The organism is Streptomyces sp. NPDC006326, assembly GCF_040612915.1.
Classification (GTDB): Bacteria; Actinomycetota; Actinomycetes; order Streptomycetales; family Streptomycetaceae; genus Streptomyces.
Genome location: NZ_JBEXRC010000003.1, coordinates 120,002 through 234,031, shown reverse-complemented (window position 1 = coordinate 234,031; position 114,030 = coordinate 120,002). Strand labels below are relative to the sequence as shown.

The window sequence follows — 114,030 nt, the reverse complement described above, 5'->3', positions numbered from 1 at the left end:
ATCGCGGCCGGGAGTTTCCACGGCGCCCGGCCCGTGATGCTGACCGGCGACGTCGACGCCGGCTTCGACGACTCCGCCCACGTGTTCACCGGCGAGTTCCAGTTCTCCGACCAGGAACACTTCTATCTGGAGACGCACGCGGCGCTGGCCCTGATCGACGAGAACGGGCAGGTGTTCGTCCAGAGCAGCACCCAGCATCCTTCGGAGACCCAGGAGATCGTCGCGCACGTGCTCGGCCTGCACAGCCACGAGGTGACCGTGCAGTGCCTGCGCATGGGCGGCGGCTTCGGCGGCAAGGAGATGCAGCCGCACGGGTTCGCCGCCGTCGCCGCGCTCGGTGCCAAGCTGACCGGCCGCCCGGTCCGGGTACGGCTCAACCGCACCCAGGACCTGACCATGTCCGGCAAGCGGCACGGCTTCCACGCCACATGGAAGATCGGCTTCGACGCCGAGGACCGCATCCAGGCCCTGGACGCCACGCTGACGGCGGACGGCGGCTGGAGCCTGGACCTGTCGGAGCCGGTGGTGGCCCGCGCGCTGTGCCACATCGACAACACGTACTGGATTCCCAACGCCCGCATCGCCGGTCGCATCGCCAAGACCAACAAGGTCTCCAACACCGCCTTCCGCGGCTTCGGCGGACCGCAGGGCATGCTGGTGATCGAGGACATCATGGGCCGGTGCGCACCGCTGCTCGGCCTGGATCCCATGGAGTTGCGGGAGCGCAACTTCTACCGGGAGGGCCATGCGACGCCGTACGGTCAGCCGGTCACCCATCCCGAACGGATCTCCACCACCTGGCGTCAGGTCCAGGCCGACGCCGGCATCGCCGACCGCAAGCGCGAGATCGAGGCCTTCAACGCCGCGCACGCGGACACCAAGCGGGCGCTCGCGGTCACCGGCATCAAGTTCGGGATCTCGTTCAACCTCACCGCCTTCAACCAGGGCGGCGCGCTGGTGCTGATCTACAAGGACGGCTCGGTCCTGATCAACCACGGCGGCACCGAGATGGGCCAGGGCCTGCACACCAAGATGCTGCAGGTGGCCGCGACCACGCTGGGCATCCCGCTGCACAAAGTGCGGCTGGCCCCGACGCGCACCGACAAGGTGCCCAACACCTCGGCCACCGCCGCCAGTTCCGGCGCGGACCTCAACGGTGCGGCGGTGAAGAACGCCTGCGAGCAGTTGCGCGGGCGGCTGCTGGAGGTGGCCGGCACCCAGCTGGGTACGAACGCCTCGGACGTGCGCATCGTCGGGGGCGTCGCGCGCGCCCTCGGCAGCGGCGAGGAGCTGGCCTGGGACGACCTGGTGCGCACCGCGTACTTCCAGCGGGTCCAGTTGTCGGCGGCCGGCTTCTACCGGACCGAGGGCCTGCACTGGGACGCTAAGGCGTTCAAGGGCTCGCCGTTCAAGTACTTCTCGTACGGCGCGGCCGCGACCGAGGTGGAGGTGGACGGCTTCACCGGCGCGTACCGCATCCGTCGGGTGGACATCGTGCACGATGTCGGCGACAGCCTCTCCCCGATGATCGACATCGGTCAGGTCGAGGGTGGTTTCGTACAGGGCGCGGGCTGGCTGACGCTGGAGGACCTGCGCTGGGACACCGGTGACGGGCCGGACCGCGGCCGGCTGCTGACCCGGGCGGCGAGCACCTACAAGCTGCCGAGCTTTTCGGAGATGCCCGAGGAGTTCCACGTCAGGCTGCTGGAGAACGCCACCGAGGAGGGCGCGGTCTACGGGTCCAAGGCGGTGGGTGAGCCGCCGCTGATGCTGGCGTTCTCGGTACGGGAAGCGCTGCGGCAGGCCGCCGCCGCCTTCGGCCCCGCCGGAGTCAGCGTGGAGCTCGCCTCCCCCGCGACACCGGAGGCGGTGTACTGGGCGGTCGAGGCAGCCCGCAAAGCCGGCGCGCAGCGGGGCGGACACGCGCACAGCGGCGGCGAGGCCCCCACCGACGCGAGCGCTTTGAGCAATGCCTGACACGACCTGGGTGTCCGCGGTCGCGCGGTTGCGAGCCCGCCGGGAGCCCGGCGTGCTCGTGACCGTCGCGACCGTGCGCGGCCACGCGCCCCGCCGGGCCGGGGCCAAACTCGTGGTGGGCACGTCCGAAACCTGGGGTTCGATCGGCGGCGGCAACATCGAGGCCGTCGCCATCGATCGGGCCCGCGAGCTGATCGGCGCGCCCGATGCGGATGCGGAGCTGATGGAGTTCGCCCTCAACGACAAGGTCACCAGCCGACACGGCGTGCAGTGCTGCGGCGGAGCCGTCGGCGTACTGCTCGAACCGCTTCCGGTGGTCCAGGCGGTGGCGATCTTCGGCGTCGGGCACGTCGGGCTGGAGCTGGCGCGCATCCTGGCCCGCCACCACCTCGATCTGCACCTGATCGACACCCGTCCCGACGTGCTCGCCGACGAACGGCTCGGCGTGCTCTCGGATGCGGTGGCGCAGATCCACGTGCACCACGCACCGCTGCTTCCGGAGGAGGTGCTCGCGGAGCTGCCGCCCGGCAGCCACGTCCTGATCATGACCCACGATCACGCCGAGGACGCAGCACTGTGCGACGCCGCTCTGCGCACCGCGGGTCTCGGATCGATCGGGCTGATCGGCTCGGACGCGAAATGGGCCCGCTTCCGGCGGCGCCTGGCCACCGAGGGCGGCCACGACGAGGCCGCCATCGCCCGGATCAAGACCCCCATCGGAGTGCCGGGGATCAGCGGCAAGGAACCCGCCACGATCGCGGTGAGCGTCGCGGCGGACCTGCTGCGGACCTTCGAGCAGGACCGCACCCGGCCGGATCCGGAGGGGCTGGAGCCGGGCGCGTAGGAGGCGGAATCCGTGGGCTGCCGTACTCTCAGAACGCGGCGACGGCGCCGGCGTCCCGGAACCGTGCGGGATGCTGTCGCCGGTATTCCACCAGGGAGTGTGCCACGGCAGCGCCTTCGCCCACCGCGGCGCCGACCCGCTTGACCGAGCCCGAGCGGACGTCGCCGACGGCGAAGACGCCCGGCAGGCTGGTCTGCATCGGCAGGGCGTCGGGGCCGGCCCCGGTGCCGCTGCCGCTGCCGCTGCCGGTCAGTACGTAGCCGCGGGCGTCGAGGTCCAGGACACCGCCGAGCCAGTCCGTCGACGGACGGCCGCCGATCAGCACGTACAGGCACTGCGCGGAGACGGTGCGCTCCTCCCCGGAACGGTCGCGCAGCCGGAGCCCGGTGAGCGTCGTCTCGCCCAGGCATTCGGCCACCTCGGTGCCGAGCAGAACGTGCAGGCCCGGCGTCTTCTCGATGCGCTGGACCAGGTAGTTCGACATGGACGCGCCGAGATCGGCGCCTCGGACGAGCAGGGTGACGGAGCGGGCGTAGCGGGCGAAGTAGAGGGCGGCCTGCCCGGCGGAGTTGCCCGCGCCCACCATGTAGACGTCCTCGCCGGCCGCCGAGGGCGCGTCGGACAGGCAGGCGCCGTAGTACACCCCGGAGTTGAGCAGCCGGTCGACACCCGGGCTCGCCAGGCGGTTCCATTCCACCCCCGTGGCCACCACCACGGCGGCCGCCGAGACCGAGGCGGTCTCGTCCGTGCCCGCCTTGACGAATTCGACCGTGTGCCCGCCCGTGTCCAGGGGAACCAGCCGGGTGGCCACACGGGTCGGCTGCCATTCGACGCGGGCCCGGCGGGCCTGCTGCAGCGCGCGCTGTGCGAGATCGCCGCCGGTGAGTCCGACGGGGAAGCCGAGGTAGTTCTCGATCCGGGAGGTCGATCCGGCCTGTCCGCCGGGCGCGTCGTCCTCGATGACGACCACGCTCATGCCCTCTGCGGCGGCGTACACGGCCGTGGACAGTCCCCCGGGGCCGCCGCCGATGACCGCGACGTCGTAGCGCTCGTGCTCGGCCGACCGGATGAGGCCGAGCCGGTCGGCCAGTTCACTGAGCGGGGGATCGACCAGTTCGGTACCGTCGCCGAGCCTGACGGTCACCGGCGCGTCCCGCCTGCTCTCCTCGGGCACCCACCGGAAGATGACGCCGCTGCGCCCGAGGAAGTCACGGACCGCGTAAGCGGCCGGCGAGAAGCGGTACCCGCACACCTCGGCCGTGGGCAGGTCACCGCGGCGCTCGGCGTTCCAGGTGCAGAGGGAGTCGTCGAGGGCGGCCCGGAGACGCTCGGCCAGGCCGGTACCGCTCCCGTCCTTCCCGTCCGCCTCCCGGGCGCGGTCGACGACGGTGACGCAGGAGCCGGCCGGCGCGGAGCCGCCCTCGGCGAGCAACAGCCAGCGCGTGGCCGGGTGCTGTGCGGCGTACCGCCCGGGGTCCTCGTCCGTGACCACGGCGGGGACGGGCACGCCCAACCCGGCCAGGGAGCGCAGCGCCTGCTCCGCCTCGGGCAAGCCGCCGACCTGCACGACGCGGAAGTACGCCCGGTACCAGCGCTGTACCAGCTCGGCTGTCTCGTGTCGGCGGAGCGGATCGGGATCCGCGAGAAGGATCACCGGCAGCGCGGTCTCGGCCATGAAAGGTCCTCCCTGGGTGGGTTGATCGGTGAACTGCCCCCTCCACTCAACGAGCCGGTGATCATTGCGTGGCTGGCGAGGTGGCGAAGACTTCGCCGACCGGTTCCCACGGGCCCTGCCGGCCTGCACCCGCGGCAGAGGCGCGGGCAGCGGCGGCCTGGCCTTCGGAGCCGTCGCCGGGCGCCGTCGTCAGAGTCGTCCGAAGAACTGGTTGCCGCGCGCCGAGTGGTCCTGGCTCGTGTAGTACTCCTTCATCGCGGTGCTGATCTCCTCGCGGCTGAGCTGTCCGTCGCCGTCGCGATCGAGCACGCTGAACGCCTCGTCGAAGGTCTGGCGGGGCAGCCGGAACATGCCGTGCAGCAGGGAGGTGTACTCGTCACGGCTCAGCATCCCGTCGCCGTCGCGGTCACCGAGCTCGGTCCATGCGTTGCTCAGGTTCCTGATCCGGTCCCAGATCCTGTTCTGGTCGGTGACGATCCGCGCCCGGAACGCCGCGCGGTGCTCCTCCCGGTCGACGGCCCCGTCGCCGTTCCGGTCCATGGCGTGGAAGACGGTGTCCCAGAGATCGGCCAGGGAGTCCCTGAGCCCGGCCACGCAATCCGGTGCCACGCCCAGTGATTCCGCGAGCTTGTCCGAGACCGCCAGAACGTCCGATCGCTCCAGCCGCCCGTCGCGGTCCGCGTCGAAGACATCGAACGACCGGTCCAACTTCAGGTCCAGAATGCTCACGTCACGCCACCCTTTTCACTCTGTGCATCCATCTGACTACTCTGCGCCTGCACCAGGGATCATAGATCGCCCGCGGCCGGATCCGAGATCCCCCGGCCGGGCGATTCGGGCCGCGGTGCGCTCTGCCTCACACCCGGTCAGAACGGTTCCTCACGCGGTGTCTTGTGCCCGAAGCCCGGCAAACGGCATGAGCCACCATGACCGGCGAGGCTCGGTGTGACCGTAATTGAGGGGCCCCCGCACGAAGGTGACGGCCGTGACCGGCGATGCCGTGCGGCTCGCGGACGGCCGGGAGGCTTCGGAGCGCCTGCGCCACGAGCCCTGTCACCGGGCGGGCGGCTGCACCAGGCGTCCGGGTCGGCGGCCCCCCGGTCCGGTCCGGTCCGTGCCCGCCCGGGCGCTGAGCTCGACCGCCGACCTGCTGTCCCGCAGGGGGCCGTGATCCGCCCGGGCCCGGCACCGGTACCGTGGAGGGTCGTCCCCTCCCCCGTACGCCCGCCTGCCGCCGGCGGTGTGCCCGCCCGACAGGTCTGCCCGCCTTGCCCGATTCCGCTGTTTCCGTACCCGCCCGGCTGCGCTCCTTCCGTCCGTCCTGGCTGTCACCGAAGGTGCTGCGCACCGAGGTACTGGCCGGCCTGGTGGTCGCGCTGGCACTGATCCCGGAGGCGATCTCCTTCTCGATCATCGCCGGGGTGGACCCGGCGATCGGCCTGTTCGCCTCCTTCACCATGGCCGTCACGATCGCCGTCGTCGGTGGCCGGCCCGCGATGATCTCCGCCGCGACCGGGGCTGTGGCCCTGGTCATCGCCCCGCTCAACCGGGAGCACGGCTTCGGGTACCTGGTGGCCGCCGTCATCCTGGCCGGGGTGCTCCAGATCGTGCTGGGCGCGCTGGGCGTGGGCAGGCTGATGCGGTTCATCCCGCGCTCGGTGATGGTCGGCTTCGTCAACTCCCTCGCGATCCTGGTCTTCATGGCCCAGGTCCCGCAGTTGTGGAACGTGCCGTGGGCGGTGTACCCCCTCTTCGCGGCCGGTCTGGCGCTCATGGCCCTGTTCCCGAGGATCACCACCGCGGTCCCCGCTCCGCTGGTCTCGATCGTGATCCTCACGGTCATCACCGTGGCCGCGGGTATCGCCGTGCCGACCGTCGGCGACAAGGGTGAGCTGCCGTCCTCGCTGCCCGTTCCCGGACTGCCCGACGTCCCCTTCACGCTCGACACGCTGGCCACCGTCGCCCCGTACGCCTTCGCCATGGCACTCGTGGGGCTGATGGAGTCCCTGATGACGGCGCAGCTCGTCGACGAGATCACCGACACCCGCTCGTCGAAGACCCGGGAGGCCGTCGGACAGGGCATCGCGAACATCGTCACCGGCTTCCTCGGCGGCATGGGCGGTTGCGCCATGATCGGCCAGACCATGGTCAACGTGAAGGTCTCGGGCGCCCGGACCCGCCTGTCCACCTTCCTCGCCGGCGCGTTCCTGATGGTGCTGTGCATCGTCTTCGGCCCGGTCGTCTCCGACATCCCGATGGCCGCCCTGGTCGCCGTCATGGTCATGGTCTGCTTCGCGACCTTCGACTGGCACTCCGTCGCGCCCGGGACGCTGAAGCGGATGCCCGCGGGCGAGATCACCGTCATGGCCGTCACCGTGGCGTGCGTCGTGGCCACCCACAACCTCGCCGTCGGCGTGGTCACGGGGTCGGTCACCGCGATGGTCGTCTTCGCCAGGCGCGTCGCCCGGCTCGCCGACGTCACCGCGGTCACCGACCCCGACGGCAGCCAGGTCGTCTACGCCGTCACCGGCCAGCTGTTCTTCGCTTCCTCCAACGAAGTCGTCGGCCGCTTCGACTACGCCGGCGACCCCGACAGGATCGTGATCGACCTCTCCGCCGCCCACATCTGGGACGCCTCCTCGGTCGCGGCGCTCGATGCGATCGAGCACCGCTACGCCCGGCGCGGCAAGACCGTCGAGATCACGGGCCTCAACGGCCCCAGCGCCCGCCTGCACGAGTCCCTCAGCGGCGAACTCACCGCAGCGGGCTGACACCGGAACCGCGTACGGCGCCCGCCTCCCTCGCCCGGCGGCGGGCGCGTCAGACCCGTACGAGGGCCGCCGCCCCGAACGACACGTCGAACCGGTCGCACCAGATGCTGACGCTGGGGTACGCCGACCAGTCGACGTCCGCGGGCAGCGGGTAGTTCTGGTCGCCCTTGTTGCCCTTGAGCCGGGCGAGGTCGACGTACGCGCCGTCGTCGAAGACGCGCCAGCCGCCCGTGCCGCTCTTGACGGGTGCGTCGCTGAGGAGGACGTGCAGGTCGGGCCCGTTGCTCGTGTCCAGCCCCTCGATCCGCAGCGTGTGCGTGCCGTCGGCAAGACGGACGACCTTCACGGTGCCGGTCGTGCTGTGCTCGTGGCTGATGAAGGCTCCCTCGGCCACCGTGACGGGTCCGGCGGGCGGCCGGCCCGACGGAGCGGACGGGCTCGCGCCCGCCGGCGGCGCGGCCCCTGGCGTCGCCGGCGCGCTCACGGACGGCAGTGCCTCCCTCACCGTCGCGTCCACCCACAGGGCCCAGGGCTCGAACCACACCAGGCCGCCCGTCACGACCACCACGGCGATGGCGGCGGCCGCCCACCACGCCCTCTTCCTGCGGCGTTCCACGGCGCTCCCCCTTCGATCGGTACGGCTTCCGCTGTCATCCAACGCCCCGGCGGTGGTCCGCCGGAAGCCGTACCGGATGACGGAAGTCTTACGGCGCGGCGCGGCCGGACCCGTACGGCACGGGGTGTCCGTAGCGTGCCGGTCATGCGCGTACTCGTCACAGGCGGAGCCGGGTTCATCGGCTCGCACATCGTCACCGCACTCGCCGGGGCCCGGCACGAGCCGGTGGTCCTGGACTCCCTCCTGCCCGGCGCCCACCCGCTGGCCCCCGAACCGCCGGCCGCCGAGTTCCTCCAGGTCGACGTCAGGGACGCCACGGCGGTCAGGGCCGCCCTGCGCGGCGTCGACGCGGTGTGCCACCAGGCCGCCATGGTCGGCCTCGGCAAGGACTTCGCCGACGCCCCCGCGTACGTGGGCTGCAACGACCTCGGCACGGCGGTGCTGCTCGCGCAGATGGCCGGGGCGGGAGTAACCCGGCTGGTCCTCGCCGGGTCGATGGTCGTGTACGGGGAGGGCCGCTACGCGTGTCCCCGCCACGGGCTCGTCCGGCCCGGGGCCCGCCGTCCCGAGGACCTGGCCGCGGGGTGCTTCGAGCCGCGCTGCCCCGCGTGCGGCTCCGACCTCGTGCCGGGCCTGGTCGGCGAGGACGCCCCGGCCGACCCCCGGAACGTGTACGCGGCCACGAAGCTGGCCCAGGAGCACCTGGCGGCGGCCTGGGCGCGCGCGGTGGGCGGGACCGCGGTGTCGCTGCGCTACCACAACGTCTACGGCCCCGGGATGCCGCGCGACACCCCGTACGCCGGCGTGGCCTCCCTCTTCCGCTCGGCGCTCGCCCGAGGCGAGGCGCCCCGCGTCTTCGAGGACGGCGGTCAGCGCCGGGACTTCGTCCACGTGCGCGACGTGGCCGCCGCGAACGTCCTCGCCCTGGAGGCCGCCCGCGGTCTGCCGGCCGGCGCCCTCACCGCGTACAACGCCGGCAGCGGCGACCCGCACACGGTCGGTGAGATGGCGACGGCCCTGGCCCGGGCGCACGGCGGACCCGAGCCGGTGGTGACCGGCGAGTTCCGGCTCGGGGACGTCCGGCACATCACCGCCGACTCCTCCCGGCTGCGCAGGGACCTCGGCTGGCGGACGGAGGTCGGTTTCGCCGAGGGCATGGCCGAGTTCGCCCGCGCGGAACAGCGCGCCTCGGCGGCACTCGGCTGACCGGGCTCAGGGCCCGTACGACCCTGAACCGCCGGGCAGGCCCTGACCCGCCGCGGCGGGCAGGGTGACCTCGAAGCGGCAGCCGCCGGGCACGTTGCGCACCGCGGCGCTGCCCGCGTGGGCCTCGACGATGCCCCGGACGATCGCCAGACCGAGCCCCGCACCGGCCGGCGGGGTCCGGGCCTCGGTGCCGCGCCAGCCGGTGTCGAAGACCCGCGGCAGGTCCTCGTCGGGGATCCCGCCGCAGCCGTCGGTGACGGACAGCACCACGGCGCCGTCACGGCGTTCGGCCGCCACCGCGACCGTGCCGTCGGCCGGGGTGTGCCGGATCGCGTTGACAAGGAGGTTCGCCAGGACGCGGGTCATCTCCTTGCCGTCCACCTCGACGGGCACGGCCGCGACCTCCTCTCCCACCAACCGCACCCCGTGCTCGCGGGCGAGCGGGTCGGCGCCGCTCAGCGCATCGCCCACCAGGTCGTACACGGAGACGCGGCTCGGGCTGAGCGCGAGCGCGCCGGCATGGATGCGGGACAGTTCGAACAGGTCGGTGACCATGGCGGTGAGGCGTTCCACCTCGGTGCGGATCTGCCGGTGGTAGCGGGCGGGATCGGTCGCCATGCCGTCCTCCAGGGCCTCCGCCATGGCCCGGAGTCCGGCGAGCGGGGTGCGCAGGTCGTGGGAGATCCAGGCGACGAGCTCCCGGCGGGAGGCCTCCAGGGAGCGCTCGCGCGCCCGGGACGCTTCGAGTTTGGCGCTGGTGGCTGCCAGTTCGCGGGTGAGGGCGGCGAGTTCGGCGGTGGCCGCCCCATCGGGGGCAAGGAAGCTGCCGCCGTCGCCGAAGTCACGCGCGGCCCGGGCGAGGGCACGGCTGCGGGCCACCACCCAGCGGCCCAGGACGAGGGCCGTGCCGAGCGAGACGAGGGCCGCCATCGCCACGACGACCGTCACCACCCACAGGTCGTGCGCGGACAGGAACATCGCCCGGGCGACGGCGAGCGTCCCGGCGAGCATGGCGGTCACCGTGACGGACGCGACGACCGTCAGGGAGACCGCGACGGACCGGTGCCGTACGAGACGCAGTACGACCGCTCCGGCCGCTCCGGCGCAGACGGCGCCGGCCAGGGCGAACGCGGCGATGAGGAGCAGGTCCTTCACGCCGCCCCCTCCTCGCGGCCCGCTTCGAAGCGGTAGCCGACGCCCCATACCGTCTGGATCAGGGTGGGCCGGGCCGGGTCGTCCTCGATCTTCGACCGCAGCCGGCGGACGTGCACCGTGACGGTGGACAGGTCGCCGAAGTCCCAGCCCCACACCCTCCGCATCAGGTCCTCCCTGGTGTGCGCCGTCCCGGGGTGCTCCAGGAAGTACGCCAGCAGGTCGAACTCCCGCACGGTGAGGGCGAGGGCGGTGCCCTGCCGGGTGGCCCTGCGGGTGGCGGGGTCGAGGACGAGGTCCCCGGCCCCCAGCACCGGCCGGGCGCCGGCCCCGGCCGCCGACCGGCTCCGGCGCAGTACGGACTCCACCCGCAGCACCAGTTCGCGCGGGCTGAACGGCTTGGTGACGTAGTCGTCCGCGCCGACCTCCAGGCCGGTGATCCGGTCCTCCTCGTCGCCGCGCGCGGTCAGCATGATCACCGGGACGGGCCCGCCGGCACGCAGCCGCCGGCACACCTCCAGACCGTCCGGGCCCGGCAGCATCAGGTCGAGGACGACGAGGGCCGGCCGGCGTTCCGCGGCCCGCCGCAGGGCGTCGGTGCCGTCGGCGGCGTGCTCGACGGCGAATCCGGCCCGCTCCAGGTAGCCGGTGACCACCTCGGCCACCGTCGGATCGTCGTCCACCACCAGGATCCGTGCCCGGTCCGCCGGTCCAGTGCTCTCGCTCATGCGGCACAGCCTCGCACCCGCGCCGCTCGCCGGCCACGGCGGCCCGGGGGCGCCCCGGGTGACGTCCGCGTTTCGTAAGGACTTCCGGGCCCCCCATCCGCCCCGCGCTTCCTACGGTGGGTGCCGTGACCCCCGTGACCGTAGACCTCGTCCTTCCCTGCCTCGACGAAGCCGAGGCCCTGCCCTGGGTGCTCGCCCGCGTCCCCGCCGGATGGCGGGCCATCGTCGTGGACAACGGCTCCACCGACGGATCGGCCGCGCTCGCGGCCGGCCTCGGTGCCACCGTCGTCCACGAACCCCGGCGCGGCTTCGGCTCCGCCTGCCACGCCGGACTGCTCGCCGCCGACGCCGAGTTCGTCTGCTTCTGCGACTGCGACGCGACGCTCGACCCCGGCCTGCTGACGGACTTCGTCGAAACGGTGGCGGAAGGCCGGGCGGACCTCGTCCTGGGGCGGCGCCGTCCCGCCGGGCGCGGGACCTGGCCCGCCCACGCCCGGGCCGGGAACCTGGCCCTGTCCTGGCTGCTGCACCGGCGCACCGGGCTGCGGCTGCGCGACCTCGGTCCGATGCGGGCCGCCCGCCGCGAGGCCCTCCTCGGCCTCGGCCTCACCGACCGGCGCAGCGGCTACCCCCTCCAGATGGTGGTCCGGGCCGCCGACGCGGGCTGGCGGGTGAGCGAGGTCGACGTGCCGTACCTGCCCCGGTCGGGCCGGTCCAAGGTCACCGGCACCTGGAGGGGGACCTGGCAGGCGGTGCACGACATGCGCGCCGTCCTCGACGAGCCACCGCTCGCGCCGACCGGCGGTGTCCGTCCGTGACCACCCTCCTCGTCATCGCCAAACAGCCGCTGCCGGGCCGGGTGAAGACCCGGCTGACCCCTCCGTTCACCCCGCAGGAAGCGGCCTCCCTCGCCGAGGCGGCCCTCGCCGACACCCTCGCCGCCGCGGCCCGGACGCCGGCCTCGCGGCACGTGCTGGTCCTCGACGGGGAGCCCGGTCCCTGGCTGGCACCCGGATTCGAGGTCGTCCCCCAGACGGCGGGCGGGCTCGACGAGCGGCTCGCCGCCGCGTTCGCGGCCTGCTCGGGGCCCGCCCTGCTCATCGGCATGGACACGCCGCAGGTCACCCCGGAGCTGCTGGCTCCCGCCCTCCGCTGGGACGGGCACGGCGCCTGGTTCGGACCCGCCGCGGACGGCGGCTTCTGGGCCCTCGGACTCGCCGCCCCCGACCCCGCCCTCCTGCTCGGCGTACCGATGTCGCGCCCCGACACCGGCGCCGTCCAGTACGGGCGGCTGCGCGCGGCCGGGCTGCGCGTCGGCGCCCTCCCTGAGTTGCGTGACGTCGACACCGCCGAGGACGCACGGCAGGTGGCCGCGCAGGCGCCCGGCACCCGGTTCGCGGTCCGCCACGCCGAGCTGACGGCCGCGGTGTCGGGGGCGGGCGCGTGACGGCGGCGACGGCCTGGCGCTCCGACCCGTACACCGACGCGCTGCGGGCCGGCCGGGGCCCGCTCTTCCTGCGCCGCGACGACGGGTGGCTGCTGCCCTTGGAGGTCGAGCGCTGGTGCGAGGCGCCCGACGAGGCCGACCGGTCCGTCCTGGAGCGCTGCCGGGGCGCCGTCCTCGACGTCGGCTGCGGCCCGGGGCGGCTCGTCGCCGCCCTCGCCGCCCAGGGCCGGCGCGTGCTGGGCATCGACGTCAGCCCGGAGGCGGTGGCCCACACCGTACGGCTGGGCGGGACGGCCCTGTGCCGTTCGGTGTTCGCCCCGCTGCCCGCGGAGGGCCGCTGGGACACGGTCCTGCTGATCGACGGGAACATCGGGATCGGCGGCGACCCCGCCGCCCTGCTGCGGCGGCTGCGGGGGGTCGCCTCGTCCGCCGGGGCCGTGATCGCCGAGTGCGCGCCGGTGGACGTCGACGAACGCTGCGAGGTACGGGTCGACGACGGCCGGAACAACAGCGGGGCGCCGTTCCCCTGGGCGCGGGTGGGCACGCGGGCCCTGACCGTGCACGCCGGCCGGGCCGGCTGGAGGGTGTCCGCGCCGTGGACGGTGGCGGGCCGCCCCTTCCTCACCCTCGTGCCTCAGCCGTCCCCGGCCGTGCGCCCCTGACCCCGGTCGGGCTCGGCGGCACGCCTGCGAGGCCGCGCCCGCCACCGCCGTACGCCGTCCTTCCACCGCCGTACGAGGTCCTTGCGCCGCCGTACGAGGTACAGCGCGCCCGTGACACCGGCCACCACCCCCAGCACGATCGCCAGGTTGCGTCCGTACGGAAGGGGCAGCGCCGACGGGTTGGGCGGCGCCCCCGGCCGTACGAGCAGCGGCAGCGTCACCAGCACCACGCTGCCGGCCGCCAGCAACGCGCCCCGCAGCAAGCCCCGTTGGCGCCGTCCGACCAGCAGCAGCCCCACGGCGAGGACGAGCGGCGCGAGGATCCCGTCGTGCAGGACGAGCGCCCCCGCCAGCCACACCAGCACCCCCGGCGGGTCCGGCTCCGCCGCCACCAGCCACGCCCCGAGGCCGATGAGGACGAGCCCGAGCCCGCCGACGGCGTGGCGCAGCACCTGCATGCCCTTCACAGCACCTCCAGCCGGTGGACCCACTTGGTCTGCAGCACCCCCGGCCGGCCGGGGGCGATGATCCGCGCCGGGAAGCCGTGGTCCAGGGAGAGGGTCTGCCCGTTCAGCGTGAGCGCGAGGAGGGTGAGCGGGTCGTCGGCGTACGCGGCACCCATCTCCATCACCCGGTAGGCGCCGCCGACCTCCAGCGAGGTCACCCGCAGCGCCGCCGTTCCCGGCCGTCCGCCGGCCCGGGCAAGGAGCTCGCGCACCCGCACCCCGGCCCAGTCGGCGTCGACGCTCCAGCCCTCGACGCAGGCGATCGGCAGCCGGACGCCGACCTGCGGCATCGCCCGGAGAGCGGCCGGCGTGAGCGTGTACGGCCGCGGGCCGACGACCTCCAGGCGCCACTCCCCCAGGCGGGCCGCCGACACTCCGGCCGCCTCGGCGGTCCGGTTGACCGGCAGCTTCTGCGGGCCGTGGTCCGGGTGCCGGGGCGCGAGCAGGTCGATCGCCTTCAGCGGGGTGAAGGCCTGACCGGCCGTCGTCAGCGTCACCACGCCGATCGCGCCGCCCGTGGCGAGGAGCAGCGAGCGCCGGTCGACGGCGTCTTCTCCGGGCAGCGCGCGCGTCCCCGCCGATCGCCGACCCCAATGTGCCCTGATCTCCGGGGTCTTGACCGCGATGTGCAGCAGGACCGAGCCGGTCGCCACCCAGGCGACCGCGAAGTGCACCGGAACGAACGAGAAGGGCCACGGATACCACTCGACGATGTTCAGCAGCCCCGTGAAGAGTTCGAAGACGGCCGCGGCCACCAGCACCGCGACGGACAGGCGCTCCAGGGCGTGCCGCACCGACCGGACCGGCGGCCACGCGAACAGCCGCGGGTACACCGCCCACAGCTTGACCAGGAGCAGCACGATCGCCGCGAGGCCCGCGGCGACGTGCAGGCCCTGGGTGAAGGCGTACCCCCACACCGGCCGTACGGGCAGCCGGTCCGCGAGCCAGGCGGGCGGACGCTGGAGGTAGTGGCTGATGAGCCCGGTCGCGAAGCAGACGGCGAAGGCGACGCCGAGCCACCGGCCGACGGCCGTCGCCGTGCGGGCGTCGTGCAGCCGGCCGCGGAAGGCCGGCGGCCGGACTGCGGGCAGCGGGGGGCGTCGCCCGGGCAAGCGGAAGGTCATGCCGTCCATGACACCGCCGCGGCGGGCCCCGTGGGCGGTCCGACACCTTACGAAACCCGAACGCTCCGACGGGTCGCCTGCCCGCCGGCCGCGCGCACTGCCAGGCTGCGCCCATGCCCCGTACCCGTACCCGGACCCGCCGCTGCGCCGTCCTCCTCACGTCGCTGCTGCTCGCCGCCCTGACCGCCGCGCTCGCGGCCCTGCTGGGTGCGAACGCGACCGGCGTCGGCTTCCTGGCCGGGTACGCGGTCCCCTGGGTGCTGTTCGCCGCGGCCGTGCTCGCCCTGCGCCGGGTCCCCGCCCGCGCCGCGGTGCCCCTGGTCCTCGCCGGGGCGGTCGCGGTCGCGGCCACCGGTCTGGTGACGCCGCCGCGCACCAGCACGGACTCCTACCGGTACGCGTGGGACGGCCGGGTGCAGGCCGTCGGCCTCTCCCCGTACGACCACGCCCCCGCCGACACCGCCCTCGCCGGGCTGCGCGATCCCTGGCTCTTCCCCGACCGCTCCGTCTGCACGCGCGGCCGTGACCTCTCCCCGCTCGCCGACGGCCGGTGCACCAGGATCAACCGGCCCGCCGTCCACACCATCTATCCGCCGGCCGCCGAGGGCTGGTTCCTCCTCGTCCACGCCGCCTCGCCGCCCGGTGTCCGCCACAAGGCCCTCCAGGCCGGTGGCGCCCTCCTCTCCCTGGCCGTCACCGGGCTGCTGCTCCTCGTGCTGCGCCGCCGGGGCGATCCGCGTCGCGCGGCCTGGTGGGCCTGGTGTCCGGCCGTTCCCGTGGAGGCGGTGAACAACGCCCATGTGGACGTCCTCGCCGTCCTGTTGTCGGTCGCCGCGCTCGTCGTGGTGGTCCGGTGGCGCGCGGCGGGCGGAGCGCTGCTCGGGCTGGCGATCGCGGCGAAGCTGCTTCCCGTGCTGCTGGTGCCGGGCGCGCTGTCGGGCGTACGGCGGCCGCGCGCGGCGCTCGCGGTCCTGGGACCCGCGGCCGCCACGGTCGCGGCCGTGTACCTGCCGTACGTCCTGCTCTCGCGCGGCTCGGTCCTCGGCTACCTGGGCGGCTACGCCCAGGAGGAGGGGTACGACGACGCGGGCGCGGGCGGCCGGTACGCCCTGTTGCGGCTGGTGCTCCCCGACGCCTGGGCGCTGCCCGCCGCCCTGCTCGGTTGTGCCGTGGTGTCGGTCCTGGTGATCGTGCACGGAGACTCCGAACGTCCCTGGCAGGGTGCGCTGGTGACCGCGGGAACGGCTTTCCTGCTGCTGACCCCCGGCTACTCCTGGTACGCACTGCTGCTCGTCGCGATGGTGGCGCTCGACGGCCGCTGGGAATGGCTCGGCATCGCCTGCGCCGGCGCGGTCGCCTACCTCGCCGGTCCGGTGGCGGGCGCGGCGGCGTACGGCGCGGCGGCGCTCGCGGTGTGCGCGGGCGCCTGGAAGCGGCGGCCCCTTCTCGCCCCGGTGCGGTGACCCGCGCCGCGAACGAGACCGGGGTCTCCCGCCCGTACTCCGGCGGCACCGTGGACCCGAGGTTCCAACGGGGGTCCCGAGGGAGCAGACGTGGTACTAGCGCGCGGCCAGCCGCTCCATCAGGGCCGCGCTGCGCGCGAGCAACTCCCGCTCGGCTTCCGTGAGTTCGGTCTCGATGGCCAGGGCCAGCCATCCGGCCCTGCGGCCGCGCTCCGCTTCCAGCGCGGCCCGGCCGGCGTCCGACAGTTCGAGCAAGGTCTTGCGGCCGTCCGTGGGGTGGGCCCTGCGGGTGACCAGGCCCTGTTCCAGGAGGAGGCCGACCGCGCGGGCCATCGACTGCGGGCGTACGCCCTGATCGGTCGCGAGGTCGCTGGTGGTCATGGCGCCCTCGCGCTCCAGGACTCCGAGCACGGCGACGTATCCGTGCGGGATCCGGTCCTCGTGCTTCACGTGCCGGACGCTGAGCGCGGCGGCGGGGTGTCCGTGCGGGATCCGGTCCTCGTGCTTCGCGCGCCGGGTGAGCTTGGCCATCGCGGTGCGCAGTTCGGTGGCGAGGGTGGCGGCTTCCGGGGTGGTCATAGGGCACTTTAACCCGGAACCGCCGCTGTGCAGCAGAACTGAACAGTGAAACTGAACAGCAGAACTGTTCAGCATTGCTGTAGAGTTTCGCCGCGTCGGGCCGAGCGTCAACGTCGTCGCAGCCGGGGCCCGGCAGGCGACTACGGGGAGGAACTCCCATGCCCGCATTCACAGTCGAGCCGACCACCATCCGCGGCGTCACCGCCCGAGCCGTCCTCGACAGCCGCGGCAATCCCACCGTCGAAGTGGACGTCGTCCTCGCCGACGGGTCCCTGGGCCGCGCCGCCGTGCCCTCCGGCGCCTCCACCGGCGCCCGTGAAGCGGTGGAGCTGCGCGACAGCGACCCCCGGCGTTGGCACGGCAAGGGCGTCGACCGTGCCGTGGCCCATGTGAAGGGCGAGATCGCGGATGCCGTCACCGGGCGCGACGCCGACGACCAGGCCGGCCTCGACGCCGCGCTCGCCCTGCTCGACGGCACGCCCACCAAGGCCCGGCTCGGTGCCAACGCCCTGCTCGGCGTCTCCCTCGCCACCGCGAAGGCCGCCGCCCTCTCGCACCGCCAGCCGCTGTACCGCTACCTCGGCGGGGCCGACGCCCGCGTGCTTCCGGTGCCGATGATGAACATCGTCAACGGCGGCGCCCACGCCGACAATCCGCTGGACTTCCAGGAGTTCATGATCGCGCCGGTGGGTGCGGGGTCCTTCGCGGAGGCCGTCCGGATGGGCTCCGAGGTCTTCCACACGCTCCGCCGCGACCTGCTGGCCGCGGGCCACTCCACGGGCGTCGGCGACGAGGGCGGCTTCGCGCCCGCGCTGCGTACGGCCGAGGAGGCGCTCGACTTCGTCATGGCCGCGATCGAGCGGACCGGGTACCGGCCCGGCGCGGACATCGGCCTCGTCATGGACCCGGCGTCCTCGGAGTTCTACCGCGACGGCGTGTACGCGTACGCGGGAGAGGGCGTGCGGCGTACGTCCGCGGAACAGGTCGACTACCTCGCCAAGCTGATCGACGCGTACCCGGTCGTCTCGGTGGAGGACCCGATGGCCGAGGACGACCTCGACGGATGGCGCGAGCTGACCGCGCGGGTCGGGGACAGGTGCCAGCTGACCGGCGACGACGTGTTCTGCACCAACGAGGCCCTGGTACGCGAAGGCATCCGCACGGGGGTGGGGAACGCCGTCCTGATCAAGGTCAACCAGATCGGCACGCTGACCGAGGCGCTCGGCACGGTGGGCGCGGCGCGGCGGGCCGGATGGGCGGCGGTCATGTCGCACCGCTCCGGCGAGACGGAAGACACGACCATCGCGGACCTGGCCGTCGCCACGGGCTGCGGACAGATCAAGACCGGCTCCCTGTCCCGGTCGGACCGCACGGCCAAGTACAACCAGCTCATCCGGATCGAGGAGGAACTGGGCGCCTCCGCGATGTACGGATACGCCGCCCCGCCCGCAGCCTGAGGCACTCCGGCGGGCGCGGCTCTGGATCACCGGTCAGCGGGGAGGCGGGCCGCAGGCGGTCACGCCCGTCACCGACCCCCAAAGGCGATCGATGTGCCGTGGGTGGCGCAACCGGTGTGGAGGGCCCGGTCCGGGGCAGCCGTAGACGGGGGGAACCGATCCGGAGGAGGCGGTCATGCCCCGTCCCGTGACCATCGCGCGAGCCCAAGGACTGTTCAACCTGGCGGGCGGTCTGTGGCCGCTGGTCTCACTGCGGACATTCGAACGCATTTACGGGCCCAAAACCGACGGGTGGCTGCAGAAGACGAGCGGCGCTCTCCTGGCGTCGGCGGGCATCACCATGCTGTTGGCGGACGCGGGTACCGAGGGGGTCCGCCACGCCCGGCGCACCGGCATCGGCACAGCGGTGACGTTCCTCGCCATCGACCTGATCTACGTACCGCGCCGCCGCATTCCGGCCACGTACCTGTGGGATGCGGCCAAGGAGGCGGCGTGGCTGGTGGCCTGGTGGGCCGCGCGGTCGAAGGGCGGCGCGGGGGCGGACCGCGCCCGCCATCGGACGACGTCGAAGGCGCCGGCCTGGCGAGGCACGGCATGAACGGGCCCCGCGAAGACCGTCTGGAGATCGAGTTCATCGGCAATGCCACGCTTTTGCTGCGGTACGGCGCCATGACGGTGCTGACCGACCCCAACTTCCTGCACAAGGGCCAGTACGCCTATCTGGGCAACGGACTGGTGAGCCGCCGCCTGCACGATCCGTCCCGGGAAGCCGATGCGCTGCCCGCTCTGGACGCGGTCGTACTGTCGCACCTGCACGGCGACCACTTCGACCGTGTGGCGCGACGCCGTTTGGACCACAGCGTTCCGGTCTTCACCACGCCGCACGCGGCCCGGCGCTTGAGCGCGGTCCACGGTTTCCGTCGCGTCCGGGGCCTGGCAACGTGGCAGGAAGCACTCATCGGCGGAGCGGACAGTGAGGTCCGGGTCACCGCCCTGCCGGCCCGGCATGCCGGCAACCCGCTGCTGCGGCGGCTGCTGCCGCCCGTCATGGGCTCGCTCCTCCAATTCGGACCGGTCGGCGGACCCGCGCGCATCCACCTGTACCTCACCGGGGACACGCTGGTCTTCGACGGGCTGAACGATATCCCCCGGCGCTTCCCCGGCATCGACCTCGCGGTGCTCCACCTGGGAGGGACGACCCTGCCCGGCGGTCTCCTGGTCACCATGGACGCCGAGCAGGGCATCGAGCTCGCCCGCCGACTGGACCCGGCTCGCCTGATGCCCGTGCACTACGAGGAATACACGGTGATGAAGTCGCCTCTGTCCGCCTTCCTCGATGCCGCCCGGCGGGAGGGGATCGCCGACCGCCTCGTGCACTGTCGGCCTGGCGGTACGACCGTCCTCACGGCTCAGAACCCTTCTCCGTGACGTGACGCGTACAGGCCCCTGCGCATCGGTATCGGCCGTTGGCGCTCGATCCGACGACCAGGGGTGCTGCGGTCCGCTTTTCACTCCCGACCACAGTTCGTGGCGAGATGCCGGACCGGCACCAGCGTCAGCCGCGGAAGGGCAGCCCCACACGGTCACGAGCTCGGGACTTCATGCCGTCGGGTCCGAGCCACTCGGCGACCAGGACGGTGGCGTCGTCTGCGAGACGCCCGTCGTGGTGTCCCAGGATCGCCCGTATCAGGCGGCGCAGCGTCTCCGGAACGGGAAGGCCGTCGGCCTGGTGACGGATGAGGAAGTCCATGAAGCCGTCGAGTCCGAATTCACGGCCGTCCTTGTTGCGGGCTTCGGTGATGCCGTCGGTGTAGAGGACGATCCGGTCGCCGGGCTCCAGTTGCTCACGGCACAGGACGGGTTCCAGGCCGAGGTCGGTGCCCATGGGGTGGGCGGGCGGGCACCGCAGTCCGGTCGTCCACCGGCCGCCCCGAATGACCACCGGTGGATGGTGGCCGCGGTTGACCCATGAGAAAACCCCAGTGGTCGTACTGAGGTCGGCGAGGATCGCGGTCACGAACCGCAGCCTCCCGAACTCCTCCAGGAGGGTCTGCTCGATCGCGACCGTCGTCTCTACGAGGCCGTGGCCCTGGCGCCGGTTGTTGCGGCAGGCGGCGACGGCGAGGTTCGCGGTAATGCCGGCCGACGTGTCGTGGCCCATCGCGTCGAAGATTCCGAGGTGGACGACGTCATCGGCGAGCGCGTAGTCGAAGGCGTCCCCGCCGATCTCGTAGGCCGGCTCCACAGCGGCGCTGATCACTACGTGGGGGTCCGCGTAGGTCGTCGCAGGCAAGAGATGCCACTGCATCTCGGCGGCCACATTCATCTTCCGGGTTCGCACCAGACGGGCATGAGCGTCGCTGGAACCGCGCTTGCTCACCACCAGCAGCGCCACCAGAGCCGCAAGACGTTTCAGGTCCTCGCCCGTCTCTTCGTCATCGACGGGCGTCGCCACCCTCAGCACGCCCAGCCGTTCGGTACCGTCCAGCAGAGGCACCCACCACGTCACACCGTCCGGTCCTTCGTGCGGGAGCGGCAGCAGTCGGCCGAGCTGGAAGCACCTCCCGGCCATCGTTCCGGCCACCTGCAACTCGTCCTCGTCGGCCGGGGCGTCTTCTCCGCCGGTGAAGCCCTTGCCGGTCAGCCGCCGCAGCACGTCCTCCTGAAGGTCACAGAGGTAGATCGCCGCGTCCTGGAACCCGGCTCGGCCCGCGTGGGCCGCAACCTGAGTCGGCAGCTCGGCCCAGGGCATCAGGTGACTGGCCAGGAGCAGGCCGCCCAGCAGTTCCTGCATGCGGCAGGACCTGCTTTCGGTGCCCAGTGCCAATGTCCGACCACTCGTGCCGCGGCCCGTCATGACGGGCAACTCCCTCTGACGCCGACCCCTACGGAAAGCCCAGTGGATGCAACTCGCCACAGCCACACTGGTGCGCTCCCTGTGATCATGGGATCCTCACACGATGGGTGTAGGCGGCGCCGATCGGGCACCTTCCATGGCGTAGCAGGACGCAGAACCGCCCGCGCGCCCGCGACAACAACGCCGGTGTCCGAGATCGATGACGTCCAGCGCGCAGCCTCCGATCGGCAGAAGCAGGCTGGTCGATCCCTTCCAGCCTCCCACAACCACGCCGTCACCGACAGCACAGAGCCCAGGGCGCCCTCAAGGAAGCGACGGAGGACCCGAAAGCCCTCCGCTTCTGCCGGCCGGTCCGCCGGAAGGCCCGCGGGAGCGGATCAACCGACGGTGGGCGGAGATCCTCCAAGACCATCGCCTGCACGCTCCTGCTCATCCTGGACATCGTCCTGCCCCGTGCTCTCGCGGAGATCATCGTCGCCACGGTGATGCTCTGGTTCGTCCTGTGCTGGTACGTCGTGCCCCTTCGACTGCGACGCAGAGCAACTGGCCGCGGCACCTGGCGAAGGCCCCCGTGAGGGCCAGCTCGTAGCCGGGGCGATGCGCGGAGCGCGCTTACGCGTGGCCTGGACGGCCGGGCCCTTGCGCCCTCTCGTCCGCCCTCTCGTCTCGCCCTTCCTTCCTCCGGTCACCCGCTTGCTCGGAGCTCCGGCTGCGCCCGCCCGCCGGTGAACGGCCGCCACGCTCCTCCTCGGGGGTTACGTCGTTCTCGCCGGTGACTTGCTCCAGCGGCGACTTGCCAGTCCTGCCCTCGTCTCTCTTTCCCGAACGCTGCATCACTTCCGACCCTCCTCTCAGGCATCGGTTCTCCGCTGTGTCCGGTGCACACTGCGCCTTTCCGTCCTGCACCGTCTTAAGCGCACGAGGGCCGGACGTCCCGGGGTGAAGCGACCACTCAGATCGGGGGGGGCCATCCAGCGACCAGCGCACGTGAGGGGAACCCACGCCCGACGGGCGAGCAGGCCCCTCGACGGTCGTGAGCCAGGTGGTCCCGGCGGTACGTGTACTCCAGCAGCCTCAACGGCTGACCCCGCCATCCGGCTGTGACCCCGAGGCGGCGGGCCCCGCCGGTCATGGGTGACGTCGTCGTCTGGCAGGCGGTGCCGCGGTGCGCGGGCCCCGGCGGGCGGCCGTCAAAGGCGCGCACCGACGGAGCCCGGCATCTCACCCATGGCCGTCTTGGTTATCCGCGGCCGAACACCGACCGCTGGACGTCGTCGGGACCGTCGAACCGGTCCTTGGAGGAGGAGGCGAGTTCCTGGGTGATGTCCTGGCCGGCGCCGTTCTTCTCCGCCAGTTTCACGAGATCGTCCCGCTTCGCCGGGTACTCCGCCCCCTTGAGCGCCTTCTGTACTTCGATGGGGTTGACGTCTGCCATGTGTCGGTCACCTTTCCGATGGTCCATGCCGGCCGGCCTGCATACGGCATGGCGACTTCGTGCTTTTCAACGGCCTGGCCAGGGGTACCCCGCCGTATTCCGAGCCATTCGGGTTCCACCGGACTTCCCTCTGATGAGCGCGTACACCAGCCGCGCAAGCCCCGGGGTGCCTCCTCAGTCGATCGCCACCGTCACGGGTGGTCAGGGCTCTGTTCGGGCGGCGTGGGGCCACCCGTCTGCTTCCGGTCTTCCTCGCTGCCACCCGACTTCTTCGGATTCTGCGGCTGGGCGGCCTTGAGGTGCCTGCTTTCCTGGGGGGTCGCAGCACCCTTTCCGCTGCGTCGTGCCTCGGGTTGTTGAGCATCACCCATGGTCTCGTTCCTTTCGCGGTGGGCGTTGTCCTTCGTTCAGTGGCGGTCAAGGGGTCCCCATGCGCCTTGCTGCTGTTCGATCTCCTCTTCGGCCTCGGTGATGACTGCCTGGTCGACCCATCCGATCGGCAGCACGTCCCGCACCAGGGGTTCGTTGTCGGGCCCGCGGCCGGCTTCCGTACCGTGTAGCAGCCATGGCCTCACCCGCCCGTCCTTGACGTGCGGCAGGTGCGAGTAGTCGTAGAGGCGGCGGGCGGCCCACGTGCGGAGCGGCCGCTCGCCCCACCACTCTTCGACGTCCAAAGGGTTCGCGGAGAGCCCTGGCAGCTCGACACCGGTGAGCGCGTCCCGGCTCGACGGGACGGGGAGGTCGGCGTGCGGGCCCAGCGACCAGCGCACGTACAGGCCCTGCCGACTGGCGAGCAGGTCCGTCAGCTCGTCGAGCGACCCGATGACCGCCATCTGCCTCCAGTCCTGGCTGCCCTTCATGGTGGGCGGCTACCCGCCTTCGCGCATGCCACGCGTATGTGCATGGGGTGACGGGAGAGGCGCCGCTGGAGGCCTGATCAGCCGTGCTGGGACGGTCTCGCTCCTGCGCTGCGCCTGCCCGTCACACCGCGGAGGGTGCCGCGGCGCGCGTCAAGGTCAACGGGATCGGTCGGCGGCCTCGGCCCGGCTTACGAGAGCGGAGTAGCCGATCTGCAGGGCGTCGGAGACGGCGACCGCCGCCGCTGTCCGGACGACGGCAGAGGTGGCCCTGGGGAAGAGCATGCGCGCACCGGTGAGCGAGGTGGCGACCCACACGCTGAGGCAGAACGGGCAGCTCAGAAGCTCGCCCAGAGCCGGATGGCTGTGCTTGGGTACTTCGTTGAGTTCAGCCGGTGCTCCGGCCTCCTCCACGTCGGTGAACGGGGCCCGAAGCGGACGGGTGACCTTGGCCTTTGTGATCAGGCGGCTCAGCCGGAACGTCGCCGTCCCCGTCAGCAGCACTTCGTACACCGAAACGGGGTGCGCGCCGACCGAACCACGGCGGCGTACCAGCAGGGCCCAGCAGCCGGCATAGGCGCCGAAAGCGGCCAGGGCGGCCACCCGACCCGTGGACGCCTCGTCCTCGTCACCGCGGGCTGCCGCGCGGCCCTCGCGCGAGCCGGCGTAGGCGGCTTGACGGAGCCTCCGCAGTCGGGGGCTGGGGCGCAGGTCCGGCAGGCAGGCGCCGTAGGGGTCGAAGCCGTGCGGGGTGCGGGAGGCCGCCGGTGGTTCGGGGTGGAGGGTGAGTGTGGCGAAAGGCCGCCAGGGCTCGCCGTCGGCGGCGGCGCACAGCCGGAAGCGCACCGGCCGCTCGCGCAGCTCCGCGGTGAGCGCCGGCCCACCGGTCGGCAGGCGGCGCCCGCGCTCGGCCGGGAAGGCTGCGATGACGCGCTCCCGGTCCGGGAAGCAGTAACCGGTGAGAGTGCTGTACGGAACGTCTCCCCGCAGGCGGGGCAGCGGCAGGTGCCGGGCGAACCGGGAGGTGCCGCTGGAGGTGAGGAGCAGATCGAACTCCCGGCCCGGGGGGTCGGTACCCGCGTCGATCACATGTACCGCGAGCCCCATGCCGTCGGGGAGGGGACCGGGCAGCCCCGCAGCCCGCGACCAGCGCACGACCGCCTCGTAGCGACCGGGCCGGTCGAGGAACGGCACCGACCAGGGCTTGGCGGCATCCGGCTGAACGTCCACGAAGCCGCTCACCAGCAAGCCGCCGGGGTGGAGGGCCGGACGCCCCCGCACCCGTGCGACCGTACGGGCCAGCGCGCCGACCAGCCTGACCGGCACCGTCCGCCTGCGGCGCGCCGCAGGGGAAGATCGGGGAGCATTCCGCGCATACAGATGGTGGGGGTCCATGCGCAGCGCATGCCCCTTCACGTCCGACTCATGTGGCGGTGACGAGCGGGGCGCGGAGCCCTCAGGCCGAAGGGCATCAACCCGATGCAGATCGCGGTCGCCGACCGCCACCGCACCGGACACGAGATCCACCACGTCACCACCGACCTCGCCCGCTGGAGCGTCGAGCACGCCGACCCATCGCGGATGCCGCCCAGCCCCCTACGGTCTCGACCTGCGCGGCGGAGGGGGCACCGCCCCGAGCCCCCGCCTGCTCCTCCTGCGCGACCTTCGCTCACTCCACCTCGACGCGGGCGGTGCAATGGTCGGCCCGGCTGAGCCGGTCGGGGGAACACGCCGCCGCCGGCAGCGAGCGGTGGCCGGAAACCCGCCGGGGGCGGACAGACTCCGGAGGGCCCCGCGTCCGCGTCTGGCGGGGTATGCGCGGCTGCGCGCTCCCGTGTCCCGTGTCCCGCGTCCCGTTGTCAGGAGACTCCATGACCTTCAATCCGCTGGAGCAGCGGGGCATTCCGCTGGACCGTCAACTGCGCAACTGGCGCGAGCTGAACGTGAAGCCGATCGACCCCGACCGGTGCGACCCGTACACCCGGTGCCGGATCATCACGATGAACGGGATCGAGGTCGAGGCGATCCTCTTCAGCCACAACCTCGCCCGCAACACGGTTGACCCGGACATCAAGCGGCAGCTCGCCCGGACCCGCTACATCGAGGCGCAGCAGCAGAAGGTGGTGAACTGGCTGCTGCCGGGGGTGTCGTCGGTGCTGGAGACGACGATCGCGTACGAGCAGGTGGCAGTGGACCTGACGTCGTGGGTGGCGCGGATGGAGCCGGATCCGTACCTGCAGCAGGCGTACCAGTTCGGGGTCTTGGAGGACTTCGACCATCTCTACCGGTACGCGAACCTGTACGAGATGATCGAGCACCGCAAGGCGGAGGCGATCGTCGACGGGCTCACCGAGGTCATGCCGGGCCGGCCGACGAAGTTCCACCACCGCGACGCCTTCGACAACGTGCGTGACCCGTACGAGAAGGACGGGACCGATCCGCTGTCGAAGCTGCATGCGCTGACCATCCTGTCCGCGGAACAGCAGACGATGAACTTCTACATGAACACCGGCCCCACCTACATGGAGCCGATCGCCCGCCGGCTCTACCAGGAGATCGGCCTCATCGAGGAGGAGCACGTCACCCACTACGAATCCCTGGTGGACCCTGGTGAGACGTGGTGGGAGCAGTTGGTCACCCACGAGTACAACGAGTGCTACCTCTACCACTCCTTCATGGAGCAGGAGAGCGACCCCAAGGTGAAGGCGGTGTGGGAGCTGCACCTGAACATGGAGCTGGAGCACCTCCACACGGCGTGTGACCTGATGCGCCGGATCGACGGCAAGGATCCGGCGGAGATCCTGGCGCCGGAACTGCCGAACGTGCTCACCTTCGAGCCCAACAAGCAGTACCTGCGCGAACTCCTCGCCACCCAGATGGACCTCACCACCCTCGGCGCCGGCTACGTCCGCGAGGCCCACGAGCGGTTCGAGAAGATGCAGGAGCAGATCCACGGGGGCGACGAGCCCCCGAGCGAGCGCGTGATGGCGGAGCACGACGCGATGTTCGGTCGCGAGTACCGCGTCCAGTCCGAGGGCGAGCACCCCGACCCTGCGATGCGCGAGAAGTGAGGCCCAGCCACATGTCCGAGCTCCAGACCCCGCAGGCCGCGGACGACCAGGCGTCCGACACCGATGTGGTGGCGCTGCTCATGCGCCAGCACGGCGACATCCGCAATCTCTTCGACGAGGTGGAAGCCTCGGACGGCGAGGAGCGGCGCGACGCCTTCCGCCGTCTCGTACGCCTGCTCGCCGTGCACGAGACGGCGGAGGAGGAGGTCGTGCACCCCTTCGCCCGTGCTCTGGCGGGCGGAGCGCAGGTCGTGGAGGACCGCCTCGCCGAGGAGAAGGCGGCCAAGGAGACACTGGCCGAACTTGACAACCTGGACACCGACGACCCGACGTTCATGCCCCGGTTCATGAGGCTGAGGGCGGACGTACAGGCGCACGCCCGCGCCGAGGAGCGCTACGAGTTCATCCACATCCGGCGGAGCACCGACGTCACCGAGCTGGCCGCGATGGCCAAGGCCGTCAAAGCCGCCGAGGCCATGGCCCCCACCCGGCCGCACCCCGGCATCGAGTCCGGCACCGCGAACGCGGCACTGGGACCGGTCGTGGCACTGGTGGACCGCACCCGGGACGCCGTCCGCAAAGCCACCGGGAAGCACTGACGTCTTCAGCGAGTCGGTGGTCGGGCGGCCGGTGCGGCGCTTCGGGCGCCCGAAGCGGAGGCCCGAGGGCCGCGCCGGCCTGGAGGAGTGTGACGAGCAGCAGCGTCGGGTCCGGGTGGGCGTCCCTGTAGAAGGCCAAGGGCGTCGGGGGCGCGGACCGGTCAGCAGCTAGCACCGATCGCCCGGGGCGTCGGCCGTGACGGCGTCGAGCAGTGCGGCGCCCACGCCCCGGCCGCGTGCCGCCTCGGCGCGGAGCGTGGCGGCGACCTGTGGGTAGCAGCGGCCGGACGGGAACTGCGGGGGGGGGGTGGGACAGGCCGTCGCGAGGCCGATCACCGCCGCACCGTCGAAAGCGAGCGCAGCCACGAGGCCGGGCCGAGGCGCTGCGTCGGTCACCCGTTGGAGGAACCGTTCCGTCGCACGCCCGTCCTCGTTCCACGGCGGCTCGGCGAAGGCCTCCGTGTGGACGCGCCGTATGCCGTCCTGCCGAGCGAGCAGTTCAGCGCCGGACACCCGACGCACCACCACGGCGCTCACACCACTCTCGCGGCCATACCGGCGACGGGGTGCAGGGCAGCGTATTCCAGGGGCGCGGACGGGTCGATGGACATGTCGAGCTGGGCGGGGTCGGAGCCGACCCGGACCAGCAGGTCGCCGACGCCCACGGCGACCTTCAACACCGGCTTGGAGGGTGGTCGAGTTCGCCGCCGGGATCCCCCACCTCCTCAAGGGCGAGTTCACCGACAACGCGGGCACCGGCATCGACGTCCACTCACTGCGCAGCCCGCTCGGCGTCGTCGCGGGCATCACCCCGCAAGCCGGTCTCGATGATGGCCAAGGAGGCCGTCAACCGGGCCTTCGAAACCACCCTCACCGAAGGCGTCCGCTTCGAACGCCGTCTATTCCAGGCGGTGTTCGCCACAGCCGACCAAAAGGAGGGCATGTCTGCCTTCGTGGACAAGCGCCCGCCGCACTTCACGCACGGCTGAGCACGGCACACCCGGTGACCGGGCGCCCGGTAACGTCATGGGGTCACCCGTACGGGAGAAGAGGGCACCTGGTCGTGGACCTGGGCATCATCGGGCAGGCCGCCGGGCTGTTCACCGTTACCAACATCGACGACATCCTGATCCTGGCGCTGTTCTTCGCCCAGGGCGCCGGCCACCACGGTTCCACCCGGCGTATCGTGCTCGGCCAATACCTGGGGTTCGCCGCCATTCTGGCCGTGGCCGTGGCCGCCGCGTTCGGTGCCACGTTCCTTCCGGAGTCGGCCGTCCCCTACCTCGGCCTGCTGCCGCTCGCCCTCGGTCTCAAAGCCGCCTGGCAGGCGTGGAAGGACCACCGCGGCGGCAGTACGGACGAGGAGGAATCACCGCCCCAGGAGGGCGGCCCCAGCCCGCTGGAGGTCGCCGCGGTCACCTTCGCCAACGGGGGCGACAACATCGGTGTCTACGTGCCCGTGTTTGTCACCGCCGGGAGCGGCGGGATGGCCGTCTATGCCGTGGTCTTCCTCGCCTTGGTGGCCGTGTGGTGCTTCGCCGGCCGGTTCTTCGCCACCCGACCCGTCATCGCGAGGGCCCTTGCCCGCTGGGGCCACATCCTGCTGCCCCTGGTCCTCATCACCATCGGCCTGCTCATCCTTGTCGAAGGCGGCGCTTTCGGCCTGTGACACGTCGAGGCCCCGGACCGTCGTGTCGTCGATGACCCGGAACTCCTGTTGCCCGAGGTGTCCCTACTGAGGGATCGAGACGTGCACATCCTGGTCTCGCGGCTCGGACGTCCCATGTGATCAGGGACTCATCCACTTGGTCGGACAGCGTGCGGGCGGTAGCGTCACGGCGACATCGACACATAGCGACGACGGCGAGACGGAAGCCCGGTGTGAATCCGGCATGGTCGCGCCACTGTGTGCTGCGACGGCACCCTTCCGGGGTGGCGGCGCGGCGAGTCAGACCCGAGGACCGTCGTCCCGCACCACCACATGGGACGCGTTGTTCCCCGAGGAGGTTCCACCATGGCCGAGGCCGTCGCTTCCGCTGCCATACCCACCACCACCCTCTCGCCGTCGGCTCCGCTGCCCGTCAAGGCCGTGCTGCCCTGGGCGCTGTTCGTGGGCCTGCTGATGCTCGTGGCGCTGTACTTCGTCGGAGCGGAGCAGGGCGCCACCGCCGTGTTCTCCGGCGAGGGCGTGCACGAGTGGGTGCACGACGGCCGTCACCTGCTCGGCTTCCCCTGCCACTGAGAGGCTCGCGCACATGTACGCCTCCACTGTCAGAGGTCTGCTGGTCCGCGGCATGCTCGCGGGCCTGATCGCCGGACTGTTCGCCTTCGCCGTCGCCTACGTGGTCGGTGAGCCGCCCGTACGCGGCTCCATCGCCGTCGAAGAGGCCACCGCCGCCAAGGAAGCCGCCCCCGCGGCCGGTCACGCCGGTCACGGCGGTCATGGTGGCGGCGACGCCCCGGCCGCTGCCGAGGAAGAGGAAGAACTCGTCAGCCGGCCCGTGCAGTCCACCGTCGGACTCGCCACCGGCGTCCTGGTCTACGGGGTCGCGCTGGGCGGCATCGCCTCCCTCGCGTTCTCCTTCGCCCTCAACCGCGTCGGCCGCTTCAGCCCGCGGGCCACGGCCGCCCTCACTTCCGGCGGCGCGTTCGCACTGGTCTACCTGGTGCCGTTCCTGAAGTACCCGGCCACCCCGCCGGCCGTCGGCAACCCGGACACCATCGGCCAGCGCACCACGCTGTTCTTCCTGATGATCCTGCTCAGCGTCCTCCTCGGCGTCGGCGCGATCATCCTGGGCCGGCGGCTGGCACCCCGCCTGGGCAACTGGAACGCCACCCTGACCGCAGGCGCCGGCTTCGTCGTCGCCACGGCGCTGGCCTTCCTCGTCCTCCCGGACAACGCCGACGCGGTCAAGCCCGAGTTCCCCGCCGCCCTGCTGTGGGAGTTCCGGGTCGCGTCCATCGCCGTCCAGGTCGTGCTGTGGGCGGTGTTCGCCATCGTCTTCGGCGTCCTCGCCCAGCGACTGCTGGCCACCCGCACCGACACCGTCAGTGCGGAAGCGCCCGCACCCCGCACGGCGTCGGCTCTCGGCTGAGCCAGATCCACACCAGCGCTCGACGGCCCGGGGCCGGACACGATTGCGTGTCCGGCCCCGGGCCGTATCCCTCAGGCGTTGCGCCCACGAGACAGGCTTGACCTCACGGGCGGCGTAGACGAGGTTTTCCAGCAATGTTGCACGTGTGCCAGCAGGGGGCGAGATGAAGTACGACCTGTCCGGCCGCCTCGTCATAGGGATCGCCTCCAGCGCCCTGTTCGACCTCACCGACTGCGACGCGGTGTTCCGGGAGCAGGGTGAGGACGCGTATCGCGCCTACCAAGAGGCCCACGTGGACGATGTCCTGGACAAGGGCGTGGCCTTCCCCTTCGTCCGGCGCCTGCTGTCGCTGAACGACCTCGCACAGCCCCTCGATCCGCTGGTCGAGGTCATCATCCTGTCGCGCAACGACCCGGACACCGGGCTCCGCGTCATGCGTTCCATCGCGGCGCACGGTCTGCACATCAGCCGGGCCGTGTTCCGGCAGGGCCGGTCGACACACAGCTTCATGCCCGCTCTGAACATGTCCTTGTTCCTGTCGGCCAACGGTTCGGACGTGCGCGCAGCAGTGGCCGACGGAATGCCGGCGGGGCATGTGCTCAAGACAGAACGGGTCGATGACGACGCCGACCAAGAGCTCCGCATCGCCTTCGACTTCGACGGCGTACTGGCCGGCGACTCGTCCGAGCGGATCTACCAGACCGCCGGCATCGACGAGTTCCGCGCACACGAAGTCCTCAACGCGACCACCGCGCACGACCCCGGCCCCTTGAAGGACTTCCTTTCAGGCATCAACCGCATCCAACGCCGCGAAGAGGAAGAGCGCCGCAAGGATCCCGCCTATCAGCCCCGCCTCCGGGTGTCCTTGGTCACCGCCCGGGACGCCCCCGCGCATGAACGTGCCGTGCGGAGTCTCAAGCAGTGGGGACTTCGCGTCAACGAGGCGTTCTTCCTCGGCGGCATCGACAAGGCCGCCGTGATGCGTGCCCTCGATCCGCACATCTTCTTCGACGACCAGGTCTCCCACCTGAACGGCACGGCGCCGGCCACCCCAAGCGTCCACGTACCGTTCGGAGTCGTCAATACACTCCCGCGCATGCCTGGATGAGACCAGCTGTGTCGGGAACTCCCGCCCGGGTGGCGACGACTACCTGCCAGGAAGCGCCTGCCCGAGCACTCGCACGGGCAGGTCACCGTGCCCGAGCACGGAACGGACACAGGCGAGGGGCCCCTGGCAGGAGCCCGTGCAGGAGTGACGATGGCCCGACAGCAGCAGACTCCCGGTGGAACGCCTCCCTCCCGGAGGCGCTGGGCTCCGCCACCAGCCCTGTCGGGCTTCCTCGCTCTGCTGGTCCTGGTGTTCGCCGTCTCCTACGGGGTCGGCTCGCTGGCCGGTCCGGTCGCGCCCGGCATGCACGCCGAGGAGACCACGCCCGTGGAGAACGGGAGTTCCGGCGGCCACGGCCACAATGGTTCGGGCGGCGCTCATTCGGGAAGGCCGCGATGACCGCGGGTCAGACGGTCGCCGTGACGGGCACGGATGACCTGACCGACACCGACCTGATCGTCGAGGGCATGACCTGCGCGGCCTGTGTGAACCGTGTGGAGAAGCGCCTCGGCCGGATCCCCGGTGTCACCGCCACGGTCAATCTGGCGACGGGCCGGGCCCGCGTACGCCATCCGGCCGAGGTCACGGTGGGCGAGCTGGTGGCGGCCGTGGAGAAGGCCGGCTATACCGCCGGCCTGCCCGATCCGCCGGCTGCCTCCCGCGGCCAGGACGCGAAGGCGACGCCGGCCGAGGGGGACGGGCGCCGCGAGAACGAGCGGCTGCTGATCACCGCGCTGCTCTCCGTTCCCGTGCTCGTCCTGTCCATGGTCCCTGCCCTCCAGTTCCGCAACTGGCAGTGGCTGTGCCTGGTGCTCGCGGCTCCCGTCGTCGTCTGGAGCGCCTGGCCGTTCCACCAGCGTGCCGTCCGGGGCCTTCGGCACTCGGCGGCCACGATGGACACCCTGGTCTCACTCGGGGTCGCCGCGTCGTTCGCCTGGTCGGTGTACGCACTGTTCCTGGGTGGTGCGGGAGTTCCGCACATGCGCATGCCCTTCACCGTGTGGCCGTCGGCCACCGGTGGTGTCGCGCACGTCTATCTGGAGGCGGCCGTCGGCGTGCCGCTGTTCGTGCTGGCGGGACGATTCCTGGAGGAGCGGGCCCGGCACGGCACCGGGGAGGCCCTGCGGTCGCTGTCCGCCCTGGCCGTCAAGGACGTTGCAGTGCGCGAGAACGGGCGGGAGCGGCGCATCCCAGTCGACCGACTGCACGTGGGGCAGGAGTTCATCGTCCGTCCGGGGGAGCGCATCGCCACGGACGGCGTGGTGGTCTCGGGGAGTTCCGCCGTGGACCTTTCGCTCGTGACGGGCGAGAGCGATCCCGTCGAAGTCGGGCCGGGCCAGGGGGTGACGGGCGCGGCGGTGAACGCGGGAGGGCTGCTCGTCGTCCGGGCCACCGCCGTCGGGGCGGACACCCAGCTCGCCCGCATCACCCGTATGGTCACCGAGGCGCAAGCGGGCAAGGCGGCGGCCCAGCGGCTGGCCGACGCGGTGGCGGGGGTCTTCGTCCCCGTCATCGTGACGGTCGCCGTCACCGTACTCGGCTTCTGGCTGGGGGCCGGGGCCGACGGGCAGCCCGCGATCACGGCGGCGGTGGCCGTCCTGGTCGTCGCCTGTCCGTGTGCGCTGGGCCTCGCCACACCCACCGCGCTGCTGGCCGCCACAGGTCGCGGCGCCCAACTCGGCATTCTGGTGCGCGGACCGCGGGCGCTGGAGTCCCTGCGCCGCATCGACACGATCGTGCTGGACAAGACGGGCACGCTCACCACGGGGACCATGAGCGTCGCACGGCTGACGGTGGCACCGGACGGTTTCGGCGCCGATGCGGTGCTCCGGCTGGCCGGGGCGGTCGAGCAGGGCTCCGAGCACCCTGTCGGCCGCGCCCTGGCCGTCCACGCACGGCACGCCCTACCGGACGAAGTGCTGCCAGCGGTCGAGGACTTCCGGGCCACGCCCGGTGCGGGCGTGACCGGCCGGGTGGAAGGGCACGTGGTCGAGGTCGGCTCCCCCGCAGGCGATCTGCCGGACGTACTGGCGAAGGCACTGGCCGCGGCGGAATCCGCGGCGCTCACACCGGTCGTCGTACGGGTCGACGGCACCGCTCTCGCGCTCTTCGCGCTCGGGGACGTCCTGCGGCCGGGAAGCTACCGGGTCGTCGAGCGGATGCGCCGGCTCGGAGTGGAGCCGATCCTCGCCACGGGAGACCGTGAGGCGCCTGCCCGCGCGATCGCGGCGGAACTCGGCATCACAAGGCTGCACGCCGGTTGCACCCCGCAGAGAAAGGCCGAACTCGTCGCACAATTGAAGGCGGAGGGCCGACGGGTCGCCGTCATCGGCGACGGGGTGAACGACGCCGCTGCGCTCGCGGGCGCGGATCTGGGCATCGCCATGGGCAGTGGTACGGACGTCGCCATCGGCGCGGCCGACGTGACCTTGGTACGCGGTGGCATCGAAGCGATGCCCGACGCGGTCCGCCTGGCCCGGCGCGCCCTGGCGACGATCCGGGCGAACCTGGTGTGGGCCTTCGGGTACAACCTGATCACCGTGCCACTGGCGGCCGTGGGCTGGCTGAGCCCGATGTTCGCCGCCGCCGCGATGTCGGCCAGCTCGGTGCTGGTCGTGGGCAACAGCCTTCGCCTCAGGGGATGGAGTCCGGACCGCGGGGGATCGTCCCTCCCGCTTCGCGCCCGAGGGGGCTCCGCCCGATGACCTCTGCCGACCGACCGGCCGAAGCAGCGCGCCGGCTCCCGGTCCGCGGCCGGCTGCGCGAGGCCTACTTGGCCGCGGCCGTTCCGGTGATCGCCTGTCTGGCCGCCTTGTGCGGACTGACCGCCTGGGTCTCGTCCGGGGCTGCCGGGAGCCCGCCGCGGATCGAGGTGACCGGCGCGCGGGTCTTCGCTCCCTACCCGGGCAAGACGGACACCGCGGCGTTCTTCCGGATCTCCAACGCGGGCGGGGCGGACGACGAACTCCTCTCCGTGACCTCACCGGCCGTGGAACGGGCGATGCTGAGCAGGCACGACACGGCCGGCACGGGAGCCCATTCGATGGGGATGACCGGCCCCGTCAGCCTGCCGGCCGGGGGCACGCTCGTCATGTCTCCTTTCGATCTCGACGTGATGGTGCGGGCACGGGCGGGCTGGCAGCCGGGCGACGCCGTCCCGTTCGTGCTCCACTTCCGGCACAGCGGCCCCGTCGAGGCGGTGGCACTGGTGGTCCGGCCCGGCAGCTGAACGGTCCGGGCCGGACCTTCGGCGGGTCAGGCCGCTGCGACGGAGTCGAGCTTGCCCGCCTTGGCGTCCTCCACGAGGGAGCCGAACTGGTCGGCGCTCATCTCCACCCGCTGGCCGAAGTCGTCGGTGATCACGACCCGGCGGTCCACCGGGGCGGATTCGTCGACGAACAACTGCGGGCAGCCGCAGTCGCACTTGCCGCAGAACGTCGCCACGGGTTCCAGGGAATTGGTATCGGTCATCTCAGGTGCCTTCCGTAGTCGCGTCCGACAGCGCAACGGCATCCCGCCACCCGCGTCCCGGACGTGGTGGGAATGCCCGTTCGGCGAGGCGGGCAAGCACCGGCCTCGCACCGGATCGGAGCACGGCCGACGGCCGCAGTGCTCCCGCTGCTCCCAGCCGCTGTGAAGTGGCGGAAACCAGAAGGGACATCGGTACGACTACCTGAGAGAGGCCGGTGATCCAAGGGCTTGCACCCCGTTGGGCTCACCCGGCCTCCGCCCTCACCGGCCTGACGAAAGAGAGAAGCCATGGATGAGCAGCGCTACCGCGTCACTGGCATGACCTGCGGCAACTGCGTCAACCACATCACCGATGAGGTGACCCAGGTACCCGGGGTCGACGGTGTCGTCGTCGACCTCGCCGGGGAGGCCGTCACCGTCAGTGGTGTCTCCCTCGACGACCGCCTGATACGGGAGGCCATTTCCGTGGCGGGCTACTCCGTCGCGGCGGCCCGCTGACCAGCCGTACGGCCTGCGCGTACCGCTCCCACTTCAACCCCCTTGAGAAACGATCCGGAGCCCGGGAACTCCTCGCAGGCACCGTCCGACTACCGCTGTGTGGAGGTCGGCTCGGCCCGCCTCCACACAGCAGCGAACGACCGAAGGATGTGTGATGGGCGGGCTCGATGTACGGATGCGGGGAGTCGCCTGCCGGCACGGCCGGGTGGAGGCCGTCGCCGACGTGGATCTGAAGATCGCCGCGGGCGAGCGGGTGGCGCTGACCGGAACCAACGGTTCGGGCAAGACCACCCTGCTGCGCGCGGTTCTCGGTCTGCACCGCCAGGTGGCGGGCTCGATCCTGGTCGGCGGACGGGACACGCGCACGCCGGCGGAATGGGCCTGGCGGCGGCGGGCCTGCGCCTGGATCCCCCAGAAGCCCGCCGCGGGCCGTTTCCCGCTGCTCGGCGGGGAGTTGCTGGCCAGCAGCGCCGCGCCGGACGACGCCTCCGAGGCAGCCGACCGGCTCGGGGTGGGTCAGCTGGCCGGACGGCCTCTGCACACGCTGTCCGGAGGACAGTTGCAGCGCATGTACCTGGCCCGGGCCATGGGCTGTGTGGCCGCGGGCGCGGAGGTGCTGCTGGCCGACGAGCCGACGGCCGCGCTCGACTTCGACGGGCAGGCGGAGGCCGCCGACGTCCTGACCTCGCTGCCGGTGACGCTCGTCGTCGTGACCCACGACCGGGCCCTGGCCGACCGCTGCGACCGGGTGCTGGAGATGGCCGCGGGCCGGCTGCGGGAGGTCCGGTGACCACCCTCGCCACCGCGGACCTCGGCGCCCTGCTCCAGCTGGTCCCCGTACAGAGAGCCGGGGCGGCCCTGCTGCTCGCCGCGATCGGCCTGCCGGTCATCGGGGTCGTCATCGTCGGGCTCGACATCATGCCGGTGCGGTTCGCCATGATGCACGTCGCCCTGCTGGGCATCGCCGTCGGCCTCCTCACCGGCCTCGACCCGATGCTGTGCGCACTCGTCGCCTGCGCCCTGGCCGGAGCGGGCGTCGCGCCCCTCGCCCGTACCCCGGACGGCCTGTCGGGGGCGATGGGGCTGCTGATGAGCCTGGCCATCGCGGCCGCGCTGCTGCTGCTCGCCGTGTCGGGGGTCAACGCGTCAGGGGCGTTCGCCCTCCTGTGGGGGTCGATCCTGTCCGTCGGCACCCCCGACCTCGTCGTCCTGGGCGTGCTCGCCGTGCTCGTGCCCGGCCTGTTCTGGTGGAAGCGGCGCGACATCGGCCTCCTGCTGTACGACCGTGAGCTCGCCCAGTGCTCCGGCGTCGCCGTACGCGCCCTGACAGCAGCGCTGCTGGTGCTGGTCGCGGTCGCGGTGGCCGGGGCCATCAAGCTCACCGGGGCGCTGCTCGTCGACGCCCTGACCCTGCTGCCCGCTCTCGCCGCCCGGCGTCTGGGCAGCTCGCTGAGGTCGATCACCCTATGGGCGATCGGCATCGGCGTGACCGTGAACCTGACGGGATTCCTCCTGGCCCTGTGGCTCGACTGGCCACCGGGCCCGGTCCTCGTCCTGACGGCGGGAGCACTCGTCCTCGCCGTCCATCTCATTTCCGAACGGAGAACCAGCCCATGGCGCGCACCCGCGTCCGCATCCCTTCCCTCCTCGCACTGACCGCGGTCACGCTGGCCCTCGTCACCGGCTGCGGCAACAACAGCGACAGCACCGGCGACGGCAAGAACGACAGCGCCTCGTCCCCCGCCGCGTCCGGCGCGCCCATGGCCGGGAAGAAGCCCGTGGTGGTCGTCACCACCACCTGGGAAGGGGCCTTCGCCAAGGCCGCTGGCGCCGAGGACGTCAAGGTCATCGTCCCGCAGTCCGTCCACCACGCCCCCGACTACGACCCCAAGCCCTCGGACCTCGCCGCCGTGGCCAAGGCCGACTTCGTGCTGTACGCGCCGTTCGAGCCGTACGCCGCGAAGATCAAGGAGGCGGCCGGCTCCAAGGCGAAGCTGGTCGAGGTGAACCTCGACAACCACCCTGACAAAGTCAAGGCCGAGGTCGACAAGCTGGGCGGGCTCTTCGGCACGACCGACGCCGCGACCACGTGGAAGACCGGCTTCGATGCGGAGTACGGCAAGCTGAACAAGGACCTCCAGGCCGCCTGGCCCGCCGGCAAGAGCCCCAACGTCGTCACCCAGGTCTTCACCGCCTGGGCGGCCAAGCTCGCCGGCGCCACCACCGTGGGCACGTACGGCCCCGAGGCCGTCACCCCGGCGCAGCTCGCCGAGCTCTCCGCGAAGAAGCCGGCCCTGGTCCTGGACAACGCCCACATGTCGACCGGGACGGTGCTGCCCGACTCCGGCGCCAAGCAGATCAAGATCGTCAACTACCCGGGCGAGGACCTCGACCTGCTGCCGGTCTACCGCAACGCGGCCGCCGAGCTGAAGAAGGCCATGAGCACCTCCTGAACCCTTCCGCCGATGCCCATCGGCCGACCGCATCCCGGGGCGGACTGCACGAACCGCCCCGGGATGCACCCGTTCGAGCCTTGTTTCTTCCCTGTGATTCGGCTCACCGGAGGTCGCTCCGCTCGCTGCCGGGTACGCCCCACCCAACGGCCTTCCCCAGGCCAACGCCCTTCGGTCGGGATACCGTTGACGGTTCATGAGCGGATCGGACGCCCGCCGGGGCCTTCGAGTAGCCCATCACGCAGCGCTGACCGCCAGGTAGGGCGTGGATGAGTTGAGCCCGTGCGCGGACCGGGAACCTGGCTGAGACAGACCCGGGCGGGTCTGCTCTGCGCCTCCGCGTGCCTGTCTCTGGGCGCCGCGAGCCATGTCCTGGCCGGCGGGCAGCTCCCCGGCGCGGCGAGTACGGTCGGGCTCTGTGCAGTCCTGAGCATCGTGTGCGTTCTGCTCCCGGGCGGGCGTCCACGGCGGTTCGAGGCGACGACGATCGCACTGGGCGTCGTCCAGTTCTCCCTGCCACTTCGCCTTCCACTCGCTGACCGCCGGCGACGACGGCGGACCGGGCATGGCTTCCGGACAGCAAGCCCACCACTCCATGGCCGGCATGGGCCCTGGGCGGGAGGGCATCGTGGATGCCCTCCCGCCCCGGTGGTCGCGTGTTTTCGGTTCGGGTCCCTACCGGGACCAGACCGTGCCGCCTGCCTCGTACTCCAGCGTGGCTTCCACGCTCGTCGCCGTGTCGGGCCCGAGTTCTCGGCGTACGAGCCAGAGGGCGAGCTCCAGGCCGGAGGTGATGCCTCCGGCGGTGACGAGGTCGCCGTCGTCCACGACCCGCCCGTTCTTCAGTACCCCGCCCTGCTGTTCGAGGTCGGGGCGGGCCTTGTGGTGGGTGGTGCAGGGCCGTCCCCGGGTCAGTCCGGCGGCGGACAGAAGCATCACGCCCGTGCACAGGGCGCTGATGGTGAGCCCGGTGCGGGGCGCGGCGGCCAGGGCCCGTGGCAGGGTGCCGCGCCGGATCTCGGCCCACACGCCCGGGTCGTCACGGCGCGCGTATCCGCCGCCCGGTACGACGATCACATCGGCCTCGTTCGGGGCCCACGGATGCGCGACCTCGATCCGCGAGCCGTACGAGGCACGGACGAAGCCGGGGCGCGACGTGGTCACGTAGCGGACGTCCACCGGCCGCCCGGTGAAGAACCGGGCGGCAGAGAACACCTCGTACGGGGCGGCGAAGTCGAGCTCCTCGACTCCGTCGAACATGACGATGTGGACGCGCAGGGGGCTGCCGGCGGGGGCGGATGGCCGCCCGGCCGCGGTGGCGGTGGTCGCCGCTGCGGCTGGTGCGGTTCCGGCGAAGCCAGCGATCGCGCCGGTGGCACCGATCGCGGTCGAGGCGCGGAGTAAGTCCCTTCGGTTCATCACGTGCTCCTGCTCAGGGTCGGGCGGGTGGTCGGGGCGAGGCGTGACCGATCAGCCGGCCTGTGCGAGCGGCAGTCCGGGGTCGGCTGCCGGGGTGGTCGGCAGGTCCGCGGTCAGTCGTTCGCGGAGGGCTGCGCGGTCGGGCTTACCCGCAGGGGTCAGGGGCAAGGCGTCGACGACGAGGAGGCGCTCGGGGTGCTTCTGCCGCTCCAGGCCGCGCACGGTCAGGTGGGCGCACAGGTCTTCGAGCGTCGGGGTCTGCCCGGTGCGCGGGACCACACAGGCCGCCAGTCGTTCACCCATCAGCGGGTCGGGGACGCCGACGCAGACGACGTCGCGGACCTGGGGGTGGGAGCTGAGCTCGCGCTCGACCTCGGCGGGGCTGATGTTGGCGCCGCCGCGGATGACGATGTCCTTGAGCCGGCCCACGACGTGCAGGACTCCGTCGGGGTCCAGGTAGCCGAGGTCTCCGGTGCGGACCCAGCCGTCGGAGGTGCGGTAGCGGGCGTCGAGGTCGGGGGCGGCGACGTAGCACAGCGGGGTCATCGGACCGCGCGAGATGATCTCCCCCACAGCCCCGTCCGGCAGCGCCGCGTGGGTGTCGGGGTCGGCGATGCGGATCTCCGCGACCCGCGGGTCGGGGTGGCCGGCGACCACTCCTGTGCCGTCCGTGGGCGGGACGGTGTGGGCGAGCCCGGTGTGGCAGTTGACGCCGTCTGCGGAGCCGTAGAGGTTGACGACCGGGCAGCCGAACGCCTTGGCCGCGGCCTCCGCCGTGGTCTCGTCGAGCGGCGCGCCGCCGAGGACGAGGGCGGTGGGCGCCGGCAGCCGTTCGCCCGTCACGTCGAGGCGTTCGAGCATCATGCGGATCATGGTCGGCACGCCCAGGACGTGCGTGGGTGCGTGCTCGCGCACGGCCGCGAGGGCTGCGTCGGGGGTGAAGTGGTCGAGCAGGACCAGGGTGCCGCCGTGCCGGGCGAGGGTGACCGCGGTGCCGTTCGAGCCGAACGCGGAAGCCAGCGGGACCAGGAACAGGCAGCGGGGCGGGGTGCCGTCGGGGATGAGGGAGGCGAGGAAGTTGCCGCGGCCACCCGCCAGGGCGTTGTGCGAGTAGGCGATCATCTTCGGCTCGGCCTCGGAGCCGGAGGACACCAGGATGCGGGCCGCGCTGTCCGGGTCGGGGCGGGCCGGTACGAACGCCTGCGGGTCGGAACGCATGGCCTCGGACCAGGCCACGGTTCCCTCCGGTGCGGTCCCGGGGCCCACGGCGACGACATGGCGCAGGGCGGGCATGGACCGCGAGAGCGCCAGCAGATCGGCGGCGTGGTGGAAGTCCCGGTGTTCGACTGCGGCGATGACGGCGACGGCCTCGGCCCGGCGCAGCAGGCATTCGGCCTCCAGGACGCCGCGGCCGACGGGGAAGGGGAGGGCTACGGCGCCCAGCGCGGCCAGGGCCAAGTCTGCGATGACGGCGTTGCGGTTGTTGGGCAGTTGGACGCCGACCACGTCACCCGGGCGTATGCCCAGGCCTCTGAGGCCGGCGGCCAGACATCGGACCTTGCGGTCCAGAGCGGTGTAGCAGAGCTTGCCCTTGGCGTCGAGGACGGCCGTCTGGTGCAGGTTCGCGATCTGGCGGGCCCGGAAGAGGCTGTAGAGGTCGAGGTCGGGGCAGGTGCCGTCAACCACCCAGGAGCGGCGGAGGTCGGCGGGCAGCAGGTCGTGCAGTACGAGCCTGTTGGCGGTCACGCGAAGCTCCAGGGGTCGGAAACGGCGGGGGCACCATGCGCGTCGCGGCTGATCGAGCCGGCGAAGCGCGGGTCATGGTGCAGGTCGGACAGGTCGGTGGTGACCGCGGTGGCGGTCAGGCCGAGCGAGCCAAGCCGGGCCAGGGCGTCAGAAGTGCTCAGCCCGCGCAGGTCCTGGGCAGCCTCCGCCGGGGCACTGTCGTCGCAGGGGGCGATCCATCCGTCCGCCGTCGCCAGCGGATGGCGGAACCCGGCCGGGAGGCGCGGGTTCTCGCCGCGAGCCATGCGCGCCAGGGCGGGAGCGGTGAGGGTGTCGGCCGCACCGAGGAGGGAGGAGTCCACCCGGACACCCCGGCCCGAGCGCTCCCTCAGCAGCAGCCCGGCGAGGACCGCTTCGGCGCCGTGCAGGCCCCCGAGCACGTCGAGCAGGGTCATCAGCGACGGGGCCGGGATCTCGCCCTCGGGGCGAACGGCCTCGCCGACCCCGGTCCTGGCCTGGACCATGAAGTCGGTGCCCATGGGGGCGTCGGCGATCCGGTCGGCCCAGCCGCCGGTGTACGCGTACACCAGCGCGGGATTGACCCGTGCCAGGTCGCCGGAGTCGAGGCCGAGCTCGGCGGCCTTGCCCGGCGCCCAGTTGTGCAGGAAGACGTCCGCTTCCCCGGCCATCTCCCGCAGGGCGCGGCGGTCGGCCTCGGACTTGATGTCGATCTCCACGGCCTTCTTGCCCCGGTTGAGGGCGAGCCAGCGCGCGGAGATCCCGGAGCAGGCCGGGGGCATGCCGCGCAGCGGGTCCCCGCCCGGCGGCTCGATCCTGATGACCTCGGCGCCCAGCAGGCCCAGTAGGTGCGCGGCGAGCGGGGCCTGGATACGGCGGCCCGCTTCCAGCACCGTCAGGCCGGCCAGTGGCAGCGCCGAATCACGAGACACTTGGCCGGCCGAAGCGGCCCGGGGCGGCGTGGGGAGGCCCTCGGTTCCGAGCGGCCGGAGGGACCAGGGCGGCGCGCCGTCGGCTTCGGCGTGCCGTTCGGCGAGGGTGTGCAGGACGCACACCTCGGCTCCCGAAAGGGCTGCGGCCTGCCGGATCCGGGACAGGGGGTGTGTCCGGGTGACGGTGTGGAGGGCCGGCGGGAAGGGGGCGCAGGCGGTGGCGTACCGGAACTGGAAGGGTCGCCAGCCGGCCCGCATCGCGTCGGCGGGTGCGTCCAGGGCCCGCCAGAACGCGGCCCAGGCACCCGGGTCGAGCGTCTCCAGCTCGAAGAGCACTCCCTCGGCGGAGGTGAAGGGCGGTCCGCCGGGCGCGAGTTCCGCGGCTTCGCCCTCGTCCGCTCCGGCAGCGGCCAGGTACTGCGACACCGCGAGCAGCCCGGCGCGGTCCGCGCTGGTGGTGACACGGGTGGCGGCCTTGCCGCGGGCCTGGCCGATCAGGCCCGCGAGCAGCCCCTGAACGGCCAGGACGCCGGTGGTCGTCGCCGCGTAGTCGGCGGCAAGTCCGCGCGGGCTGCCGTCGCGTCGGCCGTGGACGGCCATGACGCCGGTGGCGGCCTGGACCGTGGCCTCGTCGACGAGCCCGCTGCCGGGACGGCCCCAGGTGACGGTCGCGTGCGCGGTGTCGTACCCACCGCCGGTGAGCGTGATGGCACCGGACGCGTTCTGCTGCCCGGTGGCTTCTTCCTGTGCGCCGAGCAGCCGCAGGTGCCGTGCGACGACGCTCGTGATCTGCGGGGGGCCCGAGATGCCGAGGCTCAGTGTGTCGAGTGGCCGGACCGTCTGCGAGATTGCCGGTGACGCCATGCCTCTCCTCTCCCGGCGCGGCGGTGGCCGTCGCCAAGGTCGTGCGGAAAACGCGGAACGCGGGAACTCGGGAGCCTCCGCGCCCGACCAGTTCCACGGACAGACAGTCGGACAGACGTTCCCGTGAGTTCCCGGGAACCGGGAGGAACACGGTGGCGGATCCACGCACGACCCATGACGCGGCTCACCAACCCGATCACGAGCTCACGGAGTTGAGGAGGCGGGTCGAGCGTTTGATCCGTACCCGGGTGATCCCGCAGGAGCCGGTCCTCGACGCCGGCGGGCCGGCGGCCGTAGCGGCTCTGCAGGAACTACACGCCCATGCCCGCGCGGAGGGGCTGTGGGCGCTGCCCCTGCCTGCCGAACTGGGTGGCGCCGGGCTGCCGTTCTCCGCGTACGCGCAGCTCGCCGAGGCCGAAGGTGCCAGCGACCACGGTCCGGCCGCCCTGGGCTCCGCTCCACTGCTCGACGTCACCATGCTCGCGCGGCATGCCGGAAGCCGGGTCCGCGAGAAGTACCTGGAGCCCTTGGTCGCCGGCGAGATCGGCACCTGCTACGCGATGACCGAACCCGACGTACCCGGCACCGACCCCTTCCTCACCGGCACCCGGGCCGAGCGCGAGGCGGACGGCACCTGGCGGATCACCGGACGCAAGTGGTTCACCTCCGCCGCCGCGACCGCGGACCTGGTGACCGTGCTGGCCCGGACCAGCGGTGCGCCGGGCGACCGCGAAGGGCTCTCCCTGCTCCTCGTCCCCACCGACTCCCCCGGCTTCCGGATCGTCCGGGAGCTCCCCGTCCTCGGGGTGTCGGGGCAGTACGAGATCGAACTGGACGGAGTCGGCGTGCCCGACGACCACCTGATCGGTGCCGAGGGAGGGGCGCTCGCCATCGCCGGGGAACGGCTCGCGCTGGGCCGGACGCTGCGCTGCCTGCGCTGGCTCGGCCAGGCCCAGCGCGCCTTCGACCTCATGTGCGAGCGGGCCGCCACGCGCAACGGCTCCCGCGGGCCGCTCGCCGGCCACCAGCTCGTCCAGCAGCACGTGTTCGACGCCCTGCTCGCCCTGCGCACCACCCGTCCCCTGGTCCACGAGGCGGTGGCGCTGATCGCCGCCGGGCAGGACGCCCGTACCGAGGTCGGGCTCGCCAAGGTGGCCTCCGCCCGGATGCTGCAACAGGTCACCGACTCCGCCATCCAGGTCCACGGAGCCGCCGGGCTCGGCCCGGACACCGCCCTGCCCGCGCTGTTCCGCGTCGGACGGGCCGCCCGCATCCTCGACGGCCCGGACGAGCTCCACATCACGTCCGTCGCCCGGCGGATCCTGCGAGGCTACGGCCCGACGGCGGTCACACCCGGGTGATGTCGACGAGCCCGTCCAGCGAGGCGAGCCCCAGAGCCAGGAAGAAGTCACCCCAGACCAGCTCATGGCGTACGGCGAGGCCCTTGCCCGCGTCGTAGCAGCCGTCCAGCAGCATCCCGGCCTTACGCCCATCCCCCTGGCGGGAGAGATGGGCTTCCGCGAGCCGGCTCAGGATCGCGACGCCCCGGTACGAGCACGCGTCCGTCCAGGCGCCGGGGACCCTGGTGAGCTTCAGCAGGGCGACCGCGGTGATCGCCGCGGCCGAAGTGTCCAAAGGCCCGTCCGGGTCGGTGCCCTCGGCCGGTGGGATCAGCCGCCCGGTCACCACGTCGTCCTGAGCCACGAGCCGCTCGGCTGCCTCCACGAGGTTTGCCGAGCTGTGTGCAGTGACGTCCGGCCGCAGGAGGGCGTCCGCGATCGCGAGGAGCAGCCACGCCCGACCACGGCTCCATCCGGGCCTCGGGTCCTCACACGGACTCCACGTCCCGTCCCCTTCGTCGAACTGCCAGGCGGGTGGCCGCTGCTCACCAGAACTGCCGAGGCAGAGGGCGAGGTGGCGATCCAGATGTGCGGCTGCGGCGGCCGCCCCGGCCGGACCCGCACCGGCCAGGAGGGGCACCATGCCGGGCACGCCGTCCACGCGGGCCAGCATGCGGGGGCCGCCGAAGGCGCCGCCCCAAGGGACGATCCCTGCCACGGGGTCGAAATCCTCGCGGCAGGCGCGCGCCGCCCGGTCTCGCAGTACGGTCGCTTCTTCGTCGCCTTCGGCGAGAGCAGTCCCGTACCAGAGGATCAGGCCACGGGTCGCGGTGTCGGCACCTGCCCAACCCGCGAGTCGGGCAGTGCACTCGGCGGCGGCGCGGCGGTCGGCATCGTGCCCTGTGTAGCGCGCCCGCAGCCACAAGAGCCCGGCCCAGAAGCCTCCGGCCCACGAACCGCGCCCGGTGGTCGTCCACGAGCCGTCCCGGGGATCGGCGTACAGCGGAAAGCGAGCGCCCACCTCCGCCCCGGTCGACACGACCCGTGCCATCACCGCCGCCAGCGCCCGGTCGGCCCGGTCCGTGGAGCTCACGCGCTGTGCCCCTTGCGGTCCCGGCGGTCCTGACGTGCCCAGAGGAACGCGACGGCTCCGGCCACGGCGAATTCCGCGGCCACCAGGATCCAGCCCGCCCCGTACCGGCCGCGCTCCGCGAAGAGGCCGAAAAGCGGTGGACCGACCGCGAACCCGGCGAAGAACCCGGCCGCGACGAGCGCAGAGTCCTGACCGGCCCGCCCGTGCTTCGCGCGCTGCATGACCAGCACCATGGACACAGCGTTGCCGGATACGGCGAACACACCCACCGCCACGGCTCCGAGCCACACCAGCGGACCCGCCGACTGGGCAGCGGCCAGCAGGACCGCGGCCCCCAGCGCCCCCCACGCCAGCCACCCGGGCAGCCATTCGGCCCGTCCCGGAACGGCCGCCTTGGACCACCCCACCCGGCCTGCGATCCCGGTCACGCCGAGGACCGCCACCAGGGCACCGGCCACGGTCGGGTCCATGCCCAGCCGCTGCACGCCGTACAGCGACAAATAGGTGTTCACCGAAGCTATTCCGGCACCGAGGAAGAGGGAGAAGGCGGCCAGCCAGGCCACCATCCCCCGCGGAACCCACGATGCCCGGGGCGGCGACGCAGACGACGGAGCATCGGCCGGCAGCGACCGCAGCGCCCACACGGCCGCCAGCAGCGCGGCACCTGATGCCGTCCAGACCGCGACCCGCCAGCCTGACCCCGCGGCGAGCGCCGCGAGCGGCAGGCCGGCCACGAACGCGCCCAACTGCACGCCCGACTGCTTCAGGCCCGTCACGCCGCCCCGCCGGGCGGGGGGAACCGCGGCCAAGACCGCCTTGTTGGTCGCGGGGTTCGCCAACGCCTGCGGCACTCCGCCCAGCGCGACCGCCCCCAGAAGGACGGCGATGCCCCGAGCGGCGGCGATCAGGGCCAGGGCGGCAGTCGAGACCAACAGGAGGAGAACCAGTGAGCGCCGTGAGCCGATACGGTCCACGATCCGGCCCCCCACTGGGGACAGAACGGCAGCCGTCCCGAAGCCGATCGTCGTGGTAAGCCCCAGAACGGCAGGCGATATGCCCATGTCCGCCACGAGACGCGGGCCCAGTGCCCCCATCAGGAACAGCTGCAGCATCGAGAACGCCATGGCGCAGGTGAGGAGCGCGGTCAGCCGTCGCCTCGCCCAACCGCCCAACTCTGTTGAAGCCGACGTGAATTGCGCTGCCCCCACAGAAGCCCCCATTCTCCGGATGTTGCACAAGCGGCCCGACTGGGAAGGCAGTCGGGTGGCACGGTCCTCCGGTTCCCGTTCCCTCCTGTGCCGTGCGCCACAACCGACCGGAGCCAGTCGTACCAAGGGCGAGGACGAGGACTTGTCATGAAGTGCGCACCCCCCTGCCCTGCCCGGAAACCCGGTGCGAAGATGAACGCGCCATGAAGCCGGGCCACTGTTCCAGAGCCGCACGGGCTGCGATGTTCGCAGCCGTCTGCGTGCTGCTCGCGGCCACCGGCCACATCCTCATGTCGGGTATGGCCGTCCCCTGGTGGGCGCTGCCGCCCGCCTTCGCCGGGACGATCGCAGCGGCCTGGACCCTGGCGGACCGCGAACGGGGACTGTTCGCCGTCACCAGCGCGACGGTGGCCGTCCAGGCGTTGCTTCACGCCGGTTTCACCCTGGCCCAGTCGCTGATCCACCCGTCCCTGCCGGCCGGCAGCTCCTTCACCCGGCAATGGGCGGCGTACTTGATGTGCGGCGAGGGAGCGGGCAACCTGTCGACCCGCGAAGCCCTCAAGGTCGTCCATGACGCGGGACTCGGCACGCTCGTGTCCCAACCGCCACCGGGCCCCGCGATGACGGACGTCCACGCCATGCACGACATGCACACCATGCACGACATGGCGTCCTCGGTGGTCGGCATCGGCATGCCCGCCACCGGCCACGACATGGCCGGCATGTCCCCGACGGGCATGCTGGCCGCACACCTGCTCGCCGCCGTCCTGTGCGGCCTCTGGCTCGCCTACGCGGAGCAGGCGGCGTTCCGCTTCCTGCGTGCCGTCGCAGGCTGGTTCTGGACCCCCCTGCGGGTCCTCTTCCGCCTCCTCGCGCCGACGACACCGCACCTCCCCCGCGTCCACGTCCGCCGGTCCCGCCACCGCCAGGCACTGCCGCAACTCCTCCTCGCTCACGCCATCACCTCACGGGGTCCGCCGACGGGAGCCGCTGTCCTGTGACAGCCGGCTCCCCGAGCGAACGCTGACGGCACCGCGCCGTCGCGCCTCGGGCATCGGCCATGCCCTCCCGCAGGCCGTACCCCCTTCACCGGCCCCGCCGTGCGCGGCGCCGGACTCCCTTCACCCATGAGGACCTTGTGGCGATGACTCCTGCCCTGCCCACCCCTGCCCGTACGGCCGACCGGAAGACCTCCCGGCCCACCAATGGCTCCGAGGAGGCGGTGACCCGGCTTGCCCTGGACGCCCGCGACGGCGACCCCGTCAAGGCCGACCGCTTCGTACGGGCGCTCCACCGCGACGTCTGGCGGTACGTGGCCTACCTCAGCGCCGACACCCAGGCTGCCGACGACCTCACCCAGGACGTCTTCCTTCGCGCGCTGGCCGCCCTCCCCCGCTTCGAGGGCCGCTCCTCGGCCAGGACTTGGCTGCTGTCCATTGCACGCCGCACGGTCGTCGACAGCATCCGCCACGCCTCCGCCCGTCCCCGCCTGTCGGACCAGCAGGACTGGCAGACCGCCGCCGAGCAGGCCCAGCCCTACGGCGTCCCCGGTTTCGAGGACGGGATCGCCCTCGCCGAACTCATGGCAGCCATACCCACGGAGCGCCGCGAGGCATTCGTCCTCACCCAGCTCCTCGGCCTGGGCTACGCGGAGGCCGCGACCGCCATCGGCTGTCCCGTCGGTACCGTCCGCTCCCGCGTGGCCCGAGCCCGACTCAACCTCATCGCGCTCCTCACGGACACAGACCTGACGACCACCGCGCCGGAACGACAGCTCCCGACACAGACCGGTCGCAGCACCCACGCAGCCCAGGAACGCGTCCTCGCGGCGTCACGGGCGTGATGCCGGCATCCCTGCGGTCACCCCACGCACCGCAGCGTTGACCGCACTTGCACTGCGGGGCGGCCCTGGTCTCGGCCAGGCGCCGCCCCGACGCCAACCGCGCTACCGTAACGACACAGCTCAGCCTGGGCGCGCTTAACAGCACCTGATCAAGATGGGCTACAGCCAGCTACCTACGTGCCGCAGTGCGCGCTCATGCGCTCCCTGCCACGCCGCGGCAGGTTGGGCCATCCTGGTGACATGGCGACCCTTCCGAAGGCTCCATGTCCTTCTTGCTCCGTAGAATTCGAGCGCGCACAGCAGGACGCAGCGGCGCCGACCGCGGTGGAGAAATGCTCTTCGAGGGATGATGCCGTGAGTGACCGAGAGGCGTCGCTGACTGGCAATGCTGCTCCTGAGCCTCGCGTTGCCGGCAATACGTCCCGTACGGACTCTTCAAGCCGGTCCAGCGATACCTGGACGTTGCCCTTCGGCCTTGACCGCGGCTTCCTGGACGCGATCCGCTGCTGTTTGACCACGCCTGAACGTCGGAGACCTTGAACTGGATCGTGGCGTTACGACCGGCCTCGAACTGCAGGGGTGAGGCAGGTGTGCTTGCGGGATGGTTGCTTTGTTCACGAGTCATTCGGGAGGCACCCGGCCGTTCAGTGATGGCGGGCGAGCTTGACTGATGAGATGAGCAGGACCACGGCCAGTGTGGGGATGAGCACCAGGTCCGGGAAGACTCCCAGGAGCAGTCCGCCCAGCACGGCCCCGGCGACCGAGCCGGCGGCCATGAGGGTCGTGAAGCGGAGGTTGGCTCCGAGGACGGCGAAGCTGCCGTCGCGGCTGTAGCGGGCGAACGCGACCAGCATGGTCGGCAGGGAGACCAGCAAGGACAGACTCCCGGCGGTCTTGATGTCCTCCCCGAACAGCAACACGATCGTCGGGATCAGCAGCTCTCCACCGGCAACACCCATGATCGCGGCGACGACTCCGATACCGAACCCGGCAGCGACGCCGGCGGGAATCTGGGCCCAGAGCGGCAGGTCGAGGGTCCCCAGGGTGGTGGTGTGGGTGAGGACCAGGGCGGCCGCCATCAGGACCATCAGAGCGGCCAGGACCTTGTAGAGAGTGGTGCTGCGCATGCGGACCGCCCAGGACGCGCCGGCCCAGGCGCCGAGGAGGCTACCGGCGAGCAGGTTGACCGCGACAGGCCAGCGGGCGGCGACCTCGGCGGCCGGAACCGCGGCGAGGCGGGCGGGCAGCGCGACCAGGACCACGACCAGGCTCATCGCCTTGTTCAGGATGACGGCCGAGAGCGCGGCGAAACCGAAGAGGCTGATCAGCAGCGGCAGGCGGAACTCGGCACCTCCCAGCCCGATCATCCCTCCTAGAACGCCGATGGCTGCTCCCGCTCCGAACACCGCAGTTGCTGGGTGCGTCGGCCGTAGGGGATGGATGGTCTGGTCCGTGCTCATGACAGTCATCGTCGCTGGTGCCATGCCTCTGCTGCTACGGCACGCTCCCACCTTGGGGACAAGACACCGGATGTCCGCTCCTGATCTGTTCGGACCTCCGAGAACCGGCTACGACGTCCGCACAGCCTCTGCTCCACTGGTGAGGCCAGGTACAGTCGAAACTCGGGTTCCGGCACACCTTCCGTGAAGTCGTTCAGTCCTCCGTGTTCGAGGCTGGCAGCTCCGCAGCCTTTTACATCCTGCATCTGGCCGGCTCAGACGCAGGATGAAAAGGCTCAATGCGAAAGAGCCGGACCCGGTGAGACTGGTTCCGCCTCTTCGGTGCCAGCATTCGGGCTGCTCAGCGCCCGCTCGCTACTGAACCGGCGAAGGCTCAGGCTGGCAGCGAGACCAGGTGGTCGCCGGGGATTCCGGCCAGGCCGGGCGTGTAGTAATCGCGGATGCCGTCGGCCCACGAGGTCACCGTGATCCGGTCGCCGGCGTCCGGACCGAACGCGTCGAACAGCGCGTTGATGTTCGGCACGTCGAAGCCCCACGCGGTCATCAGGGCGAGGAAGCGGGGCCGTTCGATCAGGCCGTCGCCGTCCGGGTCGCCGAGGGTGGCAAGCGCCTCGGCGAACGCGTGAATGGTCGGACCGAACCGCTCCGGGTCAAGTACGGAGGCTTCGAACTCCCTGGGGCTGATCACGCCGTCACTGTCAGTGTCCAGCGCGCCCACCAGTACGTCCCACCAGCGGCGCATGCTGTCGGCCAGCGCCTGCCTGGCCTCCGGTCCCGAGTCCGTGGCGGCGGCCAGCACCCTCTCGGCGTTCAGCTCGAAGTCCTGGCTGTCGAGCACCCCGTTCTTGTTGGTGTCGAGCAGCTTGAAAATCAGAGCGGCACGCTCAAGGGCTTCGTTTCGCATGGATGGCTCTCTCTTGACGGTCGACCGGGGCCAGGGTTCTGGTCCGGCCCAGACCTGGGCGTCCTGCACGCCTGGGCCGGTGTCTCTCACCCTCGGGCGCAGTCCGCCCGCATTTCTCCCACAGCAGGGATCCATCACCCGGAAGCACGAATTGATCGGATGAGACGCCGTGGCCGGGAAAGCGTCGCTCCAATGGAGCCGAGGGTGCACTGACGTGCGTCAACGCGAGATGCTCTACACCGCGTTCAGCGGATTCCAGCAGCTTGGGCAGTGCGGTGCGGGCCGCCATTCCTACGATGCCCGAGTAGCCACCGAACGTCCTCGCCACAACGCAGCGAGTGACAGGTGCCGCTGTCGCAGGCCCCGGTCGCCGCGCAGTACTGCCCCAGGCACCGGCCGGACGGCGAAGCAGCACCCGCTGGCGTCGAAGAGCAACGAAACGGAACAGCAATGACGCATCGCAGCGCAACCGAATCCGCACCTGCATCCGCACCCGAATGCGGCGCGGCCGGACGTGATCGGGAAGTCGGTGAACGGTACGGCGATGTGCTGGGACACCAACGTCCCGGCGAGCGGGTCCGGCTCGACGCGATTGCCCGCACGTTCGACGCGCAGACCCGACAGCGGTTGGAGGCCGTCGGGGTCGCGGCCGACTGGTCCTGCCTGGAGGTCGGCGCGGGCACCGGCACCGTCGCCCACTGGCTGGCCGGCCAGTGTCCCCGCGGACGGGTCACCGCGACCGACCTGGACGTGACGCTCGTCCGGGAGCCGGTTCCGGGCAATCTGACGGTGCTGGTGCACGACATTGCGAAGGACGCCTTCTCCGAGGGGTCCTTCGACCTGATCCACGCGCGCGCCGTTCTGATGCACCTGCCCCAGCGTGAACAGATCGTCGCGCGGATGCTGGAATGGCTGGTCCCCGGCGGCGTGCTCGTGCTGGAGGAACTGGTCCACTTCCCCCGTCACGGACTGCCCACCGCCTCCCCGCTCCGGCGGGTCATCGACGCCTGGTGGGACTTGCTCAGCGCCTCGTTCGGCATGGACGACGCCTGGGGCGGTCGCGCACCCCAGGTCATGCGCGACGCCGGCTACGAAGACGTACAGGTCGCAGCGGACCTGCCGGCCTTCCATGCGGGATCACCGATCGCCGAGTTCTCCCGACTTACCGTCCTGTCGCTCGCACCCCGCATCATCGCCGCCGGAATGCTGAGCGAGGTCGATGTCCGCGCAGGCCTGGAGGAGATCGACGACCCCGGGCACCTCTCGTTCCCCCTCGCCGTCATCGCCACTTCCGGGCGCCGACCCGGAAGCCGAGGCTGAACTGAGGGGTCTGCCGCACGATCCGAACTGCTCACCGGGATCCGCGCGAACACCCGCGTCGTCCCGGACGAGAACTCGGTGCTGTGGGGCAAGCTGGCCTTCCTGGCACCCTTCGCGCTCCTCACCACCCGCTATCGCCTGCCGATCGGCGCTATCCGGTCCGGGCGACATGACGCGCTACGACGCCTTCCCAGCCGACGGCAAATCCTCCATGCAACGCGACGCGGAAGCGGGCCGGCCGCTGGAACTCGACGCGATCGGCGGCGCCTTGCTCCGGGCAGCAGAACGACACGGCATCCATGCGCCGCTCACGGCACGTCTGGTGGCCGAACTGACTGCCACTGAGGTGTAAGGACGCGAGGAAGGCTTGGGCCTCCCGGCCATCCGCAGCGGGTGGCCGGGGACCGGCGGGGATGGCTCCCCGCCGGCCCGCGCAGCCTATGCCTGGCGGAGCTCCGGCGCCGTGGTCATCCGGTAGCGAGCCAGCTCACCGCCGTCCTCGGCGGGCACGGTCTCGAACCGTTCGAAGCCGGCCTTTTCCAGGACGCGGACGGAGGCCGGGTTCGACAGTTCGACGCCGGCGACCACGGTGTGGACCCCGGGCGCGCCGAGGGCGAACGCGGCGAGTGCCGCGGCGGCCTCGGTGGCGTAGCCGCGGCCCTGATGGGAGGCGACGACGCCGTAGCCGAGCTCAAGAACCCCCTCGGCAGGCGGCCGGAACAGGCCGATCGAACCGACGACGAGGCCGGTGCGCCGTTCGGTGATCAGCCGGTGGCCGTATGCGCCGAGCCAGTCGGGGTTGGCTTCGAGAAGCCCTGCGATAACGCGGTCGCCCTCGGCGGGAAAGTCCGCGGCCCAGTGGGCCGGCCGGCGGTCACCGGCGAGGACGGCAGCGACGGCCTCGGCCGTCCACGTGGTCAGCACCAGCCGCTCGGTGGTGAGTTCGGTGAGGTCGTTCGAGAGTGCGAAACGCACGCTTGTCTCCAGATCGTTCGGAACGACCGGACCGCGTCGCGTCAGCGCGCGGACCGGAAAAGGGCATGCCGAGGAAGGCCGGTGACGGCCATATTCATCAACCTCCCTGATCCGGAGCCTTGTTCGCGCGCGCCTGCACGCCCTTGGGACCGTAGCAGAAGTCGTTCGGCCGCACCCCAACCAGGCAGGCTGTGCGGACGGCAACCGTCCTCTCCCAGTGCCGAGTCACTTCTTGCGAGCCGTCACCAGGGCGAAGGAGAGGTATTCACCTGCGTCCTCGGTGAGCATGTCGATCACGGCCTGCTGTGCCGCCGCGCCGTCGGGGCGCTGCTCCGCGCACGCCCGGGTCCACAGCAGCCAGTCGCGCCAGGCATCGTCCTGGAGACGGGCGGACGTGACATCGACGAGCCCGGTGATCTCCCACTGGAAGCGCCACCACTCGGAGGTGTGCCAGGCGATGGCCTCCCAGCCGACCACACGCTCGACGTGGGCGGGAATCGCCCCGAGGTCGCGGACCTCCCGGGTCATGGCGGGCGTGGCGATGCCCAGTTGACCCCCGGGGCGCAGGAAGCGCATCAGGTAGGGCAGGTAACCGTCCGCCGTGCCGAAGTACTCGAAGGCGTCGATACTCACGATCGCGTCGAAGCTCTCCGGTTCGAACAGCAGGACGTGCGCCTCCGCCCGTACCGCCTCGACCCGGTCGGCGACTCCGGCCTCGGCGAAGACGGCGGCCGCCTCCTCGGCAGCGATCCACCAGTCCGCGGCCACGACGTGGACCCCGTACTCGCGGGCGAGGAACACTGACGTGGCGCCCTTGCCGGAGCCCAGATCGAGGACCCGCATGCCAGGGCGCAGGTCGAGGTTCCGGGACAGGTCCTCCAGGAGCCACAACGGGTTGGGGCCCATGTCGAGGCCGACCAGCCAAGCGGGGTCGTAGCGGGAGGAACGAGGGTAGCGGTCCGGCCGTACAAGATCATTCAACGCGGTCACGGTCACGCACTCAAGCCGACCTCAAGGGCGTACACAAGCCCTTTGTGACGAACGGGCCACCGAGCCACCGGGCCGGGCCCGTCCGGATGCGACCGAGGCCCCGCCCGCGGGGCCGGCCATGCCGTGCGGTCGCGCCGTGATTCCGGCCCGCGAGGCGGGTTTGACTCACTTCTCCTCCGGCCTTCCCGCATGTGCGGTCGGGTCGACCATGCTCCAAACCCGCACCGCGCGTCGCCGAGCGCCGCGACGAAGTGACGACATAGCAGGCGAGTTGGGAAGGACCCCCTGTGGTACCTTCGGCGTCGCCGTGCCCGACCACGCATTCGAGGAGGTGAGTCCGATCAACGCTGTGACAGTCCGGGACTCCCTCCCTCTCCTTCGCATGGCCTAGCTGGAGGGAGTGCCCGTACGAGGCATCCCGAAAGGCTCAGAACGCCCATGCGCTTCATTGCCACGTCGTCGTCCGACGGCGTCACCGAGCAGCACTTCACCCTCGACGAAATCCCCGGCATCCTTTGGACACCCGACGGCCTCTCCGGCACACAGCCGCTGGTCCTGCTCGGCCACGGCGGCGGGCAGCACAAGGCGGCTCCCGGCGTGGTGGCCCGCGCCCGCCGCTACGCCGCCGAAGGGTTCTCGGTCGTCGCGATCGACGCTCCGCACCACGGTGACCGGCCCCGGGACGAGGAATTCAACCGGATCCTGGCCGGGCTGCGAGCCGGCATGGCGGCCGGCGACGATCCCGGCAGGCTGGTCGCGGGCATGCACGGACATTTGGCCGCCCGGGCCGTCGCCGCCTGGCGGGCGGTGCTGACCGCCGTCCGGGACCTGGACGCGGTGGGGACGGGCCCCGTGGGCTACTGCGGCCTGTCGATGGGGTGCGGGCTCGGCATCCCGCTGCTCGCTGCGGAGCCCCGGATCCGGGCCGCCGTGCTGGGCCTGCTGGGTGCGCAGGGGCTGGCCGCGGAGGCCGCCCGGGTCACCGTACCCGTGCAGTTCCTGGTCCAGTGGGACGACCGGATGGTGCCGCGCGACCAGAGCCTGGCCTTGTTCGACGCCCTCGCCTCCACCGAGAAGACCCTGCACGCCAACCCCGGCGGGCACGGGGACGTACCGGCGTTTGAGGTGGACGACGAGGTGCGCTTCTTCGCCCGGCACCTGCGCTGACCGGCCGGACTGCCAGGCCGGGGCTCGGCAGTCCGGCCCGGCAGTCCGGACCAGCGGCGTCACGCTCTGTAGCCAGCGTGCCCCGTCTCCCTGCCGTGGAGGGACGGCGCGGGCAGGCCCAGCAGGAAGCATTGCTCGCGGGCTTGAGCGTCGATCCGAGCCGGCCGAAGCAGCCGGTGCTGCTCGACGGGGCCGGAAGGCCGATCCGTACGTGGCGGGAGAACTATCCCTACGACCGCAAGCTGCGCCGGGCCGAGTACGAGCGGGCGAAGCGGATCCTGCAGATCGAGCTGCTGAAGCTGCAGCGCTGGGTCAAGGACACGGGAGCGCGGGTGCTGGTGATCTGTGAGGGCCGGGACGCGGCGGGCTAGGGCGGCACGATCCAGCGTTTCACCGAACGCCTCAACCCCCGCGGCGCCCGCATCGTGGCCTTGCACAAGCCCAGCGAGCGAGAGGCCGGCCAGTGGTACTTCCGGCGCTACGTCGCCCACCTTCCCGGCCCGGGGGTCTGCACCGACGCACAGTACGAGCAGTTCCTCACCCAGTGTCCGACCTTCGAGGCCATGCTCGTCGAGGACGGCATCGTGCTGGTCAAGTTCTGGTTCTCGGTCTCCCGGGCCGAGCAGCGCACCCGTTTCGCCATCCGCCAGGTCGATCCGGTGCGCCAGTGGAAGCTCTCCCCCACCGATCTGGCCTCCTTGGACCGGTGGGACGCGTACACCACCGCCAAGGTGGAGATGTTCCGCGCCCCCGACACCGCCCATGCTCCCTGGACCGTGGTGAAGAGCAACGACAAGCGGCGCGCCCGTCTGGAGGCGATGCGGAGCCTGCTGTGGCGCATCGACTACGCCGGCAGGGACGAGGAGGCGGTCGGCCGCCCGGATCCCCTGATCGTGGGGGCCGCGGACACGCTCCTCCGAGGCGGGTGAGGACCCCGCCGACCTTTCCCCCACGCCGCTGGCAGACCTGACCGGCGGCCCCGGCCACCACCCCGGCCGGCCACAGGAAACCCGCGCCCACCGCAGAGCGTCGGGATGAGGCGGGCTAGGAGCGTGTCTCAGTAACCGGCAACCCACGTGCGGCTTGTGATCATTTGTACGGGATGATCCCGATAGGCGGCGCTGTTCCAGCTGGTTGTCGCGCTGTGGAACAGCTGGATCTCCGACACATCCTGATCGAACAGGGCCCCGCATTCGACCGTCCTTGCCATAGTGGGCGCATGAACTTGATCAAATATGGTCACGCATGTGTGCGCCTGGAGGTGGACGACCGGGTGCTGGTGATCGACCCGGGGACGTTCTCAGAGGCCGAAGCGCTCGACGGGGTCGATGAGGTGCTGGTGACTCACGAGCACCCCGACCACCTCGACGTCGCCAAGCTCGTGGCGGCGAGTCAGCGCAACTCCGCGTTCCGGGTGTACCTGCCCTCGGCGGCGATCGAGTCGGCTCCCGAGCTGGGCGGCGCGGCGGTCGCCGTCGAGGTGGGGCAGCGGTTCACGGCGGCCGGGTTGGTCGTCGACGTCGTGGGCGGGGCGCACGCCGAGATCTACGACGGCCTGCCCGGCTGCGCCAACGTCGGTTTCGTCGTCGACGGCACGGTCTACCACCCGGGCGACTCGCTGTTCGTCCCACCGTCGCCGGTGGAGACGCTGTTCGTGCCGGCCGCCGCACCCTGGCTCAAGCTCTCCGAGGCGCTGGACTTCGTGCGGGCGGTGCGGCCGAAGCGGGCGTTCCCGATCCACGACGCCACGCTCAACGAGCTCGGCCAGGAATACTTCGATGGCTGGTTGGACTTCAAGGGCGGCACCGAGTACGCGCGCATCCCGGTCGGGGAGTCCGTGACAATCCGCTAGGAGCGTGTCTCAGCGCCGGAAACCCGCGTGCGTCTTGTGATCACTCATGCGGGATGATCCCGGTATGCGCGCTGAGGATGGGCTGCTGGAGGTCGAGCCGGTCGAGGTGAATCGACCTCTCCCCGATCTTGGCCGACTACACCGAGAAGCGGGGCTACCCGCCGTATGACCCCAGGCTGATGGTGGAAGCAAGGAGATCAGGGGCCCGCGCGCAGCGTTACCCGACGCGGTTCCGGACGCAAGGGCTCCGCTTCCGGTCGGGGACGGCGAGGCCAACAAGTACCTGCGGGTCGCCCAGTTCAGGGTGTTTCGCTGTGCTGGGCAGACAGTGTGGGCCGTCCATCACCGCTGGAGGGGTACCCCGCCTGCCCCCGCAATGCGGTACAGCGGTCGGTCAACGCCGGCTTGAGGGCGCAGAGCATGCCGACGGCGGTCAAGGCGAAAGCCCACGGGTAGTCGGTGCCGGCGGCGAGCCAGCCGAACGCGGCGGCGCCTGCGCCCATGCCGGCGTCGTACGCGCCGTTCCACAACGCGCTGACGGTGCCGTACCCGGCTACCGGGACGCGCGCGTACATCAGGGTCAGCGTGGCGTTCTGCGTGATCCCGAAGCCGGCCCCGAACAGGCCGGCCCCGGTGATGACGGCCACCGCACTGCCCGTCAGCGCCATCAGCAGGGTGCCCAGGACCGACAGCAGCAGACCGGGAACCAGCAGCGCGGTGGTGCCGTGCCGGTCCGAGTACCTCCCGGCGAGCCAACGAGCCATGGTGGATGCCGCGGGCTGGACGAACAGGGCCACGGCGATGGGAGTCGTGGCCGATGAGGGAACGGCGAGCGGCAGGAAGGTGACGACGATCCCTGCGGCCATGGCTGTGGCCGCGAACACCGCGGCGGGCCTGAACAGTTCGGGTCTGCGGAGCCCCTCGGCCATGCGGACGGGGCGCCCGGACTCGCTCAGGCGGGCGGGGAGGCCGAGCACTGACGGAATCGCGGCGAGCGGGGCCACAGCCCCGACGGCGAAGACCACGCCGTGGCCTGCGTACTGGGCCAGCCACACACCCAACGGCAGTGCCACCAGCGCGGGCACACCGCCGACGATGCCGACCAGCGCCAGGCCCTCGCCTCGCCGCTCGGCGGGGATGAGCAGCGCCGTCAACGCGCCACCCGCGACGACGGTGAACGCGAAACCCAGGCCGCGCAGCAAGCAGACCAGCAGGACGCACCACACGTCCTGGGAGAAGATCAGGGCCAACGTCGGCGCGCCCAGCAGACCGAGGCCCACCCCCAGGACGACGCGGTAGCCGCATCGGTTGGCCAGGGCCGGGGTGGCGATTTCACCGATCACCGTGGCCAGCATCAGGATGCCGGTGGTCAGTCCCGCTTGCCCGCCGCTCCCGCCCTCACCGCCGCTCGTGGCGTAGCCGGGGACCACCGACAGAAGAAGGTAGAAGCTCGTCGAGGCACCCAGGATCGATATGAAGCGCAGCAGCAACGCTCGGGTCACGAGCGGCCGGCGCCGCCCGTGCTCGGAGGGGATCGTTGCGAAGGTATCGGTCATGGCACGACGCTATGAGCCCACCGGCCCCCCGGTAAGCTCCAGTTGCATGCCTCCGGAGTGGTCCAGTTCCTCGCCCGATCTGCTGCTGTCCGTCGACCGGACCAGCGGCCGCCCGCTGCGCGCGCAGCTGGAGCACGGCCTGCGGGACGCCATCCGGACCGGCCGCCTGGAGGTCGGCGAAAGACTGCCTTCGTCGCGTGAACTCGCCCGCACACTGGGCCTGTCACGCGGCCTGGTGCAGGAGTGCTACGCGCAGCTCCTGGCCGAGGGCTATCTGGTGACCCGCCCCGGTTCGGCCACCCGGGTGGCGGCCGGTTCGGCGACGGCATCCGTCGCTGCCCGTCCCCCTGCCGTCGCCCCACGCCTGGTGGCAGATTTCCGGTGCGGGGTGCCGGACTTGGGATCCTTTCCGGTTCAGGACTGGGTGTGGGCCATGCGGGAGGCGGCGCGTGGCATGCCCACCGTGGAATTCGACTACGGCGATCCGCGCGGCGCCGCGGCCCTGCGCGAGGTCCTGGCCGGCTACGTGCGTCGGGTGCGCGCCGCCGCGGCCGGCCCCGAGCACATCGTCGTCTGCAACGGCTACGCGCAGGGCCTCGGCCTCGCCCTGCGCACCCTCGCCGACATCGGCGTGCAGGAGGTGGCGTTCGAGGACCCCGGCTCGCCCGGGACCGTGACCGCGGCGGCAGGCATGGCGGGCATGCGGGCGGTCCCCGTACCCGTCGACGAGCACGGCATCGACGTCCGGGCGCTGTCGGCAACCGACGCCCGGGCCGTGGTGGTCACCCCCGCCCACCAGTGGCCCACCGGCGTCGCCCTCGCGCCGGAACGCCGGCTCGCCCTGCTCGCGTGGGCCAGGGACCACGACGCCTTCGTCATCGAGGACGACTACGACGCCGAATTCCGCTACGACCGCGAACCCGTCGGCGCGCTCCAGGGCTTGGAGCCCCACCGGGTCATCGGGCTGGGCACGGTCAGCAAGTCCCTCGCCCCGGCCCTGCGCATCGGATGGATGATCTGCCCGCCGCACCTGACCGACGCCCTGGCCGAGGAGAAACACCGCAGCGACCGCGGCGGCCCCGCCCTCGACCAGCACGCCCTGGCCATACTCATCGAGTCCGGGCGCTTCGACCGCCACCTGCGCCGCATGCGCGCCACCTACGCCGCCCGCCGCACCGCTCTGCTCGCCGCCGTCGCCGAACACGCCCCCGGGCTGCCGGTCACAGGCCTCGCGGCAGGCTTCCACGCCGTGGCCCACCTCCCGGCCCATGCCACCGAAGACGAGGTCATCGCCGCTGCCCGCACCCGCGCGGTCGGTCTCTACGGGATGAGCTCCTGCCGGGCTGGGCACACCGAGGCGCCCGCCCAACTCGTCCTGGGGTTCGGCAACGTCAGCGAACGAGGCATCGCGGCAGGCATCGCCGCCATCGGCGACCTGCTCACCCGACCACTGGACGACACCCCCCGATGACCCGCACGATCCCCGGCCTGGCGGCCACCACCGGCCGCTTCTGCCGCCGGCAGGCAACTGACGGGACCGACCTGCGTCACACCTCCGCCCCGTCTCCTCCGACGCCCGTCGCGAACGCGAGAGGCGGCGCGATCGCCTGGGCGTCCGCCCCCTCCCCGACCCACAGCCCGATGAAGAGCGCGGCCGTCGCCTCCAGCAGGGCCGCCCGCTCCAAGCCTCCGCCGGCCACCGGTACGCAGCCCGCAGCCCGGACCAGCTCCTCCACCACGGCCAGAGCCGACGCCTCGTCACCGCACAGCGGAACAGCCAGCGGGCGCCGGTCGAAGACCGGCGGGTCCATCCGCCAGACACCCTCGTGGCAGAGGTTGAAGGCCTTGACGACCCGCGCTCCCGGCGCGGCGCCCGCCAGACGCAAGGCCGCCGAGGGCCCGCCGTCCGTCAGCAGCCGGAAACCCGGACCGACCGGGTTGGAGCAGTCGATCAGCACCCGCCCGTCCAGCCGCTCCCGCACCCTGGTGACGACCTCCACGCCGGCGCCGTACGGGAGCGCGGCCAGCACGACCTCGCCGAAGCCCGCCGCCTCGCTCAGGCTGCCGTGCCGCGCGTCGCCGCCCAGCCGGCCCGCGAGGTCCCGTGCCCTGACCTGGTCCCGGCCCCCTACCAGCACCTGATGTCCTGCTCGTGCCCAGTGCCCGGCGAGAGCCTGCGCCATGTTCCCCGTCCCCAGCACACCGATCCTCACGTCTACGTCCCTTCTCCGCGCCCGTTCCCGGCGCTCTCGGTAAGGACACTAGGAAGTCGTTCGGGCACCATCTGGTACGTGGAATCCGACGCATACCTGGCCGACTGCCGCGCTCGCCTCGCCTTCGACCTCCTCGCCAACACCTGGAACTCCGTGGTGCTCTGGTCCCTGCGGGACGGCCCCACCCGCCACGGCGAGCTCCGGGAGAAGATCGGCGGAATCAGCTCCAAGGTCCTCACCGAAACCCTGCGCCGCCTGGAGTTCAACGGGCTCGTGGAACGCCGGACGAGCGGAACCCCCCGCATCGCCTACGCCCTCACACCCCTCGGACAGAGCCTGCTCGGCCCGATCGACGCGTTCGGGGCGTGGGCCTTCGAGCACGGCGACCAGGTGCTGGCCGCCCAGGAGCGCCACGGCGGTTGAGCGCCCCGCCCTGACAGACTGGCCTCTGGAGCCCAGTGCTTGCTGCCGCCGCCTGGGCCCGGCGGCCCGGGCAGTTCAGGTCAACGCACCCTTCCCCTGGGCTTCAGGTGGGTCGGAGGGAGCTCGGGAGCCGGAATCGGAGGGCCGTCGTAGCCCTTCACTTCACCGAATCGGGACCCGTTCATCCAGTCCTCGCGGGCCTGGGCGATGTCCTCGTGCGAGCGGCCGATCCAGTTCCAGAACATTTCGCTCCAGGGTCGCGTTTTCGCAGGTCAACAGGGTTCCGGATCGCTGACGGTCAGCAAACTGTCAGCATCGGCATCCGAGGAGTCTGCAGCAGTGGCCGCCAAAACGCTCGCGCGAGGAATGGGCAGCTTCTTCAAGGAGTGCGAGCACTCCCCTTCCCGGTGGGCGAAGTGCCCCCACCCCTACAAGATCCGCTATCGGGACACCCTCGGGAGACAGGCCGAGGAGTCAGGGTTCGCCACGCAGGACGAGGCGATCGACCGTTTGACCACTGTCTACAAGGCCAGGAAGGCAGCGCCGAGGCAGGACGCCAAGGCCGAGCGCATCGCGAAGTACGGGCAGATGCAGCTCCGGGAGTACACGACGGAGTGGAAGGACGGCCAGCGACACCTGGCGCCGGCGTCCCTCAGCCACCTGGATTCGCTCCTGCAGCACCACATCTTCCCAGCCCTCGGAAGCCGCAGGATGAGCAGCTTCGACCACAAGGTCGTCGACGGGTTCATCCGCACCATGGAACGGAACGGCGTCGGCCTGGCAGCCCAGTCCAACGCCTACGACAAGTTGAAGTCGATCCTCCTCGACGCGCATCGCCTGGGACTCTTTGACGACAACCCGCTCGCCGGAGTCAAGCCTCCCCAGTACGACCCCAAGCGGGCCGTGATCCCCTCTCCTGAGCAGCTTCAGGCCGTGCGCGTCGCCGGCGACGACACCCTCACGCTCGTGGTGGACCTGATGAGCGGCTGTGGCCTCCGCAACGGCGAGGCGGCCGCAGTCAATCTCAGGAACCTCGTAGCTGACGACGTGTACCGCGTGACGGAGCAGGTCAACCAGACCACGAAGACGTACGACCGCCTCAAACACCGAAAGGCCGGCGAGTACCGGGACGTCCCGCTTCCGGCACGGACGAGGAGCACCATCGAGTGGTACGCCGAAACGTACGGCAACGTCGACGGCTACCTACTTCGCCACCCGCGTGACCCTACGCGGCCCTTTCAGCCCTACCTGCTGCAGAACCAGTGGCAGCGCCTGAAACGACGGGGTGACCTAGACATACCCGACGGCATGGTCATCTACAGCATGCGCCACTTCTTCGCCTCGAACTGCCTGCGGCACAACATCCCGATCACGGACGTGGCCGAGTGGATGGGCCACAACAGCATCGAGATCACATTCAAGATCTATCGTCACCTCATGCCCGGCTCGATCGGTACCGCGGCCAAGCTCCTGGACCTGGGGCTCACCGCCTGAGCCAAGGTTCGTACCGCCGAAACCTGTGGCGGCGACCGTTCCTGCCGACCGCTCAAGACCCGAGATCAGAGACGTAGGCCTCCGCCCGTCGAGCGCAGGCATCCGGCGCACAGGACGCCCTCCCTATATAGCCGACGATCCCCGGTTTCCGAAACCGGGGATTCTGCGGACTATGGCACCACAAGGACGCCTGTCCGCGACGAAGGGAGCACCATGCCAGCGCAGTTCATGACGGCTAAGGAACTGGCCGAACACCTGAATATGTCGATCCCCTGGGTATACCGGGAGGCGGCCCGCGCTGGTCTGGCGGCGTACAAATTCGGCACGGGCCGCAATGCCAAGATTCAGTTCCGCGTATCAGAGGTCCAGATATGGATCGACCAGCAGAAGGTCTCACTCGACTGAGGGACGAAAGGAGGTAATGGAGCGCACGCAAGGAAGCCGGATAGAAAAGCCGTGACAGCAAGACCCTTGGCCCGCGGAATGGGAACGTTCTTTAAAGTTTGCGACCATCCACAGAATAGATGGTCAAAATGTTCTCATGATTACAAAATTCGATACCGCAACCCATCCGGGCGTCAAACGCAGGAGTCCGGATTCGCCACCCAAGATCTAGCCATAAGGAGGCTCACCGAGGTATACCAAGCAAAGAAGGGAACACGAAGCCAGTCGAAGGCGGAACGTGCCACAAGATACGGACGGATGACGTTCAATGAATACGCTAACGAATGGCGTGCAGGTCAGCGACATCTAGCCGAATCCTCTGTTAGGCAACTCGACTCTCTCCTCGTCCACCACCTGCTACCATTCTTCGGCAGTCGGCGAATGGAAACGTTCGACCACAAAGTGGTGGATGAATTCGTACGGCACATGGAAGCGCACGAGGTAGGAGCCGCAGCACAGTCAAACGCTTTTGACAAGCTCGCCACCATCCTCCTCGATGCCCACCGCCTGGGAATCTACGAAGAGAATCCGATAATAGGGGTCCAGCACCCTCAATATTCTCCCGGGCGCGCCGTGATCCCAACAGCTCCCCAGCTGGCTGCACTCCGCAGCCAGGGTGACGACTCTTTTCGCCTGCTCGTAGACCTGATGAGTGGCTGCGGTCTACGCAACGGCGAAGCTGCCGCGGTCAACATCAATAACATCGTGGCCGACGACGTCTATCGAGTCTCCGAGCAGGTGAACCAGACCACAAAGACGTACAGCCCGCTCAAACACAGAAAGAAGGGAGAATACCGCGACGTCCCACTGCCGGGCCGCATCAGAGAAACGATCGAGTGGCACGCCGAGAGGTACGGCACCACCGGCGGCTACCTACTACGGCACCCCAAGGACAAAACCCAAGCATTCCTGCCGTATTTCTTTCAGAACCAATGGCAACGACTCCGTAAGGCACAAGCTCTCGACGTCCCCGATGGCATGGTCATCTACAGTCTTCGTCACTTCTTCGCGTCGAACTGTCTGAGCCATGGCATCGCGATCACGGATGTCGCGGAGTGGATGGGGCACAAAAGCATCGAGATCACATTCAAGACCTACCGACACCTCATGCCTGGCACCCTGGGGCAAGCCGCCAAGCTGCTCGACCTCGGCCTGGCGGCTTGATTCCCCACCGAGATTCGACCTCCGGAGCAAACTGGCGCGCCGACCACAGGAGGGCGCCGGCGACACCGCCCGCGCTGCCGGGGCACGGGCGCTGCGGCGGCAGCCGGACCAGGGCGACCGGAGTGCCTCGACTCTCCATCCCTGGGGGCCTGGTGGGGTGGCCGCCCAGCATGGTGTTGATGGTCGCGATCCGGGTCGGACAGTCGTCCTCCTCGGGCGTTTTCGGGTCGGCATCACCCTCGGGTTGTCTTCGCCACCCGTCTGACTAGGGACGGAAGGTTGCAGTCGTTTGGGCATCGCTGTCGTCTGCCGTGGGCGAATCAGGCACTAGCTGACTCGGCGCCTATAGAAGGGGGACGCGCCGGGGGCATGCCGAGCGCGACTCCCTCGGCTGCCTGCGAGCTGAAGGTCAACACCAGCATGTCTCGCTTGCATGATCAGAACGGGTGTCGACCGACCCGCGCCTCGGTGGCCACCTCGGCGATGATGCCCAGCATGCCTGCAAGGGTGCCTGTGTACGCGTGCACCTGTTCTCGGGCTCGCGCCTCCATGCCTTCGGGGGCGGCGAAGAAGCCGGGGGTCGTACCTTCGGGTTGCTGCCGGCTTCGCGCCGCCTCGTACTGCGCCCAGTCGGCCCGGTGCACCCTGCGCACTTCGAGGAGGTCCTCTTCGCGGACCTGCTCGGCGCGGAGCCGTGCCGTCAGCCGCTGAGCGGCCACCTTGAGCACGATGGAATCGGTCACCGTCAAGGGCATGTCCGGTCGGCCGATGCCTCGTTCCAGCAGGGGCACGCCGGCAGTCCGCCATGGCGAGCACAGAGCCGTGAGCGCCGAGTGCAGCTTCTCCCAGTCCGGTATACGGGTCCGCTCCCCCTCCTCGATGAGCAGCTGGACGGTGCGGCGCTGCTGGTACGTGGCGGAGGGGTGGGCGAACTGCTCCACGATGCGCCGAGCGTTCTCCTGCCGCCGGGCCCTGTTCGTCTTGCCGGTGGTCTGCGCGTACGTGCGAAGCGCCCTGCGCGCCTGCGTGACCGGGACGACGGTGTCAGTGGTGAGCAGACGAACAGCACCACCGGAATCATGGTGTGGTGGGGGATCCGCTTGAGCGGGGACCGCTCGCGGGCTCGCAGCAGTTCGCCGAACAGCCGGCGCTGGACCGCAGGGAACACGCCGGGGTCTCGACCGTGCTGCATGGATTTGTGGAACTCGGGTGCGGCGAGAAGTCCAACCTCCACCCAGTCGGTGATCATCCTGGCGGAGACCCGCTCGACTCCAAGGGCTTCCGCATCGCGCACGAGATCGTCCGCTGTGCCCGGCTCCCACTCCTTGACCTGGGTTTCTTCCACGTTCTGGAAGTTACACCGAGATGGGGTGCAGTCTCCGGGCCGGCTCTGCCTTTGCCCCGACAGGGTGATGGGCGTCAGACACGAGCCCTTGCGCAGCCAGCCGGACGGTACCGAGCGCAACGGCAAGACCCCTTGGAGGAATCCATGACTCGACGCAAGCGGCACCGCACACACACCCGCCCGGCTCGGCCCGCACGGCGGCAGCAAGGCAACCTGGTAGACAGGGTGCTCGGCGCGTTCGTGACCGGTGTGGTGGCAGTGATCGTCAAGGAAGCAGCCAGCCTTCTTCATCGCGGCTGAGGGAGCTAGCGGGGCTGGACGCCGCCGGCTAGCTGGTTGGCCGACGGGCTCGCCCTTCTGCTCTGCTGGTCGAGCCGGTCGATGCCGCGCGGAGAAAAACCAGCGCGGCCAACAGGACCATCGCGGTCTGGTGGCGCGGGGGAAGCGACTCCCACAGATCGTGCGCGATGGTGTTCCGGACGTTCGGCCCCGCAGCCGGTTCGACGAGCACCAGCAGGAAGCTCCTCGCCCATGCGCTTCCGGCCAGATCCGGCCTATCGGCCAGGGAGCGCAGGAGCCCCCCAAGCAGGCCGACGCCCCCGGTCGATTCGCCCTTGGCCAGGTGGATCACGGGAATGTGCTGCTCGAGGTAGCGGCGAAGAATGCCCTCGACCAGGGGGACAGCGACGAACACCGCGATCTCGTCGTACTCCCAGTACAGCCGAAAGGCGCGGGCCAGCAGTCTGGCGCGCTCGGCAGGAAGAACGACCGGATGGTTGAGCGCCGTTGTCATCTCCCGGACACTCGGCTCGAAGCGCTCCCACAGGATGTCCAGCTGGTAGCTGATCAAGACGCCGGTCAGTTCGAGGCCTATAACCCGCTGGTCCTGCCCCGGGACCTCCTGCTGTCCCACGTCGTGGACGAGCACAGGGCCGGCCGTGTTAATGCGGTTCGTGTCGAGGCGGAGGAATGAGGGCTGCAGCCCCTCTTCGCCGCTCTCGTCCGTCGATTCGGGCTGCGGAGGTACCGGGTGGCCGACGATGCGCCGCAGCGCGTCCTCCAGGTCCTTGGCCTCGCCGATGTAGGCACTGGCGGCGTCGAAGAGTTCCTCCGGCATGCTGACGTCGAAGCGAATCTTCTGGAGTTCCAGGTCCTCACGGGTTAGCGCCTGCTGCTTCATGCGGATGTCCGTGTGCAGGTCGCTGAGGCCCTTGTCACGGGCATGCACGGCGGCATCGGTGAGCATCATCAACTTGGCTACACCGGTCAGCCCCTCGGCCGCGTCGGTGTAGGTGGCGGCGATGGCTCTGTTGATTCGCTCGACACGCCCGGGGTCGCTCTTGGTCACCACCGCGAGGTTACGCAGAAAGGAGACCCGGACGTGTGGGTCGCGCCGGTAATGCTCGGCTGCCCGCTCCGCGACAGGCAGGGCGTGGGCATGCCACTTGGACCTCGCCACGAGCGGGTCGAGCAGGATCCCCACGACGCCTGGGCGCTCGTCGCCCTTGTCCATCTCCGCGTTGGCCCGGCAGACCATGGTCGCGACGATGTCTGCGGCGGGCAGGTTCGCCGAGAGGGCGAGCTTGAACGCGCGCACGAGCGACTTCGCCGCGTACAGGTTGCCGCCCGACACCTGGGGCGCTGCCTCGAACCAGTCCGCCGACTCGACGTACGAATCCACTGCCGCGCGAAGATGCTTGATCTTGGGACGGCCGGCGCTGACGGCGTGCAGAAGGTCGTGAAGATGGCCACGAACGCCCGGGTGGTCTGCCTCTGCGGCGTACTCAGCCCAGATTTCCACCGCCCGCCCGCTGATCTCCGACAGATCACGGGGCCACGGCTGCGACCCGGCCCCTACATACGCCCCAACGAAGGTGTCGTCGGGGCTCAGGTAGAACAGGAACCCAGCCCGGAGCGTTTCGACGTGCTCCTCGTCGAGTTCGCCGCCGGTGCCCCTCGTCGCGGCACCCAGCCGGTCGGAGATGTCGGAGTAGAAAACGAAACCCTGGGACGCCGCGTTAAGAGCGTCCAGCGCGGCACTGTCGATCACGATCACGACTCCCTCTTCTCCGAGAGGCTCCTCAAACGCCGTCCGGACAGAGGCGGAAGCGGCGGACGCCCGCGCTGCGGTCCAGCTGACACCGGGCACAGGGTAGTGGCCGAAGTCTCGGCACCTGGTTGCATTTTCGTAGATGGCCCGCTATTTGACAGATTGCCAGAGACGTGCGGCCCTCCTGCTAAGGGGAGACCCGCAGGGCGCTACAGCGGGTCACCCAACCTGGGCCGTAAGACCGCGGCCTGGCGCGAACGATGCCCAGCTGGGGAGAGACAATGGCTCAGCCGACAGCAGCAGTGGTCGCGGTATCCGAGATGGCGGTGGTCCGGGCATTGGAACTGGCAGGCAACCGCCTGATGGGCCGGAACGGCCGGGGCGACCGAGGCACCCTACAGCGCATGGCCCCCTGGGACCGGCACTCATTCTTCCGTGTAACCGGGGAGGAGGCGGACAAAGTGCTCGCCGGTGTCTGGGAGGCTCCCGCCGCGCGAGGGGTGCCGGAGGAGCTGCTGCGGGTACTGGACACCTACGTCCGGCTGCTCCTGGCTTCCGGCCACTCCTTGCACCGCTCCGACCTGATGCAGACGCTGTCGCGGATGCACCAGCAGGTCCTCCTGCCCTGGGAGGCAGACGAGGCTTCCGCATCGCCTGTCACTCCGTGACCGGCCACGAACCGTCCGCGAGTGCGATGGTCCTTCCATCGGCCGTCCCTGCATAGATCCAAGGGGGCTCCAGTGGCACCTCGGGCAAGAGCCCGAGCAGGCGGGCCGCGCTCACGTGCGCCATGTTGTCAGGAGGACGCCGTACCCCTGCCTCGCAGGTGGGCAAGGGCAGTTGCGACGGAGAGGTCGTAGCGGTCCTTGTCCTGCTCCCACCGAGCCAGAACGGCGACAGTGGCGTCCGCAATTTCCGTTGGCAGGTCAGCCGCTCGGAGGGTTTCGGCGATGTCCTCCATTTCCGGTGCCCACCGCCAGGCCCGTGCAGCGACGCTGGGCAGGTAGTCCGGATCCGAGAGGATATTCGAAGCCATGGTTTCCGCCTCGGCGGTCAGCTCGGCTCCCACCCCGTGCGTGGCGGCAAGAGCATGTGCGACGCCGGCGAGGGTGCGAGCGGCCTTCTGATAGCTGGCGAACGCCATCTTCAGTGCAGAAGCGGAGCCGATGTCCCCGCTCACGCGCCGCGGCTCAAGGTGGGTGTCCTTGAAGAGTCCTTCAACGACACCGACGGCCTGCTCGTCGCCGGCGAGGTAAAGGCGCGCCGTCCGCTGCCCGCCCGGCGGTGGGCCGAAGATCGCGCCGTCGAGGGTGACCGACCCCGGGCAGACCACGCCCGCGATGTGCTTCATGCGCTGTGGATTGATCGCGTTGGCGTCCACGTACACCCCGGAGAAGTCGTGGCCGGCGACCTCCATAGCCACGTCCTCGGCTGCCTGGGGCGGGCACACGGAGAGGACCACGGAGCTGCGGTCAAGCGCTACAGCCAGGCTGTCCACTGCGAGTGCTCCAGCCTTCGAAGCCCGTTCACGTGTCGCGGGGCTTCGCCCGTCGGGCACCCAGAGCACCTCGTGACCTGCTGCCACGGCTTGGGCGGCGACGGCAGCGCCCATGGAGCCTGGGTGCAAGACGGTCACGGTGGTCACGGGCTGCCTCCTGGTGGAAGTTCGGCAATGGGCCGTTCTCTGAGGGCAATGATCGACTCCCGTAGGCCGATCGCAACAGGGGCCCCAGCAGCAGGGTGTTCCGCCAGTTGACGGCTGAAGTGACCGATCCGTCGGTCCACGCTCTCCGTTCGACGGCGGGCGTTGGTCTCAAGGACCGTGTGAACCTGTTGCGCAGCCCCTTCGATGTCTCCCCGTCCGAGACGGGCCATGGCGAGGTCCATCCGGGCCAAGGACATCTCACCGAGCCGCTGTCGAGCGGGCGGGGCCGACTGGAAGATCGCCACGGCCTCGTCAGCACGAGACTCCGCGTCCGCCAGATTGCGGCGGCCGGACAGCCAGAGGTGGGTGCTGCTGGCGTAGAAGAGCTGTTTCTCCACGGGGAACGCCATCATGCCGCCGGGCAGATCCCCGTCGGCCGCGAGTCCTTCGCGAAGACGCTCCGCGCCGGCCAATGCGGCAAGCGCCTCCTCGGCTCGGCCCAACTGGCCGTAGGACCGCGCCTTGATGCTCTCCAGCCGGATGATCGCGGTACCGGAGTCTCGTGCGTACGCAGCCCCCAGGTCCGCCAGTCGGACAGCATCCGCCGGTCGGCCGTCCCAGTAGGAGATCAGGGCCTGGAGCCCGCGTACCCACACTCGAAGGCCGTTGTGGCCAGCCAGCTCGCCGAGGAGGAAGGCGGTGCGTGCCTGGGTGTCGGCGGCGTCGTAGCGGCCGAGGTCGAAGCTGGCGTTCGCGAGCACTCCGCACAGGATGCCGGCGCAGACGTAGAGGTCGCGGGTGTACCGAGGCGGCTGGCGGCCTTCCAGGAGTTCGAACGCTTGGTCGCGCAACGAGCGGACTTCTCGAAACAGGGGGCCGACGGGTCGATTGGGGTACGTATCGACTATCCGCCGGATATCGGCTTCCAACTGTTCCATCGTGTGTGGTCCCACATTGCTGCCCTCTGCGCGGGCCGCGAACCGTGCTGACTCGCTGGCGGCGGCGGTCACGACGTCTTCACAGCCGTTCTCGAACGCCTCCCCTGAAGTGCGCCCCTCCGCCCTCGGAGCGGGCGGCGAGACCAGGTCGGAGGACGCTGCTTCCATGAGACGGGCTGCCGGGATACCCGGGAACATGAACTCCAGGACCCGGCGGGCGACCGTCTGAGGGGTGCGCACGTTGCCCCTCACCCATCTGTGGAACTGCCTCTTCTCGACGGTGGCGGTCCCGATCGAGGGGTCGCCCTCGGCATCGGCAAGCTGCTTTGCCGCCTGCTCGTACCGCTTCTTGAAGACCTGGTACTCCTGCCAGCCCCGCTGATTGATGAGGGTCTGGAAGAGCGTCGGTCCTAACGGGCCCATGACCGCTCCCTCGTTTCGGCGCCTTTTCGACCACCACGCTAGATCTCAACGACCCCGGGCAGTGGATCACTTCGTCAGAAAGAGCAATGCAGAGGCGAACTGACACAGGTTGGGCGCGAAAAGACCGCGTTTGGCTCTGGTTAGGACCTCGCTCAGGCAGCCCCAAGACGGAACACTCCGACTTCGTCCGCCTCCCCGGGCAATAGATCTGCTCCCCGCTCTCCGCCTTGCGGTCGGCATCAGCAGCGTTGCTCGGAGGCTTCCTGACCGTCGACTCTCCGAGGCTGAGATTGCGCACGCGCCCGAGCGGTAACCGAGGATGTCCGCCTGACGAGGCGGACGTGTCTCCGCCACCCAGGGGCGAGGTCTTACTCGGGTCGGTTGGCCGCGGGGTCCCAGTAGTTCGCCAGCATCGCCGCCGGCCAGGCCGGAGCGGTGACCGGGCCGCGGGGGCCCATCTCCGCGAAGTATGGGGCCAGGTCGTAGATCGGAGTCCCGGCCACGGCGTCGAGGTCGGTGACGTGGAGGTCCCGGCCTTCCACCTTGAGCAGGCGGGGGAAGGACGTTGCCATGCGGTTGGGACGTCGGTGGTTTCGGTGCACGAAGGTGCCGGTGGGCTCCCATGTCGGGTCGTTGCGAGGACTACGGGCTCCGAGGTGAAGGTCGGCGTCGGAACCCAGGTGGAAGTGCCAGGTCACGATCAGGTGGGAGAACTCGTCGAGTCCGCGCAGGGTGTCCAGTGGGAAGTCCTGGCGCATGCGGATGATCGATTCGACTCCGCCCTGGTAGTCGTCGGCCGGCGTCTGGTGGCCGCCGACGACGTGGGCGATGGCCTCGATCGTGATCGGGTCGTTCACGCATTCCTCCCCTGGGACTACCGGACCAGCCAGACTATTGGCTCGGGTTGGTCCGGTGGTGTGACGGCGCGGTCAGCGTACCCGGCTGATCACGGTACGGGCGCGGTCGTCCAGGCGGGTCAGCACGGTGCCGCCGCGGCCTCGGTACGGGGACAGGGCGCGGCGCATCTGGACGACGGTGTCCAGGGCGCGTCCGGACTGGACTCCCTGCATGGCATCGAGGGCTTGGGTCCAGGTCGCGCAGGCCACGTCGAGTGCGCCCCGCTGTATCTGGACCGCGCCCAGGAGCCCGAGGGTGACGGCGTGTGTCCGGGCGAAGGCCGTGGTCCGGCGAGTACGGACACTGCGCTGGAACTCCCTTTCGGCTCCTTGGAGATCACCAAGCGCGTGCAGGGTGCGGGCTGTCTCGTGCGCGAGGGATGCCTCGGAGAAGAAGAAGACGCGGGCGGGCTCGTCGTCACCGGCCTGGGCGCTGCGCAGGTCGTCCTCAGCGCGCAGCAGGGCCGTGATCGCCTCCTGCCTCCTGCCGCTGGCAGCCAGCGTGCGGGCGTGGACAACGCCGAGAAGGGAGCGTTCACGGGGGCTGGCGTTGGCGTAGCGCCGCTGGGAGACGGAGGTCTCGGCCAGTTGGAGGGCTTGCGCGGGGTGGCCGAGGTCGAGGGTCTGGTGGGCCTGGGCTCGGAGGATGTGCCCGGCCAGCGGAGCGTCGTCGGCCTCGGCGGACAGCCGCAGGGCGAGGCCGAGCCACCTTTGTGCCAGCACCTGCTCGGAGGCATCGAACGCTGTCCAGCCTGCCAGGTAGGCCAGTTCGCCGGCGGCCGAGAACATCTCTCTCCGGACGTGCTCGTCCGGGAACCGGCTACCGAGGTAGGCGGCAACATCGGTGCGGAGGTAGGCCACCAAAGCGGACCGTCCGTCTCCGCCACCACGTCGCTGCTCCCTCTGCGACAACAACTGGGTCATCTCCCGTACGGCTGCCACGTCTTCCGCACCGGTCATCCGGCCGGCGGGAGGCTCCCTTCTGCGCGCGGCGGTCAGAGAGTCCTCCCACCAACCGGAGGACGGCAGGCTCATGCCCGCGAGCGAGAATGCCGCGTGCTTGAGGGCGAGACGGCGCTCCAGGTCCAAGTCGGTCCCCCCGAGATCCACGAGCTGGGCGATGGTGTCGCCGCCGTGAGGCTGCATCGAATCCGCCTGCTTGTCCGGGTCGTTGAGCCCGATGTCGGCAGGCGTGACGATGCGGTTCAGCCCCTTGCTGATCAGTCCTCGCGACAGCGTCTCGCACAAGATACGGGTCGCCGTCGGCCCTGGATGCGCGCCTCGAATCCACTGGTTGATGTGGGAGCGCGTGATGGATTGCAGCTCCGTGGCTCCGACCTCGGAGGCAACACGCACCAGGTGCGCTGCTGCGGCGACCTGGGACCAGCCGATTTCCTGGAGTACACCCTCCAGGCGCGTGTTCCGTTCGCGCGGCACAAAGCACTCCTGTCCACGAAACGATCATTACCCGCGTTACCCGACCCGGCCCACGCCCCGGGATGTCCACACGGGGTGAAACGCGGTTCGCTGAGCGTAACGGTAGCCCCAAGGGCCACTCCCACGGCCGCACTTCGGCCATCGAATGCTTCAGCCACAGGCTCCCCCGGACGGCGTCCAGACGTCGCCGGATTGGAACGAGGTGAGGTGACCATGTCCCCACGGATCACGCGAGGCGACCTGCTTCGAGCGTTGGCTTCCCCCGCCGCCGTCTCGACGTGCACGGCCCTGCCCAGCCGCCCGGAGTCCGTCAGGCAGACCCGCCGCTTCGTCTCGGACCAAATGGACAAGTGGGGCTGCGAGTCCTTGACCGACCCCGTCGTGAGGATCTGCAGCGAGTTGGCCGCCAACGCCGTGACCCATGCCGAGCCGGACGCGGCGGGCCAGGGCGAGTTCCTGGTTTCCTTGACGCTCGTTGCCGGCGAGGCGCTGATCGCCCAGGTTGAAGATTCCGATCCGTGCCCGCCCCGCCCCAAGGTCAGCCGGCCGCAGGACCTTGCGGAGAGCGGGCGCGGTCTGTCCATCGTCACCGAACTCTCCGACTACTGGAACGCGTCCCCCCGGTCCGACGGTCACGGCAAGACCGTCAGCGCCTACCTGCGCCACTGCCCTGGGGCCCTCGACTCCGGAACAACGCCGGTAGCCGGCGGGACCCGGCGGCAGCCTCCAGACCTGGAGGGTGCGCGCCCGGAGGCGGCTGATGAAGGCGTGGTCCCGGCAGCGGCAGCCGGTGGTATGGAGCGCCGCCTCGACCTTTCCAGGCCCACGGTGGCGCGCGTGTGCGACTACCTCTCCGGCGGCACGGACAACTACCCGGCGGACCGGGCCCTGGGACGGCAACTGCTGACGGTGGCACCGTGGCTGGATCGTGCAGCTGCCGCCGCCCGCGCCCGCGCACTGGACGCCGTCCGGCATCTGGCCGCTAAGGGGATCGCGCAGTTCCTGGACCTCGGCTGCGGGCTGCCCCGGCGCCGCGGCCACAACGTCCACGAGGTGGCGCAGGACATCCAGCCCGAGGCCAGCGTCGTCTACGTGGATGGCGACCCGCTGGTGCAGGCCCACGTCCGGATGGTGTTCGAGGAGACGCCGCGGGAGATGGGCCTGCACGCCGACATCACCTTCACCGAGGAGATGCTCGCCCAACCGGTCATCGCACGCCTCGACCGCGGAAGGCCGATGGCGGTCCTGCTGCACGAGGTCCTGCCGTGGATCGGTGACGTCGAAGCCAGGCGCCTGCTTTCCGTGCTGCTGTCCTGGCTCCCCGCCGGAAGCGTCCTGTCCGTCGTCCACGCAGCGGCCGATGGTCACCCCGAGCCGGCCCCGGACCTCGTCAGGCTGTACCGGGAGGCTGGCATCCTCTACCGTCCGCGGACCTTGGAGCAGCTGCTGGCGCTCGCCGACGGCTGGGCTTTGGAGGCGCCGGGCGTCGAGGCCCTTCCTCTGAGAGGTCTCCGCATCGCCGACGGCCGCGAGCCGCAGTACGGGTCGTACGCGTTCACCGCCCACACACCCAAAGCGACGGAAAACGGGATGGACCCGGCCCCTCCCGCCCACACGCCGGACACCGCCGACGACTCGTACCGGGAGACGGTCCGGTGACAGCCCCCTACAGCGTGCGGGCCCTCGCCGGCCCCGACTACCCACAGGCAGGCGTCCTGCTTTCCCGACGGTGGGCCCACGAAGCCAAGCGCGGGCGACCCGTCGACCAGTCCCGCGACGCCGCCGTGATCCGGCCCCTGCGAACTGGCGACCACAGCCACGAGCTCCACGGCCTGTTCGACGACGGGCAACTTGTCGCGATGTGGAGGCTGGACTCCAACGGTCCGGGCCCGGGCTGGAGCACACCCGAGCGCGCCGAGAGCAGCATTCGCGTGCTGCTGGTCTTCACCGACCCCGGCCACCGGAGCGTGGGGCGCCTGGTCTCGCTGTGGCTCGCCGACCACTTCGCCCGCGCCTCCCGGCCACCGGTTTGGCTGCGCTGCAGCACGCCCAACGCCCGGCTGGCGGCCCACGTTGCCGCAACGTGGGGGTGGGAGGAGGTCCGCCAGACAGGCAGCTTCCACCTGCTCCAGCTGCCGCCAGGCATCAAACCGCAGCTCAATCTCCTGATCACCGAACAGGAAGCCGGCGCATCCGCCGGTGGCAGCACTCGCCGGCCCGCACTCGCCAGGACCGATCACTCATGGTGCTGACCGACGACGATGACGTCTTCTGGACTGGGAAATGAGAACTGCGGGCCGGACTCGGTACCCAACTCCTTGGTCAGCCGCACGGCACGCAATGCGCCGCCGGGTGACGTGTGGGAGGCGTCCCCTCGCGAGATCCGGATCGGCGACTGGCTCGTGATCGACGGCACGGCGTACGCGATCACGAACATGTTCTCCCCCAGCTTCGACGCCTCAGTGAAGACCGTGATCCTCTGCGGCCACGCCCCCGTGGTGGTCAAGACCCGGCACGAGATCGTGCGCCCTTACGCGGCCACGCAGCGGGCCCTACGCCGCCCCTGGTAGCCGGCCCACTCGGCCGACCGGCGCCAGCACCCGACATCCGTTCCCTGCCCGAGGAGACTTCGTGGGTCCGTCGCTCCCAGCCCCCGTCCAACACGCCTGCTTACCCACTGCGGCTTCGCGGCCGTGGAGCGGTGGCCACGCCGCCGTCACCCACACGCCGACCGAGGCGGAGCCCGTGACCTGGCGCCTGCTGCGCGCGCTCGCGCTCTCCCGGCACGAGGACGTCACCAGCGAAGACAGCAGCCTCTGGGCTGACCTCAATCGTGTCGTCGACGATGCTGTGGACGCGCCCGACGTCCGTCCGCTGACCGCCCGCCTGGCCTCCTACCTCACGTCGCTGACGGACCACACCTCCCGCCACGTGCAGACCGGTCTCACCGAGAAAACGCGGTCCCAGGCGGACGGCCTCCTGCACGAGGTTCGCGACCGACTGCGCCGCGACTCCCAGGACATCGGCCTTCTCCGCCGACTCGCCTCGATGACGGAGGCGGTCGCGGATGAGGTATTGGACCAGGCTTCGACCGGCGCGCCTTCGCTGCTGGACGCAGCGACAGGACCCGTGCACTCCTCCGCGGGCACCGCGTGGTCCGGGCACTGCTTCCCCGCCAGCGCTGCCATGTACCCGGCGGCCTCCGCGTGACCGCCCGCGGCTCCGTCGCCACCCAACCGGTGAGCATGCGGGCCCTGGACCGGGCCTGCGTCATCGTGCACCAGCACGTGATCACGATGTACCCGCCCGGCACCTCCCTTCCGCCCATCAAGCACCTTGCCCTGCTCTTGAGGCTGCCGGTGAAGCACGTGCACCTGGCAATCCTGCGCCTGGACACCTTGGGCGAGATCGTGCTGCACACCGGGGGTGCGCCGGTCCGACTCGGCAGGTGCGAACCACACCCCCGCGACCGCGGCCTGCACGGTGCCGTCCGCGACCGGATCCGCGCCGGCCACTACCGGCCGGGGACTGCACTGCCGACCGGTCTGCTGGGCGAGGAGTTCGGCCTGCTCCCTCACCACGTCCAGCGTGCGTTGCGGTTCCTCACGGCGGAGAAGACCCTGCGCTTCGACGCGGACGGGGCCTACGGCCCGGGCCACTACGTCCCTGCCGGGCTCATGGGGGCAGTCTCGTGAATGTCACGCTGCTACCTGCCGCCGCGCAGCACCAGGGCGAGCACGGCCGCCGCGATGCGGCGCCCGCCCTGGCCCAAGCTCGGGTCGGCGTCCCAGGGAAAACGCCGCCGACCACGGTGGGAGAGCTGCGGTGAGGCCCGAGCAGCGCCGCGCGCTCGTGCCGCTGCAACGGCTTGCCGCCATGCCGGTGGCAGGGTCGATGGCAGGCAGGCTGGCTGAGGCTTATCTCCGGCGGCGCACCATCCGGCAGATGCTCGCTCGGGCCCGGCTTCGTGAAGACCTCGCCGGTGTCGAGCCCTCGCCGCGCTGCTCGGCACCGCCCAGAGACAAGGGCTGATCCCTACCGCCGCCCTCGCGGCCCACGACTCCCCTCTTCGGCGCATCCGGAGGGGGAGGCCAGGGAGCACGCCGTCAGGCACGCGCCCCTGGTCCGCAACACACCAGACAGACCGAACCAGCAGAAGGAGTTGCAATGGCCACCAATCCCAACCCGGGCATGACCCAGGCTCAGCCCAAGGCCACGCCCCAGGACGCGTTCCACCTGGACGTGGAGCTGACCGAGGTCGGCGACGCGGGCGCCCTGAAGACCCTGACCGACGACAACTGCGGCTCGACCTGCGGCGCCTGCACCACCGGCGTCCACTGACCCGCTCGCCCCACCCTGACCGGTGCCCGCCCCGCCACGCCCAGCGCGGCGGGGCGGCACTGGGCTCGTCCGTTCCTTTCACCCTTCACGGAGGTTCAGGTGGCAAGCCCCGCGTTTCAGTCCGGTCGCACGGCACTCGTGCGCGCGGTGACGTCCCCCACTCCTCCGCTGGTGCCCTGGCCCGACCTGACCGACCGGTCCCCCGGGGACTTCACCGGGCAGCTTCCCTGGCTGCGTGCGATCCGCGCCACGGCTACCGGTGAGGCGTTGTGGCACGCCAGCCCGGCCCTGGGCAGTGAGGTCGATGGCCTCCTGGCCGCCGAGCGGCCCCGGCCCCGCGATGTTCGTCGGGCTGCGCTCTCGGTGGCCCGGTACGTGCTGCGAGCACACGGCCGCCCCACGCCCTTCGGATACTTCGCCGGCGTCACCACCGCCGGTTTCGGCGCCTCCGCCCATGTCGGCTGGGGACGCGGGCATCTGCCGGTGGCCCGAGCGTCCGCGGAATGGATGGCGAAGGTCATCGCCCGGCTGGAGGCCGACGTCGAGCTGCTGGAGCGGATTCCGGTGGTCGCCAGCACCATCCTCACCGAACGCGGCGATCGTCTCGTCGTCCCTTACCGGGCCGACACCGAAGCCGCCCGCCGGCGCGCGGTCGAGGCCTCAATACGGATGACCGGCGCCGTGGCTGCCGTCCTGACCTCCGCCCGGGCGCCAATCCCGGTCGCAGATGTCGTCGCGAAGGTCTTGGCCGAGTTCCCCTCGGCGGGGAAGCCCACCGTGAACGGGTTCGTGCGGGAGCTGATGGAGGTCGGCGTCCTGGTCAGCGCCTTGCACGCCCCGAGCACGGAGACCGATGCGCTCGGCTACCTCCTGGCCCAGCTCGACGCCATCGGCGCCGACGAGGTCGTCGGGGTGTCGGAGATCCTCGCCGGTCTGCGGGCCGCCCACGCTGAACTGCAGCACACCGACGGACACGAGATTGCCCGTGCCCAGATGCGTGCCATGGCCCCCCGTCTGCGTCGGGACCCGCTGGCCGTGGACGTGCGCCTGGCCGGGTCCGTCGTATTGCCGGATGAGGTCGCACGAGAAGCCGAGCACGCCGCCCTCCTGCTGGCCCGTGTCAGCCCGGCGCCGTTCGGGACGGCGGCCTGGAAGGCGTTCCACATGCGGTTCTACGAGCGATTCGGGATCGGCTCCATGGTCCCGGTGCTCGACGTGGTCGCCGACAGCGGCATCGGCTACCCCGACGGATATGCGGGCGCCGGCCCTGCAGGCCCCAAACCTCGGTTGACGGACCGCGATCAGGTCCTGCTGCAGCTGGCGCAGCAGGCTGCCCTCGACACCAGCCGCGAGGTCGTCCTCGACGAGGCCACCATCGAAGCCCTGACCGTGGGCAGCGAACCGGTACGGCTCCCGCCCCACCTTGAGCTCGGGTTCCGGCTCCATGCGTCCGACACCAGGACGCTGGACCGAGGGCGCTTCCGCCTGGAAGTGGTCAGCGTCTCCCGGGGCGCCGGGGTCGGAACCGGCCGATTCCTCCCTGTGCTCGGCTCCCGGCAGCGGCAGGCATTGATCGACGACCTCAGCGAGCTTCCGGCTGCCGACCCGGACACGATCGCCGTCCAGCTGTCGTTCCCTCCGCTACTGCCGGAGAGCGCGCACGTCACCCGGACACCGCGCGTGCTGCCGACCTTGATCAGCCTCGCCGAGCACCGGGCCCCTGGTGAGGACGTGCTGACCGTCGACGACCTGGCGGTGGGCTGTGACGGGCGCCGGATGTACCTCGCTGCCCCCGGTCGCGGGCAGCGCGTGGAGGCGGTGGGGATGCACGCCCTGAACCTGGACACGCACACCCCGCCCCTGGCCAGGTTCCTCACTGAACTGAGCCGCGCCCAGTGCGCGCAGGTCACCACGTTCGACTGGGGAGCCGCCTCCCACCTGCCCTACCTTCCGCGCCTGCGCTGCGGTCGCATCATCCTGGCGCCGGCGCGCTGGCGGCTGAACGCCGCAGAACTGCCTGCAGCTGACCGGCCGTGGGAGGAATGGGACGCGGCGTTCGGCACCTGGCGCGACGCCCGCAAGCTCCCCCTGGCGGTGCACGTCGGGGAGGGCGACCGACTGCTGCCCCTCGACCTCACCGTCCCCGCCCACAGGGCGCTGCTGCGCGAGGAACTGGACCGGGCCGGTGCGATCACGGTCGCCGAAGCGCTGGCTGCGGCCGATCTGGGATGGTGCGGCGGCCGAGCCCACGAGATCGTCGTGCCTCTCAAGGCCAGCCGTCCACCGTCCTGGCCTCGTCTGCCCCAGCCCACCTCCGCTCGTACGGTTCGAAGCGACACGGTCCACACCCCGGCCGTCTCGCCTGTCCTGCTGGCCAGCGTGTACGGGGAGATCCGCCGCCAGGACGTCCTGCTTGGGGAGCACCTTCCGGGCCTACTGGACCGGCTCTGCGGGCGGCCCTGGTGGTTCGTACGGTTCCGCGACCCCGACCAGCACCTTCGGCTTCGGTTCGCCCTGCCTACCCCGGAAGCCTTCACCGATACGGCGAGCACGGTGAGTGCGTGGGCTGACGAACTCCGCTGCGCTGGGCTGGTGTCGGATCTGCGCTACGCCACTTCCTATCCGGAGATGGGCAGGTGGGGCGCGGGGGCAGCCTGGGCTGCGGCCGAGGAAGTCTTCCGAGCCGACTCCCGTGCAGTCCTCGCGCAGCTCACCTGCGCGGGCCGGCCGTCGCGGCGGGCACTGGTCGCCGCGCACAGCGTGGCCATCGCCGCCGCCTATCTCGGCAGTACGCCGAAGGCGATGGCGTGGCTGATCGACCACGTCCCGCCTGCGCCCCCGGCACGAGTGGCTCGGCCGGAGTTCACCGAAGGCGTCGCGCTCGCCAACCCCGACGATGACTGGGCAGCCCTGCGCTCTGTCACCGGCGGCGAGACGATCCTGAACGCCTGGAGCGACCGCAGCGGGGCACTGGCGGGGTACCGGCGCCACTTCCCTGGCCCGGATACCCAGGGCATCGATGCAGACGCCGTGCTGACCTCCCTGCTCCACGTCCATTTCGTCCGCGCCGTCGCCGTCGACTTCGCCGAAGAAGCGGTCTGCCTCTACCTCGCGCGAGCCGCCGCCCTCGCCTGGACCGCCCGGAGGTCCCGCTGATGTCCCACGCCGCCCTCGGCCTTACCCGGGAGATCGCCGACCGGCTCGCCGAACCGGCGGCCGTACTCGACGCGCAGGTCGTCTCCGAGTGGCGTCGGCAGTCGCTCGGCCATGGCGCTCCGGGTATCGCTTTGCTGCACATCGAGCTCGCCGCCGCCGGCCTCGCGCCGTGGGACCGCGCGCACTCCTGGCTCTCCGTCGTGGCCGGACAGCCGCTGACGAGCGGGGCCGACAGCCATGCCTTCTACGGTGCACCCGCCTTTGCCCACGCCCTCGCGTGTGCGGCCGAACGCCTTCCCGGGGCGTACGCAGCCGCACTCGATGCCCTGGATCGACAAGTGGCCAGCGACGCACGCCGCCGCCTGGCCGCTGCTGAGCAGCGCATCGAAGCCGAAGAACTCCCGGCGCTCGCGGAGTTCGACGCGATCCGCGGTCTCACCGGGTACGGCGCCTACCTCCTTCGCCGACGCCCCGACAGCGACATCGTCCGCGCCATCCTCGATTACCTGGTCCAGCTCACCCTGCCGCTCACCCATAGGGGTGAGACGGTGCCCGGATGGTGGACGGCGTCCGGACCCTCTGGACGCCCCGACGACCGCTACCCGGACGGGCACGCCAACACCGGGTTGGCCCACGGCATCGGAGGGGTCCTCGCCCTCCTTGCACTCACCGCACTCCGCGGGACTACGGCCTCAGGTCACTGGGAAGCCATCGCCAGCATCCTCCACTGGCTGGACCGCTGGGAAGCCGACAGCGGCCGGGGGCCGGCCTGGCCGTACTGGGTGACCCTGCCCGCCCTCCGCACCGGCCACCTGTCCATGGGGCCGCAGCGGCCGTCCTGGTGCTACGGCACCGCCGGGCTCGCCCGCGCGCAGCAGCTCGCCGCCATCGCCCTCGGGGACCGGAGACGCCAGCTCGCCGCCGAGCACGGTCTTCTGGCAGCGCTAACCGACCCCCAGCAGCTCCGCGAGACCACCGACAACGGTCTGTGCCACGGCTTCGCCGGCCTCGCCCACATCGCTTCCCGGGCAGCCTCGGACGCCCTGGCCCCTACCGCCGGTCAACTCCGGGCAGTGCTCCCCGCGCTGCTGTCCGCAGTGCACCCCCCTGGCAGCGACCCGGCCGGCGCTGCAGCCGGGCTCATCCAGACGCAGGAACCCGACCCCGGGCTCCTCGACGGCGCCGCGGGAATCGCCTTGGCCCTCCTGGCGCCCGCCACCGGCATACCGCCCCGCACGTCCTGGGACGCCTGCCTGCTCATCGCGTGATCGGCGCGCGCACACACAACTCCACCACCGTCGACCACCTACTTGAAGGACCTCACTGATGCAGGGCACCTGGCACCAGATCAACGTCACCTTCCGGGACCGCACCGCTGCACAGCAGGTGATTCCCCAGAGGCTCGGCCCCGCTCTGCTCAAGGCCGAGGACCGGGGGGAGATTTCCGCCTGGTGGTTCATGAACAAGCAGCCGTGGAAGCTGCGCGTGCGCACCACCGGCGACGAGACCCCCACCCTGTGGGCCGCCCTCAGCGGACTCGTCCAAGACGACCAGGTCCGGCAGTGGATTCCCGCCATCTACGAGCCGGAGACCCTGGCCTTCGGCGGGCCCGAGGCCATGGAGGCGGCCCACGAACTCTTCCACGCGGACAGCCGTCACCTACTGACCTACCCCGTCCAGGCAGGGCACCTCGGCCGTCGCGAGACCGCCGTCCTCCTCGTCAGCGCGATGATGCGCGCTGCCGGTCTCGACTGGTACGAGCAGGGAGACGTCTGGGACAAGGTCGCCGCCGAACGCCCCACCCCGCCGATCCTCGCCTCCGAGCTGGACGCGGCCATGCACTCCCTGCTGACCGTCGACGCCCGCACCCTGTGCCGGGAGGACGGCCCCCTCCACGGCCACGCCGACTGGGTCCGCGCCTTCGTACGGGCCGGGACCGCATTCGCCGTCCTCAACTACGAAGGCCGCCTGCGTCGAGGGCTGAGAGCCGTCCTCGCCCACCACCTGATCTTCCACTTCAACCGGGCCGGCCTCCCCCTGGAGGACCAAAGCGCCCTGTCCAACCTCGCCCGAAAGGCCATCATGGGAACGAGTGACACCCCCGCAACCACCCCCGGCGGCACCCCGGCCGCCGATAGCGTCGGATCGGTGAACACCGACACGCTCACCACCCCAGATCCGACCGCGGAACAGCTCCGCAACGCCCTCGTCGACCAGATCCGCCAGGAGGGCCACGCCGCCAATCCGGCCGCCGAGGCCGCGCTGCGCACCGTGCCACGGCACCTGTTTGTGCCTGACGCCTCGCTTCAGGACGCCTACGCCAACCAGCCGGTCCACGTGAAGTACGACACCGACGGCACGTCCATCTCCTGCGCCTCCCAGCCCGCCGTGGTCGCCCTCATGCTCGACCAGCTCGACGCCCAGCCCGGCGAGCGCATCCTCGAACTCGGCGCCGGCACCGGGTACAACGCCGCCCTCATCGCTCACGTCGTCGGCGAGACCGGTCACGTCACCACCATCGACGTGGACGACGACCTCGTCGACGGCGCCCGCGCGCACCTGGCCGCCGCCGGGTACACGAACGTCGTCGCCCTGACTCGCGACGGAGCCGTCGGCTACGCCGACGGGGCGCCGTACGACCGGATCATCGCCACCGTCGGCGCCCACGGCATCCCGCACGCCTGGCTCGACCAGCTCGCCCCGGCCGGACGGCTCGTCGTTCCCCAGCGCATCAAGGGCAGCGTCTCCCGCTCCATCGTCTACGAACGCCGAGGCGACCGGTGGGTCTCCCTCGGCAGCGAGATGAATACCTTCATGCCCCTGCGCCGCGGCATCGCGGACGACGACCGGCGGATCATCCCCCTGGTCACGGACGGGACCGTACGCCTGCAGGCGCCGGCCGGAACACCCCTCGATGACGAGGCGCTGGGCCGCGTGCTCGAAGAACCGCGGGTCGAGGAGTGGACCGGGATGACGGTCCGCGCCATGGAATCGCCCGAGTGGATGGAGCTCTTCGTCAGCTGCTCCTTCGACTCGGGCCTGGTCAGGATGCTGTTTCCGGCCGCGGCGAAGGGCACCACCCTTACCGAGGACCCCTACCCCTCCTCCACCGCGGTCATCGACAAGGGCGCCCTGACCTACCTTGCCCGGCGCCTCTCGGACCAGACCACCCCCGAGGGCGGCAAGCTGTGGGAGTTCGGCGTCATCGGCCACGGCCCCGGCAGCGACGAGCTCGCCGCCGAGGTCGCTGAGACCATCCGGGCCTGGGACCGGAACTACCGCGGCCGGGAAGCCAGCTTCGAGCTCCAGTCCCTGCAAGCGCCGGTTCCCGCGGAGCGTCCCGGCCAGTCCACCGTCGACACGCCCCTGAACCGGATCGTCATCGACTTCAACTGACCTTGCCTCCCTGACCGTGTGGTGCCCGTTGCCCCCATGCCCCTCAGCGGCGGGCACCACACGTCGGGCCGACCCCTCGGAGAACTTCATGGACCCGCACGGCCAGTTAGCCCGACGCTTCCCCCTCGTCTCACGATTCCGGCCTGCCTGCCTCCCCCTTCCCGACCGCGTCCAGGCCCTCGCAACCCTCTCCGAGACCGCAGCTGCGCGCTCCGACCAGGGGCTGGCCTCGGCCGTCTACAACCAGGCCGCCCTGATCGCCAGCGACGTCGGACTGCCCGACCTCGCCCGTCAGCTATGCCACCAGCACGCCGACGCCTACCTGCACGCCACCCCGCTCCACGCCACGGCCGCAATCCGGGCCCTCGAGCCCGTCGTCAACCTGGCTCGCCTGCAGATCCGTGCCGGACACCCCGACGAAGGGCGCAACCGTCTTCTGCGTCTCTTCGACGCCGTCACGAACGGCACCGACGACCGATTCGACGACGTGCACATCCCAGCCGACCTGGTCCAGTCCGAAGACGACCGGCAGGAATTACGCAGCTGGCTGTGGCGAGTCCTCCTCGCCGACGGCTCACGGACCCTCACCGGCAGCGGCCGGTGGGCCGAAGCCCTCGCGCACACCCGCGAACACCAAGGCATCGGCAAGCGGATGTTCGACGGCCGACAGATCGCCGTCGTCGCCGCCCTCACCAGCGGTGACACCGCGCACGCCACCGAACTCATCGCCGACACCGCCGCCGGCGAACCGTGGGAGCACGCCGTCACCGCCTGCCTCCACGCCCTATGCCTCCGTGCCTGCGCCGACTTGCATCACAACCAGGAGGACGAACTCGAAGCCGCGCTCCGCGCCGTCCCCGCCGAGGAGGGCATGACGGTCTTCGACACCCGCCTGCGCCTCACAGCCCTGGACACCATCGCCACCCCGGCGAGCCCGGCCGCGTACCGCATCACGAACGAGTTGCACTGGGGCATCGTCGGTACACGTGACGGCTTCGCCGCCCGCGAAGTCCTAGACGACTCACTGTTCACCGAGCTCGCCGGCCCGAGACAGCTCCAGGACTGCCACGACCTCGTCGCAGCGTGTGCTCTCGGCTTCGGCGCCCTGCCAGCACCCCTGCGTAGTGCCTTGGACGCGGCACTGCATCGGAGCGACCGCGTGATCAGAGGCAGCCTGCAGGCTCCCTGACTCGCTACGAGCCGGGGAAGTCGGCGTCCGCATTTGGTCGGCAATCCCCCGCCCGGGTGACACGACCTGTTCGAGCGAGTTTCAACGCCACAGCCCCAGGCGGGCCAAGCGCACCCAGCCAGACGAGAACATTCGTTCCCGCTTTGCCTCCAATTCGGCCGTGACGGACCCGGATCAGGGCCGTTCTTAGAGCACCAGTACCAGTCGTGCGCCCATACGGAGGACCCCGTGAATCTCCTGCCGAAGCACCTCGACGCCCTCCCATTAATCGAACATGGCGGGCTGGCCCCAGGGCTACGCCCTGCGGTTTGGTGTCCTGTTGACGCCTCATCTGCCTGTTGCTGCGGCTCACGACCCGTTTGCGGGAGGGCTGCATGAGCAAGGACTCGGCAAGTGGATCCGGCGCCGCGGGGGTGTCGGACTCCGAGCGTCTTCTCTTCGGCGGCGAGCTGGCCTACGACATCGGCTGGGACCAGCACGAGGGCGCCTGGCTGGGGCTCGGACTCTGGACGATGGCGCGCCAACTCCCCCGCCTGGCGGCCACCGGCCTGCGGCTTGCCCACCTCGCCGACGCACAGGCGCTGCGGGTGGTCCTGGCCTCGGAGGCCGGGCGGGGCGTCGCTCAGGCGGTCGGCCTCGTGGCGGTCAACAGCGTGCTCGGCCACGTCCTCGCGGCGGGCAGCACCAACGAGCGCCTGACTCAGGCGCTGCCCGCGCTCGCGGTCGTGGCCGTCACGGCGTTCCTCGGGTCGCTCCTGCGCTCGGCCTCGACGGCGGCCACCGGCGCGCTGGAGCCGAAGGTGCAGCGCGTGGCCACCGAGCAGTACCTGGGGTTGGTGCACCGCACGGAGCTGTCGGCGATCGAGGACGACGAGTTCCACCGGCTGCTGGACGCGGCCCGGTACGGCGCCGACTCGGCGCGGCGGATGATCCGGTACTGCACCAACACCCTGAACTCGGCGGTGTCGCTGATCGCGGCGGCCGGCGTGCTCACCGTCCTGCACCCGGTGCTGCTGCCGCTCCTGGTCCTGATGACGCTGCCGAGCGCGTGGAGTTCACTGATGATCTCCCGCCAGCGGTACATCTCCTTCCACGCCTTCGTCCAGCACGCCCGCGCCGGGCACCTCCTCGGCCAGCTGCTGACCCAGAAGGAAGCGGCTGGGGAGGTCCGTGTGCACGGCGTCGGGCCGTTCTTGCTGGGCCACTTCCGGACCATGGCCGAGACCAGCGAACGCGAGCAGACCCGGCTGGCCCGCCGCGCCGCACGGATCGGGCTCGCCGCCGACGGAGCCAGCGGTCTCGCCACCCTCCTCACCTACGGTGCCCTGGGCGCCCTCCTCTGGGCCGGAGCCATGGAACTCGCCGTCGCCGGCACGGCGGTCCTGGCCATCCGCACCGGCGCCGCCAGCCTCGACAGCCTGGTGCTCCAGGTCACCGAGCTGCACCAGGAGTCCCTGTTCGTCGCCGACTTCGAGCGGCTGTGCCGGGAGGCGAAGACCCGGGCGATTCCCACGGGCGGTGACCCGCTGCCCGCGCGGCTGCGGGAGGTCCGGTTCGAGAAGGTCACCTTCACGTACCCCGGCAGCGGCCAGACCCTGCCCGAGCCCACGCTGCGCGAGGTGACCCTGGCGTTCCCGACGGGGAAGATCATCGCGCTGGTGGGCGAGAACGGCTCCGGCAAATCCACCCTGGTCAAGCTCCTCGCCGGCCTCTACCTTCCGGACGAGGGCAGCGGCACGATCTGGTGGGACGACGTCGATGCCCGTACCGCCGACCGCGACCAGGTCTTCGGCCGCGTTGCCCTGATGTCACAGGACTTCTACCACTGGCCCTTCACGTTCCGGGTGAACGTCGGTATCGGGCAGCCCGGTCAGGCCATCGACGACCGGGTGGTCGAGGAAGCCTCCGGCTTCTCCGGAGCCGACGAAGTCCTCAACAGCCTGCCGCGCGGGCTCGGGACCCTGTTGGCCCGCGGCTACCGCGGCGGGCACCAGATCTCCGGCGGCCAGTGGCAGCGCATCGGCATCGCGCGGGCCAAGTACCGGCAGGCCGAGATCCTGATCGTGGACGAGCCCACCAGCGCGCTGGACGCGGTCGCGGAACAGCGGGTCTTCGACCAAATCAGGGCCCTGGCCGCGACCACCGGCCAGACGATCGTGCTCATCACCCACCGCCTGCACTCCGTGCGCCGCGCGGACCTGATCCACGTCCTGAAGGACGGCCGGGTCGCCGAGTCGGGGACCTTCGAGGAACTGATGGACCCTGTCACCGGCACGGGGGACTTCCGCGACGCCTATCTCGTCCAAGCCTCGGCCTTCGATGCCGCGATCCACGGCCAGGCGGCCGGCGACCACGACGCTCTACCCGCCCAGGATCACGCATGACTAGCGCCGCGACCCGGGAACAGGCCACCGGGTGTGAACCTCCGCCCGGCGGCGGGAGAGGACGGGGCCATCCCCGAACCTCCCCTTGCGGCCACCCTCGCCCGAGGTGCCCCACCGCCCCCTGACGCCGCAGGAGCGGCCCGCGCCCGTAGGCGCCGCCGACTCCTCCGCCCTGCCGTCCCACCGACCTGTGAGGCCCTCTTGTCGCCCACCCGCTCACACATCCGCGATCTCGTCACCGCCTACCTGGACCGGCACCCCGCTGAAGCGCCGCTACTGGCGCCTCTCCTCCGGCTGCTGGACGAAGACGCCGAGCCCACGAGCCGCTCCACCATGCCGGGACACGTCACGTGCAGCGCGGTCGTCGTCGACCACAACCGCCGAGTGCTCCTCGTCCATCACAACACCTTCGGGCTGCTGCTGGCACCCGGAGGGCACGTCGAGGCCGGGGATCACACGCTGCTGGAGACGGCACTGCGCGAAGTCCACGAGGAGGTCGGCATCCCGTCCGGCGCCCTGTGCGCCACCGCCGCCTACGGGTACCTGCCCATCGACATCGACGTCTTCGACATCGACGCCAACCCGGTCAAGGGCGAAGGTGCGCACCAGCACTGGGACTTCCGCTTCGCCTTCCAGCTGGTGGACAAGGACGTGGAGGTCACGGTGCAACCGGAGGAGGTCTCGGCCCCGCAGTGGGTGGCCTTCGACAAGGTCACGGCCCCACAGCTGCGGGCGAAGCTCTGTGCCTCCGGGCTCGACGGCCGCATCGAGCCGGTCAATGCCTCGGCGTTGATCCACGACGGGCACGGCTGCTACCTGTTGCACCTGCGCGATGACCTGCCTGGTATCTGGGAGCCCGGGGCCTGGGCGCTGCTCGGCGGAGGCCGCGAGCCGGGCGACACCTCACTCGAAGACACCATTCGCCGTGAACTGCGTGAGGAGGCCGGGCTCGAGCCGGGCGCCCTGGAGCCGTTCGCCGTCGAGCTCGCCACCAGTACCGACGGACTGACCGTGCCGGTGCAGGTGTTCACCGCCCGCTGGAGCGGCGACCCCGCCCGCCTGCCACTCACCGAGGGCGTGATGCTGGCCTGGTTCCACCCTGACTCCATGGAGCGCCTGAGGCTGAGCCCCTCAACCCTGGACCTCGTCCGCCAGCACGCCCAACACGCCGTCCGCAGCACGACGGCGCCCCAGGGCGGAGCCCTCCGTCCGGACAGGCCGAAGGCGGGCAGCACCAGCGTTCCGCACATCGTCGGCGTCCACCTGTACCTGGAGCGCGACGGCCAGGTGCTGCTCGGCCTGCGGCACCCCGGCTCCGCGTACGCCGGCGAAACCCACCATTTCCTGGCCGGGCACTGCGAGCAGGAGTCCGCGGTGGCCTGCCTGGTGCGGGAGGCGCAGGAGGAGGCCGGACTGCTGATCGACCCGGCCGACGTCGAGCTCGCGCACGTGGTGCACATGGTCGACAAGCCCGGGGACCAGCCCAGGATCGGGTTCGTCTTCCGCGCCCGGCAGTGGACGGGGACACCCGAGGTCCGGGAGCCGGACCGTTGCGTGTCCTGGGGCTGGTGGCCCGCTGACGCCCTTCCGGAGCCGATCGTCCCCTACACCCGTGCGGCGATCGAAGGCATCCGAGCCGGTCGTCCCTACACCGAGCTCGGATGGACCTGACCGCCCCGCGCTTCCCGCCCCTAGACCCCGTCCCCCTGCCCGAGGAGTCGTACGTGCCCGATCCCCTCGTACCGCCCGCCCGGAACGAAGCCTCCCCCGAGGAGAGAGCGGGGGCCGCGCGGGCGGAGATGGTCGCCGGGCTGGAAGCGGCCGGCCACCTCCGGCCGGGCCCGGTCCGGGACGCCTTCCTCGCGGTGCGGCGGGAGGTGCTGATGCCGCAGGCGTACGTGCGGCGCAGCGGGCCGGACGAGACTCCGCCCCGCTGGGACATGCTCGACTGGGCCGTGCCCGCGGACCGGGAGGAGCTGCTCGGGCTGCTGTACGGCGGGGAGAGCGTGCTGGTCCAGCACGACGGCGAGGCGATGCTGGGCCGGGTGCCGGCCCCACGGTCGGGCGGGTCGATGACGGCGATGTCCAGCACGGCCGGAATGACCGTCGCGCTCCTGCAGCGTCTCGGCCTACGGCCGGGCCAGCGGGTCCTGGATGTCGGGACAGGTGCGGGGGTGACCGCGGCCGTCGCGTGCCGGATCGCAGGTGATGCCGGGGTGGTCACCGTGGACCGGGACGAGCACGTCACCGCCGCCGCCCGCGAGCGGCTGGCGTTGCTCGGCCACCGGCCGACGGCCGTGACGGGGAACGGGCAGAACGGCTGGCCCGCCAGCGCCGACTACGACCGGATCTTCGTGTCGTACGCGGTCACCCGGGTGCCCGATGCTTGGCCGCAGCAACTGGCCGCCGACGGGCTGGGGCTGGCGACCTTGTCGACGTCCTCGCCGTCCTGGCCGGGCCTGGCCGTCCTCACCAGGACCGGCCGCGGGCGCGTCCGGGCCAGCCTGGAAGCGGTGCGACTCGGGCACCGGGCGGGCCACGGATGGAGCCAGCTCTACCTGAAGCCCGGTCTACGGCGCCGCATCGAGGCCGCGGACGGGGGCAGCACCCGCACCACGCACACGGGCCCGCCGCGGGATGATGCGCGGGGTCTGTGGCTGGCCCTGGACCACCTGCACCCCGGACTCGTACGGAACTGGGCTGCCGACCACCTGGTCATCGGGGCCCCCGACTGCGGGTCCTGGGTCACTGCCCGGCCGGACGACTCCGGGACGTGGACGGTCACGGTCTGCGGGCCCCGTGACATCTGGGCGGAGATCCAGGACACCGCCACCCGATGGCAGGCGGCCGGATCGCCGTCCTCCTACCGGCTGCACCTCGAACCGGACGGAACCCAGTGGGTCAGCGCCGGCAGCGGGCCCAACGAGTTGTCCTGGCCACTGCCCGCCGCCCTCCAGCCGGCAGCAACCGTCCCGCCGCAAGCCCCCGAACCCACCCTGTCGCCGAAGGAGTCCACCCCATGACCCCACCCCCCACCGCTTCCACCGCTGCCCGGTCCGGTGGCTGCCTGTGCGGGAAGGTCCAGTTCACGGTCACCGGGGAGCCCGATTACCCCCACACCTGCAGTTGCCGGGACTGTCAGGGCCTGTCGGGGGCACCGATGATGTCGTGGGTCTCCTTCCCGCTCGACGGTCTGGCCTGGTCTGGCGCCGAGCCGTCGTGGCACTACACGTGGCCGGAGTCCAAGCGCGGCTTCTGCCCGTCCTGCGGCAGCCAGATCTGCGCCCTCGACGACGGCGCCACCAGCATCGCGGTCACCCTCTCCGCGCTGGGCAACCCGCCCGACCTGGTCCCGGTCAACCAGTCTTTCCGGGAGACCGCCGTGCCCTGGCTGCCCCAGGTCCTCGACACCCGCCGTTGAACGCCACGCCCACAGCACGAGATCGGAGACCCGTATCCCTGTTCGACTCGGTGGACCACGACTACGCCCGATACCGCCCTCGGCTGCCTGACCAGGTGGTCCAGCTCCTGGCCCGGGAATTGGCCGGCGTGGCGGCGCCCAGGCTGCTGGACCTCGGCGCCGGCACCGGACAGGTCGCCCTGTCCATGCTGCCAGCCTTGCCTCCCGCCTCCCACCTGGACCTCGTGGACCAGGACGAGGGAATGCTCCGCACCGCGCTCGACGAGCTCGGACCCGAACTGGGTAAGCGCACCGCCACTGTGCACGCCCTCCCGGCCGAAAAGTTCGCCCCCGCCCAACCCCGCTACCAGGCGGATCTGGTCACCTGCTGCCGGGCGTTCCACTGGATGGACCGCCCTGCGGTTCTAGCCATGGCCGACCGGGTGGCCGCGCCGCACGCCGTTGTCGCGATCATGGGCGACGGCAGTCTGTGGACCCACCAGGCCGAATGGACCGTCGCGCTCCAGGGCCTGATCCAGTCCCACCTCGGAACAGACCGCCGCGCCGGCACCACCGGCACCTACCGCGAACCCGGCCGCCGCTACGAAGACGACCTCTCCGAATCTGCGTTCAGCGACATCGCCGAGCACCGCATCCCCTTCACCCGCACGTGGAGCCCCCGAAGCATCCTGGGATACCTGCGGTCCACCAGCTTCGCCCGGCCCGACCTCTTCGCCGACCACACCGCATTCGAGTACCACGCTCAGGAGCTCCTGCTCCAGCACGCGCCGGACCGGGTCCTGCACGAGGACGGCGTGTTCACCGTGCTGCTCGCCCGCCGCCCCGGGGCAGCCCGGTGAGCGGCGGGGCCCGGCACACGGTGCCGGTCGACGTCCACCTCATCCTGCGCCGCGACGGAGAGAGCGGGCCGGAGGTGCTGCTGTCCCGCCGGGCCGGACCGGTGTACGCATCGGGCCTGCGGCATCTGCCGTCCGGACACCTCGACCCCGACGAGGACATGGTCGAGGCCGTCATCCGGGAAGCCCTGGAGGAAACAGGCGTGCACATTCAGGCGGAGGACGTGACCGCGGCGGTCACCGTCCACCACCGGCCACCGACGGGATCGAGGTCCCGTATCGCCGTGTTCTTCGAGGTCCGCCGCTGGTCGGGCCGGCCTCGGATCATGGAGCCGGACCGGTGCGACGGCATGGACTGGTACCCGCTGGACGCCCTCCCGGACCCGATGGTGGCGTACTGCCGGGCCGGTCTGGACGCCTACCGCGCCCATCTGCCCGCCGCCGTGCACTTCCAACAGCCGGGCGACGCCATCGAGCACCGGCCGGACGGCCCCGACCGCACCCACCTGCTGAGCGGACCGCCGGTCGGCTGGATGGATGTGCCGTACAGGCTGCGGGTGTTCGCCGAGCAGGCCGTCGGCCGGATCGCGGAGGCGACGGAGGTGTCCTGGGTGCGCACCGGCAGCCGGGTGTGGCGGCTGGCAGGGCCCGGAGGCGGCACCTGGTACCTCAAGCGGCACCGCGGGGCGAAGTTCCATGACCGGGAAGTCGCCGCGTACCGGTCCTGGGTGCCAGCCCTCGGGGCGCGCGTTCCCCGTCTCGTCGCCGCCGACACCTCGGCGCAGGCTGCCGTCGTCACCGCGCTGCCCGGACACCCGCTGCACGGTATGGTCCTCGGCGCCTCCGACGAGGCGCGCGTCCAGCAGGCCCTGGGCAGTCTCGTAGGCGTCCTTCACCGCAGCGCGCCCGAGCGGCCCGCCGCAGCCGCCACGGCCGCGGACAAGATCAAACGGCATCTGGACGGGGCCCGCCCGTACCTGGCCGACGGGGACGAGGATCTCGTCCTCGCCCTCGTCGGCGCTTACGCGGACCTCCCGAAGCCCACACTCGTGCCCACGCACGGGGACCTGCAGTACCGCAACGTCCTGCTGGACGGCGCCGGGGAACCGCTCCTGTTCGACTTCGAGCGGTCCGAGTACAACACCGCGACTCGGGACATGGTGCGGCTGAGCGACACCTGGACCGGCCGCCCGGATTTGCGCGCCGCGTTCCTCGACGGGTACGGCAGAGCACTCACCCCCGAGGAGGAGCTGCGCATGGACTGCGAGGCCGCCTTCGACGCCGTCTCTGGCATCGCCTACGGCACCAGCCACGACGACCCCGAGGTCACCGAGCGCGGCCACCGCACCCTGCGCCGCCTCCGCGCCCGACATCCCTAGCCCGTCTGCAACTTCTACCCGTTCGAGGAAGGACCTCCGTGCCCGAACCCCGCCTCGCCACCCCTGCCGATGCCGCCGAGATCGCCCGCCTGCGGTCGGAAAACATCCTCAGCGAACCCCTCGACGAAGCCTGGCTCACCACGTGCGCCGACCAGCTCGCCTTACGCCTCCAGGACGGCGGCGACGCCCGCGCATACGTCGTCGACTCCCCCGCCGGCGGGCTCGCCACCTGCGCCCTCGGCCTGGTCCACGCCGTCCTACCCGCCCCGAAGTACCCCAAGGGCATGGCCGTACGGATCCACGCGGTCGCCACCGACCCCACCCACCGGCGCCGCGGCTACGCCAAGGCCGCGCTCGCAGCCCTCCTCGACCACCTGGAGAACGACGGGGTCACCCTGTACGAGCTGTACGCCAGCGACGGCTCCGCCCCGCTGTACGAGCAGCTCGGCTTCGCTGCCGACCCGGCACTCATGCGGATGACGCGCTTCCCCACCGCCGCCGAAGGGAGCGTCGTGAGCAATCGGAAGTGGCTGCCTCCGGAGGAGTTCGCTGCGACGCTGCCGAAGGCCACCATGTTCGGGGCCGTGTTCTTCACCGACGAGGACGACCGGCCCGTCCAGCTGCGGGCCACGTACTCCATTACGCACCCCTGGCAGTGGCCAGGTGGTGTCGCCGAACCGGGCGAGCGCCCCTGGGAGACGGCTGTGCGGGAGTGCCTGGAGGAGACCGGCCTCCGCGTGGAGGGACCGCCGAAGCTCCTGGCCACTGTATTCGGGCTGCCAGGCAAGGACTGGCCGCTGGCCACCGCGGGATGGGTCTTCGACGGCGGCCGGCTCACCCCCGGGCAGCTTGCGGGGATCGTGCTGGACCCGGACGAGCACGACGAGGTCCGTGCCCTGGCCGTCCCCGAATGGCAGCGCCTGATGCCGGGACGCGACCACGCCCGGCTCGAGGCCGTGATGGCCGCCCGCCGCACCGGGATCCCGGCGTACTTCGACACCTGGGACTGGGAGGTCTGAATGAGCATCGTCCTGATGTCCGACCCGCGGGTCGCCGCCATCCCGGTCGCGGACAACGGTGAACCCCTGGCCGACGTGCGGGCTGGCGGAGAGCTCCTCCTTGATGACCGCCGCTCCGATCCCGCGTACGCCTTCGCGCACCTGCGCTCCGGCGTCCTCGACCGGCTCCTGCAGGCGCAGCTGCTGCTGCCCGAAGGGTTGCGCCTGCTCGTCGTCGAAGGGTTCCGCCCTCCGGCACTGCAGCAGCAGTACTTCGAGGAATACGCGGCTGAACTGCGCGCAGCCCACGGCGAGTGGCCGGCGGAGGAGCTGCGGGCACAGGCGAGCCGGTACGTGTCACCGCCCGAGATCGCCCCGCACAGCGCCGGCGCGGCGGTCGATCTGACCCTGGTCACCGCGGACGGCACCGAGCTCGACATGGGCACCCGCGTCAACGCCAGCCCGGAGGAAAGCGGGGGCCGCTGCTACACCCTCGCCGAGGGCCTCTCCCACCAAGCCCGGCTGCACCGCGCCACCCTCAGCCGTGCGCTTACCGCCGCTGGGCTCGTCAACTACCCGACCGAGTGGTGGCACTGGTCCTTCGGCGACCGCTACTGGGCCCTGCTGACCGGCAAGACGGAAGCCCTCTACGGACCCGCCTCCCAGCACCCCTCCGCACTCTCCTGAGCCACCGACGAACAGGGAGCCCCGCACCGCATGAGCACCACCCACACCGCACAGGACTGGCACGCCCACTACGAGGCAGGCCGCGACTTCCGCCCCTTGACCGACGCCGAGAAGACCATCCTCACGGAGCACCTGACCTTGCCGGACGGCACGCAGGGCGCCCGGGCCCTCGATGCGGCCTGTGGAACCGGCGAGCTCGCCCGCTTCCTCGCCGCCGCCGGATACCAGGTCGACGCCGTGGACTGGGCCCAGTCCGCCCTCAACAAGGCCAGCGCGGTCTCGGACGGAGTCAGCTGCCACCACCTCGACCTGACCAGCGGCGACCTCTCCACCCTCGCCCCGGCCGGCACTGACTGCTATCGGCTGATCACCATGCGCCGGGTCCTGGCCCACCTTCCCGACCGCACCCGCACAGTCGCCGAACTCGCCGCGCTCCTCGACGAGGACGGCACGATGTGCGTGATCACCCCGCACGCCGACCGGCACCCGCCGGAGCTGCGCGGGATCTGCCTGGACGAGACCGAGATCGACCTCCTCGCCGACGGCTGGCAGCACGCCGAGCGCATCGAGGCCGGCGACTCCACCGTCCTGCTGCTGCGCGGCCCCCACACCCGCCCCGTCACCTACAGCGAGAAGCGGACCCCGAAGCCGGCCGCGATGGCCGGCGTCGCTGTCGTCGTCACCAACGACCGCGGGCAGGTCCTCCTCGGCTGGAACCCGTCCCGCGCCGTGTGGGAACTCCCGGCCGGCAAGGTGGAGCCGGGCGAGGCGTTCGAGGCCACCGCGGTACGCGAACTCGCTGAGGAGGCGGGCCTCCAGGCTCGGCCGGAGTCGGTGCTCCTGCTGGGCACGTTGTGCGACTCCACGCACGGATTCACCCGGGTCACCGAGATCGCCCGCATCACCGACTACACCGGCGAGCCGACCGTCCGGGAGCCAGAGTTGATCACCCGGTGGGAGTGGCACACCCCCTTCGCCGTGCTGAACCTGCCCCAGCCGCTGTTCACGGCGTCCGCCCAGGCTCTGAACGTGGTGTGGCCGGGCCTGCTGCCCGATGTCGCGCCCGCGCACCACACGCCCCGGCCCACCGGAAACGTGGCGCTGAAGTTCAGCGAACCGGCCACGGCGATCCGGCTCCGCGAGCAGCTGGTCCATGACCTCACCGAGGCCGGCTGGACCGACACCCCGGAGCTGCGGCGGGCGTTCACAACGGTGCCCCGACATGCCTTCCTCCCCGAGCAGTCGCTCGCCCGGGCGTACGCCAACGAGGCGGTGGCCACCGTGTACGACGAGGACACCGGGCGGTCGATGAGCTCGGTGTCCCAGCCCGAAATGCAGGCGGTCATGCTGCGCCGCGCCAACCTCCAGCCGGGCGCGAACGTGCTGGAGATCGGGGGCGGTGGCTACAACGCCGGCCTGATAGCCGAACTCGTGGGGCCTCACGGGTCGGTGGTGTGCGTGGAGATCGACCCGTACGTGCATGCGCGTACGCAGCGTTTCCTGGCCGAGACCGGGTACACCGACCGGGTCCGGGCCGTCCTGGGCGACGGCACCCACGGAGCCCCCGGGGACTTGATCCCGACAGACGGTTTCGACGCCATCATCGTGACTGTCGCCTCGAACGACGTGACGCGGCACTGGACGAACCAACTCGCGCAGGGCGGACACCTTGTCTTGCCCCTGCGGATCGGCGGGTTCACCCGGGCCGTCGGCCTGCGCAATGAGGAGTCGGCGCTGGTGTCCACGGAGATCAGCCCCTGCGGGTTCGTCCCCATGCAGGGTGCCGGCCGGTGGGACGAGACCCCGGTCCCGATCGGGGACACCGACTACGGAATCCGCTGGGAGGACACCCCGCCCAGGGCGCTCGACGGCCTGGACTGCGCCCTGGCCGCGGGTGGCGTAGAGCTGTGGACCGGGGTGACCGTGCTCGGCGGCGAGTCGGTCGAGGACCTGCAGCTGTGGCTGGCCACCTCTCTGCCCGGGTTCTGCCGGATGGAGGGGGACCCTGACCGCTCGGGACCGGTGCGGCTGCCGAAGTGGTCGGGGGCCGAAGCAATCGTCCTCGGTCGCTCGCTGGCCTGCCTGATGAAAGAACGGCGTGAGCACGACGAGACCGGCAGCATGTCCACGTGGGAGTTCGGAGTCCAGGGCTTCGGGCCGGACGGCAAGGCCGCCGCGGACACCCTGGCCGCCGCCGTCCGCACCTGGGACCGCCACCTTCGGAACCGGGCCACCCCCCGGCTGACGGTCCTGTCCGCCGGTACCCCCGACTCCGCGCTTCCCCCCGGAGACGTCGTGGAGAAGAACGACTGCCGCATCGTGGTCTCCTGGCCCGGCCGTGACGAGACCCCCGACTCCACCGTTGGACGGAACACAGCCGCAGGGAGGTCCGACGAGCAGTGACCATCCGGATCAACGCGGTCCCCGGCAGCGAAGGCACCGTCGCGGCCAGCCTGCAACGGGGCCTGCCCGGTTCGATGGTGGCCGACCCGGAAGTGAACGACGACGGATCGACGCGAGCGAGGAGTTCGCGGGAGACGAGACCCGTGGCAAGGCCAAGCGTGCGTACCTGCGGCGACGGGCGGTGGACAACGCCGCTGCCGCTCCGTGAATGCACGCCGGCGGCCACGTCATCGGCACCAGGTCCCGGCCGGCGCACCCAGCCCCCCAGGCGCCCTGGTCCGTTTCTCGCCCCCCACCTGTAACCACCGAAGGAGCCCGACCCTGATGACCAGCAGCACCACCCTCAACGCTGTGCGGCTGGGGACCCGGCCCAGCCCCATGGCCCTGGAACAGACCGGCCGCTTCGCTGCCGCCTTCCGCGCCTGCTACCCGGAGGCGGTCCTGGACGTCGTCGAAATCGTCTCTGAGGGCGACCGGCACAGTGGCCCGCTCTCGGCGATCGGCGGGAAAGGAGCCTTCACCCGCAACGCGGACCGGTACCTCCTCGACGGGCGTGTCCAGGCCACGATCGCGTGCGCTAAGGACGTGCCCGGCCCACACGACCGCTCCCCCGGCATCATCATCGGAGCGGTCCTGCCACGGGAGGACGCTCGCGACGCCCTCGTCCTCCCCGGCGGCCATCCCGCGGCCACGCTCGCCGAACTGCCGCCCGGCACCAGGGTCGGGACCAGCGCGCCCCGTCGCTCAGCCCTCCTCAAAGCCCTTCACCCAAAGCTCGTACCGGTACCCATCCGCGGCAACGCCGACAGTCGGCTCACGAAGCTGGACAAAGGAACGCTCGGCGCGGACGTGATGATCGCCGCCTTGGCCGGTTTGCGCCGCCTTGGCCACGAAGACCGCGCCTCCGAGATCCTCGACCCCAGCGTGTGGCTGCCTGCGGCCGGCGCGGGGACCGTGATCGTCGAGCACCGTGCCGATGACCCAGCCACCGGGGTGCTGCTCGCCCCGCTCACCCACACTCCCACCCGAATCCGGCTCGACGCCGAGCGGGCCGCGCTCGCCACGCTGCACGGCGGATGCCTGACAGCCGCCTCCGCCCACGCAACCCTCGACGAGACGTCGGGAGTCGTCACCGTACACGCGGCCGTCCTCGACCCGGCCGGCGGCGACCGTCTGTGCGTCAGCGCCTCCGGTCCCTCGGTATCAGGCCACGAGGTTGGGCAGGACGCAGGCCGACAGCTGCTGGACGCCGGAGCGATGCGTCTTCTCGGACGGCCCGTATGACCGATTCGAACGCCCGGCAGGCAGTATTCGCGCCGCCCGCCGAGACATCCGACCGGCACCGGATGCGCAGCGGACACCAGCGCGCCGCTCGCGCCTTCTCCGTAACCGCGTCCGGGTCGGAAGCCTGAGGATGGCAGGGCCGAACCCTGGGGCGCCGAGCCGGCCGGTGGTGGCTGCGGCTGGTCAGCGCGCCGGCCGACAAGCGCAACGCCCGGCTGTGGGAGGGTACCGCCGCCGCGGCCTCCGCACTGCCCCACTCCGTCCCCCGGCCTCGCCTGCACGACGTCACCGAGTGGATCGACAACGCCATCGCCTACCGGGGCGAACTGTCCGAGTACATCGCCCAACCGGCACTCCAGTCCGGCGGACCCGTCCTGACAGGCGACATCGACCTGCCCCGCTCGTGGTGGGGAGACCTACACAGCGCACTCGCTACCACCGCGACGGTGCCAACCGAGCGGCAAGCCGTACGGCAGCAGTGGATCGACCGCAACTTCACGCACTTGCTCGGCCTCCCCGCGCCCACCATCACTTCCTGGACCACGGGGCACGGCGACCTGCACTGGGGCAACCTCACGCCCGAGCCCCTCGTGATCCTCGACTGGGAGGGGTGGGGCAGGGCCCCCACCGGCTACGACGTGGGCCTCCTTCACGCCTACACCCTCCCTCAACCCGCTACGGCCGCTCGCATCCGCAGCGAGTTCGCCCACATCCTCGACACCCCCGCGGGGCGGATTGGCGAACTCGTCGCCCTTGCTCAGCTCCTCCAGGTCACCGGGCGCGGCACCCATCCCGAACTCGCCCCGCGCCTGGTCCGCCGAGCCCAGCAGCTCACCGGAACGCCCGTCCCGGCAGCAACCGGCACGGCCAGAGCCACCGACCGCTGACCTGGCCTCACCCCCAAATCCCGATGCTGAGCCCCCATACAACTGTGACGGCCGGCACCGACAGCCAACCTGGAGGAGCAACCGTGTCACTTCCCAGCCTGCTCGGCGTCTTCGCGCACCCAGACGACGAGGCCCTCTTGGCCGGAGGCGTTCTCGCGCAGCACGCCGCCGCGGGCGCAGCAACCGCCGTCGTCACCGCCACCTGGTCCCGCACCAGCCACCGGGCGCCCGAGCTCGCCGACGCCCTGGCCGCGCTGGAAGCCGGCGAGCCGCGGATGCTCGGCTATGCCGATGCCCGCATCCCAGACTCCGCACCCGGCCGGGCGCGGCTCTGCGATGCCCCCATCGACGAGGTCGTCGAGTTGCTCGTCGGGCACATCCGCGCCGTGCGCCCTCAGGTTGTGGTGACCCACGATGCCTACGGCCAGCTGACGGGGCACCCCGACCACGTCCGCACCCACCAAGCAACCGTCCTCGCGTTCCACGCCGCCGGTCTTGAGCACCTCCATCCAGACGCCGGGGCCCCGTGGCAGCCGGAGGCCCTGTACGCGGCCACACACCCGGCCTCGGGGGTGGGCGGGCTCCGTCCGCTCTTGGAGCGAGTCGGGAAGAAGATCCTCAGCGTTCCGGACGATCACGCCACCACGACGGTCAACGTGAGCGAGTGGCTCGAGCAGAAGTGGGCCGCGATCTCCGCTCACCGAAGTGAAGCCGCCAAGGAGCGGCCACTTCCCGGCATTCTCTCCCGCCTCCCAGCAGCGGCGCGGGAGGCGATCATCGCGACGGAGCACTTCACCCTCCTCGCCACCCGACCCGCACACGGCGATGTGCAGCAGCTGGCCTTTTGACCAGTGAAGGGGGTGCGGCTGTGGCCGAAGAATACGAGGGGGCGATGACCGGCCCCTCGCGCTTCGTCGGGGGATGCGCCCGGTGCCGGGCAAGCGCGTCGACGGGGAGCGGCGGGGTCGAAGGAGGCGTAGTGGTCTCTTCCGAACGTCGGCATCGTCTCGGCGGCGGACCGGCGCCGCGGTCCTGGCCACAGGAAGTCCGAGTCTTCCTGGATGATGCCCGGGCGCCCGGGCATCCGTATCAGGGCCCCATGAGCAGGTACCGGTGGCCGCTGGTGCGCCGTCTGTCCGGGGAGCTGGAGGCCCGGTCTGCTCGTCTCTTCGTGGTTCGACATGTTGCCCCTCGTCCGGGCGGTGCCGGTGCTGTTCAGCGCCCGAACGCGAGACGGCTGGCGTCGGTGCGGGAGAAGACCAGATCGGTCATTTCCCTCGGGGTCTCGGTGCACCGCACTGGCGGCTGCGGTCGGCGCATGGCCCGGGGGTAGGCGGCGGGGTCGTAGTCGTTGGCAAGGGTGTATGGGTGAAAGCCACCGTGCTCACGCAGGGCGTCGATGATGCCGGTGACGCTCTCACCCTGCTTGGACAGGAGGCGGGGGGTGACCTCGACGACGAGCTCGGCGTCGGCGCGCAGGTACGGGAGCGCGGGCAGGAGTCCGCGGATCGCGGCGGCTTCGGCCCCCTCGACGTCGATCTTGATGACGCGCGTAGTGGCGAGATCGGCCCGGCTGAGCAGGTCGGCCAGGGGCGCGGTGGGGACCTCGACGGTCGCGTGGATGCGGCTCGGGCGGATGGCGGTGGTATGGCCGAGGTTGGAGGGGTCCTCCAGGTACAGGGTCAGGGTGCCGTTGGTTTCGGAGGCGGCGGAGCGGACGAGATGGATGTTGGTGCGGCGGTTGGCGGCGGCTGCGGCGGCCAGGTCGTCGTGGAAGCGGGGGTGGGGTTCGATGGCGACGACACGGCCGTGGGGCCCGACGGCGTGGGAGGCCAGGAGGCTGAAGGCGCCACGATGGGCACCGACGTCGATGAAGGTGTCCCCGGGGTGGAGTCGGCTACGAAGGAAGGCGCTCAGGTTCGGCTCCCACTCACCGAACAGGTACTGGAAGCGCTGGATGACGTCGCTGGTGGTGACGGAAACCGTGTCGCCGGACCGCAGCCGGACGGTGGCGTGGACGGGGTGGGTGCGCAGGTGATCGTCGAGGAAGCGGTCGATGAGCCGGGCCTTGGCGAGGGTGCCTGGGGCGTGGCGGACGTAGGCGCGCAGCGCGCGGGCGAGGACTTTGGCGGGCACGGGCAGCTCCTTCGGGTAGCGGCGGCCGGGAACGGGAGTCCGGCCCGGCCGGCGGTGACAGACTGCCGGGAACCACGTTGGAGATGAGGGGAGTTGATGGTGGTCGAGAGCGGCTCTCCGACGGTCTTCCTGTTGGTGGGGCTCACCGGTTCGGGGAAGACGACCTATGCCCAGCGGGTGCTGGAGCCCCGGGGGGCGGTGCGGCTGTCGGTGGACGAGGTGGTCTTCGAGCGGCACGGCAGGTACGGCGTCGACTACCCGGAGAACACCTACTTCGAGAAGGAGGCTCCGGTCGTCGCCGAGCTGCATGAGCGGCTGACCGAGCTGGTCGCGGAGGGCCGGAATGTGGTGTGGGACCACGGGCTGTGGCCGCGCAAGGACCGCGAGGCGATGAAGACGCTGGTGGAGTCGGCCGGCGGGCGGTGGCGGCTGCTGTACTTCCCCGTGGCCCGTGACGAGCTGCTGCGCCGGCTGGCGGAACGCAACGAGCGGGCGGACGCGAACGCGCTCGTCGTGACGCCGGAGGCGCTGGACGACTTCTTCGCCCGGTTCGAGGAGCCTCAGGGCGAGGGCGAGGAGGTCGTGGAACCCGGCTCGTTCTGAAACTCGGGCGGGCGCCAGGCGGTGGTGATCCTGGCCGCTTCGGCGGCCCAGCCCTCGGGCTGACGGTCGAGGGTGACGCGACGGAAGGCGAGGCGGGGGTCGGCGACGTCGATGCGGCCAAAGTGCCGGTCGGTGTGCTCCAGCAAGCGGGACGCCTCGCTGCGGACGGCCGGCGTGTGCTCGGCCCATGCGCCGGAGGAGAACCGCTCGACCCGCCGGCGCAGGTCGTCCAGGACGCCGGCACGCCACTTGAAGTGGTGCACGCACGCGAGCGTGTCCGGGTCGGGCTTGTGGCCGGAGGCGCGGTGGTTGCCGGAGGCCACGGTCACCGAGGAGTGGGCGAGGACGATCTTGCGCGGGTCGCCCTGAAGGAGGCGGTGGGTGAGGTGTCCGCCGAGCGGGAAGGCCCGCTCCAGCCCAGGCTCCGGGCGCCACGGGGCGAGGCTTCCGTCGGCCGCGACGCGGTCGAGCATCAGCCCGCCCACCACCTTGCGCCCGGTGTTCTCTGACTGGATGATCACGTCGTCCAGCGGGGCGGGGTAGGTCTGGAACTCGTCGACGTCGGCGATCAGGTGCCAGCCGGGCCCGGCCGTCTCACGCAGGGCGTCGCGCAGCTCGGTGTTGGTGTGCTCGTGCCAGGGACCGGTGCTGACGTGGGTGGGAACGATGCCGAGAGCTCGTGTGGCGGCGAGAAGCTCGTGGCGCTGGGCGTCGGGGACGTGGTCGGGGAAGTGGAAGGCGAGGAGGAACCGCTCGATGCCGAGCTGACGGTAGTGGGCGGTCCAGGCGGCCAGCAGCGCGGGCTCGACGGGGCCGACGACCGCGACCAGGGTGGGAGGGATGAACGTCATTGGCGGCACTCCTTGAGCAGGCGGGTGTAGGTGGCGGTGAGGAAGGCGGCCTGCTCGGCCGCCGGGTACAGGTCCAGCACCGCCCGTGCCGACGGTCCCGGCCGGGCGGGCGCGTCGGCCGAGAGCTTGTCCAGTGCCTCTGCCAGCGCGCCGGGGTCGCCGGCCGGGAAGGCTCGGATCCACGGCTGGCCGGCGAGCCGGACGGTCAGGTCGGGGTCGTGTTCGGAGACGATCAGCGGAACACTGAGGCGGGCGGCGTCCATGACGAGCCCCGACTCCTTGCCCACGCCCGGGTGGCGGGCGACGAGGGCCGCGTCGGCGGCGCCGTAGATGAGCCGCAGGATCTCGTCGGCGACGGGGCCGGGCACGGTGTGGAGGCGGACGTGGGGCAGCCGGTGCCAGCGGGCGAGGACGGCGTCGTCCAGCGGAGTGCCGCACACCAGGACGTGCAGCGGGGTGGTGAGGCGAGCGAGGGCGGCGTCGATGACGGCGATGTCCTTGTACGGCCACCAGCCGCCGATCACGCACACCGCGGTCGCGTCGTCGGGGATGGCGAAGGCGGTCCGGCCGCCGTCGCGCTCGGCCTCGGTCAGCCGCCGCCCGTCGTCGACCGCGAAGGAACGCACCTCGCCGGGCAGGTGGGGGAAGGCGGTAGTGATCTGGTCGCGGACGGCCGTGGTCGGGTACAGCGCGACCACCCGCTTCTCGCCCCGGCGGGCGAGTCGTCCCAGCCACCGTGCTGGACGGTCCTCGGTGGTGACCAACTCGTGGACGAACCGCAGGTGCGGGACGCCACCGAGCAAGGCAGCCAGGCCGTGCAGAGCCTCGCTCGCACTGAGGATCACCACCGCCGACGCCCGCGGGGCAAGGCGGCGCGTGGTCCGCAGGCACGCGGCCTCGGTCAAACACCGGGCCAGGAGGGTGACCTGGTGCGGGAGCCGGCGCACCGCCCGGGGCCAGCGCCGGGAGGCGAAGGCCCGCCGGCCGGCCGTCGAGACGCGCTCGGCTCCCCGCGCGGCGGCCAGCAGGAACCGCGCCGCTACCCCGTCCGGGCCGGGGGCGATCCGGGCGCCGGAGCGGGCCAGCAGGCCCAAGCCCTCGCCCAGGCCGGCCGGGGCGACGACCAGGCTCGCCCCGGTGGCGGCGAGGGCGGTCAGCGTGTGCTGATGGTGCCCGCCGCCCCGGTGCGCGTGCGGCTCGATCAGCACCAGCGGCCCCGGCGCGGTGCTCATCCGGCGACCGCCTGGTCGTCGCGCAGCACGGCGAAGTGCTGCAGCAGCCAAGCCGGGTCGTTGAGCGCCTCGAAGCGCTCGGGGTCGCGGCCGACGGCCTGGGCGAAGTCGATCCCGTCGAGGGCGCCGGTCGCCGCGTAGGCGGCGAAGTCCCCAGTGCTGCTGGCCTTCCAGGTGTCGATCCGTTCCTGGGCGGAGGCGTCGGTCATGCCGTACTCGCTGCCGCGGGCGAGCATCGCGCACTCCCGGAAGCCCGCCTTCCACGCGTGGAACGGCGACTGGTTGAACCGCGTGGTCCCGGCGGTCTGGCGGCAGAATTCGACTCGGCCGGGCAACGCGGCCAGCACGTCGACGGCCTGTCCCATCTCCCGCAGCGCCGACCGGCGGATCAGCTTGAGCCCGCCGTAGCCGTAGACCAGGCCGTTGACCGGGTTGGCGGCCTGCCAGACCCTCATCGCCACCCCGGTGGCCAGCGGCTCCACCGCGGCGACGGAGAAGTCCTCGTCGATGGCGAAGTCGCCGTCGGCGAGGAAGAACTGCTCGGTATCGACGAGCTCGGCGGTGAGCCGGTAGGCCCGCCGCATCCCGCGCACGCCGTGCAGGCGTTTGACCGGACGGCCCAGGACGTGGGCGAGGCGGGTGTGCAGGAGATCGGCCTGCGGCTCGTCGTAGGAGAGCAGGACCACGTCGAAGCCGGTCATCGGATCGCCTCCAGGTATCGGGCGGCGACCGCGGCGGGGGTGAGGTCGGCAGTGGAGGCGTACGCGCGCTTGGCGTGCAGGAGGTAGAACTCCGGGTCCGTGCCGAGGCGCTTGGCGATCTGGACGGCCTGCTCGTCGGTGTCGAACAGCAGCTCATCGTCGATGTGCTCGGCCAGCCAGCCGGTGCGCGGAGCGACCACGGGCAAGCCCATGGCCTGGCAGTCGATCACCGACATGGACCAGGGGCAGCCGGGGCGGAAGGGCGCGATGCCGAAGTGGGCGCCGGCCAGGATGTTGCGGTAGCGGACGCGGTCGCCGCGGTCGGAAGCGATCGTGACACCATCCGTCGTCGCCAGCTCCTCCAAGTGCCGCTCGGGGCTGGGGTCGAGACGGATGCGCTCGGGGCTGCGGGTGCCGAACAGGTCCATCACCGTCAGCCGCACCGCGCCGCCGGCGACGAGGCGGCGGGCCAACTGGGTGAAGCGGGCCGTGCCGTAGTGGGCGTACAGGCGGTGGTTGTAGATGCCGGTGGCCCGGCCGTCGGGCGGGGTGATGCTGGCCGGGTCGCGCACCAGTCGTACGTCCCGGGGGGCGGGGACGATGTGCAGCCTGTCTCCGAGGTCGACGCCAGTGCGGGTGGCGGCTGCGGTGGTCCAGGAGGCGGCGGTGGAGGAGTGGACCAGGATTCGGTCGCAGGCCGAGAGGCCGGCGGCGAAGGCGAGCAGCACGCTGCGGCCCAAGCCCCGGTCGTTCATCGCCGGGTCCAGCTCCAGAGCGCCGGTGTCGGTGAAGGAGAACGGCAGGTAGTGGCAGTAGCCGGCGATCAGCGCGTCCACCCCGGCTTCCAGGAGCGCGGCCCGGATCGCGGGGGCGGCTTCAATCTGGTTGGCCACCACTACCTCGGGCTGCCGGTCGCGGATCAGGGTGACCAGGGCGTCCATGCCGGGGTCGAAGCGGGCCCGGTACTTGGTAGACGGCGAGGTGGTGGGCGCGAAGTGCACGCGGGTGTCGCCGACCGGGACCGGCGAGGCCACGGTCACCTCGGCCCCGGCGTCGGTCAGAGCCGGGGCGAGCAGGTCAGCGAAGGTGAAGCCCGAATCGGCGGACAGCTGACTGGAGTTGGAGACGTTGAGCAAATACAGCACGCGCATCGCTGGGACCCTCCTGGTTTGGGCCCTGGGTCGCCCTGGGCCGGTGGAGGAAGGAAACCGGCGGCTGGCGCCGTGACAGAATGATGAATCGAGATCACGCACGGTTCACTCATCTCATCTAGCATCCAGGCGGGGGCTTCGATGGACGCGCGAGACGGTGCCCAGACGGTCGAGACGGCCGCCGAAGACTTCGCGGCGACGGTCGCCCACTGGCGCGAAGTACGGGGCCTCCCGAAGAGGGAGTTAGCCCGACGGATGGGCTTCGACCCGTCCTACGTGAGCCACATGGAGTCGGGTCGGCACAAACCAACCGAGGATTTCGCCCGCCGCGCCGAGGAGACACTCGGCGCCGGCAAGGCCATCTGGAAGTGCTGGCTGGACTACGAAGCGGCCAAATCCGGTACGGTGCCGGCAGCCGCCGTGCCGGCTCCCCGCCGGACTGAGCAGCCGTACGCCACCGGCTCGGCGATCGTCGTCGAGCACGACGACGCCCGCCTCGACTACGACGGCCGCCTCTACCGACTCACGATGCGCCGGCTGCTGCGGAACACCGGCAGCGAGCCGATCACCCGCTACCTGATCCGCATCAGCGTCGACCGCTACCCGGGCGAGCCGGAACGGTCCAATGCCCACTACCGCGAACACCCATTGACCTGGGACGAACTCGCCCTCACCGCCACTTGCCGCGGTGAGGCAATGCAGTGGCAGACCAAACACGACCGCGACGCCTTCAAGGAGGTGTGGTTGGCGTTCGAGAACGGCGAGGGCCGCTTCCCGCTCTACCCGGGCGAGTCGGTGTGGATCGAGTACGCCTACTCGGTGGGCGACGAGAAATGGGGCCGCTGGTTCCAGCGCGCCGTCCGCCTGCCCACCGAACACCTGGCGGTCGAGCTTGCCTTCCCCGCCGAGCTTGACCCGGTCGTGTGGGGAACCGAGACCTCCATGACCGCCGAGGCGGCGCCGCTACGGACCGCCCCGATCCGCCGCGACGAAAACGGGATGCGCGTCTTCGCGTGGAGCACCCCCACACCTGCACTGCATGCCCGGTACCGTCTGGAGTGGCGATTTCGGGCGAGACCCGAACATGACATAAATCAAAGGGAGTTCAGGTGACCCAGGTGCGGCCCAGCGAGCAGATGCGTGGCCTCGGCGTCGTACAGCACGGTGCCCCCGTCCTCGCCAAGCCGGCCCGCTCTTTCGATCTACCGGCCGAGCGTGCGGCGGCTGAGCGGGCCGTTGAGCAGCTGCTCGTGGCGATGGAGAAGATCGAGCAGGTGCACCCGTTCGCCAAGGGCATGGGCATCGCGGCGCCCCAAGTCGGGATCGGCCGGGCCGCCGCCGTGGTCCAGCCCCCCGACCCCGGCGCCACGACAATCGTCCTGTTGAACCCCCGCATCGTCGACCGCTCCACCGATGAGGACGAACAATACGAGGGCTGCCTCAGCTTCTTCGACGTTCGCGGCCTGGTCCCCCGACCTCTGCAGATCACGGTGGAGGCCATGACGCTGGAGGGCCAGGTGGTGACCGCCACCTACGAACGCGGACTAGCCCGGTTGGTCCACCACGAGATCGACCACCTGGACGGCCTGCTCTACACCGCGCGGATGAGGAGGGGCGTCGCCCCCATCCCCATCGAGCAGTACCGCCAGACCGGCCGCTCTTGGGCCTACGAGCAGTAGCGGCCGACCGTTTCCTCCGTCCGCCCCCGGCTTCACGCAGGCTGGGGCGACGGTTCAGCTGCCCACTGCCGGGGGGTTGTCGGCGTAGCTGTTGAACACTTCGAGCTCATCCTGCTCGAAGCGCCGGATGCCGCCGCGGATGGAGTCGTAGCCGGCCACAACCGCGGTCGCGGTGGCGTAGACGTGCTTGTCGTCCTTCACCTCGAAGTGGAAGGTGAGGGAGACCCGCTTGACATCGGTCACCCAGGCTTCGATGCGGACCGGGGTCTCCCAGGTCTCCAGCGGGTGCTGGTAGCGGATGGTCTGCTCGCGCAGGAGGAAGTTGCGGGCCAGGCGCTCGGCGGGGTCTTTGGGGACCAGCATGCTGAACATGCGCATGCGTGTCTCTTCCAAGAGGACGCCGTAGCGGGAGCTGTTGAGGTGTCCGTTCGCGTCGAGGTCCGACCAGCGAACGGGGCAGTCGTAGATGTGTCGAGACACAGCGCTTCCTGAGGGTTGTGGGATCTGCCGCACCATCGAGGCGCCCGGACGATCCGAGGACGGGCTGGTGCACCCTCCATGGCCGAAGGCCCAGGGGCTGGGGGGATCGGCCGTCCGGACGTTCTGTGACGTCCGGGCGGCCACGCCCCTACTTCCCAGCCCCCAGATGGAGACAACACCAGTCGTGACAGTAAGTGACCTGCTTTAGTCAACGGGCAAGCCACACCAGCTATCGGGGCAGAGCCTCGCCCTCTTGGAGGTCGTTGTAGATCTCACGAAGCAGGGTGGCCCGGAGGTCGACCTGGGGCAGTTGCCCGTGGAGCCGGCTGATGGCCGCCTGGTCGGAGTCCGGCAGCGACGCGCGCAGGAGTAGCTTCAGCTCCGCTCGGGCTTGGGGGTCGACGATCGGCTGGTGAATGCGGTCGGCGACGGCTCCGGCGCCTAGCTGCGTGATTCCCCACTCTCCGGGGGCTTCCTGGATGGCCCACACCACGGAGTGGTTCTCGGGCGACAGGGTGAGCTGACACTCCGGCCCGGCCAGCGTGCTAAGTGCGGGGAGCGGGACGCCGTCGGGGCCGGCGAGCGCTGCGGCTTCATCAGCACTGTCAACGACCAGTCGGGCGGTGAGCGCGCGGGCCGCGCGCCGGCGGGCGGCATCGGCGGCGGCCTGTGCGGGGGGCTGCGGAGTAGTGGGTGCGCCGGCTTCGGCGTGGGCCCAGGCGTTGCGCTTGCCACCCAGGGCGTCGGTCTCGTCGTCGGAGGACTCAGCCTCCACCCAGGTGATCACCACGAACCGGCAGTGCGGCATCGACGCCGGGTACAGGACGTGGGAGACGACTTCGATGGCCTCCCAGCCCAGGGCGGGGATGATCATTCGGAAGACGTGGCCGTCCCGATCGGCTTCCAGGTCGGCTTCGGTGCGCCAGATCCGTTCGACGTCCGGGTTCTGGCGAACCTCAGCGATCAGGTCGACGAGCTCGGCGTTGTCCTTGTGGGTGGCCTGGGCGAACTTCAGCAGACGGACGTAGGCCGCCGCGTGCATTTCCCAGCCGTGGTACTGGGTGCGGGCCTCGGGGTTCGTCAGCGCCCAGCGCATGAGGTTGGCGCGGGGCTCCATGACCCAGGGCCACCACTCGGCCATCGCCGCGTTGTACGCGAGGATGTTCCAGTTGCGGTCGGTGAGGTACGTGGGCGAGGGCATCTGCCTGTCGATCAGAAGTCGAAGTGCCCGGCGCAGCTCCGGGCTGGCGTCGATCTGCGGGTCGCCGTCGAGCGTGGTGCCGATGTTGTAGAGCAGCAGGGCATGGCGCTCGCTCTTGTCGAGCCCGAGCAGATCCGCGAGCGCCTCGCACTGGGGCTTGGTGAACCGGGGCGGGACGGCGCCCTTCTCCACGTTGCGGTAGGTCCGGACCCCCATTCCGAGGGCCTTGGCCACCGGGGACTGGGTGATCCCCGCAGCCTGGCGCCACCTCTTCAGCCAGCCGCCGAACCCCATGAACTGGCCGGCGGTTTCTCCGCCGTGTGCGCCGTTGTTCTCGGCGTGGTCATCGCCGAAGGGGACTATCCCCTGAGCAACCATGAGGCTCTTCTCTTCCTTTGTCTCGCAGTCTCAAGTGCGGCATCCGGTCGCGCGCATGAAAAAGAGGGGCAGCACGAATGCTGACCCCCCGGCCGGATGTCTCCCACAAAGACGATACGACGACCTTGAAGGCTTTCCACAATTTGTGGCCTCGACCACAGGGCGGTTGGTTAAACATGCAACCATTCCCGTCGGCGTCCGGAGACCTTCCTGGCGAATCTGGACATTCCCTCACCCTGCGGTTTCCATGATCGGGAAAGCGGCAAATCCTTGCCGGTTTTCCTTGCAAGGGGGCGAATGATCATTCACACAGTCGACGATCACCCCGGCAATTCGATAGCAGCCGTCCAACTCCTTTGAAAACACAGGGTGTTACAAGGGCCCTCGGTGCAACCTCCACACCTCCTACACATCCATCTACGCGCGTGGATTCGCCCCTGGGATGCCGTTGACGAAGCCTTTGCCTGCGGGCTTAAATCCAAACCTGTCCAGCCGGTACAGCGCGACAGCCTGCCGGTTCATGAACGTGGGGGCTCTTTTGATGATCCTTTTTGGCGTGCCCGGAGTGCGCTTGGGTGGCGCCACCTCTCGACAGCTCGCATCTGCATGCCCTGACGCATCGACGAAACGCTTGGCACGTACAACCTTTCACGGGTTGTAGAGCCAGGTCTGGATCTTGTGCGGGCGTCTGCGTATGTTCGTCGTCCCCCACCGGGAGGCAACCCGGTGACCGGCGATAGGAACGCATGCAGGACGCACCGAGCGGCTAGTCCGTAAAAGCAATCGGCGCCCGGGAGAGGCAACTCCCGGGCGCCGGACGCGAAGAGTCTTATCTCCAGCCGAGGCAACGGCCGGAGAGACCCGTCATCACCGCGCCGGCCCTTCCAACGGGGCACACCGGCTGCGGCATCACTCAAGGAGAGTTTTGCATGGGCACGCCCCTGCGCGAAAGGCCGGGCTTCCGGACCGTCGCTGCGGACCACGCCGCGAGCGCCGTCCACCCGCCCATTTCGGGCCGCTGGTACGGGGATGAGCGCTGATGGCACGCATTCGGACCATCAAGCCCGAGGCGTTCGAATCCGAGGACCTCGCCGCTGTCGATGTCACCGCGATGGTCACCTTCTTCGGGCTGCTGACCCAGGCGGACGACTCCGGCCGGTTCCGTGACCATCCGGCCGTCATCGCTGGGCGGCTGTGGGCGCTGCGGCCCGAGCACACCCCCGCCCACGTTGCCCACGACCTGGAGCAGCTGGCCGAGGCTGGCCTGGTCTGCCGGTACACCGGCTGCGACGGCAAGTCCTGGCTGCACATCGTGACCTGGGACCGGCACCAGAAGATCAACCGCGCGTCGGACTCGCGGCTGCCCCGCTGCCCGACCCACGAGGCGGCGAAGGCGTGCGGCGAGTGCGACCGCTCCCAGTGCCACACCCAGAGGGCGGGCGCGAGCCCCCGACAGCCGCCCCCCGAAGCCCACGAGGCACCCGTCGGCGCCGTCGGCCGAGGCCACTCAGTGACCGCTCACGGAGCCCTCACGCGAACCGTTCCGTCCGATTCGCCCGCATCCACCCTCCCGGTGACCCGCGCCACTCTCACCCAGGAGGGTGAGATCGAGGCCACAACGCCCCAACACCTGCCCGCTGCATGCTCTGCGAGGGAATCCGCAGATCAGGGCAGCACCACCCACGTGGGCGACGTGATGGGCGCCACATTCACTGAGGGTTCACGGGCTGGATCTAGGATCTTGGATCCTGGATCTTCCCGTAGGGGGCGCGAGGCGCCCGCACTCGGCTCCTCCCCGGAAACTGTGCTGGAAGCGGCCGACGCGAGCGAGTGGTCGGCGAAGGTCTTGATGGCCGAGTACCTGCGCGGCTGCCCCGGAGGACGTCCGCCGAAGAAGGTCCTCGGGCACCTGGGCAAGGAGATCCGCTCGCTGCTGGATGAGGGCTACGGCCCCGACGTCCTGAAGCCGGCGCTGGAGCGGCTGCGCGCCAAGGGGCTGAACCCCAGCGTCCTGCCGAGCCTGGTCAACGAGCTCCTCAACGCCGGGCCGACGCCGTCGTCGAGCTCGAGCCCGTCCTCCGCCTCCGGCGCGGGGCCCTGGGCCAGCGCCTCCCCCGCCTACACGCCGTACCTCAACCCCACCGAGCCGACTGGAACCTTCGGAGTCGCCCTGTGAACCGCACCAGCCTCGCCGACCCCCAGGCCACCGCGGACAACGCTGCGATGACCTGGATGCGGCGCAAGCTCGCCGAGCGCGGCATCGACCCCACCGCCCCGGTCGCGGACACCCCGAAAGCGATCCCCGCTCTTGAGGCCGCTCAGCTGCGAATCCCGCGCGACTACCGCGAGGCGCAGGTCGAGCACCCCGCCGTGGCCGAGTGGGTCCGCACCATCGCCGGCAGCGCCGTCGGCCACGCGGCGAGCCCGCTGATCCCGCACTGGGGGACGCCCGGGCAGCGGGAGATCACCCACGGCCGCAGCCTGCTGCTGTGGGGCTCGACCGGCGCCGGCAAGACGCACCAGGCGTACGCCGCGATCCGCGCCCTGACCGCCGCCGGGTGCGGGGTGCGCTGGCACGCCACCACCGCCGCCGACCTGTACGGCGAGATGCGGGCCCGGGGCGGCAGCGATCCCGAGTACCTCCTGCGGCGGATCGTGCGGATACCGCTGCTGCTCCTGGACGACCTCGGCGCCGCGAAGGCGTCCGAGTGGAACGAGGAGATCACCTTCCGCCTGCTGAACTGGCGGGCGCAGAACCAGCTGCCGACGATCGTCACCTCGAATCTGCCGCCGGTCCGCATGCCTGGGATGGCTTCCGGCCAGCCGGTGCTGCGGGACAAGGTCGGCGACCGCGTGCTGAGCCGCCTGTCCGGGATGTGCACCCCGGTGCACCTTGACGGCCCCGACCGCCGCTTCCGCGCCGCCTGACCCGCCGCGCCCACCACCTTCCACCGCCCGGCCCGCGAGCCGGTCCGCCGGCACCCGCCGCCGCGTGCCGCACCCGCTCGCCGCCGACAGGCATGCCCTGGAGACCCATCCCATGCGCCACATCACCACCAACACCCAGCCCGTCCCGGAACTGCGCGGCATCGCCGACATCTCGTGGCACGACCAAAGGAACTGCCGTGACCTCGACCCCGTGGAAGCCGACCGGCTGTTCTTCCCCACGAAGCGGGCCCACGCCGACATCACCGAGGCCAAGACCCTCTGCGGCGCCTGCCCCGTACGCCAGGCTTGCTTCAACCACGCCTTGGACAACGACATCCGATGGGGGCTGTGGGGCGGACTGACCGAGGAGGAACGGAAGCCTTGGCGTGCCAAGGTCGCCAAGCGGCTCGATTACCAGCGGGTCCGCGCCGCCCTCATGGGCCGGGATGTCCATCTCTCCGCTGCTGAACGCGATGCCGTCTCTCGCGCCGCCCACGTACGCGGATGGAGCGCATCGCGGCTGGCATACGCACTCGGGGTCGACCTCGACCACGCCCGGGACCTCCTACGTGAGGCCCGCCACGCGGTGGCCGACCGCGACCGGTACTGGAAGGTCCCGGCCGCGGACAGCGAAGAAGCCTGCACCCCGGACCAGGGCGAGGGGGCCGGCAGCGAGACCACCCCTGAGGAAACGTTCTGCCAGGTGCCCCGCCAGGCCCAGACGAACGAACTGATCAACGCCCTGAAGAAGGCGGCCTGAACTGCCCGGCGCTGCCTCCCGCCCCCTCGCCGCCGGCGGACGCACACCACATCCCCAGCACGCCCGGAGAAAGGGAGCCCTTGACCGAGGAGACCGCCGACCGATACGCCCTGATCGCTGCCGGGACAGTGATCATCGTCCTGACCGGCGCCGGATTCTGGCTCTCCTACGCCCACCTCGCCGAAGTAGCCGGACGACACGGCTTGGACCGCTCGCCCATCCGGCAGTGGGCCTGGCCCGCCACGCTGGACATGTTCATCGTCGCTGGCGAGCTGCTCATGCTGCGGGCCGGACTTCGCAGGGTGACGGACTGGTGGGCGGTCGGGCTGACGGCTGTCGGGTCACTCGGATCGATCGCCCTGAACGTGGCGGGCGTGAACGGCACCACCGCCGGACCTGTTCCGCTCCTGGACTACCTGGTCGCGGCGGTCCCACCGACCGGCGCGATGCTGGCCTTCGGGGTCCTGATGAGGCAGATCCAGCAGCGCGTCGCCAGGCCCGTCCGGGCCACCCGGACCGGACCCGGACCGAGCGGGACCACCGGACCGCCGGACCGCACGGGAACCCGGACCGAACCCAACCCGGACCGGACCGACACCCCCACCGGACCGCCCCGACCCGGACCGAAACCCGGACCGGACCCGGACCCAAGCCGGACCGCCGGACCCCAGGACCTCCCGAAAACCCGGACCGAACCCAACCCGGACCGCACCGACACCCCCACCGGACCGCCCCGACCCGGACCGAAACCCGGACCGGACCCGGACCCAAGCCGGACCG

The 114,030-nt window shown here is 71.1% G+C and carries 104 protein-coding genes and 6 pseudogenes (1 of these 110 running past the window's edge); 70 read left to right on the top strand and 40 right to left on the bottom strand.

All coding sequences use genetic code 11. The features are described 5' to 3' along the window. Both xdhB and xdhC read left to right on the top strand, forming a co-directional pair. Positions 1–1,977: the 3' portion of a xanthine dehydrogenase molybdopterin binding subunit gene (gene xdhB, locus ABZ128_RS04295; protein ID WP_356845947.1), read on the top strand. 423 nt of this gene lie to the left of the window's left edge; the window shows 1,977 of its 2,400 coding nt (coding positions 424–2,400); its start codon lies beyond the left edge, outside the window; its stop codon occupies positions 1,975–1,977. After that, positions 1,970–2,821: a xanthine dehydrogenase accessory protein XdhC gene (gene xdhC, locus ABZ128_RS04290; RefSeq protein ID WP_356845946.1), complete on the top strand. Its 852-nt coding sequence runs from the start codon at positions 1,970–1,972 to the stop codon at positions 2,819–2,821. The genes xdhB and xdhC overlap by 8 nt, the downstream gene beginning before the upstream one ends. Positions 2,822–2,849: 28 nt before the next feature. On the opposite strand, the gene ABZ128_RS04285 is transcribed toward xdhC, so the two are convergent. Together ABZ128_RS04285 and ABZ128_RS04280 are read right to left on the bottom strand one after the other, a co-directional pair. Beyond that, positions 2,850–4,496: an NAD(P)/FAD-dependent oxidoreductase gene (locus ABZ128_RS04285; RefSeq protein WP_356845945.1), complete on the bottom strand. Its 1,647-nt coding sequence runs from the start codon at positions 4,494–4,496 to the stop codon at positions 2,850–2,852. Positions 4,497–4,685: 189 nt separating this feature from the next. Further along, the gene (locus ABZ128_RS04280; RefSeq protein ID WP_356845944.1) at positions 4,686–5,225 is read right to left on the bottom strand and encodes an EF-hand domain-containing protein; all 540 of its coding nucleotides are present in this window, start codon (positions 5,223–5,225) and stop codon (positions 4,686–4,688) included. A gap of 539 nt (positions 5,226–5,764) precedes the next feature. Between ABZ128_RS04280 and ABZ128_RS04275 the strand changes: the two genes are divergently transcribed. Then, positions 5,765–7,267, top strand: coding sequence for a SulP family inorganic anion transporter (locus ABZ128_RS04275; RefSeq protein WP_356845943.1), 1,503 nt, complete (start codon positions 5,765–5,767; stop codon positions 7,265–7,267). Between the two features lie 49 nt (positions 7,268–7,316). Here the strand turns inward: ABZ128_RS04275 and ABZ128_RS04270 are convergent, their stop codons facing one another. After that, a complete protein-coding gene (locus ABZ128_RS04270; protein WP_356845981.1) occupies positions 7,317–7,841 on the bottom strand; it encodes a DM13 domain-containing protein in 525 nt (174 codons plus the stop codon). Positions 7,842–8,027: 186 nt separating this feature from the next. Here ABZ128_RS04270 and ABZ128_RS04265 point away from each other — a divergent pair, with 186 nt between their 5' ends. Beyond that, positions 8,028–9,089 (top strand): NAD-dependent epimerase/dehydratase family protein, encoded by a 1,062-nt coding sequence (locus ABZ128_RS04265; RefSeq protein WP_356845942.1) that lies wholly within the window; start codon positions 8,028–8,030, stop codon positions 9,087–9,089. A 6-nt stretch (positions 9,090–9,095) separates the two neighbouring features. On the opposite strand, the gene ABZ128_RS04260 is transcribed toward ABZ128_RS04265, so the two are convergent. After that, positions 9,096–10,244, bottom strand: coding sequence for a HAMP domain-containing sensor histidine kinase (locus ABZ128_RS04260; protein WP_356845941.1), 1,149 nt, complete (start codon positions 10,242–10,244; stop codon positions 9,096–9,098). Continuing rightward, a complete protein-coding gene (locus ABZ128_RS04255; RefSeq protein WP_356845940.1) occupies positions 10,241–10,969 on the bottom strand; it encodes a response regulator transcription factor in 729 nt (242 codons plus the stop codon). Before ABZ128_RS04255 ends, ABZ128_RS04260 begins: the two co-directional genes overlap by 4 nt. Positions 10,970–11,085: 116 nt before the next feature. On the opposite strand from ABZ128_RS04255, the gene ABZ128_RS04250 reads away from it, so the two are divergent. From ABZ128_RS04250 to ABZ128_RS04240, 3 genes are read left to right on the top strand one after another with little or no spacing between them, the layout of a single operon-like run. Further along, positions 11,086–11,787, top strand: coding sequence for a glycosyltransferase family 2 protein (locus ABZ128_RS04250; protein ID WP_356845939.1), 702 nt, complete (start codon positions 11,086–11,088; stop codon positions 11,785–11,787). Continuing rightward, positions 11,784–12,416, top strand: coding sequence for a DUF2064 domain-containing protein (locus ABZ128_RS04245; RefSeq protein WP_356845938.1), 633 nt, complete (start codon positions 11,784–11,786; stop codon positions 12,414–12,416). Before ABZ128_RS04250 ends, ABZ128_RS04245 begins: the two co-directional genes overlap by 4 nt. After that, complete coding sequence (locus ABZ128_RS04240) at positions 12,413–13,078, top strand: methyltransferase domain-containing protein (RefSeq protein ID WP_356845937.1); 666 nt, start codon at positions 12,413–12,415, stop codon at positions 13,076–13,078. Before ABZ128_RS04245 ends, ABZ128_RS04240 begins: the two co-directional genes overlap by 4 nt. Here the strand turns inward: ABZ128_RS04240 and ABZ128_RS04235 are convergent. Continuing rightward, the gene (locus ABZ128_RS04235) at positions 13,051–13,536 is read right to left on the bottom strand and encodes a hypothetical protein (RefSeq protein ID WP_356845980.1); all 486 of its coding nucleotides are present in this window, start codon (positions 13,534–13,536) and stop codon (positions 13,051–13,053) included. The two genes, ABZ128_RS04240 and ABZ128_RS04235, sit on opposite strands and share 28 nt — an antisense overlap. A 5-nt stretch (positions 13,537–13,541) precedes the next feature. Beyond that, positions 13,542–14,708: a molybdopterin-dependent oxidoreductase gene (locus tag ABZ128_RS04230; protein ID WP_356845936.1), complete on the bottom strand. Its 1,167-nt coding sequence runs from the start codon at positions 14,706–14,708 to the stop codon at positions 13,542–13,544. Between the two features lie 113 nt (positions 14,709–14,821). Between ABZ128_RS04230 and ABZ128_RS04225 the strand changes: the two genes are divergently transcribed. Then, positions 14,822–16,171: a glycosyltransferase 87 family protein gene (locus ABZ128_RS04225; RefSeq protein ID WP_356845935.1), complete on the top strand. Its 1,350-nt coding sequence runs from the start codon at positions 14,822–14,824 to the stop codon at positions 16,169–16,171. 96 nt (positions 16,172–16,267) lie between these two features. Here ABZ128_RS04225 and ABZ128_RS04220 read toward each other — a convergent pair whose 3' ends face one another. Beyond that, positions 16,268–16,750: a MarR family transcriptional regulator gene (locus ABZ128_RS04220; RefSeq protein WP_356845934.1), complete on the bottom strand. Its 483-nt coding sequence runs from the start codon at positions 16,748–16,750 to the stop codon at positions 16,268–16,270. A gap of 158 nt (positions 16,751–16,908) precedes the next feature. Here ABZ128_RS04220 and eno point away from each other — a divergent pair, with 158 nt between their 5' ends. The 3 genes from eno (at position 16,909) to ABZ128_RS04205 (ending at position 19,635) form a co-directional block, all read left to right on the top strand. After that, on the top strand, positions 16,909–18,207 hold the full coding sequence (gene eno, locus ABZ128_RS04215; protein WP_356845933.1) for a phosphopyruvate hydratase: 1,299 nt from the start codon (positions 16,909–16,911) through the stop codon (positions 18,205–18,207). A gap of 175 nt (positions 18,208–18,382) precedes the next feature. Next, entirely contained in the window at positions 18,383–18,805 is a 423-nt protein-coding gene (locus tag ABZ128_RS04210; protein WP_356845932.1) for a hypothetical protein, read from the top strand. Beyond that, positions 18,802–19,635 carry an MBL fold metallo-hydrolase gene (locus tag ABZ128_RS04205; RefSeq protein ID WP_356845931.1) on the top strand — a complete coding sequence of 278 codons (834 nt, stop codon included), beginning with the start codon at positions 18,802–18,804 and terminating at the stop codon, positions 19,633–19,635. The genes ABZ128_RS04210 and ABZ128_RS04205 overlap by 4 nt, the downstream gene beginning before the upstream one ends. 127 nt (positions 19,636–19,762) lie before the next feature. On the opposite strand, the gene ABZ128_RS04200 is transcribed toward ABZ128_RS04205, so the two are convergent. From ABZ128_RS04200 to ABZ128_RS04185, 4 genes are all read right to left on the bottom strand, one after another. Continuing rightward, a complete protein-coding gene (locus tag ABZ128_RS04200) occupies positions 19,763–21,001 on the bottom strand; it encodes a PP2C family protein-serine/threonine phosphatase (RefSeq protein ID WP_356845930.1) in 1,239 nt (412 codons plus the stop codon). A 1,303-nt stretch (positions 21,002–22,304) separates the two neighbouring features. Then, positions 22,305–22,499, bottom strand: coding sequence for a DUF2795 domain-containing protein (locus ABZ128_RS04195; protein WP_356845929.1), 195 nt, complete (start codon positions 22,497–22,499; stop codon positions 22,305–22,307). A 407-nt stretch (positions 22,500–22,906) separates the two neighbouring features. Further along, positions 22,907–23,359: a DUF6098 family protein gene (locus ABZ128_RS04190; RefSeq protein ID WP_356845928.1), complete on the bottom strand. Its 453-nt coding sequence runs from the start codon at positions 23,357–23,359 to the stop codon at positions 22,907–22,909. A 156-nt stretch (positions 23,360–23,515) separates the two neighbouring features. Continuing rightward, positions 23,516–24,682: a DUF1360 domain-containing protein gene (locus ABZ128_RS04185; RefSeq protein ID WP_356845927.1), complete on the bottom strand. Its 1,167-nt coding sequence runs from the start codon at positions 24,680–24,682 to the stop codon at positions 23,516–23,518. A 545-nt stretch (positions 24,683–25,227) separates the two neighbouring features. On the opposite strand from ABZ128_RS04185, the gene ABZ128_RS04180 reads away from it, so the two are divergent. Then, a complete protein-coding gene (locus ABZ128_RS04180; protein ID WP_356845926.1) occupies positions 25,228–26,427 on the top strand; it encodes a hypothetical protein in 1,200 nt (399 codons plus the stop codon). 11 nt (positions 26,428–26,438) lie between these two features. Next, the gene (locus ABZ128_RS04175; RefSeq protein ID WP_356845925.1) at positions 26,439–27,026 is read left to right on the top strand and encodes a hemerythrin domain-containing protein; all 588 of its coding nucleotides are present in this window, start codon (positions 26,439–26,441) and stop codon (positions 27,024–27,026) included. Positions 27,027–27,194: 168 nt separating this feature from the next. Here ABZ128_RS04175 and ABZ128_RS04170 read toward each other — a convergent pair whose 3' ends face one another. Further along, positions 27,195–27,539, bottom strand: coding sequence for a GNAT family N-acetyltransferase (locus ABZ128_RS04170; protein WP_356845924.1), 345 nt, complete (start codon positions 27,537–27,539; stop codon positions 27,195–27,197). 20 nt (positions 27,540–27,559) lie between these two features. Further along, positions 27,560–27,685, bottom strand: a pseudogene (locus ABZ128_RS04165) (tRNA (adenosine(37)-N6)-threonylcarbamoyltransferase complex transferase subunit TsaD); the annotation flags it as partial. Here ABZ128_RS04165 and ABZ128_RS04160 point away from each other — a divergent pair. The 9 genes and pseudogenes from ABZ128_RS04160 to ABZ128_RS04120 form a co-directional block, all read left to right on the top strand. Beyond that, positions 27,677–27,840, top strand: a pseudogene (locus ABZ128_RS04160) (methylmalonate-semialdehyde dehydrogenase (CoA acylating)); the annotation flags it as partial. The pseudogenes ABZ128_RS04165 and ABZ128_RS04160 sit on opposite strands and share 9 nt — an antisense overlap. A gap of 4 nt (positions 27,841–27,844) precedes the next feature. Beyond that, positions 27,845–28,015, top strand: a pseudogene (locus tag ABZ128_RS04155) (enoyl-CoA hydratase-related protein); the annotation flags it as partial. Positions 28,016–28,089: 74 nt separating this feature from the next. Next, entirely contained in the window at positions 28,090–28,695 is a 606-nt protein-coding gene (locus tag ABZ128_RS04150) for a cadmium resistance transporter (protein WP_356845979.1), read from the top strand. A 345-nt stretch (positions 28,696–29,040) separates the two neighbouring features. Beyond that, a complete protein-coding gene (locus ABZ128_RS04145) occupies positions 29,041–29,268 on the top strand; it encodes a CbtB-domain containing protein (RefSeq protein WP_356845923.1) in 228 nt (75 codons plus the stop codon). A gap of 13 nt (positions 29,269–29,281) precedes the next feature. Then, a complete protein-coding gene (locus tag ABZ128_RS04140; protein WP_356845922.1) occupies positions 29,282–30,121 on the top strand; it encodes a CbtA family protein in 840 nt (279 codons plus the stop codon). A 163-nt stretch (positions 30,122–30,284) separates the two neighbouring features. Then, entirely contained in the window at positions 30,285–31,229 is a 945-nt protein-coding gene (locus ABZ128_RS04135; protein WP_356845921.1) for a 5'-nucleotidase, read from the top strand. A 150-nt stretch (positions 31,230–31,379) separates the two neighbouring features. After that, on the top strand, positions 31,380–31,628 hold the full coding sequence (locus ABZ128_RS04130) for a hypothetical protein (protein WP_356845920.1): 249 nt from the start codon (positions 31,380–31,382) through the stop codon (positions 31,626–31,628). Further along, positions 31,625–33,934, top strand: coding sequence for a heavy metal translocating P-type ATPase (locus ABZ128_RS04125; protein ID WP_356845919.1), 2,310 nt, complete (start codon positions 31,625–31,627; stop codon positions 33,932–33,934). The genes ABZ128_RS04130 and ABZ128_RS04125 overlap by 4 nt, the downstream gene beginning before the upstream one ends. Continuing rightward, the gene (locus tag ABZ128_RS04120) at positions 33,931–34,458 is read left to right on the top strand and encodes a copper chaperone PCu(A)C (protein WP_356845918.1); all 528 of its coding nucleotides are present in this window, start codon (positions 33,931–33,933) and stop codon (positions 34,456–34,458) included. Before ABZ128_RS04125 ends, ABZ128_RS04120 begins: the two co-directional genes overlap by 4 nt. Before the next feature lie 26 nt (positions 34,459–34,484). On the opposite strand, the gene ABZ128_RS04115 is transcribed toward ABZ128_RS04120, so the two are convergent. Further along, complete coding sequence (locus tag ABZ128_RS04115) at positions 34,485–34,700, bottom strand: hypothetical protein (RefSeq protein ID WP_356845917.1); 216 nt, start codon at positions 34,698–34,700, stop codon at positions 34,485–34,487. A gap of 288 nt (positions 34,701–34,988) precedes the next feature. Between ABZ128_RS04115 and ABZ128_RS04110 the strand changes: the two genes are divergently transcribed. The 4 genes from ABZ128_RS04110 to ABZ128_RS04095 all read left to right on the top strand — a co-directional run bounded on the left by ABZ128_RS04110 (position 34,989) and on the right by ABZ128_RS04095 (position 37,651). Further along, positions 34,989–35,198 carry a heavy-metal-associated domain-containing protein gene (locus ABZ128_RS04110; RefSeq protein WP_356845916.1) on the top strand — a complete coding sequence of 70 codons (210 nt, stop codon included), beginning with the start codon at positions 34,989–34,991 and terminating at the stop codon, positions 35,196–35,198. Positions 35,199–35,352: 154 nt separating this feature from the next. Continuing rightward, positions 35,353–35,988 (top strand): ABC transporter ATP-binding protein, encoded by a 636-nt coding sequence (locus ABZ128_RS04105; RefSeq protein WP_356845915.1) that lies wholly within the window; start codon positions 35,353–35,355, stop codon positions 35,986–35,988. After that, on the top strand, positions 35,985–36,854 hold the full coding sequence (locus ABZ128_RS04100; protein ID WP_356845914.1) for a metal ABC transporter permease: 870 nt from the start codon (positions 35,985–35,987) through the stop codon (positions 36,852–36,854). The genes ABZ128_RS04105 and ABZ128_RS04100 overlap by 4 nt, the downstream gene beginning before the upstream one ends. Continuing rightward, positions 36,812–37,651: a zinc ABC transporter substrate-binding protein gene (locus tag ABZ128_RS04095; RefSeq protein ID WP_356845913.1), complete on the top strand. Its 840-nt coding sequence runs from the start codon at positions 36,812–36,814 to the stop codon at positions 37,649–37,651. Before ABZ128_RS04100 ends, ABZ128_RS04095 begins: the two co-directional genes overlap by 43 nt. A gap of 675 nt (positions 37,652–38,326) precedes the next feature. Here the strand turns inward: ABZ128_RS04095 and ABZ128_RS04090 are convergent. The 3 genes from ABZ128_RS04090 to ABZ128_RS04080 are packed head-to-tail and all read right to left on the bottom strand — an operon-like array spanning position 38,327 to position 42,609. After that, positions 38,327–39,070, bottom strand: coding sequence for a DJ-1/PfpI family protein (locus ABZ128_RS04090; RefSeq protein ID WP_356845912.1), 744 nt, complete (start codon positions 39,068–39,070; stop codon positions 38,327–38,329). A gap of 51 nt (positions 39,071–39,121) precedes the next feature. Then, the gene (locus ABZ128_RS04085) at positions 39,122–40,816 is read right to left on the bottom strand and encodes a class I adenylate-forming enzyme family protein (RefSeq protein WP_356845911.1); all 1,695 of its coding nucleotides are present in this window, start codon (positions 40,814–40,816) and stop codon (positions 39,122–39,124) included. After that, on the bottom strand, positions 40,813–42,609 hold the full coding sequence (locus ABZ128_RS04080; RefSeq protein WP_356845910.1) for a CoA transferase: 1,797 nt from the start codon (positions 42,607–42,609) through the stop codon (positions 40,813–40,815). Before ABZ128_RS04080 ends, ABZ128_RS04085 begins: the two co-directional genes overlap by 4 nt. A 212-nt stretch (positions 42,610–42,821) precedes the next feature. Between ABZ128_RS04080 and ABZ128_RS04075 the strand changes: the two genes are divergently transcribed. Further along, a complete protein-coding gene (locus tag ABZ128_RS04075; RefSeq protein WP_356845909.1) occupies positions 42,822–43,970 on the top strand; it encodes an acyl-CoA dehydrogenase family protein in 1,149 nt (382 codons plus the stop codon). Here the strand turns inward: ABZ128_RS04075 and ABZ128_RS04070 are convergent. Both ABZ128_RS04070 and ABZ128_RS04065 read right to left on the bottom strand, forming a co-directional pair. Beyond that, positions 43,957–45,042 (bottom strand): sugar ABC transporter permease, encoded by a 1,086-nt coding sequence (locus tag ABZ128_RS04070; protein WP_356845908.1) that lies wholly within the window; start codon positions 45,040–45,042, stop codon positions 43,957–43,959. The two genes, ABZ128_RS04075 and ABZ128_RS04070, sit on opposite strands and share 14 nt — an antisense overlap. Further along, complete coding sequence (locus ABZ128_RS04065; RefSeq protein ID WP_356845907.1) at positions 45,039–46,262, bottom strand: MFS transporter; 1,224 nt, start codon at positions 46,260–46,262, stop codon at positions 45,039–45,041. Before ABZ128_RS04065 ends, ABZ128_RS04070 begins: the two co-directional genes overlap by 4 nt. A gap of 230 nt (positions 46,263–46,492) precedes the next feature. On the opposite strand from ABZ128_RS04065, the gene ABZ128_RS04060 reads away from it, so the two are divergent. Together ABZ128_RS04060 and ABZ128_RS04055 are read left to right on the top strand one after the other, a co-directional pair. After that, positions 46,493–47,251, top strand: coding sequence for a hypothetical protein (locus ABZ128_RS04060; RefSeq protein WP_356845906.1), 759 nt, complete (start codon positions 46,493–46,495; stop codon positions 47,249–47,251). 143 nt (positions 47,252–47,394) lie between these two features. Further along, entirely contained in the window at positions 47,395–48,093 is a 699-nt protein-coding gene (locus ABZ128_RS04055) for a sigma-70 family RNA polymerase sigma factor (RefSeq protein WP_356845905.1), read from the top strand. Between the two features lie 644 nt (positions 48,094–48,737). On the opposite strand, the gene ABZ128_RS04050 is transcribed toward ABZ128_RS04055, so the two are convergent. Continuing rightward, positions 48,738–49,553, bottom strand: a complete 816-nt coding sequence (locus ABZ128_RS04050) for a sulfite exporter TauE/SafE family protein (RefSeq protein ID WP_356845904.1) — start codon at positions 49,551–49,553, stop codon at positions 48,738–48,740. A 373-nt stretch (positions 49,554–49,926) separates the two neighbouring features. Continuing rightward, positions 49,927–50,457: a calcium-binding protein gene (locus ABZ128_RS04045; RefSeq protein WP_356845903.1), complete on the bottom strand. Its 531-nt coding sequence runs from the start codon at positions 50,455–50,457 to the stop codon at positions 49,927–49,929. Positions 50,458–51,003: 546 nt separating this feature from the next. On the opposite strand from ABZ128_RS04045, the gene ABZ128_RS04040 reads away from it, so the two are divergent. After that, positions 51,004–51,777, top strand: a complete 774-nt coding sequence (locus ABZ128_RS04040; protein WP_356845902.1) for a methyltransferase domain-containing protein — start codon at positions 51,004–51,006, stop codon at positions 51,775–51,777. A 51-nt stretch (positions 51,778–51,828) separates the two neighbouring features. Then, a pseudogene (locus ABZ128_RS04035) lies at positions 51,829–52,129 on the top strand (ketopantoate reductase C-terminal domain-containing protein); the annotation flags it as partial. 86 nt (positions 52,130–52,215) lie between these two features. Here ABZ128_RS04035 and ABZ128_RS04030 read toward each other — a convergent pair. Together ABZ128_RS04030 and ABZ128_RS04025 are read right to left on the bottom strand one after the other, a co-directional pair. Further along, positions 52,216–52,752, bottom strand: a complete 537-nt coding sequence (locus ABZ128_RS04030; RefSeq protein ID WP_356845901.1) for a GNAT family N-acetyltransferase — start codon at positions 52,750–52,752, stop codon at positions 52,216–52,218. A 225-nt stretch (positions 52,753–52,977) separates the two neighbouring features. Beyond that, positions 52,978–53,742: a methyltransferase domain-containing protein gene (locus ABZ128_RS04025; protein ID WP_356845900.1), complete on the bottom strand. Its 765-nt coding sequence runs from the start codon at positions 53,740–53,742 to the stop codon at positions 52,978–52,980. 438 nt (positions 53,743–54,180) lie between these two features. Between ABZ128_RS04025 and ABZ128_RS04020 the strand changes: the two genes are divergently transcribed. From ABZ128_RS04020 to ABZ128_RS04010, 3 genes and pseudogenes are all read left to right on the top strand, one after another. Further along, positions 54,181–54,909 (top strand): alpha/beta hydrolase, encoded by a 729-nt coding sequence (locus tag ABZ128_RS04020; RefSeq protein ID WP_356845899.1) that lies wholly within the window; start codon positions 54,181–54,183, stop codon positions 54,907–54,909. A gap of 95 nt (positions 54,910–55,004) precedes the next feature. Continuing rightward, a pseudogene (locus tag ABZ128_RS04015) lies at positions 55,005–55,947 on the top strand (polyphosphate kinase 2). A gap of 181 nt (positions 55,948–56,128) precedes the next feature. Further along, the gene (locus ABZ128_RS04010) at positions 56,129–56,761 is read left to right on the top strand and encodes an MBL fold metallo-hydrolase (protein ID WP_356845898.1); all 633 of its coding nucleotides are present in this window, start codon (positions 56,129–56,131) and stop codon (positions 56,759–56,761) included. A gap of 299 nt (positions 56,762–57,060) precedes the next feature. On the opposite strand, the gene ABZ128_RS04005 is transcribed toward ABZ128_RS04010, so the two are convergent. Further along, positions 57,061–58,317: an MFS transporter gene (locus ABZ128_RS04005; protein WP_356845897.1), complete on the bottom strand. Its 1,257-nt coding sequence runs from the start codon at positions 58,315–58,317 to the stop codon at positions 57,061–57,063. Positions 58,318–58,363: 46 nt separating this feature from the next. Between ABZ128_RS04005 and ABZ128_RS04000 the strand changes: the two genes are divergently transcribed. After that, positions 58,364–59,788 (top strand): PLP-dependent aminotransferase family protein, encoded by a 1,425-nt coding sequence (locus tag ABZ128_RS04000; protein ID WP_356845896.1) that lies wholly within the window; start codon positions 58,364–58,366, stop codon positions 59,786–59,788. 76 nt (positions 59,789–59,864) lie between these two features. On the opposite strand, the gene ABZ128_RS03995 is transcribed toward ABZ128_RS04000, so the two are convergent. Then, complete coding sequence (locus ABZ128_RS03995) at positions 59,865–60,530, bottom strand: NAD(P)-binding domain-containing protein (RefSeq protein ID WP_356845895.1); 666 nt, start codon at positions 60,528–60,530, stop codon at positions 59,865–59,867. Positions 60,531–60,608: 78 nt separating this feature from the next. Between ABZ128_RS03995 and ABZ128_RS03990 the strand changes: the two genes are divergently transcribed. Continuing rightward, positions 60,609–60,953, top strand: coding sequence for a helix-turn-helix domain-containing protein (locus ABZ128_RS03990; protein ID WP_356845894.1), 345 nt, complete (start codon positions 60,609–60,611; stop codon positions 60,951–60,953). Positions 60,954–61,033: 80 nt separating this feature from the next. On the opposite strand, the pseudogene ABZ128_RS03985 reads toward ABZ128_RS03990, so the two are convergent. Further along, a pseudogene (locus ABZ128_RS03985) lies at positions 61,034–61,198 on the bottom strand (pirin family protein); the annotation flags it as partial. Between the two features lie 94 nt (positions 61,199–61,292). On the opposite strand from ABZ128_RS03985, the gene ABZ128_RS03980 reads away from it, so the two are divergent. The 3 genes from ABZ128_RS03980 (at position 61,293) to ABZ128_RS03970 (ending at position 64,055) form a co-directional block, all read left to right on the top strand. After that, a complete protein-coding gene (locus ABZ128_RS03980; RefSeq protein WP_356845893.1) occupies positions 61,293–62,447 on the top strand; it encodes a tyrosine-type recombinase/integrase in 1,155 nt (384 codons plus the stop codon). Positions 62,448–62,660: 213 nt separating this feature from the next. Then, a complete protein-coding gene (locus tag ABZ128_RS03975; RefSeq protein WP_356845892.1) occupies positions 62,661–62,852 on the top strand; it encodes a helix-turn-helix domain-containing protein in 192 nt (63 codons plus the stop codon). A 420-nt stretch (positions 62,853–63,272) separates the two neighbouring features. Further along, on the top strand, positions 63,273–64,055 hold the full coding sequence (locus ABZ128_RS03970) for a tyrosine-type recombinase/integrase (RefSeq protein ID WP_356845891.1): 783 nt from the start codon (positions 63,273–63,275) through the stop codon (positions 64,053–64,055). Positions 64,056–64,492: 437 nt separating this feature from the next. On the opposite strand, the gene ABZ128_RS03965 is transcribed toward ABZ128_RS03970, so the two are convergent. Next, on the bottom strand, positions 64,493–64,996 hold the full coding sequence (locus ABZ128_RS03965) for a hypothetical protein (RefSeq protein ID WP_356845890.1): 504 nt from the start codon (positions 64,994–64,996) through the stop codon (positions 64,493–64,495). A 548-nt stretch (positions 64,997–65,544) separates the two neighbouring features. On the opposite strand from ABZ128_RS03965, the gene ABZ128_RS03960 reads away from it, so the two are divergent. Continuing rightward, positions 65,545–65,700: a hypothetical protein gene (locus ABZ128_RS03960; protein WP_356845889.1), complete on the top strand. Its 156-nt coding sequence runs from the start codon at positions 65,545–65,547 to the stop codon at positions 65,698–65,700. A gap of 28 nt (positions 65,701–65,728) precedes the next feature. Here ABZ128_RS03960 and ABZ128_RS03955 read toward each other — a convergent pair whose 3' ends face one another. Further along, positions 65,729–67,456 (bottom strand): hypothetical protein, encoded by a 1,728-nt coding sequence (locus tag ABZ128_RS03955; RefSeq protein ID WP_356845888.1) that lies wholly within the window; start codon positions 67,454–67,456, stop codon positions 65,729–65,731. Positions 67,457–67,854: 398 nt separating this feature from the next. Between ABZ128_RS03955 and ABZ128_RS03950 the strand changes: the two genes are divergently transcribed. Further along, positions 67,855–68,118 carry a hypothetical protein gene (locus ABZ128_RS03950; protein WP_356845887.1) on the top strand — a complete coding sequence of 88 codons (264 nt, stop codon included), beginning with the start codon at positions 67,855–67,857 and terminating at the stop codon, positions 68,116–68,118. A 128-nt stretch (positions 68,119–68,246) separates the two neighbouring features. Here ABZ128_RS03950 and ABZ128_RS03945 read toward each other — a convergent pair whose 3' ends face one another. The 4 genes from ABZ128_RS03945 to ABZ128_RS03930 form a co-directional block, all read right to left on the bottom strand. After that, a complete protein-coding gene (locus ABZ128_RS03945; RefSeq protein ID WP_356845886.1) occupies positions 68,247–69,095 on the bottom strand; it encodes a DUF1932 domain-containing protein in 849 nt (282 codons plus the stop codon). After that, positions 69,092–70,456: a hypothetical protein gene (locus tag ABZ128_RS03940; protein ID WP_356845885.1), complete on the bottom strand. Its 1,365-nt coding sequence runs from the start codon at positions 70,454–70,456 to the stop codon at positions 69,092–69,094. The genes ABZ128_RS03945 and ABZ128_RS03940 overlap by 4 nt, the downstream gene beginning before the upstream one ends. A 368-nt stretch (positions 70,457–70,824) precedes the next feature. Further along, on the bottom strand, positions 70,825–71,313 hold the full coding sequence (locus tag ABZ128_RS03935; protein WP_356845884.1) for a TrmO family methyltransferase: 489 nt from the start codon (positions 71,311–71,313) through the stop codon (positions 70,825–70,827). 72 nt (positions 71,314–71,385) lie between these two features. Next, positions 71,386–72,789, bottom strand: coding sequence for a Tat pathway signal protein (locus ABZ128_RS03930; protein ID WP_356845883.1), 1,404 nt, complete (start codon positions 72,787–72,789; stop codon positions 71,386–71,388). Between the two features lie 213 nt (positions 72,790–73,002). On the opposite strand from ABZ128_RS03930, the gene ABZ128_RS03925 reads away from it, so the two are divergent. The 22 genes from ABZ128_RS03925 to ABZ128_RS03820 all read left to right on the top strand — a co-directional run bounded on the left by ABZ128_RS03925 (position 73,003) and on the right by ABZ128_RS03820 (position 99,998). Continuing rightward, positions 73,003–74,448 (top strand): SAM-dependent methyltransferase, encoded by a 1,446-nt coding sequence (locus tag ABZ128_RS03925; RefSeq protein ID WP_356845882.1) that lies wholly within the window; start codon positions 73,003–73,005, stop codon positions 74,446–74,448. Then, positions 74,445–75,041, top strand: a complete 597-nt coding sequence (locus tag ABZ128_RS03920) for a hypothetical protein (protein WP_356845881.1) — start codon at positions 74,445–74,447, stop codon at positions 75,039–75,041. Before ABZ128_RS03925 ends, ABZ128_RS03920 begins: the two co-directional genes overlap by 4 nt. 66 nt (positions 75,042–75,107) lie before the next feature. After that, positions 75,108–75,359, top strand: coding sequence for a hypothetical protein (locus ABZ128_RS03915; protein WP_356845880.1), 252 nt, complete (start codon positions 75,108–75,110; stop codon positions 75,357–75,359). A gap of 175 nt (positions 75,360–75,534) precedes the next feature. Beyond that, entirely contained in the window at positions 75,535–75,999 is a 465-nt protein-coding gene (locus tag ABZ128_RS03910; RefSeq protein ID WP_356845879.1) for a hypothetical protein, read from the top strand. Continuing rightward, a complete protein-coding gene (locus tag ABZ128_RS03905) occupies positions 75,996–76,484 on the top strand; it encodes a GntR family transcriptional regulator (RefSeq protein ID WP_356845878.1) in 489 nt (162 codons plus the stop codon). The genes ABZ128_RS03910 and ABZ128_RS03905 overlap by 4 nt, the downstream gene beginning before the upstream one ends. Positions 76,485–76,980: 496 nt before the next feature. Further along, positions 76,981–77,130 (top strand): FxLD family lanthipeptide, encoded by a 150-nt coding sequence (locus ABZ128_RS03900; RefSeq protein ID WP_356845978.1) that lies wholly within the window; start codon positions 76,981–76,983, stop codon positions 77,128–77,130. A gap of 171 nt (positions 77,131–77,301) precedes the next feature. Next, complete coding sequence (locus ABZ128_RS03895) at positions 77,302–80,286, top strand: lantibiotic dehydratase (protein ID WP_356845877.1); 2,985 nt, start codon at positions 77,302–77,304, stop codon at positions 80,284–80,286. Further along, a complete protein-coding gene (locus ABZ128_RS03890) occupies positions 80,283–81,554 on the top strand; it encodes a lanthionine synthetase C family protein (protein WP_356845977.1) in 1,272 nt (423 codons plus the stop codon). Before ABZ128_RS03895 ends, ABZ128_RS03890 begins: the two co-directional genes overlap by 4 nt. A 58-nt stretch (positions 81,555–81,612) precedes the next feature. Beyond that, positions 81,613–83,682: a methyltransferase, FxLD system gene (fxlM, locus tag ABZ128_RS03885; RefSeq protein WP_356845876.1), complete on the top strand. Its 2,070-nt coding sequence runs from the start codon at positions 81,613–81,615 to the stop codon at positions 83,680–83,682. 88 nt (positions 83,683–83,770) lie between these two features. After that, the gene (locus ABZ128_RS03880) at positions 83,771–84,871 is read left to right on the top strand and encodes a hypothetical protein (RefSeq protein ID WP_356845875.1); all 1,101 of its coding nucleotides are present in this window, start codon (positions 83,771–83,773) and stop codon (positions 84,869–84,871) included. 374 nt (positions 84,872–85,245) lie between these two features. Then, a complete protein-coding gene (locus ABZ128_RS03875) occupies positions 85,246–87,255 on the top strand; it encodes an ABC transporter ATP-binding protein (protein ID WP_356845874.1) in 2,010 nt (669 codons plus the stop codon). 201 nt (positions 87,256–87,456) lie between these two features. Beyond that, on the top strand, positions 87,457–88,926 hold the full coding sequence (locus tag ABZ128_RS03870; protein ID WP_356845873.1) for an NUDIX domain-containing protein: 1,470 nt from the start codon (positions 87,457–87,459) through the stop codon (positions 88,924–88,926). Next, the gene (locus ABZ128_RS03865) at positions 88,917–90,278 is read left to right on the top strand and encodes a methyltransferase domain-containing protein (protein ID WP_356845872.1); all 1,362 of its coding nucleotides are present in this window, start codon (positions 88,917–88,919) and stop codon (positions 90,276–90,278) included. Before ABZ128_RS03870 ends, ABZ128_RS03865 begins: the two co-directional genes overlap by 10 nt. Next, entirely contained in the window at positions 90,275–90,676 is a 402-nt protein-coding gene (locus tag ABZ128_RS03860) for a GFA family protein (protein WP_356845871.1), read from the top strand. The genes ABZ128_RS03865 and ABZ128_RS03860 overlap by 4 nt, the downstream gene beginning before the upstream one ends. 95 nt (positions 90,677–90,771) lie before the next feature. Further along, positions 90,772–91,515 carry a methyltransferase gene (locus ABZ128_RS03855; RefSeq protein WP_356845870.1) on the top strand — a complete coding sequence of 248 codons (744 nt, stop codon included), beginning with the start codon at positions 90,772–90,774 and terminating at the stop codon, positions 91,513–91,515. Next, positions 91,512–92,891 carry a phosphotransferase gene (locus ABZ128_RS03850; protein ID WP_356845869.1) on the top strand — a complete coding sequence of 460 codons (1,380 nt, stop codon included), beginning with the start codon at positions 91,512–91,514 and terminating at the stop codon, positions 92,889–92,891. The genes ABZ128_RS03855 and ABZ128_RS03850 overlap by 4 nt, the downstream gene beginning before the upstream one ends. Positions 92,892–92,929: 38 nt before the next feature. Further along, the gene (locus ABZ128_RS03845) at positions 92,930–93,910 is read left to right on the top strand and encodes a GNAT family N-acetyltransferase (RefSeq protein WP_356845868.1); all 981 of its coding nucleotides are present in this window, start codon (positions 92,930–92,932) and stop codon (positions 93,908–93,910) included. After that, entirely contained in the window at positions 93,911–94,576 is a 666-nt protein-coding gene (locus tag ABZ128_RS03840; RefSeq protein ID WP_356845867.1) for a M15 family metallopeptidase, read from the top strand. Positions 94,577–94,606: 30 nt separating this feature from the next. Continuing rightward, positions 94,607–96,979 (top strand): methyltransferase, FxLD system, encoded by a 2,373-nt coding sequence (gene fxlM, locus ABZ128_RS03835; protein ID WP_356845866.1) that lies wholly within the window; start codon positions 94,607–94,609, stop codon positions 96,977–96,979. Between the two features lie 324 nt (positions 96,980–97,303). Further along, positions 97,304–98,263, top strand: coding sequence for a hydroxymethylbilane synthase (hemC, locus tag ABZ128_RS03830; protein ID WP_356845865.1), 960 nt, complete (start codon positions 97,304–97,306; stop codon positions 98,261–98,263). A gap of 446 nt (positions 98,264–98,709) precedes the next feature. After that, complete coding sequence (locus ABZ128_RS03825) at positions 98,710–99,150, top strand: hypothetical protein (protein ID WP_356845864.1); 441 nt, start codon at positions 98,710–98,712, stop codon at positions 99,148–99,150. Positions 99,151–99,233: 83 nt separating this feature from the next. Further along, positions 99,234–99,998: a PIG-L family deacetylase gene (locus ABZ128_RS03820; protein ID WP_356845863.1), complete on the top strand. Its 765-nt coding sequence runs from the start codon at positions 99,234–99,236 to the stop codon at positions 99,996–99,998. 367 nt (positions 99,999–100,365) lie between these two features. Here the strand turns inward: ABZ128_RS03820 and ABZ128_RS03815 are convergent, their stop codons facing one another. After that, positions 100,366–101,286 carry an FkbM family methyltransferase gene (locus ABZ128_RS03815; RefSeq protein ID WP_356845862.1) on the bottom strand — a complete coding sequence of 307 codons (921 nt, stop codon included), beginning with the start codon at positions 101,284–101,286 and terminating at the stop codon, positions 100,366–100,368. Between the two features lie 96 nt (positions 101,287–101,382). Here ABZ128_RS03815 and ABZ128_RS03810 point away from each other — a divergent pair, with 96 nt between their 5' ends. Continuing rightward, positions 101,383–101,889 (top strand): ATP-binding protein, encoded by a 507-nt coding sequence (locus tag ABZ128_RS03810; protein WP_356845861.1) that lies wholly within the window; start codon positions 101,383–101,385, stop codon positions 101,887–101,889. Here ABZ128_RS03810 and ABZ128_RS03805 read toward each other — a convergent pair. Genes ABZ128_RS03805 through ABZ128_RS03790 form a run of 4 tightly spaced genes read right to left on the bottom strand, consistent with a single transcriptional unit; the run spans position 101,847 to position 105,824 of the window. Then, on the bottom strand, positions 101,847–102,740 hold the full coding sequence (locus ABZ128_RS03805; protein ID WP_356845860.1) for a glycosyltransferase family 2 protein: 894 nt from the start codon (positions 102,738–102,740) through the stop codon (positions 101,847–101,849). The two genes, ABZ128_RS03810 and ABZ128_RS03805, sit on opposite strands and share 43 nt — an antisense overlap. Further along, positions 102,737–103,972 carry a hypothetical protein gene (locus ABZ128_RS03800; protein WP_356845859.1) on the bottom strand — a complete coding sequence of 412 codons (1,236 nt, stop codon included), beginning with the start codon at positions 103,970–103,972 and terminating at the stop codon, positions 102,737–102,739. The genes ABZ128_RS03805 and ABZ128_RS03800 overlap by 4 nt, the downstream gene beginning before the upstream one ends. After that, positions 103,969–104,673, bottom strand: a complete 705-nt coding sequence (locus ABZ128_RS03795) for a hypothetical protein (RefSeq protein WP_356845858.1) — start codon at positions 104,671–104,673, stop codon at positions 103,969–103,971. The genes ABZ128_RS03800 and ABZ128_RS03795 overlap by 4 nt, the downstream gene beginning before the upstream one ends. Beyond that, positions 104,670–105,824, bottom strand: coding sequence for a glycosyltransferase family 1 protein (locus ABZ128_RS03790; protein WP_356845857.1), 1,155 nt, complete (start codon positions 105,822–105,824; stop codon positions 104,670–104,672). The genes ABZ128_RS03795 and ABZ128_RS03790 overlap by 4 nt, the downstream gene beginning before the upstream one ends. A gap of 141 nt (positions 105,825–105,965) precedes the next feature. Here ABZ128_RS03790 and ABZ128_RS03785 point away from each other — a divergent pair, with 141 nt between their 5' ends. Beyond that, the gene (locus ABZ128_RS03785) at positions 105,966–106,937 is read left to right on the top strand and encodes a helix-turn-helix transcriptional regulator (RefSeq protein WP_356845856.1); all 972 of its coding nucleotides are present in this window, start codon (positions 105,966–105,968) and stop codon (positions 106,935–106,937) included. Then, on the top strand, positions 106,934–107,503 hold the full coding sequence (locus ABZ128_RS03780; RefSeq protein ID WP_356845855.1) for a peptide deformylase: 570 nt from the start codon (positions 106,934–106,936) through the stop codon (positions 107,501–107,503). The genes ABZ128_RS03785 and ABZ128_RS03780 overlap by 4 nt, the downstream gene beginning before the upstream one ends. Positions 107,504–107,557: 54 nt before the next feature. Here the strand turns inward: ABZ128_RS03780 and ABZ128_RS03775 are convergent, their stop codons facing one another. Both ABZ128_RS03775 and ABZ128_RS03770 read right to left on the bottom strand, forming a co-directional pair. Further along, positions 107,558–107,983: a thioesterase family protein gene (locus tag ABZ128_RS03775; RefSeq protein ID WP_356845854.1), complete on the bottom strand. Its 426-nt coding sequence runs from the start codon at positions 107,981–107,983 to the stop codon at positions 107,558–107,560. A gap of 229 nt (positions 107,984–108,212) precedes the next feature. Continuing rightward, a complete protein-coding gene (locus ABZ128_RS03770; protein ID WP_356845853.1) occupies positions 108,213–109,562 on the bottom strand; it encodes a helix-turn-helix transcriptional regulator in 1,350 nt (449 codons plus the stop codon). A 1,039-nt stretch (positions 109,563–110,601) separates the two neighbouring features. On the opposite strand from ABZ128_RS03770, the gene ABZ128_RS03765 reads away from it, so the two are divergent. The 4 genes from ABZ128_RS03765 to ABZ128_RS03750 form a co-directional block, all read left to right on the top strand. Further along, positions 110,602–111,738 carry a hypothetical protein gene (locus ABZ128_RS03765; protein ID WP_356845852.1) on the top strand — a complete coding sequence of 379 codons (1,137 nt, stop codon included), beginning with the start codon at positions 110,602–110,604 and terminating at the stop codon, positions 111,736–111,738. Beyond that, positions 111,735–112,490 (top strand): ATP-binding protein, encoded by a 756-nt coding sequence (locus ABZ128_RS03760; protein ID WP_356845851.1) that lies wholly within the window; start codon positions 111,735–111,737, stop codon positions 112,488–112,490. Before ABZ128_RS03765 ends, ABZ128_RS03760 begins: the two co-directional genes overlap by 4 nt. 112 nt (positions 112,491–112,602) lie before the next feature. Further along, positions 112,603–113,250, top strand: a complete 648-nt coding sequence (locus tag ABZ128_RS03755) for a WhiB family transcriptional regulator (RefSeq protein ID WP_356845850.1) — start codon at positions 112,603–112,605, stop codon at positions 113,248–113,250. A gap of 80 nt (positions 113,251–113,330) precedes the next feature. Next, the coding region (locus ABZ128_RS03750) for a DUF2637 domain-containing protein (RefSeq protein ID WP_356845849.1) at positions 113,331–114,030 on the top strand (700 nt) is incomplete at its 3' end.

Coding starts and splice junctions, on each gene's coding strand:
- ABZ128_RS04080 (WP_356845910.1), bottom strand. CDS start 42,609: ATGGCGTCACCGGCAATCTCGCAGACGGTCCGGCCACTCGACACACTG.
- ABZ128_RS04090 (WP_356845912.1), bottom strand. CDS start 39,070: ATGAACCGAAGGGACTTACTCCGCGCCTCGACCGCGATCGGTGCCACC.
- ABZ128_RS03790 (WP_356845857.1), bottom strand. CDS start 105,824: ATGCGCGTGCTGTATTTGCTCAACGTCTCCAACTCCAGTCAGCTGTCC.
- ABZ128_RS04180 (WP_356845926.1), top strand. CDS start 25,228: ATGACCTTCAATCCGCTGGAGCAGCGGGGCATTCCGCTGGACCGTCAA.
- hemC (WP_356845865.1), top strand. CDS start 97,304: ATGACCAGCAGCACCACCCTCAACGCTGTGCGGCTGGGGACCCGGCCC.
- fxlM (WP_356845866.1), top strand. CDS start 94,607: ATGAGCACCACCCACACCGCACAGGACTGGCACGCCCACTACGAGGCA.
- ABZ128_RS03810 (WP_356845861.1), top strand. CDS start 101,383: ATGGTGGTCGAGAGCGGCTCTCCGACGGTCTTCCTGTTGGTGGGGCTC.
- ABZ128_RS04130 (WP_356845920.1), top strand. CDS start 31,380: ATGGCCCGACAGCAGCAGACTCCCGGTGGAACGCCTCCCTCCCGGAGG.
- ABZ128_RS03950 (WP_356845887.1), top strand. CDS start 67,855: ATGGCCCCCTGGGACCGGCACTCATTCTTCCGTGTAACCGGGGAGGAG.
- ABZ128_RS03940 (WP_356845885.1), bottom strand. CDS start 70,456: ATGGGCCCGTTAGGACCGACGCTCTTCCAGACCCTCATCAATCAGCGG.
- ABZ128_RS03865 (WP_356845872.1), top strand. CDS start 88,917: ATGGACCTGACCGCCCCGCGCTTCCCGCCCCTAGACCCCGTCCCCCTG.
- ABZ128_RS04105 (WP_356845915.1), top strand. CDS start 35,353: ATGGGCGGGCTCGATGTACGGATGCGGGGAGTCGCCTGCCGGCACGGC.
- xdhC (WP_356845946.1), top strand. CDS start 1,970: ATGCCTGACACGACCTGGGTGTCCGCGGTCGCGCGGTTGCGAGCCCGC.
- ABZ128_RS04005 (WP_356845897.1), bottom strand. CDS start 58,317: ATGACCGATACCTTCGCAACGATCCCCTCCGAGCACGGGCGGCGCCGG.
- fxlM (WP_356845876.1), top strand. CDS start 81,613: ATGCAGGGCACCTGGCACCAGATCAACGTCACCTTCCGGGACCGCACC.
- ABZ128_RS03960 (WP_356845889.1), top strand. CDS start 65,545: ATGACTCGACGCAAGCGGCACCGCACACACACCCGCCCGGCTCGGCCC.
- ABZ128_RS04285 (WP_356845945.1), bottom strand. CDS start 4,496: ATGGCCGAGACCGCGCTGCCGGTGATCCTTCTCGCGGATCCCGATCCG.
- ABZ128_RS04145 (WP_356845923.1), top strand. CDS start 29,041: ATGGCCGAGGCCGTCGCTTCCGCTGCCATACCCACCACCACCCTCTCG.
- ABZ128_RS04125 (WP_356845919.1), top strand. CDS start 31,625: ATGACCGCGGGTCAGACGGTCGCCGTGACGGGCACGGATGACCTGACC.
- eno (WP_356845933.1), top strand. CDS start 16,909: ATGCCCGCATTCACAGTCGAGCCGACCACCATCCGCGGCGTCACCGCC.
- ABZ128_RS03800 (WP_356845859.1), bottom strand. CDS start 103,972: ATGAGCACCGCGCCGGGGCCGCTGGTGCTGATCGAGCCGCACGCGCAC.
- ABZ128_RS04135 (WP_356845921.1), top strand. CDS start 30,285: ATGAAGTACGACCTGTCCGGCCGCCTCGTCATAGGGATCGCCTCCAGC.
- ABZ128_RS04065 (WP_356845907.1), bottom strand. CDS start 46,262: ATGGGGGCTTCTGTGGGGGCAGCGCAATTCACGTCGGCTTCAACAGAG.
- ABZ128_RS04095 (WP_356845913.1), top strand. CDS start 36,812: ATGGCGCGCACCCGCGTCCGCATCCCTTCCCTCCTCGCACTGACCGCG.
- ABZ128_RS04265 (WP_356845942.1), top strand. CDS start 8,028: ATGCGCGTACTCGTCACAGGCGGAGCCGGGTTCATCGGCTCGCACATC.
- ABZ128_RS04045 (WP_356845903.1), bottom strand. CDS start 50,457: ATGCGAAACGAAGCCCTTGAGCGTGCCGCTCTGATTTTCAAGCTGCTC.
- ABZ128_RS04055 (WP_356845905.1), top strand. CDS start 47,395: ATGACTCCTGCCCTGCCCACCCCTGCCCGTACGGCCGACCGGAAGACC.
- ABZ128_RS04255 (WP_356845940.1), bottom strand. CDS start 10,969: ATGAGCGAGAGCACTGGACCGGCGGACCGGGCACGGATCCTGGTGGTG.
- ABZ128_RS04060 (WP_356845906.1), top strand. CDS start 46,493: ATGTTCGCAGCCGTCTGCGTGCTGCTCGCGGCCACCGGCCACATCCTC.
- ABZ128_RS03765 (WP_356845852.1), top strand. CDS start 110,602: ATGGCACGCATTCGGACCATCAAGCCCGAGGCGTTCGAATCCGAGGAC.
- ABZ128_RS03755 (WP_356845850.1), top strand. CDS start 112,603: ATGCGCCACATCACCACCAACACCCAGCCCGTCCCGGAACTGCGCGGC.
- ABZ128_RS03880 (WP_356845875.1), top strand. CDS start 83,771: ATGGACCCGCACGGCCAGTTAGCCCGACGCTTCCCCCTCGTCTCACGA.
- ABZ128_RS03770 (WP_356845853.1), bottom strand. CDS start 109,562: ATGGTTGCTCAGGGGATAGTCCCCTTCGGCGATGACCACGCCGAGAAC.
- ABZ128_RS04010 (WP_356845898.1), top strand. CDS start 56,129: ATGAACTTGATCAAATATGGTCACGCATGTGTGCGCCTGGAGGTGGAC.
- ABZ128_RS03900 (WP_356845978.1), top strand. CDS start 76,981: ATGACCCAGGCTCAGCCCAAGGCCACGCCCCAGGACGCGTTCCACCTG.
- ABZ128_RS04140 (WP_356845922.1), top strand. CDS start 29,282: ATGTACGCCTCCACTGTCAGAGGTCTGCTGGTCCGCGGCATGCTCGCG.
- ABZ128_RS03795 (WP_356845858.1), bottom strand. CDS start 104,673: ATGACCGGCTTCGACGTGGTCCTGCTCTCCTACGACGAGCCGCAGGCC.
- ABZ128_RS04205 (WP_356845931.1), top strand. CDS start 18,802: ATGAACGGGCCCCGCGAAGACCGTCTGGAGATCGAGTTCATCGGCAAT.
- ABZ128_RS04050 (WP_356845904.1), bottom strand. CDS start 49,553: ATGAGCACGGACCAGACCATCCATCCCCTACGGCCGACGCACCCAGCA.
- ABZ128_RS03840 (WP_356845867.1), top strand. CDS start 93,911: ATGAGCATCGTCCTGATGTCCGACCCGCGGGTCGCCGCCATCCCGGTC.
- ABZ128_RS04220 (WP_356845934.1), bottom strand. CDS start 16,750: ATGACCACCCCGGAAGCCGCCACCCTCGCCACCGAACTGCGCACCGCG.
- ABZ128_RS03805 (WP_356845860.1), bottom strand. CDS start 102,740: ATGACGTTCATCCCTCCCACCCTGGTCGCGGTCGTCGGCCCCGTCGAG.
- ABZ128_RS03975 (WP_356845892.1), top strand. CDS start 62,661: ATGCCAGCGCAGTTCATGACGGCTAAGGAACTGGCCGAACACCTGAAT.
- ABZ128_RS04120 (WP_356845918.1), top strand. CDS start 33,931: ATGACCTCTGCCGACCGACCGGCCGAAGCAGCGCGCCGGCTCCCGGTC.
- ABZ128_RS04190 (WP_356845928.1), bottom strand. CDS start 23,359: ATGAAGGGCAGCCAGGACTGGAGGCAGATGGCGGTCATCGGGTCGCTC.
- ABZ128_RS04225 (WP_356845935.1), top strand. CDS start 14,822: ATGCCCCGTACCCGTACCCGGACCCGCCGCTGCGCCGTCCTCCTCACG.
- ABZ128_RS04175 (WP_356845925.1), top strand. CDS start 26,439: ATGTCCGAGCTCCAGACCCCGCAGGCCGCGGACGACCAGGCGTCCGAC.
- ABZ128_RS04200 (WP_356845930.1), bottom strand. CDS start 21,001: ATGCAGGAACTGCTGGGCGGCCTGCTCCTGGCCAGTCACCTGATGCCC.
- ABZ128_RS03875 (WP_356845874.1), top strand. CDS start 85,246: ATGAGCAAGGACTCGGCAAGTGGATCCGGCGCCGCGGGGGTGTCGGAC.
- ABZ128_RS03785 (WP_356845856.1), top strand. CDS start 105,966: ATGGACGCGCGAGACGGTGCCCAGACGGTCGAGACGGCCGCCGAAGAC.
- ABZ128_RS03970 (WP_356845891.1), top strand. CDS start 63,273: ATGGAAACGTTCGACCACAAAGTGGTGGATGAATTCGTACGGCACATG.
- ABZ128_RS04000 (WP_356845896.1), top strand. CDS start 58,364: ATGCCTCCGGAGTGGTCCAGTTCCTCGCCCGATCTGCTGCTGTCCGTC.
- ABZ128_RS03925 (WP_356845882.1), top strand. CDS start 73,003: ATGTCCCCACGGATCACGCGAGGCGACCTGCTTCGAGCGTTGGCTTCC.
- ABZ128_RS04110 (WP_356845916.1), top strand. CDS start 34,989: ATGGATGAGCAGCGCTACCGCGTCACTGGCATGACCTGCGGCAACTGC.
- ABZ128_RS04115 (WP_356845917.1), bottom strand. CDS start 34,700: ATGACCGATACCAATTCCCTGGAACCCGTGGCGACGTTCTGCGGCAAG.
- ABZ128_RS04195 (WP_356845929.1), bottom strand. CDS start 22,499: ATGGCAGACGTCAACCCCATCGAAGTACAGAAGGCGCTCAAGGGGGCG.
- ABZ128_RS04210 (WP_356845932.1), top strand. CDS start 18,383: ATGCCCCGTCCCGTGACCATCGCGCGAGCCCAAGGACTGTTCAACCTG.
- ABZ128_RS04020 (WP_356845899.1), top strand. CDS start 54,181: ATGCGCTTCATTGCCACGTCGTCGTCCGACGGCGTCACCGAGCAGCAC.
- ABZ128_RS03860 (WP_356845871.1), top strand. CDS start 90,275: ATGACCCCACCCCCCACCGCTTCCACCGCTGCCCGGTCCGGTGGCTGC.
- ABZ128_RS04230 (WP_356845936.1), bottom strand. CDS start 14,708: ATGACCTTCCGCTTGCCCGGGCGACGCCCCCCGCTGCCCGCAGTCCGG.
- ABZ128_RS04235 (WP_356845980.1), bottom strand. CDS start 13,536: ATGCAGGTGCTGCGCCACGCCGTCGGCGGGCTCGGGCTCGTCCTCATC.